The 111,293-nt window shown below is 72.8% G+C and carries 108 protein-coding genes and 3 riboswitches; of the genes, 41 read left to right on the top strand and 67 right to left on the bottom strand.

What is annotated here, in order from left to right; genetic code table 11:
* Positions 1-140: 140 nt before the first annotated feature.
* From ACIA8O_RS05695 to ACIA8O_RS05710, 4 genes are all read right to left on the bottom strand, one after another.
* Positions 141-599: a GNAT family N-acetyltransferase gene (locus tag ACIA8O_RS05695; RefSeq protein WP_396292274.1), complete on the bottom strand. Its 459-nt coding sequence runs from the start codon at positions 597-599 to the stop codon at positions 141-143.
* A complete protein-coding gene (locus ACIA8O_RS05700; protein ID WP_396292275.1) occupies positions 599-1,534 on the bottom strand; it encodes an RluA family pseudouridine synthase in 936 nt (311 codons plus the stop codon). Before ACIA8O_RS05700 ends, ACIA8O_RS05695 begins: the two co-directional genes overlap by 1 nt.
* A gap of 61 nt (positions 1,535-1,595) precedes the next feature.
* Positions 1,596-2,147, bottom strand: a complete 552-nt coding sequence (gene lspA, locus ACIA8O_RS05705; protein WP_396292276.1) for a signal peptidase II — start codon at positions 2,145-2,147, stop codon at positions 1,596-1,598.
* Positions 2,148-2,310: 163 nt separating this feature from the next.
* Positions 2,311-2,814 (bottom strand): TraR/DksA family transcriptional regulator, encoded by a 504-nt coding sequence (locus ACIA8O_RS05710; protein WP_396292277.1) that lies wholly within the window; start codon positions 2,812-2,814, stop codon positions 2,311-2,313.
* A 600-nt stretch (positions 2,815-3,414) separates the two neighbouring features.
* On the opposite strand from ACIA8O_RS05710, the gene ileS reads away from it, so the two are divergent.
* Positions 3,415-6,543, top strand: a complete 3,129-nt coding sequence (ileS, locus tag ACIA8O_RS05715; RefSeq protein WP_396292278.1) for an isoleucine--tRNA ligase — start codon at positions 3,415-3,417, stop codon at positions 6,541-6,543.
* A 264-nt stretch (positions 6,544-6,807) separates the two neighbouring features.
* On the opposite strand, the gene ACIA8O_RS05720 is transcribed toward ileS, so the two are convergent.
* From ACIA8O_RS05720 to rsmH, 15 genes are all read right to left on the bottom strand, one after another.
* Positions 6,808-8,091, bottom strand: coding sequence for a DivIVA domain-containing protein (locus tag ACIA8O_RS05720; RefSeq protein WP_396292279.1), 1,284 nt, complete (start codon positions 8,089-8,091; stop codon positions 6,808-6,810).
* A 50-nt stretch (positions 8,092-8,141) separates the two neighbouring features.
* Complete coding sequence (locus tag ACIA8O_RS05725) at positions 8,142-8,432, bottom strand: YggT family protein (protein ID WP_345279720.1); 291 nt, start codon at positions 8,430-8,432, stop codon at positions 8,142-8,144.
* A 99-nt stretch (positions 8,433-8,531) separates the two neighbouring features.
* Complete coding sequence (locus ACIA8O_RS05730; protein WP_396292280.1) at positions 8,532-9,140, bottom strand: cell division protein SepF; 609 nt, start codon at positions 9,138-9,140, stop codon at positions 8,532-8,534.
* A gap of 187 nt (positions 9,141-9,327) precedes the next feature.
* Positions 9,328-10,113, bottom strand: coding sequence for a YggS family pyridoxal phosphate-dependent enzyme (locus ACIA8O_RS05735; protein ID WP_396292281.1), 786 nt, complete (start codon positions 10,111-10,113; stop codon positions 9,328-9,330).
* 121 nt (positions 10,114-10,234) lie between these two features.
* Positions 10,235-11,434 (bottom strand): cell division protein FtsZ, encoded by a 1,200-nt coding sequence (ftsZ, locus tag ACIA8O_RS05740; protein WP_396292282.1) that lies wholly within the window; start codon positions 11,432-11,434, stop codon positions 10,235-10,237.
* Positions 11,435-11,821: 387 nt separating this feature from the next.
* Positions 11,822-12,601: a cell division protein FtsQ/DivIB gene (locus tag ACIA8O_RS05745; protein ID WP_396292283.1), complete on the bottom strand. Its 780-nt coding sequence runs from the start codon at positions 12,599-12,601 to the stop codon at positions 11,822-11,824.
* Positions 12,594-13,697, bottom strand: coding sequence for an undecaprenyldiphospho-muramoylpentapeptide beta-N-acetylglucosaminyltransferase (gene murG / locus ACIA8O_RS05750; RefSeq protein ID WP_396292284.1), 1,104 nt, complete (start codon positions 13,695-13,697; stop codon positions 12,594-12,596). The genes ACIA8O_RS05745 and murG overlap by 8 nt, the downstream gene beginning before the upstream one ends.
* A gap of 6 nt (positions 13,698-13,703) precedes the next feature.
* Positions 13,704-15,050 carry a putative lipid II flippase FtsW gene (gene ftsW, locus ACIA8O_RS05755; RefSeq protein ID WP_396292285.1) on the bottom strand — a complete coding sequence of 449 codons (1,347 nt, stop codon included), beginning with the start codon at positions 15,048-15,050 and terminating at the stop codon, positions 13,704-13,706.
* A gap of 32 nt (positions 15,051-15,082) precedes the next feature.
* On the bottom strand, positions 15,083-16,513 hold the full coding sequence (gene murD, locus ACIA8O_RS05760) for a UDP-N-acetylmuramoyl-L-alanine--D-glutamate ligase (protein WP_396292286.1): 1,431 nt from the start codon (positions 16,511-16,513) through the stop codon (positions 15,083-15,085).
* Positions 16,510-17,571 carry a phospho-N-acetylmuramoyl-pentapeptide-transferase gene (mraY, locus tag ACIA8O_RS05765; RefSeq protein WP_396292287.1) on the bottom strand — a complete coding sequence of 354 codons (1,062 nt, stop codon included), beginning with the start codon at positions 17,569-17,571 and terminating at the stop codon, positions 16,510-16,512. The genes murD and mraY overlap by 4 nt, the downstream gene beginning before the upstream one ends.
* Complete coding sequence (gene murF, locus ACIA8O_RS05770) at positions 17,568-18,968, bottom strand: UDP-N-acetylmuramoyl-tripeptide--D-alanyl-D-alanine ligase (protein ID WP_396292288.1); 1,401 nt, start codon at positions 18,966-18,968, stop codon at positions 17,568-17,570. The genes mraY and murF overlap by 4 nt, the downstream gene beginning before the upstream one ends.
* Entirely contained in the window at positions 18,965-20,518 is a 1,554-nt protein-coding gene (locus tag ACIA8O_RS05775) for a UDP-N-acetylmuramoyl-L-alanyl-D-glutamate--2,6-diaminopimelate ligase (protein WP_396292289.1), read from the bottom strand. Before ACIA8O_RS05775 ends, murF begins: the two co-directional genes overlap by 4 nt.
* A 62-nt stretch (positions 20,519-20,580) precedes the next feature.
* Complete coding sequence (locus ACIA8O_RS05780; RefSeq protein WP_396292290.1) at positions 20,581-22,719, bottom strand: peptidoglycan D,D-transpeptidase FtsI family protein; 2,139 nt, start codon at positions 22,717-22,719, stop codon at positions 20,581-20,583.
* A complete protein-coding gene (locus ACIA8O_RS05785) occupies positions 22,716-23,216 on the bottom strand; it encodes a septum formation initiator family protein (protein ID WP_396292291.1) in 501 nt (166 codons plus the stop codon). Before ACIA8O_RS05785 ends, ACIA8O_RS05780 begins: the two co-directional genes overlap by 4 nt.
* Positions 23,217-23,339: 123 nt before the next feature.
* The gene (gene rsmH / locus ACIA8O_RS05790; protein WP_396292292.1) at positions 23,340-24,308 is read right to left on the bottom strand and encodes a 16S rRNA (cytosine(1402)-N(4))-methyltransferase RsmH; all 969 of its coding nucleotides are present in this window, start codon (positions 24,306-24,308) and stop codon (positions 23,340-23,342) included.
* A 675-nt stretch (positions 24,309-24,983) separates the two neighbouring features.
* Between rsmH and ACIA8O_RS05795 the strand changes: the two genes are divergently transcribed.
* The 4 genes from ACIA8O_RS05795 to ACIA8O_RS05810 all read left to right on the top strand — a co-directional run bounded on the left by ACIA8O_RS05795 (position 24,984) and on the right by ACIA8O_RS05810 (position 30,559).
* Positions 24,984-25,523 carry a beta-class carbonic anhydrase gene (locus tag ACIA8O_RS05795; protein ID WP_396292293.1) on the top strand — a complete coding sequence of 180 codons (540 nt, stop codon included), beginning with the start codon at positions 24,984-24,986 and terminating at the stop codon, positions 25,521-25,523.
* Positions 25,524-25,745: 222 nt separating this feature from the next.
* Positions 25,746-26,738: an AAA family ATPase gene (locus ACIA8O_RS05800; RefSeq protein ID WP_396292294.1), complete on the top strand. Its 993-nt coding sequence runs from the start codon at positions 25,746-25,748 to the stop codon at positions 26,736-26,738.
* Position 26,739: 1 nt separating this feature from the next.
* The gene (locus ACIA8O_RS05805; protein ID WP_396292295.1) at positions 26,740-28,059 is read left to right on the top strand and encodes a DUF58 domain-containing protein; all 1,320 of its coding nucleotides are present in this window, start codon (positions 26,740-26,742) and stop codon (positions 28,057-28,059) included.
* An 88-nt stretch (positions 28,060-28,147) separates the two neighbouring features.
* The gene (locus ACIA8O_RS05810; RefSeq protein WP_396292296.1) at positions 28,148-30,559 is read left to right on the top strand and encodes a transglutaminaseTgpA domain-containing protein; all 2,412 of its coding nucleotides are present in this window, start codon (positions 28,148-28,150) and stop codon (positions 30,557-30,559) included.
* A 73-nt stretch (positions 30,560-30,632) separates the two neighbouring features.
* On the opposite strand, the gene ACIA8O_RS05815 is transcribed toward ACIA8O_RS05810, so the two are convergent.
* The 3 genes from ACIA8O_RS05815 to ACIA8O_RS05825 form a co-directional block, all read right to left on the bottom strand.
* Complete coding sequence (locus tag ACIA8O_RS05815) at positions 30,633-31,016, bottom strand: DUF3040 domain-containing protein (RefSeq protein WP_396292297.1); 384 nt, start codon at positions 31,014-31,016, stop codon at positions 30,633-30,635.
* Positions 31,017-31,313: 297 nt separating this feature from the next.
* Positions 31,314-32,066, bottom strand: a complete 753-nt coding sequence (locus ACIA8O_RS05820) for a methyltransferase domain-containing protein (RefSeq protein WP_396292298.1) — start codon at positions 32,064-32,066, stop codon at positions 31,314-31,316.
* A gap of 173 nt (positions 32,067-32,239) precedes the next feature.
* Entirely contained in the window at positions 32,240-32,779 is a 540-nt protein-coding gene (locus tag ACIA8O_RS05825; protein ID WP_396292299.1) for an SAV_6107 family HEPN domain-containing protein, read from the bottom strand.
* 503 nt (positions 32,780-33,282) lie between these two features.
* On the opposite strand from ACIA8O_RS05825, the gene ACIA8O_RS05830 reads away from it, so the two are divergent.
* Positions 33,283-33,918 carry a DUF4126 domain-containing protein gene (locus tag ACIA8O_RS05830; RefSeq protein WP_396292300.1) on the top strand — a complete coding sequence of 212 codons (636 nt, stop codon included), beginning with the start codon at positions 33,283-33,285 and terminating at the stop codon, positions 33,916-33,918.
* Between the two features lie 7 nt (positions 33,919-33,925).
* On the opposite strand, the gene ACIA8O_RS05835 is transcribed toward ACIA8O_RS05830, so the two are convergent.
* Positions 33,926-34,798 (bottom strand): sigma-70 family RNA polymerase sigma factor, encoded by an 873-nt coding sequence (locus ACIA8O_RS05835; RefSeq protein WP_396292301.1) that lies wholly within the window; start codon positions 34,796-34,798, stop codon positions 33,926-33,928.
* A gap of 87 nt (positions 34,799-34,885) precedes the next feature.
* On the opposite strand from ACIA8O_RS05835, the gene ACIA8O_RS05840 reads away from it, so the two are divergent.
* A complete protein-coding gene (locus tag ACIA8O_RS05840; RefSeq protein WP_396292302.1) occupies positions 34,886-36,268 on the top strand; it encodes a phytoene desaturase family protein in 1,383 nt (460 codons plus the stop codon).
* 60 nt (positions 36,269-36,328) lie between these two features.
* Here the strand turns inward: ACIA8O_RS05840 and ACIA8O_RS05845 are convergent, their stop codons facing one another.
* Complete coding sequence (locus tag ACIA8O_RS05845) at positions 36,329-36,685, bottom strand: tetratricopeptide repeat protein (RefSeq protein WP_396292303.1); 357 nt, start codon at positions 36,683-36,685, stop codon at positions 36,329-36,331.
* Between the two features lie 141 nt (positions 36,686-36,826).
* Between ACIA8O_RS05845 and ACIA8O_RS05850 the strand changes: the two genes are divergently transcribed.
* Entirely contained in the window at positions 36,827-37,081 is a 255-nt protein-coding gene (locus ACIA8O_RS05850; RefSeq protein WP_396292304.1) for a DUF2630 family protein, read from the top strand.
* Between the two features lie 15 nt (positions 37,082-37,096).
* Here ACIA8O_RS05850 and ACIA8O_RS05855 read toward each other — a convergent pair whose 3' ends face one another.
* Both ACIA8O_RS05855 and metF read right to left on the bottom strand, forming a co-directional pair.
* Positions 37,097-37,888 carry a hypothetical protein gene (locus ACIA8O_RS05855; RefSeq protein ID WP_396292305.1) on the bottom strand — a complete coding sequence of 264 codons (792 nt, stop codon included), beginning with the start codon at positions 37,886-37,888 and terminating at the stop codon, positions 37,097-37,099.
* A 340-nt stretch (positions 37,889-38,228) separates the two neighbouring features.
* Positions 38,229-39,143: a methylenetetrahydrofolate reductase [NAD(P)H] gene (gene metF, locus ACIA8O_RS05860; protein ID WP_396292306.1), complete on the bottom strand. Its 915-nt coding sequence runs from the start codon at positions 39,141-39,143 to the stop codon at positions 38,229-38,231.
* A 220-nt stretch (positions 39,144-39,363) separates the two neighbouring features.
* Here metF and ACIA8O_RS05865 point away from each other — a divergent pair, with 220 nt between their 5' ends.
* Positions 39,364-40,470 carry a polyprenyl synthetase family protein gene (locus ACIA8O_RS05865; protein ID WP_396292307.1) on the top strand — a complete coding sequence of 369 codons (1,107 nt, stop codon included), beginning with the start codon at positions 39,364-39,366 and terminating at the stop codon, positions 40,468-40,470.
* 40 nt (positions 40,471-40,510) lie between these two features.
* Here the strand turns inward: ACIA8O_RS05865 and ACIA8O_RS05870 are convergent, their stop codons facing one another.
* The 5 genes from ACIA8O_RS05870 to ACIA8O_RS05890 all read right to left on the bottom strand — a co-directional run bounded on the left by ACIA8O_RS05870 (position 40,511) and on the right by ACIA8O_RS05890 (position 44,888).
* A complete protein-coding gene (locus tag ACIA8O_RS05870; protein WP_396292308.1) occupies positions 40,511-41,278 on the bottom strand; it encodes a polysaccharide deacetylase family protein in 768 nt (255 codons plus the stop codon).
* A gap of 166 nt (positions 41,279-41,444) precedes the next feature.
* On the bottom strand, positions 41,445-42,083 hold the full coding sequence (gene thiE, locus ACIA8O_RS05875) for a thiamine phosphate synthase (protein WP_396292309.1): 639 nt from the start codon (positions 42,081-42,083) through the stop codon (positions 41,445-41,447).
* The gene (locus tag ACIA8O_RS05880; RefSeq protein ID WP_396292310.1) at positions 42,083-42,448 is read right to left on the bottom strand and encodes an Rv2175c family DNA-binding protein; all 366 of its coding nucleotides are present in this window, start codon (positions 42,446-42,448) and stop codon (positions 42,083-42,085) included. Before ACIA8O_RS05880 ends, thiE begins: the two co-directional genes overlap by 1 nt.
* 33 nt (positions 42,449-42,481) lie before the next feature.
* Positions 42,482-43,657 (bottom strand): NAD(P)/FAD-dependent oxidoreductase, encoded by a 1,176-nt coding sequence (locus tag ACIA8O_RS05885; RefSeq protein ID WP_396292311.1) that lies wholly within the window; start codon positions 43,655-43,657, stop codon positions 42,482-42,484.
* Positions 43,658-43,874: 217 nt separating this feature from the next.
* A complete protein-coding gene (locus ACIA8O_RS05890) occupies positions 43,875-44,888 on the bottom strand; it encodes a zinc-dependent alcohol dehydrogenase family protein (protein ID WP_396292312.1) in 1,014 nt (337 codons plus the stop codon).
* Between the two features lie 139 nt (positions 44,889-45,027).
* Here ACIA8O_RS05890 and ACIA8O_RS05895 point away from each other — a divergent pair, with 139 nt between their 5' ends.
* The 6 genes from ACIA8O_RS05895 (at position 45,028) to ACIA8O_RS05920 (ending at position 48,970) form a co-directional block, all read left to right on the top strand.
* Positions 45,028-45,336, top strand: coding sequence for an ArsR/SmtB family transcription factor (locus tag ACIA8O_RS05895; RefSeq protein WP_396292313.1), 309 nt, complete (start codon positions 45,028-45,030; stop codon positions 45,334-45,336).
* 66 nt (positions 45,337-45,402) lie between these two features.
* Positions 45,403-45,515: riboswitch (TPP riboswitch) on the top strand.
* Entirely contained in the window at positions 45,509-46,660 is a 1,152-nt protein-coding gene (gene thiO, locus ACIA8O_RS05900) for a glycine oxidase ThiO (RefSeq protein ID WP_396292314.1), read from the top strand. (Overlaps the previous riboswitch by 7 nt.)
* Positions 46,657-46,866 carry a sulfur carrier protein ThiS gene (gene thiS, locus ACIA8O_RS05905; protein WP_396292315.1) on the top strand — a complete coding sequence of 70 codons (210 nt, stop codon included), beginning with the start codon at positions 46,657-46,659 and terminating at the stop codon, positions 46,864-46,866. Before thiO ends, thiS begins: the two co-directional genes overlap by 4 nt.
* 2 nt (positions 46,867-46,868) lie before the next feature.
* Complete coding sequence (locus ACIA8O_RS05910; protein ID WP_396292316.1) at positions 46,869-47,666, top strand: thiazole synthase; 798 nt, start codon at positions 46,869-46,871, stop codon at positions 47,664-47,666.
* Positions 47,667-47,733: 67 nt separating this feature from the next.
* Positions 47,734-48,189, top strand: coding sequence for a hypothetical protein (locus tag ACIA8O_RS05915; protein WP_396292317.1), 456 nt, complete (start codon positions 47,734-47,736; stop codon positions 48,187-48,189).
* Between the two features lie 10 nt (positions 48,190-48,199).
* Positions 48,200-48,970 carry an endonuclease/exonuclease/phosphatase family protein gene (locus tag ACIA8O_RS05920; protein WP_396292318.1) on the top strand — a complete coding sequence of 257 codons (771 nt, stop codon included), beginning with the start codon at positions 48,200-48,202 and terminating at the stop codon, positions 48,968-48,970.
* Between the two features lie 2 nt (positions 48,971-48,972).
* On the opposite strand, the gene ACIA8O_RS05925 is transcribed toward ACIA8O_RS05920, so the two are convergent.
* Positions 48,973-49,200, bottom strand: a complete 228-nt coding sequence (locus tag ACIA8O_RS05925; RefSeq protein WP_396292319.1) for a hypothetical protein — start codon at positions 49,198-49,200, stop codon at positions 48,973-48,975.
* Between the two features lie 164 nt (positions 49,201-49,364).
* On the opposite strand from ACIA8O_RS05925, the gene ACIA8O_RS05930 reads away from it, so the two are divergent.
* Positions 49,365-49,568 (top strand): cold-shock protein, encoded by a 204-nt coding sequence (locus tag ACIA8O_RS05930; RefSeq protein WP_345697933.1) that lies wholly within the window; start codon positions 49,365-49,367, stop codon positions 49,566-49,568.
* 72 nt (positions 49,569-49,640) lie between these two features.
* Here ACIA8O_RS05930 and ACIA8O_RS05935 read toward each other — a convergent pair whose 3' ends face one another.
* Positions 49,641-50,237, bottom strand: a complete 597-nt coding sequence (locus ACIA8O_RS05935) for a hypothetical protein (RefSeq protein WP_396292320.1) — start codon at positions 50,235-50,237, stop codon at positions 49,641-49,643.
* Between the two features lie 16 nt (positions 50,238-50,253).
* Positions 50,254-51,054, bottom strand: a complete 801-nt coding sequence (locus ACIA8O_RS05940) for an alpha/beta hydrolase (protein ID WP_396292321.1) — start codon at positions 51,052-51,054, stop codon at positions 50,254-50,256.
* Positions 51,055-51,219: 165 nt separating this feature from the next.
* Between ACIA8O_RS05940 and ACIA8O_RS05945 the strand changes: the two genes are divergently transcribed.
* Both ACIA8O_RS05945 and macS read left to right on the top strand, forming a co-directional pair.
* A complete protein-coding gene (locus ACIA8O_RS05945) occupies positions 51,220-52,008 on the top strand; it encodes a lysophospholipid acyltransferase family protein (RefSeq protein ID WP_396292934.1) in 789 nt (262 codons plus the stop codon).
* A 22-nt stretch (positions 52,009-52,030) separates the two neighbouring features.
* Positions 52,031-53,179: a MacS family sensor histidine kinase gene (gene macS / locus ACIA8O_RS05950; RefSeq protein WP_396292322.1), complete on the top strand. Its 1,149-nt coding sequence runs from the start codon at positions 52,031-52,033 to the stop codon at positions 53,177-53,179.
* Positions 53,180-53,186: 7 nt separating this feature from the next.
* On the opposite strand, the gene ACIA8O_RS05955 is transcribed toward macS, so the two are convergent.
* Positions 53,187-53,570: a hypothetical protein gene (locus ACIA8O_RS05955; RefSeq protein ID WP_396292323.1), complete on the bottom strand. Its 384-nt coding sequence runs from the start codon at positions 53,568-53,570 to the stop codon at positions 53,187-53,189.
* An 80-nt stretch (positions 53,571-53,650) separates the two neighbouring features.
* Here ACIA8O_RS05955 and ACIA8O_RS05960 point away from each other — a divergent pair, with 80 nt between their 5' ends.
* From ACIA8O_RS05960 to ACIA8O_RS05975, 4 genes are all read left to right on the top strand, one after another.
* The gene (locus tag ACIA8O_RS05960) at positions 53,651-54,313 is read left to right on the top strand and encodes a response regulator (RefSeq protein ID WP_396292324.1); all 663 of its coding nucleotides are present in this window, start codon (positions 53,651-53,653) and stop codon (positions 54,311-54,313) included.
* A 118-nt stretch (positions 54,314-54,431) separates the two neighbouring features.
* Complete coding sequence (locus ACIA8O_RS05965; RefSeq protein ID WP_396292325.1) at positions 54,432-54,905, top strand: hypothetical protein; 474 nt, start codon at positions 54,432-54,434, stop codon at positions 54,903-54,905.
* On the top strand, positions 54,902-56,782 hold the full coding sequence (locus ACIA8O_RS05970; protein WP_396292326.1) for a GMC oxidoreductase: 1,881 nt from the start codon (positions 54,902-54,904) through the stop codon (positions 56,780-56,782). The genes ACIA8O_RS05965 and ACIA8O_RS05970 overlap by 4 nt, the downstream gene beginning before the upstream one ends.
* Before the next feature lie 10 nt (positions 56,783-56,792).
* A complete protein-coding gene (locus ACIA8O_RS05975; protein ID WP_396292327.1) occupies positions 56,793-57,965 on the top strand; it encodes a ferritin-like protein in 1,173 nt (390 codons plus the stop codon).
* A 77-nt stretch (positions 57,966-58,042) separates the two neighbouring features.
* Here the strand turns inward: ACIA8O_RS05975 and ACIA8O_RS05980 are convergent, their stop codons facing one another.
* Positions 58,043-59,980, bottom strand: a complete 1,938-nt coding sequence (locus tag ACIA8O_RS05980) for an anthranilate synthase family protein (protein ID WP_396292328.1) — start codon at positions 59,978-59,980, stop codon at positions 58,043-58,045.
* Between the two features lie 304 nt (positions 59,981-60,284).
* Between ACIA8O_RS05980 and ACIA8O_RS05985 the strand changes: the two genes are divergently transcribed.
* Together ACIA8O_RS05985 and ACIA8O_RS05990 are read left to right on the top strand one after the other, a co-directional pair.
* Entirely contained in the window at positions 60,285-61,619 is a 1,335-nt protein-coding gene (locus tag ACIA8O_RS05985) for a class II 3-deoxy-7-phosphoheptulonate synthase (protein ID WP_396292329.1), read from the top strand.
* A gap of 121 nt (positions 61,620-61,740) precedes the next feature.
* A complete protein-coding gene (locus ACIA8O_RS05990; RefSeq protein WP_396292330.1) occupies positions 61,741-61,971 on the top strand; it encodes a bacterioferritin-associated ferredoxin in 231 nt (76 codons plus the stop codon).
* Positions 61,972-61,981: 10 nt separating this feature from the next.
* Here ACIA8O_RS05990 and bfr read toward each other — a convergent pair whose 3' ends face one another.
* Positions 61,982-62,461: a bacterioferritin gene (gene bfr, locus ACIA8O_RS05995; RefSeq protein WP_396292936.1), complete on the bottom strand. Its 480-nt coding sequence runs from the start codon at positions 62,459-62,461 to the stop codon at positions 61,982-61,984.
* Positions 62,462-62,645: 184 nt separating this feature from the next.
* Here bfr and ACIA8O_RS06000 point away from each other — a divergent pair, with 184 nt between their 5' ends.
* A complete protein-coding gene (locus ACIA8O_RS06000; protein WP_396292331.1) occupies positions 62,646-63,275 on the top strand; it encodes a sulfite oxidase-like oxidoreductase in 630 nt (209 codons plus the stop codon).
* Positions 63,276-63,299: 24 nt separating this feature from the next.
* Here ACIA8O_RS06000 and pknB read toward each other — a convergent pair whose 3' ends face one another.
* The 6 genes from pknB to ACIA8O_RS06030 all read right to left on the bottom strand — a co-directional run bounded on the left by pknB (position 63,300) and on the right by ACIA8O_RS06030 (position 68,875).
* Entirely contained in the window at positions 63,300-65,021 is a 1,722-nt protein-coding gene (gene pknB / locus ACIA8O_RS06005) for a Stk1 family PASTA domain-containing Ser/Thr kinase (RefSeq protein WP_396292332.1), read from the bottom strand.
* A gap of 28 nt (positions 65,022-65,049) precedes the next feature.
* Positions 65,050-65,469, bottom strand: a complete 420-nt coding sequence (locus ACIA8O_RS06010) for a hypothetical protein (RefSeq protein WP_396292333.1) — start codon at positions 65,467-65,469, stop codon at positions 65,050-65,052.
* 89 nt (positions 65,470-65,558) lie between these two features.
* Complete coding sequence (locus ACIA8O_RS06015; protein ID WP_396292334.1) at positions 65,559-66,500, bottom strand: ROK family glucokinase; 942 nt, start codon at positions 66,498-66,500, stop codon at positions 65,559-65,561.
* Positions 66,501-66,695: 195 nt separating this feature from the next.
* Positions 66,696-66,962, bottom strand: a complete 267-nt coding sequence (locus ACIA8O_RS06020) for a DUF5304 family protein (protein WP_396292335.1) — start codon at positions 66,960-66,962, stop codon at positions 66,696-66,698.
* Positions 66,963-66,996: 34 nt separating this feature from the next.
* Entirely contained in the window at positions 66,997-68,154 is a 1,158-nt protein-coding gene (locus ACIA8O_RS06025) for an ArsA family ATPase (protein WP_396292336.1), read from the bottom strand.
* Between the two features lie 289 nt (positions 68,155-68,443).
* Positions 68,444-68,875 (bottom strand): SRPBCC family protein, encoded by a 432-nt coding sequence (locus ACIA8O_RS06030; protein WP_396292337.1) that lies wholly within the window; start codon positions 68,873-68,875, stop codon positions 68,444-68,446.
* A 270-nt stretch (positions 68,876-69,145) separates the two neighbouring features.
* Between ACIA8O_RS06030 and ACIA8O_RS06035 the strand changes: the two genes are divergently transcribed.
* The gene (locus ACIA8O_RS06035) at positions 69,146-70,939 is read left to right on the top strand and encodes an AMP-dependent synthetase/ligase (protein WP_396292338.1); all 1,794 of its coding nucleotides are present in this window, start codon (positions 69,146-69,148) and stop codon (positions 70,937-70,939) included.
* Positions 70,940-71,120: 181 nt separating this feature from the next.
* On the opposite strand, the gene ACIA8O_RS06040 is transcribed toward ACIA8O_RS06035, so the two are convergent.
* The gene (locus tag ACIA8O_RS06040; protein WP_396292339.1) at positions 71,121-72,260 is read right to left on the bottom strand and encodes a glycosyltransferase family 4 protein; all 1,140 of its coding nucleotides are present in this window, start codon (positions 72,258-72,260) and stop codon (positions 71,121-71,123) included.
* Positions 72,261-72,477: 217 nt separating this feature from the next.
* Between ACIA8O_RS06040 and ACIA8O_RS06045 the strand changes: the two genes are divergently transcribed.
* Positions 72,478-73,869: a glycosyltransferase 87 family protein gene (locus ACIA8O_RS06045; RefSeq protein ID WP_396292340.1), complete on the top strand. Its 1,392-nt coding sequence runs from the start codon at positions 72,478-72,480 to the stop codon at positions 73,867-73,869.
* Positions 73,870-73,918: 49 nt separating this feature from the next.
* Here the strand turns inward: ACIA8O_RS06045 and ACIA8O_RS06050 are convergent, their stop codons facing one another.
* From ACIA8O_RS06050 to ACIA8O_RS06075, 6 genes are all read right to left on the bottom strand, one after another.
* On the bottom strand, positions 73,919-75,175 hold the full coding sequence (locus ACIA8O_RS06050) for a hypothetical protein (RefSeq protein ID WP_396292341.1): 1,257 nt from the start codon (positions 75,173-75,175) through the stop codon (positions 73,919-73,921).
* Positions 75,172-76,227 carry an NlpC/P60 family protein gene (locus tag ACIA8O_RS06055; protein WP_396292342.1) on the bottom strand — a complete coding sequence of 352 codons (1,056 nt, stop codon included), beginning with the start codon at positions 76,225-76,227 and terminating at the stop codon, positions 75,172-75,174. The genes ACIA8O_RS06050 and ACIA8O_RS06055 overlap by 4 nt, the downstream gene beginning before the upstream one ends.
* A 222-nt stretch (positions 76,228-76,449) precedes the next feature.
* Positions 76,450-77,514, bottom strand: a complete 1,065-nt coding sequence (locus tag ACIA8O_RS06060) for an NlpC/P60 family protein (protein ID WP_396292343.1) — start codon at positions 77,512-77,514, stop codon at positions 76,450-76,452.
* 61 nt (positions 77,515-77,575) lie between these two features.
* Positions 77,576-77,737: riboswitch (cyclic di-AMP (ydaO/yuaA leader) on the bottom strand.
* Positions 77,738-78,108: 371 nt separating this feature from the next.
* Positions 78,109-79,140 carry an NlpC/P60 family protein gene (locus ACIA8O_RS06065; RefSeq protein WP_396292344.1) on the bottom strand — a complete coding sequence of 344 codons (1,032 nt, stop codon included), beginning with the start codon at positions 79,138-79,140 and terminating at the stop codon, positions 78,109-78,111.
* Between the two features lie 195 nt (positions 79,141-79,335).
* Complete coding sequence (locus tag ACIA8O_RS06070; protein ID WP_396292345.1) at positions 79,336-80,736, bottom strand: NYN domain-containing protein; 1,401 nt, start codon at positions 80,734-80,736, stop codon at positions 79,336-79,338.
* A gap of 233 nt (positions 80,737-80,969) precedes the next feature.
* Complete coding sequence (locus ACIA8O_RS06075; RefSeq protein WP_345279823.1) at positions 80,970-81,233, bottom strand: hypothetical protein; 264 nt, start codon at positions 81,231-81,233, stop codon at positions 80,970-80,972.
* A gap of 182 nt (positions 81,234-81,415) precedes the next feature.
* Here ACIA8O_RS06075 and ACIA8O_RS06080 point away from each other — a divergent pair, with 182 nt between their 5' ends.
* A complete protein-coding gene (locus ACIA8O_RS06080; protein ID WP_396292346.1) occupies positions 81,416-82,213 on the top strand; it encodes a rhomboid family intramembrane serine protease in 798 nt (265 codons plus the stop codon).
* On the top strand, positions 82,210-82,488 hold the full coding sequence (locus ACIA8O_RS06085; RefSeq protein WP_396292347.1) for an Lrp/AsnC family transcriptional regulator: 279 nt from the start codon (positions 82,210-82,212) through the stop codon (positions 82,486-82,488). The genes ACIA8O_RS06080 and ACIA8O_RS06085 overlap by 4 nt, the downstream gene beginning before the upstream one ends.
* Positions 82,489-82,650: 162 nt before the next feature.
* Here ACIA8O_RS06085 and ACIA8O_RS06090 read toward each other — a convergent pair whose 3' ends face one another.
* The 3 genes from ACIA8O_RS06090 to ACIA8O_RS06100 all read right to left on the bottom strand — a co-directional run bounded on the left by ACIA8O_RS06090 (position 82,651) and on the right by ACIA8O_RS06100 (position 85,934).
* Entirely contained in the window at positions 82,651-84,012 is a 1,362-nt protein-coding gene (locus ACIA8O_RS06090) for an aminotransferase class V-fold PLP-dependent enzyme (RefSeq protein ID WP_396292348.1), read from the bottom strand.
* Between the two features lie 53 nt (positions 84,013-84,065).
* Positions 84,066-84,183, bottom strand: a riboswitch (SAM riboswitch).
* Positions 84,184-84,295: 112 nt separating this feature from the next.
* Positions 84,296-85,327, bottom strand: a complete 1,032-nt coding sequence (trpD, locus tag ACIA8O_RS06095) for an anthranilate phosphoribosyltransferase (RefSeq protein WP_396292349.1) — start codon at positions 85,325-85,327, stop codon at positions 84,296-84,298.
* Between the two features lie 187 nt (positions 85,328-85,514).
* Positions 85,515-85,934 carry a hypothetical protein gene (locus ACIA8O_RS06100; protein WP_396292350.1) on the bottom strand — a complete coding sequence of 140 codons (420 nt, stop codon included), beginning with the start codon at positions 85,932-85,934 and terminating at the stop codon, positions 85,515-85,517.
* Between the two features lie 438 nt (positions 85,935-86,372).
* Between ACIA8O_RS06100 and ACIA8O_RS06105 the strand changes: the two genes are divergently transcribed.
* From ACIA8O_RS06105 to ACIA8O_RS06125, 5 genes are all read left to right on the top strand, one after another.
* On the top strand, positions 86,373-86,993 hold the full coding sequence (locus tag ACIA8O_RS06105) for a heme-copper oxidase subunit III (RefSeq protein ID WP_396292351.1): 621 nt from the start codon (positions 86,373-86,375) through the stop codon (positions 86,991-86,993).
* A 144-nt stretch (positions 86,994-87,137) separates the two neighbouring features.
* On the top strand, positions 87,138-87,947 hold the full coding sequence (locus ACIA8O_RS06110; protein WP_396292352.1) for a c-type cytochrome: 810 nt from the start codon (positions 87,138-87,140) through the stop codon (positions 87,945-87,947).
* Positions 87,944-89,011, top strand: a complete 1,068-nt coding sequence (locus tag ACIA8O_RS06115; protein WP_396292353.1) for a Rieske 2Fe-2S domain-containing protein — start codon at positions 87,944-87,946, stop codon at positions 89,009-89,011. The genes ACIA8O_RS06110 and ACIA8O_RS06115 overlap by 4 nt, the downstream gene beginning before the upstream one ends.
* Entirely contained in the window at positions 89,008-90,660 is a 1,653-nt protein-coding gene (locus ACIA8O_RS06120; protein ID WP_396292354.1) for a cytochrome bc complex cytochrome b subunit, read from the top strand. Before ACIA8O_RS06115 ends, ACIA8O_RS06120 begins: the two co-directional genes overlap by 4 nt.
* 103 nt (positions 90,661-90,763) lie before the next feature.
* Positions 90,764-91,126 carry a GntR family transcriptional regulator gene (locus ACIA8O_RS06125; RefSeq protein WP_396292355.1) on the top strand — a complete coding sequence of 121 codons (363 nt, stop codon included), beginning with the start codon at positions 90,764-90,766 and terminating at the stop codon, positions 91,124-91,126.
* Positions 91,127-91,270: 144 nt separating this feature from the next.
* Here ACIA8O_RS06125 and ACIA8O_RS06130 read toward each other — a convergent pair whose 3' ends face one another.
* The 5 genes from ACIA8O_RS06130 to ACIA8O_RS06150 form a co-directional block, all read right to left on the bottom strand.
* Positions 91,271-92,521 (bottom strand): Ig-like domain-containing protein, encoded by a 1,251-nt coding sequence (locus ACIA8O_RS06130; RefSeq protein WP_396292356.1) that lies wholly within the window; start codon positions 92,519-92,521, stop codon positions 91,271-91,273.
* A gap of 200 nt (positions 92,522-92,721) precedes the next feature.
* A complete protein-coding gene (locus tag ACIA8O_RS06135; protein ID WP_396292357.1) occupies positions 92,722-93,120 on the bottom strand; it encodes a cytochrome c oxidase subunit 4 in 399 nt (132 codons plus the stop codon).
* Complete coding sequence (ctaD, locus tag ACIA8O_RS06140) at positions 93,120-94,901, bottom strand: cytochrome c oxidase subunit I (protein WP_396292358.1); 1,782 nt, start codon at positions 94,899-94,901, stop codon at positions 93,120-93,122. The genes ACIA8O_RS06135 and ctaD overlap by 1 nt, the downstream gene beginning before the upstream one ends.
* On the bottom strand, positions 94,898-95,752 hold the full coding sequence (coxB, locus tag ACIA8O_RS06145) for a cytochrome c oxidase subunit II (RefSeq protein ID WP_396292359.1): 855 nt from the start codon (positions 95,750-95,752) through the stop codon (positions 94,898-94,900). Before coxB ends, ctaD begins: the two co-directional genes overlap by 4 nt.
* Before the next feature lie 445 nt (positions 95,753-96,197).
* Positions 96,198-96,740 (bottom strand): RICIN domain-containing protein, encoded by a 543-nt coding sequence (locus ACIA8O_RS06150; protein WP_396292360.1) that lies wholly within the window; start codon positions 96,738-96,740, stop codon positions 96,198-96,200.
* A gap of 152 nt (positions 96,741-96,892) precedes the next feature.
* On the opposite strand from ACIA8O_RS06150, the gene ACIA8O_RS06155 reads away from it, so the two are divergent.
* Entirely contained in the window at positions 96,893-98,281 is a 1,389-nt protein-coding gene (locus ACIA8O_RS06155) for a cysteine desulfurase/sulfurtransferase TusA family protein (protein ID WP_396292361.1), read from the top strand.
* Between the two features lie 49 nt (positions 98,282-98,330).
* On the opposite strand, the gene ACIA8O_RS06160 is transcribed toward ACIA8O_RS06155, so the two are convergent.
* Positions 98,331-99,308, bottom strand: a complete 978-nt coding sequence (locus ACIA8O_RS06160) for a carbohydrate kinase family protein (protein ID WP_396292362.1) — start codon at positions 99,306-99,308, stop codon at positions 98,331-98,333.
* Positions 99,309-99,560: 252 nt separating this feature from the next.
* On the opposite strand from ACIA8O_RS06160, the gene ACIA8O_RS06165 reads away from it, so the two are divergent.
* On the top strand, positions 99,561-99,782 hold the full coding sequence (locus ACIA8O_RS06165) for a hypothetical protein (protein WP_396292363.1): 222 nt from the start codon (positions 99,561-99,563) through the stop codon (positions 99,780-99,782).
* Positions 99,783-99,793: 11 nt separating this feature from the next.
* Here ACIA8O_RS06165 and ACIA8O_RS06170 read toward each other — a convergent pair whose 3' ends face one another.
* On the bottom strand, positions 99,794-100,507 hold the full coding sequence (locus ACIA8O_RS06170; RefSeq protein WP_396292364.1) for a hypothetical protein: 714 nt from the start codon (positions 100,505-100,507) through the stop codon (positions 99,794-99,796).
* 103 nt (positions 100,508-100,610) lie between these two features.
* Between ACIA8O_RS06170 and ACIA8O_RS06175 the strand changes: the two genes are divergently transcribed.
* Positions 100,611-101,192: a hypothetical protein gene (locus tag ACIA8O_RS06175; protein ID WP_396292365.1), complete on the top strand. Its 582-nt coding sequence runs from the start codon at positions 100,611-100,613 to the stop codon at positions 101,190-101,192.
* Positions 101,193-101,242: 50 nt separating this feature from the next.
* On the opposite strand, the gene erpA is transcribed toward ACIA8O_RS06175, so the two are convergent.
* On the bottom strand, positions 101,243-101,596 hold the full coding sequence (erpA, locus tag ACIA8O_RS06180) for an iron-sulfur cluster insertion protein ErpA (protein ID WP_345279850.1): 354 nt from the start codon (positions 101,594-101,596) through the stop codon (positions 101,243-101,245).
* A 209-nt stretch (positions 101,597-101,805) separates the two neighbouring features.
* Between erpA and ACIA8O_RS06185 the strand changes: the two genes are divergently transcribed.
* Together ACIA8O_RS06185 and ACIA8O_RS06190 are read left to right on the top strand one after the other, a co-directional pair.
* Positions 101,806-102,678 (top strand): GNAT family N-acetyltransferase, encoded by an 873-nt coding sequence (locus tag ACIA8O_RS06185; protein ID WP_396292366.1) that lies wholly within the window; start codon positions 101,806-101,808, stop codon positions 102,676-102,678.
* Between the two features lie 29 nt (positions 102,679-102,707).
* Positions 102,708-103,340 carry a (2Fe-2S)-binding protein gene (locus tag ACIA8O_RS06190; RefSeq protein ID WP_396292367.1) on the top strand — a complete coding sequence of 211 codons (633 nt, stop codon included), beginning with the start codon at positions 102,708-102,710 and terminating at the stop codon, positions 103,338-103,340.
* Positions 103,341-103,347: 7 nt separating this feature from the next.
* Here the strand turns inward: ACIA8O_RS06190 and ACIA8O_RS06195 are convergent, their stop codons facing one another.
* The 3 genes from ACIA8O_RS06195 to ACIA8O_RS06205 form a co-directional block, all read right to left on the bottom strand.
* Positions 103,348-104,709, bottom strand: a complete 1,362-nt coding sequence (locus ACIA8O_RS06195; protein WP_396292368.1) for a pyridoxal phosphate-dependent decarboxylase family protein — start codon at positions 104,707-104,709, stop codon at positions 103,348-103,350.
* Between the two features lie 174 nt (positions 104,710-104,883).
* Positions 104,884-105,348: an Lrp/AsnC family transcriptional regulator gene (locus ACIA8O_RS06200; protein WP_396292369.1), complete on the bottom strand. Its 465-nt coding sequence runs from the start codon at positions 105,346-105,348 to the stop codon at positions 104,884-104,886.
* Between the two features lie 88 nt (positions 105,349-105,436).
* Positions 105,437-106,783, bottom strand: a complete 1,347-nt coding sequence (locus tag ACIA8O_RS06205) for a hypothetical protein (RefSeq protein ID WP_396292370.1) — start codon at positions 106,781-106,783, stop codon at positions 105,437-105,439.
* A 143-nt stretch (positions 106,784-106,926) separates the two neighbouring features.
* On the opposite strand from ACIA8O_RS06205, the gene ACIA8O_RS06210 reads away from it, so the two are divergent.
* The gene (locus ACIA8O_RS06210) at positions 106,927-107,793 is read left to right on the top strand and encodes an aldo/keto reductase (protein WP_396292371.1); all 867 of its coding nucleotides are present in this window, start codon (positions 106,927-106,929) and stop codon (positions 107,791-107,793) included.
* Here the strand turns inward: ACIA8O_RS06210 and ACIA8O_RS06215 are convergent.
* Entirely contained in the window at positions 107,790-108,716 is a 927-nt protein-coding gene (locus ACIA8O_RS06215; RefSeq protein WP_396292372.1) for an NADP-dependent oxidoreductase, read from the bottom strand. The genes ACIA8O_RS06210 and ACIA8O_RS06215 overlap by 4 nt on opposite strands.
* Before the next feature lie 175 nt (positions 108,717-108,891).
* Here ACIA8O_RS06215 and nadA point away from each other — a divergent pair, with 175 nt between their 5' ends.
* On the top strand, positions 108,892-110,073 hold the full coding sequence (gene nadA / locus ACIA8O_RS06220) for a quinolinate synthase NadA (RefSeq protein WP_396292373.1): 1,182 nt from the start codon (positions 108,892-108,894) through the stop codon (positions 110,071-110,073).
* Between the two features lie 65 nt (positions 110,074-110,138).
* Here nadA and ACIA8O_RS06225 read toward each other — a convergent pair whose 3' ends face one another.
* Entirely contained in the window at positions 110,139-110,432 is a 294-nt protein-coding gene (locus ACIA8O_RS06225) for a hypothetical protein (RefSeq protein WP_396292374.1), read from the bottom strand.
* Between the two features lie 25 nt (positions 110,433-110,457).
* Positions 110,458-111,243: a PspA/IM30 family protein gene (locus ACIA8O_RS06230; RefSeq protein ID WP_380150201.1), complete on the bottom strand. Its 786-nt coding sequence runs from the start codon at positions 111,241-111,243 to the stop codon at positions 110,458-110,460.
* Between the last annotated feature and the right edge of the window lie 50 nt (positions 111,244-111,293).

The raw sequence follows: 111,293 nt of genomic DNA on the forward strand, positions 1-111,293 counted from the left end.
CGGCGGGGGTTTCCCCGGCGGGGGGGGGGGGGGGGGGGGGGGGGGGGGGGGGGGGGGGGCGCGCGCGCGCGGGGGGGGGGGGGGGGGGGGGGGGGGGGGGGGGGGCGCCCGCCCCCCCCCCCCCCCCCCACGACGACGGGTCAGAGCACCCGGGTCATCGTCCGGTGCGGGATGCCCGCGTCCTGGTAGACCGGGCCCTCGGCGACGTAGCCGAGCCGCTCGTAGAAGCCCAGCGCCTGCACCTGGGCGTGCAGCTCCAGCTCGGTGCCGCCGTTCTCGCGCCCGGCCGCCTCCAGCGCCCGGACCAGCTCGGCGCCCAGACCGGTGCCGCGCGCCTCCTTGCGCACCGCGAGCCGCCCGAGCAGCACCCGGCCCTGACGGCCCGTCATCCCGAGCGCCTCGGCGCCGTGGATCAGCCGCCCGGTGCCGAGCGCCGTGCCGTCCTCGCCGACCGCCAGCACGTGCACCGAGGTGGCGTCGTACTCGTCGTACTCCAGCTCCACCGGCACGCCCTGCTCGACCACGAAGACCTCGTGCCGGACCTCCCGGACCAGCGCCAGGTCGGCCTCGGTCACGGCGGTCCGCAGCCCGGCGCCCATCAGCTCTCCGAGGAGATGATGTCGAGCGCCTTCTGCAGGTCCTCCGGGTACGGGCTGGCGAACTGCACCCACTGGCCGTCCGAGGGGTGCTCGAAGCCCAGCTGCACCGCGTGCAGCCACTGCCGGGTCAGCTTGAGCCGCTTGGCCAGCGTCGGGTCCGCGCCGTAGGTGAGGTCGCCGACGCAGGGGTGGCGCAGCGCGGACATGTGCACCCGGATCTGGTGGGTGCGGCCGGTCTCCAGCTTGATGTCCAGCAGCGAGGCCGCCCGGTACGCCTCGATCAGGTCGTAGTGGGTGACGGAGTGCTTGCCGTCGCGGGTGACGGCCCACTTCCAGTCGGAGCTGGGGTGGCGGCCGATCGGCGCGTCCACGGTGCCGCTCATCGGGTCCGGGTGGCCCTGGACCAGGGTGTTGTACTTCTTCTCCACGACCCGGTCGTGGAACTGGCGCTTGAGGTCGGTGTACGCGCGCTCCGACTTGGCGACCACCATCAGGCCGGAGGTGCCGACGTCCAGGCGGTGCACGATGCCCTGGCGCTCGGCCGCGCCGGAGGTGGAGATCCGGTACCCGGCGGCGGCCAGGCCGCCGATCACGGTCGGGCCGGTCCAGCCCGGGCTCGGGTGCGCGGCCACGCCGACCGGCTTGTCGATCAGCACGATGTCGTCGTCGTCGTGGACGATCCGCATGCCCTCGACATGCTCGGCCACCACCTGGACGGCGGCGGCGGGGGCCGGGATCTCGACCTCCAGCCAGGCACCGGCGGACACCCGGTCCGACTTGCCGGCCTGGGAGCCGTCGATGGTGACCTTCCCGTCGGCGGCGAGCTCGGCCGCCTTGGTCCGGGAGAACCCGAACATCCGGGCCAGGGCGGCGTCGACGCGCTCGCCCTCCAGGCCGTCGGGAACGGGGAGGCTACGGGTCTGTGCGGTACTCACCCGTACGAGTATGCCGGACCGTCCCCCCGCCGGATCACAGCGGAGTCGCCCGACCCCTGCGTCACTCGCCCTTCGTCGACACCGGAGCCGTGGTCCCGTCCGGGTTGCTCCCCTTGAACGAGAGCAGCACCACCAGGATGCCGCCGCAGACGATCGCGCAGTCCGCCAGGTTGAAGACCGCGAAGTGCTGCACCGAGATGAAGTCCACCACGTGCCCGCGGAAGACCCCCGGCGAGCGGAACAGACGGTCCGTCAGGTTCCCCAGCGCCCCGCCGAGCAGCAGCCCGAGCGCGATCGCCCACGGCAGGCTGTAGAGCTTGCGGGCGATCCGCCAGATCACCACGATCACGGCGGCGGCGATCGCGGTGAAGACCACCGTCATCGCCTGGCCCATCCCGAACGCCGCCCCCGGATTGCGGATCACCTGGAAGGTGGCGAACTCCCCGATCACCTCGATGGCCTGGTGACCCTCCAGCCTGGCGACCACCAGCAGCTTGCTGCCGAGGTCGATCAGGTAGGCCAGCAGCGCCACCACGAGCAGCACGCTCACCCGGCGCCGGCGCACCGCCTCCGCGGCGGCCGCGGCGGCGGTGGCGTCGGGCTCAGTGGTCACCGCGTCCTCCGCGACGTCGGGGGCGGGCTGGACGGCGTCGTCCTGGGTCTGGGGGGAACCTGGAGTGCTGATGATCCGCTCCGCTGCCGGGATGGGGTGGACAGGTCGTCGGGGTCGAGCGTACGGCACCCGCCCGACCCCGTGGCCCGTCCGTTACCTGGTCCTACCTGCGCTCCTGCTTGGCCTTGCAGGTGACGCAGAGCGTCGCCCTCGGGAAGGCCTGGAGGCGGGCCTTGCCGACGGCCTGGCCGCAGGACTCGCAGACGCCGAACCCGACGCCCTCCAGCCGGGCCAGGGCGCGCTCGGTCTGGGCCAGGCTGTCCCGGGCGTTGTTGGCCAGGGCCAGCTCGCTCTCCCGGTTGATGTTCTTCGTCCCGGCGTCGACCTGGTCGTCGCCGGCCCCGTCGTTGGAGTCGCGCATCAGGCCGTTGAGGGCCTGCTCGGCGGCGGCGATCTCGGCCCGCAGGCGGGCCGCGTCCTCGTTGAGCTCCTGGTGCAGCTCCTGGACCTCGGCCGAGGTCCACGGGTCCTCGCCGGAGCGGACCGGGAGCTCCGCCGGGTCCACCGACTCCGCGCCCCGCGCCCCGCTGCCCGCCGGGGCGTGGGTGCGGCTGGTGGCGGCCACCCGTCCGGTGCTGGTGCTGGTCTTGCGCCGTGTAGTGGTCACGGTCCCCTCCCCTGAGTCGCCCGCCACGGCCTTGTGCGTCCGCTTGGTGGCGGTGGTGGCGGTAGCACCACTTGCCTTCTCAGCCATGGCTTCGACCTCATCTACGAACGAAACGAACCGCCGGTTCCCGGCGGTTTCCGTGCCGGAACGATAATCCCCATCGAATCCCCTCACAATGGGACATACCGATGCGGCCGCCGGTTCCCACCCGTTCCGACCCGGCCGGCCGTCCAGCCCGGATGCTGACCAGGTTGTGCCCAGATCGTCACCTGCTAACCACGCCCCTCGCGGCGCGCGACGCAAAGCGGTTGTGCGGGCCGATACACTGAGCGCTGCAAGGCGCTGATGGGACGAGTACCGACGTACGCAGCCAGGAGCGACCCGGGGACGGTGGGAGCCCGGGGGTGTGCGCGGCGGGAAGATCACCCCGGAGCCGCCGGAAGAGGGGCCTGACGGCCCGTTAGAACCGGCCGCAAGCCCAAACAAGTGGGCCGCACCCAGCAGTTCGCGGCCAAGGAGGGTGGTACCGCGGGGCGGCTGGTCCGTCTCGTCCCTCCGTCGGAAGCCAGTCCACGCATCCGCCGGAGGAAGACGCCCGCGATGAGCACCTACAACTCCGTCCCCGCGCAGGTCGACCTGCCCGCGCTGGAGCACCAGATCCTCTCCTTCTGGCAGGACCAGAAGGTCTTCCAGCGCACCCTGGAGCAGTCCGAGGGCCGCCCCGAGTGGGTCTTCTACGAGGGCCCGCCGACCGCCAACGGCATGCCCGGCGCCCACCACATCGAGGCCCGCGTCTTCAAGGACGTCTTCCCGCGCTTCAAGACCATGAAGGGCTACCACGTCGCCCGCAAGGCCGGCTGGGACTGCCACGGCCTCCCGGTCGAGCTGGCCGTGGAGAAGGAGCTGGGCTTCTCCGGCAAGCAGGACATCGAGCGCTACGGCATCGCCGAGTTCAACGAGAAGTGCCGCGAGTCGGTCACCCGGCACACCGACGCCTTCGCCGAGCTCACCACGCGCATGGGCTACTGGGTCGACCTCGACCAGGCCTACCGCACCATGGACCCGTCCTACATCGAGTCGGTCTGGTGGTCGCTCCAGCAGATCTTCGACAAGGGCCTGCTGGTCCAGGACCACCGCGTCGCCCCCTGGTGCCCGCGCTGCGGCACCGGCCTGTCCGACCACGAGCTGGCCCAGGGCTACGAGACCGTGGTCGACCCCTCGGTCTTCGTGAAGTTCCCGCTGACCTCCGGCCCGCTGGCCGGCGAGGCCGCGCTGCTGGTCTGGACGACCACCCCGTGGACCCTGGTCTCCAACACCGCCGCCGCCGTGCACCCGGACGTCACCTACGTGGTGGCCACCGACGGGAACGAGAGGCTGGTCGTCGCCGAGCCGCTGGTCGCCAAGGCGCTCGGCGAGGGCTGGGAGACCACCGGGCAGTCCTTCACCGGTGCCGAGATGGAGCGTTGGGCCTACCGGCGCCCGTTCGACCTGGTGGAGATCGAGGACGCCCACTACGTCCTGAACGCCGACTACGTCACCACCGAGGACGGCACCGGCATCGTCCACCAGGCCCCGGCCTTCGGCGCCGACGACCTCGCGACCTGCCGCAGGTACGGCCTGCCGGTGGTCAACCCGGTGCTGGCCGACGGCACCTTCGACCCCTCCGTGCCGCTGGTCGGCGGGCAGTTCTTCAAGAAGGCCGACGAGGCGCTGGTCGCCGACCTGAACGCCCGTGACCTGCTCTTCCGTCACGTGCCGTACGAGCACAGCTACCCGCACTGCTGGCGCTGCCACACCGCGCTGCTCTACTACGCGCAGCCCTCCTGGTACGTCCGGACCACCCAGGTCAAGGACGCCATGATCCGGGAGAACGAGGCCACCAACTGGCACCCTTCGAGCGTCAAGCACGGCCGCTTCGGCGACTGGCTGAACAACAACATCGACTGGGCGCTCAGCCGCAACCGCTACTGGGGCACCCCGCTGCCGATCTGGCGCTGCGAGGAGGACCACCTCACCTGCGTCGGCTCGCTGGCCCAGCTCTCCGAGCTCTCCGGCACCGACCAGTCCGAGCTGGACCCGCACCGCCCGTTCATCGACGCGGTCACCTTCGCCTGCCCGCAGTGCTCCGGCACGGCGACCCGGGTGCCCGAGGTGATCGACGCCTGGTACGACTCGGGCTCGATGCCGTTCGCCCAGTACGGCTACCCGTACCAGAACAAGGAGCTCTTCGAGAAGCGCTACCCGGCGCAGTTCATCTCCGAGGCGATCGACCAGACCCGCGGCTGGTTCTACACGCTGATGGCCGTCGGCACCCTGGTCTTCGACAAGTCCTCGTACGAGAACGTCGTGTGCCTGGGCCACATCCTGGCCGAGGACGGCCGGAAGATGTCCAAGCACCTGGGCAACATCCTCCAGCCCATCCCGCTGATGGACCAGCACGGCGCCGACGCCGTCCGCTGGTTCATGGCCGCGGGCGGCTCGCCCTGGTCCGCGCGCCGGGTCGGCCACGGCACCATCCAGGAGGTGGTCCGCAAGACCCTGCTGACCTACTGGAACACCGTCGCCTTCCAGGCCCTCTACGCCCGCACCGCCGACTGGGCCCCGTCCGCGGCCGACCCGGCCCCGGCCGACCGCCCGCAGCTGGACAAGTGGGTGCTCTCCGAGCTGAACACCCTGGTCCGCGAGGTGGACGCCGCGCTGGAGGCCTTCGACACCCAGCGGGCCGGCAAGCTGCTCTCCGGCTTCGTCGACGACCTCTCCAACTGGTACGTCCGTCGCGGCCGCCGCCGCTTCTGGCAGGGCGACGCCGCCGCGCTGGCCACCCTGCACGAGGCGCTGGAGACCGTCACCCGCCTGATGGCCCCGCTCACCCCCTTCATCACCGAGCGGGTCTGGCAGGACCTGGTCGTCCCGGTCGTCCCGGGCGCCCCCGGCTCCGTCCACCTGGCGAGCTGGCCCGAGGCCGACGAGACGCTGATCGACACCGAGCTCTCCCGGAACATGGCGCTGGTCCGCCGCCTGGTCGAGCTCGGCCGGGCCACCCGCGCGGAGTCCGGCGTGAAGACCCGTCAGCCGCTCTCCCGGGCGCTGATCGCGGCCCAGGGCTGGGACGATCTCCCGGGTGACCTGCGGGCGCAGATCGCCGAGGAGCTCAACGTCTCGGTGCTCGAGTCCCTCACGGAGGTCGGCGGCTCGCTGGTGGACACCACCGCGAAGGCCAACTTCCGCGCCCTCGGCAAGCGCTTCGGCAAGGGCGTCCAGGACGTGGCCAAGGTGGTCGCGGCCGCCGACGCCGCCGCGCTGGCCGCTTCGCTGCGGTCGTCCGGCACCGCCTCGGTGGAGCTCAACGGCGAGACCGTCGAGCTGACCCCGGACGAGGTCATCATCACCGAGACCCCGCGCGAGGGCTGGGCCGTCGCCAACGAGGCCGGCGCCACCGTCGCCCTCGACCTGGCCATCACCCCGGAGCTCAAGCGGCTCGGCATCGCCCGCGACGCCATCCGCCAGATCCAGGAGGCCCGGAAGAACTCCGGCCTGGACGTCGCCGACCGCATCGTCCTGCGCTGGCGCGCCACCGACGAGGCCACCGTCGAGGCCATCGCCGAGCACGGCCACCTGGTCGCCGAGGAGGTCCTCGCCACCGACTTCGCCGCCGGCTCCGCCGACTGGCAGTCCGAGACCTTCACCGACGAGGGCCTCGGCCTCCACTTCCAGCTCCGCAAGGCCTGAGCGGAGCTCCACCTGAGGTAAGTGGTCACACCAGGGGCGCGGGGAACTGCGCGCAGGGGAACGGCAGCACGTGCAACCGGCTGACAGTGGGTCAGTTGCACGTGAGTGGCCTTCCGTCTCGCGCAGTTCCCCGCGCCCCCGGCATTACCACGTACATTCCGTGCGCCCCGGCGTGGCCACGTACGCGCCGTCAGCCCAAACACACGAGGGCGCCCCCGTGGTGACGGATCGTCACTACGGGGGCGCCCTCGTGGGTGGTGCTGTTTAGTTGTCGCCGTCCTCGTCGATGAGGAAGCCGCGCATCGGGGCCGGAGCCTGCTGCATCGGCTGCGGCGGCTGCGGACGGACCGCGGCCATCGGCTGGGTCATCCCGGCGGGGGCCATCTGGGCGGCACCGGTGGGGGCACCGCTCGGCTGGCCGCCGAAGGAGGGCTGGCCGTTGCCGCCGCCGAAGGAGTTCTGACCGCCGAACGACGGCTGGGCGCCGCCGCCGAAGGAGTTCTGGCCGCCGAACGACGGCTGGCTGCTCATCGCGGAGGAACCGGCCGGCGGGAGCGAGGCGGTGGCCGGGATCCGCGGCGGGGCCAGCGAGTCGTCCGCCTGCGACTCCAGCTGGCGCAGCTGGGTCTCCAGGTAGGACTTCAGGCGGGTGCGGTACTCGCGCTCGAAGGCGCGCAGGTCCTCGACCTTGCGCTCCAGGGTGGCGCGGGCGGACTCCAGGGAGCCCATCGCGACCCGGTGCTTCTCCTGCGCGTCCCGCTCCAGGGCGTCGGCCTTGGCACGGGCGTCCCGCTCCAGGCCCTCGGCGCGGCTGCGGGCCTCGCCGACGATCTTGTTGGCCTCGGAGCGCGCCTCTGAGATCGCCTGGTCGGCGGTCTGCTGGGCGAGGGCGAGCACGCGGGCGGCGCTGTCGCCACCGGGGCCCTGCTGCTGCGGCTGGGGCTGCATCGGACCACCGAGCGGGCCGCCGAGCTGCTGCTGCATCGGACCGCCCATGGGCTGGAGCTGCTGCCCGCCCATGGTCTGGCCCATCTGCTGCTGGCCCATCGGCTGGAGCATCTGGCCGCCCATCGACTGGACCAGCTGCTGCTGGCCGCCCATGGTCTGGCCCATCTGCTGCGGCTGACCCATCTGCTGCATGGGCTGCATCTGCTGCGGCTGGGGCTGACCCATCGGGCCGCCCTGGCCGGCCGGCAGCTGCGGGGCGCCCGAGGGCAGGCCGAGCGGCTGGTGGCCCTGCTGCTGCGGGGGCTGCTGCATCTGCGGCTGGCCCGGCACCGGCGGGCCGGATATGGCGGCCGGGACGGGGGCGCCCTGCGGGCGGCCGTCCTGCGGCTGCTGCTCCTTGCGCATGTTCGCCTGGTTCTGCGCGGCGGCACGGGTCGCGGCGGCCAGCTTGGCGCGCAGGTCCTCGTTCTCGCGGAGCAGGCGGGTCAGTTCGGCTTCGACCTCGTCGAGGAAGGCATCGACCTCGTCCTCGTCATAGCCTTCACGCAGGCGGACGGTCGTGAACTGCTTGTTCCGAACGTCCTCGGGGGTCAACGGCATCTCTTCACCTCAACGTGATCGTCGGCATCAGCGGCATCCTGTGGCAGCGCTCAAGACGGCAGAGTCAGCACGAGCGATCTCAGGACAAACACAATGATCATCAGTACGAAGAAGGACAGGTCGAGCGCCACGCCCCCGAAACGCAACGGCGGGATGAAACGCCGAAGAAGCTTGAGCGGCGGATCGGTGACAGTGTACGTGGCCTCCAGGACGACGACCATGGTCTTCCCGGGACGCCACGAGCGGGCGAACTGGAAGACCCAGTCCATCACCAGACGGAAGAGGAGGACGAGCAGGAAGGCGCTCAGTGCGTAGTAGAGCACTGCCCGCACGATCCCCATCGAGTCTCCCTCTCCCTGGTCCTTCTGTCCCGCTCTTAACGGACGGTCCGTCAGCCGCGTTCCACTGCCATCAGATCCACACATGAAGTCGTGGCCGGGTCAGCTCTGGTTGAAGAACCCACCCTCGGCGATCCGAGCCTTGTCCTCCGCCGTTACGTCGACGTTAGCAGGAGACAGCAGGAACACCTTCTGTGTCACTCGCTCGATACTGCCGTGCAGACCGAAGACGAGTCCAGCGGCGAAGTCTACGAGCCGCTTGGCGTCCGTGTCGTCCATCTCGGTCAGATTCATGATCACGGGAGTGCCGCCGCGGAACTGTTCCCCGATGGTACGGGCCTCGTTGTAGGTCCTGGGGTGCAGCGTGGTGATGCGGTAGGGCTCTCGTTCGTTGACGACCTTGGGCATGATCACCGGGCTGCTCTTCTCCAGGTTGTGGCGGCGTTCGGGTGTGATGGACGACACTGGCGCCATCCGCGGCGGCTCCTGCCGGATCGGCACGGGGGCCGGGACGGGCTGGGGCGCGATGTGCGCGACCGGTGCCGGGGCGGGGGGCGCGGGGGCGGGCCGCTCCAGGCCCTCGGTCCGTCCGGTCCGGATCGGCTCGGGGTCCGCGTCGTAGTCGTCGTCGGGGTCGTACCCCTGGCCGTCGTACGTCTCGTCCTCCACGAGGCCGAGGTAGACCGCCATCTTGCGCATCGCGCCGGCCATGCTCCCGTCTCCTCCGCTCGGTGGTGGATCGCCCGGGCCTTCGCCCGCGGACCCGCGCACGCCCGACGCCCCGTCAGGGGGCTGGGGCGGGGGCGGACTTCCGTCGATCCACGGTTGCCAGCGCTGTAGGCAGCTGCTGGGTTCTGTCCTGTTTTGTCCTGCAGTCTGATCTACTTACCCGCTGACGTTACCGGAGCGTCGGGCGCACTCCGAGCACCGCCGTCCCGACACGCACGTGCGTCGCCCCGGCGGCCACCGCCTGCTCCAAGTCCCCGCTCATCCCTGCCGAGACCATCGTGGCAGCCGGGTGGCTCCCGCGTACGGCGGTTGCGATTTCCGCCAGCCGCTCGAAGGCCTTCGCCGGATCGCCGGCCAGCGGGCCGGCCAGCGGAGCGACGGTCATCACACCGTCCAGTCGCAGCCCGGGCGTGTCGGCGATGGCGTCGGCCAGCGCGAGCACCTCCCCGGGCGCCACTCCGGCGCGCCCCTCGCCCTCGCCGCTCTCCTTCTCCAGGGCGACCTGGACCAGGCAACCGAGCGGCGGGCGCTCGGCGTTGCGCACCGCGGCGGCCAGCGACTCGACCAGCCGGAGGCGGTCGACGGAGTGCACGTGGTTGGCGTAGCGGACCACCGAGCGCACCTTGTTGGTCTGCAGCTGGCCCACGAAGTGCCAGTCCAGCGGCAGTTCGCGGCAGGTCTCGGCCTTGGGGGCGGCGTCCTGGTCCCGGTTCTCCGCCACGTCGGTGACGCCCAGCGCGGCCAGCAGGGCGGAGTCCTCGGCGGGGTAGGTCTTGGTGACCACCACCAGCCGCACCTCCTCGCGGGCCCGCCCGGCGGCGGCGCAGGCGTCGGCGATCCGGCGCTCCACGACCTCCAGGTTGGTGCCGAGCTCCTCGTACCGGGCGCGCTGACGGTCGGTCAGCGCGGCCAGGAAGTCCGGGCCGCCCGGTTCGGGTCCGTACAGATCAGTCATGGTTGCCTCGGTGGGGGTGTTCTCCGGGAGGGGCGATCAGATGATCGCACTCCGGACCGCACGATGCCCACCGTGTTCCCGCCCTGGGACGGGGACGCGGTGGGCATCGGTGCGTGGTGGGTTACTTGAGGAAGTCCGGCACGTCGAGCTCCTCGGCGGGGCTCTCCACGAAGGGCTGGCGGGCCGGCTGGACCTGCGGCGGCACCGGCGGGGCGGTGGCGGTCGCGGTCTCGGCGGGCGCCGGGGCCTCCTTCGGACGGTCCGTCACCGAACCGAGGCCGCCGGCGTAGGCGGACGGCCGGGCGGCCGGGCGCTCCGGGGTGGCGGAGGCCGGGGTGGACTTCACCACCGGGTCGCGGACGATGGCCGGCGGCTGGCCGCCGTCGAAGCCGGCCGCGATCACGGTGACCCGGACCTCGTCGCCGAGGGCGTCGTCGATGACCGCACCGAAGATGATGTTGGCCTCGGGGTGGGCCGCCTCGCTGACCAGCTGGGCCGACTCGTTGATCTCGAAGAGGCCGAGGTCGGAGCCGCCGGAGATGGAGAGCAGCACGCCGCGGGCGCCGTCGATGGACGCCTCCAGCAGCGGGGAGGAGATCGCCATCACGGCCGCGGCCTTGGCGCGGTCCTCGCCGCGGGCCGAGCCGATGCCCATCAGGGCCGAACCGGCCTCCGACATGACCGACTTGACGTCGGCGAAGTCGAGGTTGATCAGGCCCGGGGTGGTGATCAGGTCGGTGATGCCCTGGACGCCCGAGAGCAGCACCTGGTCGGCCGAGCGGAACGCGTCCAGCACCGAGACCTGGCGGTCCGAGATGGAGAGCAGCCGGTCGTTGGGGATGACGATCAGGGTGTCGACCTCTTCGCGCAGCTGCGCGATGCCGTCCTCGGCCTGGTTGGCCCGGCGGCGGCCCTCGAAGGTGAACGGCCGGGTGACCACACCGATGGTGAGCGCACCGAGCGAGCGGGCGATGTTCGCCACCACGGGGGCGCCACCGGTACCGGTGCCGCCGCCCTCGCCGGCCGTCACGAAGACCATGTCGGCCCCCTTGAGGACCTCCTCGATCTCCTCGCGGTGGTCCTCGGCGGCCTTCCGGCCGACCTCGGGGTTGGCGCCGGCGCCGAGGCCCCGGGTGAGTTCACGGCCCACGTCGAGCTTGACGTCGGCGTCGCTCATCAGGAGGGCCTGCGCATCGGTGTTGATCGCGATGAACTCGACGCCCTTGAGACCGACCTCGATCATCCGGTTGATGGCGTTGACACCACCGCCGCCGATACCGACGACCTTGATGACTGCGAGGTAGTTCTGCGGTGCTGCCACGTCGAAGGCCTCTCGCCTCGAATTTCCGGGTCGTCCGCACCGGTTGGCACGGTCCGACGGATGTCGATGGGTGGGGAGCCCGAGTGATTCCTGACTGTATGTCCGAAATTCCGACCACCGACCCGAACCCTAAACTTGACCTTTAGGGTTGTGGCTGTGCCTGCGTCACATCACCGTGGGACACAGCCTGGTGACACAGGACACTATGGCGGTGAGCGGGCCGTGTTCAACGAACACGCCGAGCTTCCCGTTTTTCTTTTGAGCCTATGTGATCATCCATTACCGGGTGAAACCGGGGTGACCACCAAGGTTCGGGCCGGAGCTACTGCCCCGTCAACACCTCCCCCGGACAGAGAACTTACCGGATCTTCCGGGTCCGACGGGCCGTCAACCCCCGATGCCGGGCGCTTCCGGGGCACTCACGTCGTAGATCCGGGCCTTCCTGGCCAGCAGCGCGGTCAGCACCTGCGCCTTGCGCGCGGTCCGCTCCGCGCTCCCCCAGCGCACCACCGCCCCGTCGGCCAGCTGGAGTTGGATGTCGTCGTAGGACTGCACCCGGACGCTGCCGGCCTGCTTGCGGACCGCCTCCGGCAGGCCCGCCGCCACGGTGATCGCGGAGCGCAGCAGCTCCTCCCGGGGGAACACCGCCGAGGCCTCGTTCGCCTGCTGACTGAGTGCGAGCTCCACCACCGGCACCCCCTCGGGGGCGGCGTCCTCGGTGGCGAAGGTGAAACCGGCCGCGTCCACCTGGCCGTACTTGCCCTCCGGGGTCCGGACCGCGGCCACCGCCCGGCGCTCGGTGACCTTGATCCGCAGGGTGTGCGGCCAGCCGCGCCAGACCTCGGCCTTGGCCACCCGGGGCAGCGCCTCCACCCGGCGCTCGGCCTCCGCCAGGTCGACCCGGGCCAGCGGGCCGTGCTCGCCGTCGCCGAGCGTCTCGCGCACCTGGTGCGCCGTCAGCTTGTCGCCCACCAGGCCCTGGACGGCGACCACCCGCACGTCCAGCACCGAGGAGAAGAACACCAGCCAGCCGAGCGCGCCCAGGACCACGGCCCCGAACGCGCTCAGCACCACGATGCCCCGCCGGGAGAGCCGGAGCCGCGGCAGGTGCTCCCCCGCGTCCTCCTCGTCCTCGTCGACGGGGTCGAGGACCGGCGTCTCAGCCACGGCGGCCCCGCCGGGAGGCCTCGATCGCCTCGTAGACCATGCCGACCAGCAGGTCGTCGGCGTCCCGCCGGCCGAACTCGGCGGCCGCCCGGCTCATCTCCCAGAGCTTCTGCGGGGCGGTCAGCACCGGCAGCACGTTCTGCAGCACCCAGTCCGGGGTCAGTTCGGCGTCGTCCACCAGCAGGCCGCCGCCTGCCTTGACCATCGGCTGGGCGTTCAGCCGCTGCTCGCCGTTGCCGATCGGCAGCGGCACGAAGGCGGCGGGCAGGCCGACGGCGGCCAGCTCGGCCACGGTCATCGCACCGGCCCGGCAGAGCATCAGGTCGGCGGCGGCGTAGGCGAGGTCCATCCGGTCCACGTACGGGACGGCCCGGTACGGCGGCATGCCGGGGATGTCGTCGATCACCGGCAGCTCGTTCTTCGGGCCGACCGCGTGCAGCACCTGGACCCCGTACTGCTGGAGCCGCGGGGCGATGGTCTCGATGGTCTGGTTCAGCCGGCGGGCGCCCTGCGAGCCGCCGGAGACCAGCAGGGTGGGCAGCCGCTGGTCGAGGCCGAAGTACGCCCGGGCCTCCGGGCGGACGGCGTTGCGGTCCAGGGTGGCGATGGTGCGGCGCAGCGGGATGCCGATGTACCGGGAGTCGCGCAGCTTGGAGTCGGGGGTGGAGACGGCGACGAAGTCGGAGTACCGGGCGCCGATCTTGTTGGCCAGGCCGGGCCGGGCGTTGGCCTCGTGCACCACGATCGGCACCCCGGCGCGCTTGGCCGCGAGGTAGGCGGGCATCGCCACGTAGCCGCCGAAGCCGACCACCGCGTCGGCCTTCACCCGCTCGATGATCGCCTGGGCGGCCCGGACGGTGGAGCGCAGCCGGCCCGGGACGGTGATCAGCTCGGGGGTGGGCCTGCGGGGCAGCGGGACGGCCGGGATCAGCTCCAGCTGGTAGCCGCGCTCGGGCACCAGCCGGGTCTCCAGGCCGCGTTCGGTGCCCAGGGCGGTGATCCCGACGGACGGGTCGTGCCGGCGGAGGGCGTCCGCGAGGGCCATGGCCGGCTCGATGTGACCGGCGGTCCCGCCGCCTGCGAGTACGACATGCACCGAAATTCACCGCTCCCTGCGCTTCGGCCTGGCGGCCCCGCGCCCCGTGGTTCGTCCTGGCAGCACCCGGTTCAGGACCGACCTGAACCGGCTGTTCTTGCTCCGTGCGGCCAGCGCCGCCCTGGCCTCCGGCGAGCTGCGCGCGAAGCAGAGCAGCACGCCGACGGCGCACAGGGCCGACAGCATCGCGGACCCGCCGTAGGAGAACAGCGGGAGCGGGACGCCCGCGATGGGCAGCAGTCCCAGCGCCGACCCCAGGTTGACCATGGCCTGGGCCATGATCCAGGTGGTGACGGCTCCCGCGGCGTACCTGACGAAGGGGTCCTTCGTGCCGCTGGCCACTCGGATACCCGCGTAGCCTAGTGCCGCGAAGAGCCCGAGGACCGACAGCGTCCCCACCAATCCGAGCTCCTCGCCGGTCGCGGCGAAGATGAAGTCGGTGTGGGCCTCCGGGAGTTGGCCCCACTTCTCGACCCCGGCGCCGATGCCGGAGCCGAACGGGCCGCCGGCCGCGAAGGCGTAGAGGCCGTGCAGGGCCTGGAAGCAGTTGACGTTGGGGTCGGGCTTGGTGACGCCGATGCAGGCCAGCCGGTCCATCCGGTGCGGCACGGTGATGACCAGCGCGGTGCAGGCCACCACGGCGATGCCCAGCACGGCGGCGAACAGCCGCAGCGGGGCGCCGACCGTCCAGAGCAGGCCGAACAGCATGGCGATCAGGATCATCGTGGTGCCCATGTCGCCGCCGAGCATGATCAGCAGCATCAGCAGCAGGGTGCCCGGCACCAGCGGGACCAGCAGGTGCTTCCACTGGTCGAGCATGTGGGTCTTCTGCTTGCGGGCCAGCAGGTCGGCCGCCCAGAGGGCGAGGGCCAGCTTGGCGAACTCGGAGGGCTGGAGCTGGAGCAGGCCGAGGTCCAGCCAGTTCCGGTTGCCGCCGACCTCCTTGCCGATGCCGGGGATCGCGACCAGCACCAGGGCCGCGGTCACCCCGAGCACCACCGGGTAGACCAGCATCCGCAGCAGCTTGACCGGCATCAGCGCGAACAGCACCAGGCCGACCAGGCCCATCAGCACCGCGATGAACTGCTTGCCCACGAAGAAGGTGGCGGGCAGGCCCCAGCGGACGGCCAGGATCTGCGAGGAGGAGAAGACCATGCTCAGCCCGAGCACCAGCAGCAGCAGCGCCGAGCCGACGATCAGCAGGTACGGGGTGAGCGGACGGGAGAGCAGGTAGGCCACCCGGCCGCGGAACTGCCGCAGCCGGGTGACCGGGTCGGCCGCCTTGAAGGTGGCACTGCTGGCCGAGATGACCGGCGCCTGCCACGGGCCTCGCTCCGGGGCCTGACCCGCCATCACACCGCTCCCCCGTCTTGGTCTTTCCTGGTCTACAGCGCCCGGACCGCCTCGGCGAAGAGGTCGCCGCGCTCGCCGTAGTTGGTGAACATGTCCATCGAGGCACAGGCCGGGGCCAGCAGGACGGTGTCCCCCTCCCGGGCCAGTCCGGCGGCCGCGCGGACCACCTCGGTCATCGCCACCGCGCCAGTCTCACCCGCTGCCGCCTCGATCACCGGGACATCCGGGGCGTGTCGGGCCAGCGCCTCGGCGATCAGCGCCCGGTCCTCGCCCATCAGCACCACGGCCCGCAGCCGGCCCGCGGCACCCCGCACCAGCTCGTCGAAGGTGGCGCCCTTGGCCAGCCCGCCGGCGATCCAGACCACCGGCTCGTAGGCGGCCAGCGAGGCGGCCGCCGCATGGGTGTTGGTGGCCTTGGAGTCGTCCACGTAGGCGACCCCGCCGACCACCGCGACCTCGGCGATCCGGTGCGCGTCCGGGCGGAAGGCCCGCAGGCCGTCCCGGACGGCGGAGGTCTCCACCCCGTACGCCCGGGCCAGCGCCGCCGCCGCCAGGGCGTTGGTGACGTTGTGCGGGGCGGGCGGGTGGACGTCGGAGACGGCGCCGATCTCGGCCGCGTTCTTGTGCCGCTCGGGCACGAAGGCGCGGTCCACCAGCAGGCCGTCCACCACGCCGAAGTCCGACGGGCCGGGCGAGCCGAGGCCGAAGCCGACGGCCCGGCAGCCCTCCTCGACGTCGGCCTCCTCGACCAGCGCGCGGGTGGCGGGGTCGGCCAGGTTGTAGACGCAGGCCACCCGGTTGCCCTGGTAGATCCGGCCCTTGTCGGCCGCGTAGGCCTCCATCGAGCCGTGCCAGTCCAGGTGGTCGGGGGCCAGGTTGAGCACCACGGCCGAGTGCGGGCGCAGCGAGGGCGCCCAGTGCAGCTGGTAGCTGGAGAGCTCGACCGCGAGCACCTCGTACGGCTCCTCGGCCAGCACCGCGTCCAGCACCGAGACGCCGACGTTGCCGACCGCGGCGGTGCGCTTGCCGGCCGCCGTCAGGATCGAGGCGAGCATCTGCACCGTGGTGGTCTTGCCGTTGGTGCCGGTGACGGCCAGCCAGGGGGCCGGCTCGCCGGTCTCCGGCAGCGGCTTGCGCAGCCGCCAGGCCAGCTCGACGTCGCCCCAGACCTCCACCCCGGCCGCCTCGGCGGCCAGGAAGAGCGGGCTGTTCGGCGGCCAGCCGGGCGAGGTGACGACCAGTCGGGTCCCCTCGGGGAGGGTGGCGCCGTCGCCGAGCCGTACCGCGATGCCCTCGCCGAGCTGCCCGGCCCGCTCGCGCAGGCCCGCGCCGTCGCCGCCGTCCACCACGGTGACCTCGGCGCCGAGGTCACGGAGCACCCGGGCGGCGGAGATGCCGGAGATCCCGAGGCCCGCGACGACGACCGGCAGGCCCTTGAAGTCGGGGTTCCGAACGTCCGTCACCCGGTCACCCAGCCCGCGTAGAAGAGGCCGAGGCCGACCGCGACGCAGAGGCCCTGGATGATCCAGAAGCGGACCACGATCAGCACCTCGCTCCAGCCCTTGAGCTCGAAGTGGTGCTGGAGCGGGGCCATCTTGAAGACGCGCTTGCCGGTCATCCGGAAGGAGCCGACCTGGATGATCACCGACAGGGTGATGATCACGAACAGGCCGCCCAGCAGGGCCAGCAGCATCTCGGTGCGCGAGCAGATCGCCAGACCGGCCAGCGCGCCGCCCAGGGCCAGCGAGCCGGTGTCGCCCATGAAGATCTTGGCGGGCGAGGTGTTCCACCACAGGAAGCCGAAGCAGGAGCCCATCAGCGCGGAGGCGATGACGGCGAGGTCCAGCGGGTCGCGGACGTCGTAGCAGCTGCTGGTGGCGGTGGCCATCACGGCACAGGTCTGGCCGTACTGCCAGACGCCGATGAAGACGTAGGCGCCGAAGACCATCACCGAGGCACCGGTGGCCAGGCCGTCCAGACCGTCGGTGAGGTTCACGCCGTTCGACATCGCGGCGATCATGAAGTACGCCCAGATCACGAACAGCACCGGGCCGATCGACCAGCTGAAGTCCTGCACGAAGGACAGGCTGGTGGAGGCCGGGGTCAGCCCGCGGTCGTCCTTGAACTGCAGCGCCAGGATGGCGAAGGTCAGGCCGACGAACGACTGGCCGAGCAGCTTGGCCTTGGCCCGCAGGCCGAGGGAGCGCTGCTTCACGACCTTGATGTAGTCGTCCAGGAAGCCGACCAGGCCGAGCCCGGCGGTCAGGAAAAGCACCAACAGCCCGGAGGCGGTGGGCTTCTCACCCGTTATCACCTTGGTCGCGGCGTACGCGATCAGGGTGGCCAGGATGAACGCGATGCCGCCCATGGTGGGCGTGCCGCGCTTGCTCAGGTGGGCCTGCGGGCCGTCGTCCCGGATCATCTGGCCGTAGCCGTGCCGGGCCAGCAGCCGGATCAGGGCCGGCGTGCCCAGCAGCGAGAGGACGAGGCCGATCAGGCCGGAGAACAGGATCTGCTTCACTGCGCGGCTCCATCGGCCAACAGGGCCTCGGCGACCCGCTCCAGACCCACCGAACGGGAGGCCTTCACCAGGACCACGTCCCCGGGCCGCAGTTGACCCCGCAGCAGCTCAACCGCCGCGTCCGCGTCGGACACCAGCACCGACTCCTCACCCCACGAACCTTCGTTCCTCGCGCCCAGTTCCATACAGGCCGCGTCCCGTCCGCCGACCGCCACCAGCTTGGTGACGTCCAGTCGGACCGCGAGCCGCCCGATGGCGTCGTGCTCGTCGAGGCTGTCCTCGCCGAGCTCCCGCATCTCACCGAGCACCGCGAAGGTACGGCGGCGCTCCGGGCCGCGTCCAGCCATGTTCGCCAGCGCCCGCAGCGCGGCCCGCATGGACTCGGGGTTCGCGTTGTAGGCGTCGTTGACCACGGTGACACCGTCGGCCCGTTCGACGACCTCCATGCGCCAGCGGGACAGCGCTTCCGCCTCGCCGAGCGCGGCGGCGGTGTCGTCGACGGACATGCCGAGCGCCACCGCCACCGCGGCGGCGGCGAGGGCGTTCGAAACGTGGTGCTCACCGTACAGGCGCAGGCTCACGGGTGCGGAACCGGCCGGGGTGCTCAGCGTGAACCGTGGCCGTCCGGCGTCGTCCAGGTGAACCCCGGTGGCCCGGACGTCGGCGTTCGGGCTCTCCCCGAAGTACAGGACCTTCGCCTGCGTACGGGCCGCCATGGCCTTGACCAGCGGGTCGTCGGCGTTCAGCACCGCGGTGCCGTCGGCGGGCAGCGCCTCCACCAACTCGCCCTTGGCCTCGGCGATCCCGGCCTTGGAACCGAACTCGCCCAGGTGCGCGGTGCCGATGTTCAGCACCGCGCCGATCACGGGCGGGGTGATGCCGCACAGGTAGGCGATGTCGCCCTTGTGCCGGGCGCCCATCTCCGCCACCAGGTACTCGGTGGCCGGCTCCACCCGCAGCGCGGTCATCGGGTGGCCGATCTCGTTGTTGTTCGAGCCGGCCGGGAAGACGGTCTCGCCCCTGCGGGCCAGCACCTGGGCGATCAGGTCCTTGGTGGAGGTCTTGCCGGCCGAGCCGGTCAGCGCCACCACGGCGGCGGTGGAGCGGTCCACCACGGCCCGGGCCAGCTTGCCCAGCGCGATCTGGGTGTCCGCCACCAGCACGGTCGGGACGTCCAGCTGACGGGTCGCCAGCACCGCGACCGCGCCGGCCGCGACGGCCCGCCCGGCGAAGTCGTGGCCGTCCACCCGCTCGCCGACGATCGCGACGAAGAGGCTGCCCGGCGTGAGCTTGCGGGAGTCGTGCTCCACGGACGAGGAGACCACGGCCGCCGGGTCCGCGTTGTGCAGGGTGCCGCCGACGGCCTCGGCCACCTCGGCGAGGGTCAGTGCGATCACAGGTGCTCAACTCCCTTGGAACCACGGTGCTCGATCGCCGTGCGCAGGACCTCGCGGTCGTCGAACGGGCGGACCTCGCCCCGGACGTACTGGCCCAGCTCGTGGCCCTTGCCCGCGACCAGGACGGTGTCGCCCGCGTGGGCGTGGGCCACCGCGTCGGCGATGGCCTCGGCGCGGTCGGGGACCACCAGGACCTCGCCCCGCTCGGCCTCCGGCACCTCGGTGGCGCCGTTCAGCATGGTGGCGAGGATCGCCAGGGCGTCCTCGGAGCGCGGGTTGTCGCTGGTGAGCACCGCCGTGTCGGCGAGCCGGGCGGCGATCGCGCCCATCGGCCCGCGCTTGAACGGGTCGCGGTCGCCGCCGCAGCCGACCACCACGTGCAGGCGGCCCTTGGTGACCTCGCGCAGCGACTCCAGGACGGCCTGCAGGGCGTCCGGCTTGTGCGCGTAGTCCACCACCGCGACGAACGGCTGCCCGGCGTCCACCCGCTCCAGCCGCCCGGGCACGCCGGCCACGCCGGCCACGCCGGCCACCGCGTCGGCCAGCGGCACCCCGGCGGTCACCAGCGCGGTGATCGCGCCGAGCGCGTTGGAGACGTTGAACGGGCCCGGCAGCGGCACCGAGGCCTCGGCCGACGCACCGTCGGGACCGGCCACGGTGAAGGTGGAGCCGAGCGGGCCCAGCTGGACGTCCAGCGCGCGCCAGTCGGCCTCCGGGTCGCCCTTGGCGGAGAAGGTGGTGACCGGGATCGGCGCCTCGGCGGCGATCCGCCGGCCGTACGCGTCGTCGTGGTTGGCCACCCCGAGGCGGGCCTTGTCGGCCTGGAACAGCTTGGCCTTGGCCCGGTAGTAGTCCTCCATGTCCGGGTGGAAGTCCAGGTGTTCCGGCGTCAGGTTGTTGAACAGCGCGACGTCGTAGACCACGCCGTCCACCCGGCCGTAGCTGAGCGCGTGGCTGGAGACCTCCATCACCACGGCCTCGGCGCCCCGCTCGCCCATCACCGCGAGGATCGCGTGCAGGTCGGTGGACTCGGGGGTGGTGCGCTCGCTCTTGATCCGCTCGCTGCCGACCCGCATCTCGACCGTGCCGATCACGCCCGGGTTCAGGCCGGCCGCCTTGAGCCCGCCCTCCACCAGGTAGGCGGTGGTGGTCTTGCCGTTGGTACCGGTCAGGCCGATCATCCGCAGGCCCTCGCTGGGGCGGCCGTACACGGCGGCGGCCAGCTCGCCCATCCGGGCCCGCGGGCTCTCCACCACCAGCAGCGGCGCCCCGCAGCCGGCCGCCTGCTCGGCGCCCTCACGGTCCGTCAGCACCGCGACCGCGCCCTGGCCGACCGCCTGGGCGGCGAACCGGGCCCCGTGGTGGTTGGCGCCCGGGAAGGCCACGTAGACGTCCCCGGGCCGGACCGCCCGTGAGTCGTGGGTGACGCCGGTGACCGCCGCGCCCTCGACGGCCGGCACCCCCAGCAGTCGGGCCGCCTCGGCCAGCGGCAGGGCCGCCACGGAGGTGGGTCGGGGCGGGCTCGCGGAGATTTGATCGGGTTTCGGCACGGCCGGAAGGCTATCCGCCACAACCCCCGTAGAGCCAAACCGGGTCTCTGCGCTCTTGCTCATCAGGGCTTCCGCTCGACGGGGAGGTTCGGGGCCTGGCTGCCGCTGGGCGCGACGCGCAGGGTCTTCAGGGTGAACTCCATCACCTGCTTGAACACCGGCCCGCAGAGCTGGCCGCCGAAGTGGCCGTTCTTCGGGTCCTGGATCACGCAGGAGACGGTGACGCGCGGGGCGTCGGCCGGCGCGAAGCCGATGAAGGAGGCGGTGTAGCCGTTGTACTTGCCGGTCTTCGGGTCCACCCGGTTGGCCGTGCCGGTCTTCCCGGCCACCCGGTAGCCCTCGACGGCCGCCTTGGTGCCGGTGCCCTGCTCGTCCGAGACCACCGACTCCAGCATCTCGGTCAGGGTCTTCGCGGTCTCCGGCTTGACCACCCGGGTCTCCTTGCCGGGCGGTGCGGCCACGTACCGCCCGTCCGCCCCGGTGGTCCCGGCCAGCAGGTTCGGCGTCACCCGCACCCCGCCGTTGGCGATCGTGGAGAACACCGAGGTGGCCTGGAGCGCGTTCACCGACAGGCCCTGGCCGAACGGGATGGTGTACTGCTGCGAGCCGTTCCAGGCCTCCGGCTTGGCCAGGATGCCCTTGGTCTCGCCGGGGAAGCCCAGACCGGTGGACTGCCCGATCCCGAACCGGGTCAGGTAGTCGTGCAGCACCTTGTTGGAGCCCGCCTGGTCCGGGGCGAGCCGCTCGGCGGCCAGGATGGTGCCGATGTTGGAGGACTTGGCCAGCACGCCCGCCAGGGTCAGGTGCCAGGTCGGGTGGTCGATGTCGTCGTGGAAGATCCGGTCCGAGCGCTGCAGCGTGTTGGGCACCTCGACGTAGGTGTCCCAGGCCGCCGTACCGGTGTCCAGCACCGCCGCCATGGTCATCAGCTTGGCGGTGGAGCCCGGTTCGAAGGCGTCGCCGACCGCCGCGTTGCCCAGCTGGTCGGCCTTGGCCTTGGCCAGCTCGTTCGGGTTGAAGCCCGGCGAGGCGGCCATCGCCAGCACCTGACCGGTCTTCACGTCCTGGACGATGACGTAGCCCTTCTCCGCCCCGGCGTTGGCCACCTGGTCGGTGATGGCCCGCTGGGCCGCCCACTGGATGTCCCGGTCCAGCGTCAGCCGCAGGTCCGAACCCTCCACCGGGGACTGCTGGCTGCCGCCGGCCGTCGGCACCATCCGCCCGTTCACCTGGGCGTAGGTGCTGTGGCCGTCCTTGCCGGCCAGGTCGCCCTGGTACTGGAGCTCCAGGCCGCCGGTGCCGATGCCGTCCGCGTTCACGTAGCCGAGCAGGTTGGCGGCCAGGCCCCCGGCCGGGTAGACCCGGCGCTTGGAGTCCTGGAAGGTGATCCCGGCCAGCGGGTTGGCGCAGGCGGCGTCCACCGACGTCCGGCCGCCCTGCTCGGCGGGCTTGCCGACCAGCTTGCGCTGGGCCCGGCAGGCGACGGTGTCGGCCTGCTTGGCCAGGGTCGACTTGAGGTCGGTGATCTGCTTCTTGGTCTCCGGGCTCTGACGGGGCGCCAGCATCACCCACTGGGTCTTCGGGGTGCGCAGCAGGGCGGCCAGCTGCTCCTTGCTCCGGTTCAGGATCGGCGCCAGCAGCGCGGCGGCCTGCTCCGGGGCGTCCGGCACCAGCGACTTCTCGGCCGGGTAGAGCGAGGGGTCGCCGGTGACGTCGTACGCGTCCACCGTGGTGGCCAGCGCCACGCCGTCGGAGGACGTTATCGAGCCGCGGTCGGCCGAGAGCTTGGCCTGCACGTACTTGTTGGCCTGGGCCGCGGCGGCCAGCTCGTCCGAGTCCAGCAGCTGGAGCTGGACCAGCCGCCCGGCGAAGACCGAGAAGACCGCCACCATCGCCACCCCGACCAGCCGCAGCCGCTTCTTCGGGTCGCCCAGCTTGATCAGCCGCGGCTGCGGCGGGGCCGGGCGGCGCGGCGGCTGACGGCGCGGCGGCTCGCCACCGCGCGGGCGGGGGGTGCGGGGGCGCTCTCCACCCGCCGACCGGGCGGCTCCTGACGCACCGGCGGACCGCGACGCACCGGCGGCGGGGCGGCGGGCCGGCTGCGGGCGGGCCGCTCCGGCCGGGCGGGGCCGGGGCTTGCCGCCACCACTGCCGCTGCCGCTGCCGCCCGAGCCTCGGCCGGGCTGACGGGGGGTGCTCATCGCGCGGTACCTCCGGCGGACGGGGCGGCGGCCGGCGGGGTGCCGAGCGGCGGGGCCGGGTTGATCTGCACTCCGGTGTCGGCGGGCGGCGACGCGGCCGGGGACGGGGCGGCCGAGGCGCCGGTGCGGTTCCACAGCTCCTGGTCGGTGCGCTTCACCGGCGGGGCGTCCTCGGCCTTCTCCGGCTTGCCGTTGACCGAGCCGTCCTCCTTCAGGAACGCCAGGTCGCCGCCGGGCACCATGCCCAGCTCGCGGGCCCGGCGCTCCAGCGCGTCCGGCGCGGAGTGCTGGTCGATGTCCTGCTGGAGCGTCTGCTGGCGGTCCGTCAGCTCGGTGGTCTGCCGCTCCAGCCGGCTCTGCTCGAAGGAGCCCTCGTTGAGCGCGGTGTTCAGCATCAGCAGCCCGAGCAGACCGCCCGAGAGCAGCGCCACCACCAGCACCGCGAAGGGCGTGCGCCCCCGCACCTGCCGCCGGGCCGGGCGCACCGAGATCCGCACCCCGCCCCCCTGCCCGGGGACCGACCCGCGCTCCCGCCGCGTCCGACCACCCGTCAGGCCTCCACCGGCCACCGGCACCGCTCTTCTCCCTCGCCGCTCACGTCCCCCCGTCCGGCGTCCGTTCTAGCCGCGGGTCTCCCTGATCCTCTCCGCCACGCGCAGCCGCACGGGCGCGGCACGCCGGTTCTCCTCGATCTCCTCCTCCGTGGCCAGCTCGGCACCGCGGGTGAGCAGCTTCAGCCAGGGCTGGTGCTCCTCCGGGATGACCGGCAGCCCCGGCGGGGCGGTGTTGGTGGCCCCCTGGGCGAAGTACTGCTTCACCAGGCGGTCCTCCAGCGACTGGTAGGACATCACGGCGATCCGGCCGCCGAGCGCGAGCACGTCCAGCGCACCCGGGATGGCCCGGTCCAGCACCTCCAGCTCGCCGTTGACCTCGATCCGCAGCGCCTGGAAGGTCCGCTTGGCCGGGTTGCCGCCGGTGCGGCGGGTGGCGGCCGGGATGGCGTTGCGCACCAACTCGACCAGACGCGCCGAGTTGGTGAACGGTTCCTTCTCGCGCTCGCGCAGGATCACCGAGGCGATCTTCCCGGCGAACCGCTCCTCGCCGTAGACCTTCAGGATCCGGGCCAGCTGACCGTGGGTGTAGGTGTTCAGCACCTCGGCCGCGCTCAGGCCGCGGGTCTGGTCCATCCGCATGTCCAGCGGGGCGTCCTGGGCGTAGGCGAAACCACGGTCCGCCTCGTCCAGCTGCATCGAGGAGACGCCGAGGTCGAACAGGATGCCGTTCGCCTCCGGGATGCCCAGGCGGTCCAGCACCTCGGGGATCTCGTCGTACACCGCGTGCACCAGCGTCGCCCGCTCGCCGAACCGGGCCAGCCGCTCCCCCGACAGCTTCAGCGCCGCCGGATCGCGGTCCACCGCCACCAGCCGCACCTCGGGGAACTGCGTCAGCAGCGCCTCGCTGTGGCCGCCGAGGCCGAGCGTGGCGTCCACCACCACGGAACCGGGGGCGGAGATCGCCGGGGCCAGCGCGTCTACGCAGCGCTGCAGCATCACCGGGACGTGCTTGGGGGCCGGACTGTCGGTGCTCATGACGACCATTCTGGTCCATCCCGCCCCCACCGCCGCCCACCCGGGGTCCGGCGACACGGCAGGGCGGCCGGCGAAAGTGGTGATGCCGGGGGCGCGGGGAACTGCGCGCTTCGGGAGGCGGCTCACCGGCAACTGAACCGCCGTCAGCCAGTTGCAGGTGCTGCCGTACCCCCTCGCGCAGTTCCCCGCGCCCCCGGCATCACCACTTCCGACCCGTGGCGGGGCCCCGCCGGGAGGGCGGCTGCGGGACGCAGTCCGGGGTCCCCGCCCGCTCGTCCGGGGAAGGAGCGGCCGCCCGGCGCCGGGGAAGGTGCGCCAGGTGGACACGGAGCGGGTGGAGGCCTCGGACTGCGTACCGGCCCGCCCCCGGACGGCAGTTGACGTACCGTCAGGAGGGGGCTCCACTGGCCGGAACTCTACCGTCCCCACCTGCCGAGTCAATCGTCCCCGGCCGCGCGCCACCCGGGCGGCGGCATGGATTCCCGCAGGTCGGAGCAGGGGCGGCCGCCACCCTCCCCCACACGGCGGTACCGCGCGCGGCCCCCACCGCGCGCCGGACGGACCGGCACGAACCGGACACCCCGTACCGCTCAGCAGCTATGCCCTCCGTCACACCCCACCCGTTCACCTCCGGGGCCCCACCACGACGGCCGAAAGGCCACTACCGTCATCCGCATGACAGTGACCCCCGACCGGCCCGTGCCGACCGCCGCTGCCGACTCCACCCCGTCCATCACCGACCGGTTCGTCGCCGCGAACCGCGAGTACGCCAAGACCTTCCGGGACGGCGGGATGGACGCCCGCCCGGTGCAGAACGTCACCGTGGTCGCCTGCATGGACGCCCGCCTCGACCTGTTCGCCGCCCTCGGCCTCGAACTCGGCGACGCCCACCTGATCCGCAACGCCGGCGGCGTCGTCACCGACGACACCATCCGCTCCCTGACGATCAGCCAGCGCGCCCTGGGCACCCGCTCGATCGTCCTGATCCACCACACCGGCTGCGGCCTGCTCGGCCTCACCGAGGACTTCCGCCGCGACCTGGAGCTCGAGGTCGGCCAGCGCCCCACCTGGGCCGTCGAGTCCTTCGTCGACCTGGACGGCGACGTCCGCCAGTCCATGCAGCGGGTCCGCACCTCCCCCTTCATCCCCCACCGCGACGACGTCCGCGGCTTCGTCTTCGACGTCCACACCGGCCTCCTCCGCGAAATCCACTGACCTCGGGCGCCCCCGGGACGACGAAGTCGTCACCCCGGGGGCGCGAGGAACTGCGCGAATCGGAAGACTCCCTCCGGCCGGATCGCGCGGCGGCGGCCAGTTGCACGTGAGCGCGCAAAACGGACACTCCCCCACTCGGGTGACGTCCCGCCCCCTGACAGGGAAGAATGCGCCTTCAGGCCGACCGGCCAGCTTGCATTTTCGGGGCATGGGAGCAATCGAGTGACGACCTTCAACGGACAGACCGGCACGGGCGGTTCAGGACTGCACGAGCTCGGCGCAGTGGTCGAACGGGTCCGGGCCTCGGTGGAGAGCGTCATCGAGGGCAAGCCCGAGGCCGTCCGGATCGCCCTCACCGTGCTGCTGGCCGAGGGCCACCTGCTGCTGGAGGACGTGCCCGGCGTCGGCAAGACCATGCTGGCCAAGGCGCTGGCCCGCTCGGTGGACTGCACCGTCCGCCGCATCCAGTTCACCCCGGACCTGCTGCCCTCCGACGTGACCGGCACCAACGTCTTCGACCAGCAGCGGATGGACTTCGAGTTCCGCCCGGGCGCGATCTTCGCGCAGATCGTGGTCGGCGACGAGATCAACCGCGCCTCGCCGAAGACCCAGTCCGCGCTGCTGGAGTCGATGGAGGAGCGCCAGGTCACCATCGACGGCACCAGCTACGAGCTGCCCAGCCCGTTCATGGTGATCGCCACCCAGAACCCGGTGGAGATGGAGGGCACCTACCCCCTCCCCGAGGCGCAGCGCGACCGCTTCATGGCCCGCGTCTCGATCGGCTACCCCAGCGCCGAGGCCGAGTTCGCGATGCTGGACGTGCACGGCGGCGCCAGCCCGCTGGACCACCTGACCCCGGTCGCGCACGCGCACGACATCCTCAAGCTGATCGAGGTGGTCCGCTCGGTGCACGTCTCCGAGCCGGTCCGCCGCTACGCGGTCGAGCTGGTCGGCGCCACCCGCTACCACCAGGAGCTGCGCCTGGGCGCCTCGCCCCGTGCGACCCTGCACCTGATCCGGGCGGCCCGCGCCGCCGCCGCGCTGGACGGCCGCGACTACGTGCTGCCGGACGACGTCCAGGCGCTGGCCGTGCCGGTGCTGGCGCACCGTCTGCTGCCCACCGCGGAGACCCAGTTGAGCCGCCGCTCCACCGAGCAGATCGTCGCCGACCTGGTCGCGAGCCTGCCCATCCCGCGTCCGCAGGGCCGGGCCTGAGGTGGCCAAGGCGGACAGTCCGACCGGACTGCGCACCGGCCTGCGCGGCCTGACCACCCGGGGGCGGTCCTTCCTGGCCGCCGGGATCACCGCCGCGATCTGCGCCTACGTCTTCGGCCAGGACACCCTGCTCCAGGTCTCCGTCCTGCTGGCCGCCCTGCCGCTGGCCGCCGCCGTCCTGCTGCTGCGCACCCGCTACCGGGTGGCCGGCGGGCGGCGGCTCAGCCCGTACCGGGTGGCGGCCGGCCAGGAGGCCCGGGTGCACCTGCGGCTGGACAACGTCTCCCGGGTGCCCACCGGCCTGCTGCTGCTGGAGGACCAGGTCCCGTACGTGCTGGGGCCGCGGCCGCGCTTCGTGCTGGACCGGGTGGAGCCGCGCGGCTTCCGCGAGGTCTCCTACCGGGTCCGCTCCGACCTGCGCGGGCGCTACCCGCTGGGGCCGCTGCAGCTGCGGGTGGCCGACCCGTTCGGGATGTGCGAGCTGAACCGTTCGTTCGCCGCCTCGGACGTGCTGACCGTGGTGCCCCAGGTGGTGACCCTGCCGACGGTGAAGCTGCCCGGGGAGTCCACCGGCCACGGCGAGTCCAACACCCACACCCTGGCGCTGGCCGGGGACGACGACGTGATCCCGCGCGAGTACCGGCACGGCGACGACCTGCGCCGGGTGCACTGGAAGTCCACCGCCCGCTACGGCGAGCTGATGGTCCGCCGGGAGGAGCAGCCGCTGCGGGCCAAGGCCACCGTGCTGCTGGACACCCGGGAGGTGGCGCACCGGGGCTCCGGCCCGGCCTCCTCCTTCGAATGGGCCGTCAGCTGCGCCGCCTCGGTCGGCGTGCACCTGCTGGAGCGCGGCTACCAGACCCGGCTGCTGACCGACACCGGGCTGGCCGTGCCCGGCCCGGAGGCCGGGGCGATCGCCACCGTGGCGGAGGCGGCCGGCCTGCTGCTGGACTCCCTCGCCGTGGTCGAGCTCTCCGACGGCGGCACCCTGGCCCGGGCCGAGCAGGTGCTGCGCAACGGCGGCGACGGCGTGCTGGTCGCGGTGCTCGGCTCGCTGGACGAGGAGCAGGTGGCCCGGCTCGGGCGGCTGCGGCGGCGGGCGGCCGGAGCGGTCGCCTTCCTGCTGGACACCGGGACCTGGGCCGGCCTGCGCCACCTGGCGCCGGACACCCCCGACCAGGACGCCGCCGACCAGGTGACCCGCCTGCGCGAGGCGGGCTGGACGGTGCTCCCGGCCAAGGCCGGCGACTCGGCCGCCACCCTGTGGCGGCACGCCGAGCGCGCCACCGCCGTCCCCTACCGCAACGGGACGGGGTCATGACCGCCGCCGCGCGCGCCCCCCGTTCCCTCCCGGCCGCAGGCGCCCGGCGCCCGGCCGTCCGTACCGACCGAAGCGGGGAGGCCGCCGGATGACCACCCGGGCCAAGCTCACGCTCTACTCGGCGCTGGCCACCGTGCTGGTGACGCTCTGTCTGACCCCGCTGGTGGAGCCGGGCAACTGGGTCCTGCGGGCCGTGCTGGTGACCGCGGCGGCCGGCGGGGCCGGCGCCGGGCTGCGCCGGCTCGCGTTCTCCCGCGCGCTCCAGGTGCCGCTCCAACTGCTGGCCGTGCTCTACCTGTTGATGCTGCTGTTCGTGCAGCGTGCGATGGACTACGTGCTGCTGCCCGGCCCGCGCGCGCTGGACGCGGTCGGCAGCCTGCTGGCCGAGGGCCAGAAGACCGTCCAGGAGTACACCGCCCCGGCCCCGGCGACCGAGGGCGTGCAGCTGATCCTGGTCGGCGCGGTGGCGCTGATCGCGGTGCTGGTGGATGCCCTCGCGGTGACCTTCCGCCGGGCCGCGCTGGCCGGGCTCCCGCTGCTCGCGCTGTACTCCGTCGGCACCGGCCTGAACGGGGCCGACAACGCCTGGCTGTGGTTCCTGCTCTCGGCCTCCGGCTACCTGCTGCTGCTCTTCGCCGAGGGCCAGGACCGGCTCTCCCGCTGGGGCCGGGTCTTCCACGGCACCTCGCAGGACGGCAGCGGCACCATCTCGCACAGCGGCCACCGGGTCGGCCTGCTCGCGCTGGCCTGCGCGGTGGTGATCCCGCTGGTGGTCCCCCAGACCGGCCTCGGCCTCTTCGACGGCGGCAGCGGCAGCGGTGCCGGGCTCGGCAACGGCGCTGGCCGGCAGGTCACCTCGCTCAACCCGGTGGTGGCCCTGACGGCCAACCTGACCCGCCGGGACAACACCGAGCTGTTCACCTTCCGCACCGACACCAACGTCACCGACCTCTACATGCGGATCGGCGCGCTGGACAACTTCGACGGCGTCTCCTGGAAGTTCTCCGAGCAGCGCCTCCAGGCGATCGAGAACCCGCTGCCGGGACCGCTGGGCCTCGGCCCGGACGTCCAGGCCGAGCCCTTCCGCACCGAGGTCAAGATCTCCCGGAACCTCTCCACCGAGTGGCTGCCGATGCCCTACCCGGCCGACACCGTCACCGTACGGGGCGACTGGAAGTACGAGCCCAGCACCCGCTCGGTGGTCGGCGACGGCGGGCAGAAGACCGACGGCATCTCGTACTCCGTGGTCAGCAAGGACGTCCGCCCGACCCCGGAGCAGCTCCGCAAGGCCGGTCCCGTCCCGAACGACGTCGCCCGCCGCTTCACCACCCTGCCGGACTCCCTCCCGGCGGTGGTCGGCCAGACCGCCCGCAAGGTGGTGGCCGGCAAGAACAACCCCTACGACCAGGCGGTGGCACTGCAGGCCTGGTTCAACGGCCCCGAGTTCCGCTACAGCCTGGAGGTCGCCGCGGCCACCGGGAACGAGGCCATCGAGCGCTTCCTGCGCGAGAAGACCGGCTTCTGCGTGCACTACGCGGCCACCATGGCCGCGATGGCCCGCTCGCTGGGCATCCCGGCCCGGGTGGCGATCGGCTTCGCCCCCGGCACGGACCTGGGCAAGGGCAGCTTCCTGGTGCGCAGCCAGGACTACCACGCCTGGCCGGAGCTGTACTTCCCCGGCTCGGGCTGGCTGCGCTTCGAGCCGACCCCGAGCCGCGGCAGCGCCCCCGAGTACACCGCGGAGAAGGCCGCCCCGGTGCCCAGCGCCCAGCCGACCGAGGCGACCACCGCCCCGAGCACCGCGCCCTCGGCGGCGCCCAGCTCCAGCAGCAGCTGCACCGCGCAGCAGCAGCGCCAGGACGGCTGCGCCGACGAGCAGGCGGTCACCCCCGTCAGCGTCGAGGAGCGGCCCTGGTGGCTGGAGTGGCCGGTGCTGGTCGCGGCCCTGGTCACGCTGCTGGTGCTGGCCCTGCTGGCCACCCCGATGCTCTGGCGGATCCGCCAGCGGCGCCGACGGCTCGGCACCGGCCGGCGTGCCCCGGGTGGCGACGGCGGCGGCGAGTTGACGGACCAGCAGGTGCTGGCCGCCTGGGAGGAGCTGATCGACACCGCCTGGGACCTCGGCATCCCGCCGGACGACTCGCGCACCCCGCGCACCACCGTCCGCCGGATCGCCGAGGCCGGGCAGCTGGACGACACCGCCACGGCCGCCGCCGGCCGGGTGGCGCTGGCCACCGAGCGGGTGCTCTACGCCCGCGACGCCGGCGCCGGGCTGCCGCTCGGCCCGGACGTGCGGACCGCCGCCGAGGGCCTGCGGGCCTCGGCCGGCCGCCGCGGCCGGACCAGGGCCGTGCTGCTGCCGCCCTCCTCGGCGCGGCTGCGCCGGCGGATCGGCGACCGGGCGGCGGCGGTCGGCGAGGCCGTCCGCTCCCGCCGGGACCGGCTGACCGGGGCACTGCGCCGGCTGCCGGGCCTGCGCGGGCGGGGCGAGCAGGACTGACGGAGCGGACACGACGAGGGCGGGCAGTCGGATCGACTGCCCGCCCTCGCGCGAACCCAGGTCTCGGTGCCGGTCACATACCGTCGTGCTCGTCCCGACGGCGTTGCCAGCGCTGCTCCATCCGGTCCATCACACCGGCCTTCCGGCGGGGAGGCGTGGAAGCCTTGGCTCCCGCTCCCGGCCCGGCCGGACCACGCTTCCAGCCCTTCACGGCGAAGACCGCGCAGCCCAGCATCACCACGAAACCGACCACGCCCACCACGATCACGTTGGCGACGAGGCCCCCCATCAGGAGGGCGATGCCCACCACGAACCCTGCGGCGGCCAGGTAGACCCGCCGACGGGTGTAGGTGCGCAGCCCGGTTCCCTCAAGCGCTGACGCGAATTTGGGATCTTCGGCGTACAGCGCTCGCTCCATCTGCTCGAGCAGTCGCTGCTCGTGCTCCGAGAGCGGCACGGAGTCCTCCTACTCGTCGGTCGCGGGGCGACCGGTCCGCCACCCCTGGCTCGGGTCGTTGTGTGGACCATATGCCCCACGGGCCAGGCCGTCATGCTTTCCGGCTTTACCCAGATCATACGGTCCGGGCGGCCGGTTCGGGACGGTCAGGAGTACGTGGCTCGGGCCACGTCACGTTCCCCGTCCCCAGCCACCCAACGCGGTGGAACACCGACAAGTGCCCGAAGCGGCGGAATCGTCCCGACGACCTCGCGGCGAACCGGGTTTCGGGGCGGGAAACGACGGGCGAAGACCCGGTCAGGCGAGCGCGGCCAGCAGGTGGAGCTGGGTGGCCACGGCGTGGAACGCGGGCTGCTCGGCGGCGGCCTGCTCCAGCTTGAGCAGCGCCTCCACCGCACCCGGCTCGGTGTCCACCAGGACGCCCGGCACCAGGTCGGAGAAGACCCGGACGCCGTGCACCGAGGAGACCCGCAGCCCGGCCGCGGTGGCCAGCCCGTTCAGCTCCTCGCCGGTGAAGCGGCGGGGCATCGGGTCCTGGGCACCCCAGCGGCCGTCCGGGGCGTCGAGCACCGCGCGGGCGTCGTCGAAGTGGCCGGCCAGGGCACGGGCCAGCACGGCGCCGTTCCGGTTGGCGGCCAGCAGGCTGACCAGGCCGCCGTCGGCCAGGGTGGCGGTCAGGTTCTTCAGCGCCTCGGCCGGGTCGTCCACGACCTCCAGCACGCCGTGGCAGAGCACCGCGTCCACCGAACCGGGGGTGACCACCTCGGGCAGCGTCTGGGTGTCGCCCTGGACGGCCCGGACCAGCTCGGTCACGCCGGCCTCGGCGGCCCGCCGCTCCAGCGCGAACAGCGCGTCCGGGCTCGGGTCCACCACCGTCACCCGGTGGCCCAGCCTGGCCACGGGCACGGCGAAGTTGCCCGTGCCGCCGCCGGTGTCGAGCACCTCCAGCACGGGCTTGCCCAGCTCGGCCGCCCGGGTCTCCAGGGCGGCTCGTACCACCTCCCACACCACGGCGGTACGCAGGGCACTGCGGGGACGGGTCGGGTACAAGGCGGAGGCTCCTCGGCTAGGGCGAAGCGGGACGCTGGACGCCACCACCTTAGACGCCCCGGGAGCCACACCCGCCGCACCAGGCCTGACGACCCGTCACCCGGGCCCTGCGGCGCGCCCCGCACCGCCGGTGCCCCGTCTCCTCCCCGCCCTCGGCGGGAGCGAGCGGCCCCCTACTCCGTCTCCCCCGTCCTGTCCCCCAGCGGGAGCGGTTGGTCCGGGTGGAGGTCCAGCAGGCGCTGGACCAGGCGGAGGTAGAGGGCCGTGTTCCTGATCAGGTCGTCCGCGTCGCGGGCCGACGCCGCGTTCGGGATCCCCGCCTCGGCGGCCGCGCGGCGCCGCGCACCGGCGGCGAAGTACGCGGCCCACTCGGCCAGCTCGGGGGCCACCTCGGGCAGCACGTCCCAGGCGCTGCGGATCGCCTGGCGCCGCCTGCTCCGTTTCTCCGGGCGCCCCCGGACGGCGAGCACCGCGGCGGTGGTGCGCAGCGCGGCGAGGTGGGCGGTGGAGTAGCGCTGGAGCGGGTCCTCGTACTGACGGGCCTGGAGCAGAGTCAGCTCGGCGTGCCGGAGCAGGTCGAGCGCGGCCGGCGGGGCGGCCGCGCGGCGCGGCACCGGGTGGATGTCGGCACCCCTGAGGCGGCCGGCCGGAACGGGCGGCGGTCCTGAGGGCGCGGGCAGCAGTGGGGCGGTCTCGGGCTGACTGATGGTCATACTCTCCCCCGGTCCACGGCGGGTGTGCGGGCCGGTCGGCCCGTACTGTCTCCATGGTGGACGGCGGTACTGACAATCTGGTAGTGGGCGCTGACGCACGGACACCCCGCACCCGTCGGTGCGGGGTGTCCGGACGCGTCCCCCCGTGGTCCCCCGTAGGCCCCCGGTGGGTCCCCCCGGGCCCGGTGGAGGGGGTGTCCCCCCGTTCACCGCGTTCCGCCGCCCCGTGTCGGCGGTCCGCGGCCGCACCCGGCCCTGTCGCGGCCCGAGTGGTTGCCCATCGGTCCCCCACAGTCCGTGGACGTCGGGCCGCTGCCCGGAGGTGACCTGACGGTCCGTCGCTCCGGGATGCCCCCACTCTGCCGTTCCCGCAGGTGGGACGGGTATCCGTCGGTGTACTCAAGTGCGCGGCTGAGTATCCGTACTCAGGCTCGGCCCCGGGGGAACCGGCACCGGTACGGTGGCGTCCTGAGAGCGCCTGGAGTGATCACGAGGGGGAGCGGATGAGCGTCATCCCGTTGGTATTCACCAGCGGTTGGGCCAGCGGCATCAACGCCTACGCGGTGGTGTTGCTGCTCGGCCTGCTGGGCAGGTTCGGCGGGGCCGAGTCGGTGCCGCCCGCGCTGGAGCGCACGGACGTACTGGTCGCGGCCACCGTGCTGTTCCTCTGCGAGGCGGTGGCCGACAAGATCCCGTACGTGGACTCGGTCTGGGACGCGGTGCACACCGTGATCCGCCCGATCGCGGGCGCCACCATCGGCGCCCTGCTGGCCAGTCAGGACCCGGGCTCGCTGGGCGAGGTGGCGGCCGGGGCGGTGGGCGGCACCACGGCGCTGATCAGCCACGGCATCAAGGCCTCGCTGCGGATGGCGATCAACACCTCGCCGGAGCCCGCCAGCAACATCGTGGCCAGCATCCTGGAGGACCTCTCGGTGGCCGGCCTGGTCACCCTGGCGATCTTCCACCCGTGGCTGGCCGCCTCGGCCGCCGCCGTGCTGCTGCTGGTCGGCGCGCTGCTGGTCTGGTTCGCGGTCTCCCGGATCCGCCGCTTCCTGGCGCGCAGGCGGGAGAAGAAGGCCGGTCGCGGCGCCCCCGCCCCTGCGGGGCAGGGCGGCGGCGCGAGCCGGATGCCGTACTGACGGAGCCTCAGGCCGCGGGCGGCAGGTCCAGCCGGGCCAGCCGCTCGCGGTCGGCGAGGATGGCGATCTCGGTGATCCGGCCGTCCCGGACGGTGAAGGCCATCAGGGAGTAGGGGCGGCCGTCGGGCTCCACCAGGCTGCCGACGCTGCCGTTGACCAGCACCAGCCGCCCGAACGGGGCCAGCCCGGCGAACCGCGCCGCCTGCGCGGCCACCAGCCGGGCGCCCCGCAGCAGCTGGGAGACGCCGGGGCCGGAGTCCACCCGGAGCAGCACCTCGGGGTCGAGCACCTCCAGCAGCGCGTCGAAGTCCCCGTCCCGGGCGGCGTTGCGGAAGGCCTCCACCACCACCCGCTGCAGCCCCCGGTCCGGTTCCTGGGGCGGGGTCGCGCCCCGCACCCGGCGGCGCGCCCGGCTGGCCAGCTGACGGGCGGCGGCCGGCTCGCGGTCCACGATCAGCGCGACGGTGTCGAACGGCACCTGGAACATGTCGTGCAGCACGAAGGCCACCCGCTCGGCGGGCGGCAGGGTGTCCAGCACCACCAGCATGGCCAGGCCGACCGAGTCGGCGAGCAGCGCCTCCCCCTCCGGGTCGGCGTGGTCCAGGGCGGAGACCACCGGGTCCGGCAGCCGGAAGTCGGTGGCGTCCTCCGGCCGGGCCCGGCGGGAGCGCAGCTGGTCCAGGCAGACCCGGCCGACCACCGTGGTCAGCCAGGCCGCGAGGTTGCGCACCTCGCCCACCTCCGCGCGGCTCAGCCGGAGCCACGCCTCCTGCACCGCGTCCTCCGCCTCGGCCAGCGAGCCCAGCATCCGGTACGCCACCGCCCGGAGCGCGGGCCGCTCGGCCTCGAACCGCTCCGCCAGCACGATCTCCTCGTCCACCCGGCCCACCCTAGGCGGCGGCCTGACGGGACGTCAGGCCAGGGCGCCGCTGGGAGCGGGCCGACCGTCCTGTCTAGGATCGTCCGCATGGCACGGATCGTGATCGTCGGCGCGGGGATGAGCGGACTGGCCGCGGCGGCGCGGCTGGGCACGCTGGGGCATCGGGTGACGGTCTGCGAGGCCGGGCCGACGTACGGCGGGGAGCTCGGCCGGTACGAGCACGAGGGCTTCTCCTTCGACACCGGGCCGACCCTGCTCGCGCTGCCCGCCGTCTACCGCGACCTCGCGCTGAAGAGCGGCCGGGAGCCGCTGGAGCAGCTGGTCCGGCTGGCCCCGGTCGACCCGGAGAGCCGGCACCTGTTCCCCGACGGCACCGGGCTGGTGCTCTCGAACGCCTCCCGCGGCCGGGTCGCCGAGGCCCTCGACGCCGCCTTCGGCCCCGGCACCGGCGCCCGCTGGGGCGAGGTCATCAACCGCGCCCGCACCGTCTGGGAGGCCACCCGCCGCCCGCTGCTGGAGGAGCCGCTCCCCGCCGACCCCACTCCGCTGCACACCGACCCCTACCCCGCCCCGCCCCGCCGCGGCCTGGCCCGGCTGCGCCGCGAGCGCCCGCACACCCTGGCCGCCGTCGCCGCCGAGGAGCTCGGCGGCGGGGCCGGGCCGACGGCGCTGCTGTATGAGTACGCGCTCCGGTACGGCCTGGACCCGCGCACCGCCCCGGCGGGGGCCGCGGTGCTGGCGTACATGGAGCAGTCCTTCGGGGTCTGGTCGGTGGGCGGCGGGATGCGGGAGCTGGCCACCGCGGTGTACCGGCGGTGCGAGCAGCGCAAGGTGGAGTTCCAGTTCGGCACCGAGGTCACCGAGGTGCTGCACGAGGACGGCCGGGTGACCGGGGTGGCCACCGCCGGCGGCCGCCGCTTCGAGGCCGACGTGGTGCTCACCTCGGCCGACCGCACCGGCGCCCGGCTCGGGCGGGCCCGGCTGTCGGTGCTGCTGGCGCTGCGCGGCGAGCGCCCGTCGGACACCGTGGTCCGCACCGTGGTGCACGCCCGGGACACCGCCGCCGAGCTGACCTCGCTGTTCGACCGGGACGAGTACCCGCGCTTCCCCACCGTCCAGGTGCACCGCCCGGGCGACGGCGCCCCCGGGGGCCACGAGGCCGTCACCCTCACCGTCACGGTGCCGCCCGGCACGGCCGTCCCCGCGGACTACCCCGAGCACCTGCTGGAGCACCTCGCCGCAGCCGGCCTCGACCTCCGCGAACGGCTGCTGCACCTGCACGTCCCGGCGCCGTCCGCGGCGCAGCCACTGCCCTCGCTGGCCGGGACGGGCGGTGCCTTCCTCAGCCCGCCGAACGCCACCGGGTACCCCAACCTCCACCGGATCGGCTCCGCCTCCCACCCCGGCGGCGGGCTGGCCCGCACCGGGATGTCGGCCTCGATCGTGGCCGGGCTGGTCGGCCCGGCCTGACAGCCCTGGCCCGCCGCACCCCACGGAGTGCGACGGGCCACCTGACGGCGCACCGACCGGCTAGTCGGCCAGGTTCGCGGCCCGGACCTCGTACACGGCGCTCGCGTCCTGGTCCGTCCCCATCGCCTCGGCGAGGCGCCGGAACCCGGCCGCCTCCTCCGGACGGCCCTGCCGATGCAGGGTGCGGCCGAGCGCCTCGTAGGCCCAGCCGTTCGCCGGGTCCAGCTCGACCAGACGGCGGAACGCGCCCTCGGCGCGGCCCAGTTGGGCACTGTGGAAGTAGGCGCGGCCGAGCAGCTCGACGGCCGCGCGGTTGGCCGGGTCCGCCTCGACGATCGGGGCGAGGATGTCGGCCGCGCCGCTGTAGTCCTTCGAGTCGAAGAACAGGTTGGCGCGCTGGTACTCCTGGTAGCTCACTGCGGGGGCTCCTTCCTCGTTCAGGCCCTCGTTCTGCCCCCTCCAACCAGCGCCGCCGTCCGGGTGTTCCCGGCTTGTGGGCGCGGCCCGGTGGGGCAGGATGGAGCGGGTCCGGTACCCACTCGTTCACAGGAGAGACCCATGAGCGGCAAGGAGAACGCCGAGATCCTCGGTTCCATCGGCGCGATGGTGGAGGCCGAGAAGCGGCTCCGCGCGCGGATCGCGTCCGGCGCCGCGGACCAGGAGGAGGCCCGGGCCGAACTGGCCGCCCTGGAGGTCAAGCTGGACCAGTGTTGGGACCTGCTGCGGCAGCGCCGGGCCCGGGCGGAGTTCGGCGAGGACCCGGGCGGGGCCAAGCTGCGGCCGGCCGCCGAGGTCGAGGGCTACCAGTCCTGAGCCGCTGACGGCGCGTCAGGACTGCTGCTGGTAGTTCCAGTTCTGCTGCTGGTCCTGGCCGGCCGGGCCGGGCTGCTGCGGGATCACCGGCTGCTGCTGCCAGTCCTGCTGCTGCCAGCCCTGCTCGTAGTGGCCGGTCTGGGCGTACGGGTCCTGGTACTGCTGCTGGTACTGCTGCTCGTAGCCCTGCACCGGCTGCTGCTGGTAGCCGTACTGGTCGGTGGTGGCGTAGTACTGCGGCTCGGGCTGCGGCTGGTAGTACGCACCGGCGTAGACGCTGTCCTCGGTGAGCGGCTCCGGCTGGTAGACGACCGGCTCGTACGCGGTGGTGTCGAAGGCGGCGGGCTCGAAGGAGGCCGCCGCCGGCTCGAAGGCCACCTGCTCGAACTCGTACCCCGCGGCGGCGGGCTCCTGCACCGAGGGCGCCTCGACCGGGCCGACCTCACCGACCCGCGCCACGGCGGCGGCCTCGGCGGCCGGGTCCTCTCCGCCGGTGGCCGCACTCAGCAGCGGGACCTTGGCGAGGGCGCCGGGCAGTTCGCCGTCGGCCTTCCGCAGCGACCAGCCCGCGGTGTAGCCGCGCTTCACCGAGAGGGTGACCATCACCTGGCCCGCCGCGAAGCCGGCCGCACCGGCGCCGATCACCGGGACGGAGGAGAGGAACATCCCGACGGCGACCAGCAGGAAGCCGCCCAGGGCGAGGGCGCGCCAGTGCAACGGGGAACGGCTCTGCAGCAGCAGCTCGGCCACCAGCCAGAGCGCGACCACCGCGAGCGCGGCGTACAGCACGAGGTACCCGACGCCCATACCGCGTTCCTCCAAGTCACCGGCCCAGCCACCGCCCCCGCGTCCCGGCGACTGTACAGGCTCGCCCCGCCCCCGGACGACCCTGCGGACCGCCTACCGGCGCAACGGCACTCGACCGGGACCTGCGCCGTCCTCGGTGACCGGACCCGTGGCCTGCCGTCGTGCCCCGGGGTGACCACCACCCCGCACCCGACCCCCGAGGTACCGACAGACCTCCGTACCCGGCGATCGGATCGTTGCCTGCCGCTTCGCGCCCACGCGGCGGAGCCGCAGACCAGCAGAGTCCCGCGCCCCCGGTGTGACCGGTTCCGCCGGCCACCCCGCCGGGCAGGCGACCCTTTCAGCGCCGGTGCAGGCCGAGGTTCTGGTAGATCTCCAGCGTCGAGGTCGAGTGGTTCAGCGTGATGAAGTGCAGCCCCGGTGCCCCCTCCGCGAGGAGCCGCTCCGCCATCGAGGTGGCGTGCTCGATCCCCACCGCCCGCACCGCGTCCGGGTCGTCGGCGACGGCCAGGAAGCGGTCCTTGAGTGCGGGCGGGAAGTCCGACCCGGAGAGCTGGGGGAAGCGGGTGAGCTGGCGGATGTTGGTGACCGGCATGATCTCCGGGATGATCGGCGTCGAGCAGCCCGCCGCCTCGACCCGGTCGCGCAGCCGCAGGTAGTCCTCGACCTCGAAGAACATCTGGGTGATCGCGTAGTCGGCCCCCGCGCGGCACTTGGCCACGAAGTGCCGGATGTCCTCGTCCCAGTTCTCGGAGCGCGGGTGCATGTTGGGGAAGGCGGCCACGCCGACGCAGAAGTCCCCGATGCCCTTGATCAGCTCGACCAGCTGGTAGGCGTACTCGACCCCCTGCGGGTGGCGGACCCACTCGCCTTCGGGGTCGCCGGGCGGGTCGCCGCGGACCGCGAGGACGTTGCGCACGCCCTGGTCGGCGTACTGGCCGATGATGTTGCGCAGCTCGGCGATCGAGTGGTCCACCGCGGTGAGGTGGGCGACGGGCGTCAGGGTGGTCTCGGTGGCGATCCGGCCGACCAGGTTGACGGTCCGTCCGCGGGAGGAGCCTCCGGCGCCGTACGTCATGCAGACGAAGTTGGGGTCGAGGGCCTCGACCCGGCGGATCGCGTCCCACAACTTGGACTCGCCGACCTCGGTGCGGGGCGGCATGAACTCGAAGGAGAAGGACCGGTCACCGGCCGCCAGGAGGTCGCGGACGGTCTCTGCCCGGTCGGTGCGGGTGGACGGGATGCCGAGAGCCATGCTGGCAGAGTAGCCGTGGGTGCGAACGGCCCCGCAAACGTCGTCCACCAGCTGAGACGCGTTCGATCCGCCCGCTGGACGGGCCGATCGGCCGTTCGACGGACCCGTGTCCGGGCCTCCGGTGGACGCCCCGTCCGGCCGTCCGGCGGACGGGTCCGGCACGGCGGTCGACGGCCGCCCGGTTAGGCTGATCGTCAACCGAGTGATCCGGAGTCCCATCGTGCCCACGCCCACCGCCCGGCCGGTCAGCCCCCTGGAGACCGAGTCCGTCCGCGAGCGAGTCAACGCGGCGCTCGCGGTCTTCATGACCGAGCAGGCCGAGCTGCTCGGCACCGTCTCGGCCCAGCTCGGGCCGGTCGCCGACGCACTGCGGGAGTTCCTGCTCGACGGCGGCAAGCGGCTGCGCCCGGCGTTCTGCTACTGGGGCTGGCGCGGGGCCGGCGGCGGCGCCGAGGGCGAGGGGATCGCCCGGGCGGCGGCGGCGCTGGAGCTGCTCCAGGCCAGTGCCCTGGTGCACGACGACCTGATGGACCGCAGCGACACCCGGCGCGGCCTGCCGTCGATCCACCGGCGCTTCGAGGCGCTGCACCGGGCCAGCGGCTGGCGCGGCGACCGGGAGCAGTACGGGGCCTCGGCGGCGGTGCTGCTCGGCGACCTGCTGCTGATCTGGTGCGACGAGCTGTTCCTGCGCTCCGGTCTGCCGGCCGAGCGGGTGCTGGCGGCCAAGCCCGCCTTCGACCTGATGCGCACCGAGGTGATGGTCGGTCAGTACCTGGACGTGCTGGAGCCGGTCGCCGGGGACTCCGCGGACGGGCAGGCGCTGGAGCGGGCGCAGACCGTACTGCACTACAAGTCGGCGAAGTACACCATCGAGCGCCCGCTCCAGGTCGGTGCGCTGCTGGCCGGGGCCGGGCCCGAACTGGTCTCCGCCTACTCGGAGTTCGGGCTGCCGCTGGGCGAGGCCTTCCAGCTCCGGGACGATCTGCTCGGGGTCTTCGGCGACCCGGCGGTCACCGGCAAGCCGGCCGGGGACGACCTGCGCGAGGGCAAGCGGACCCTGCTGGTCGCGCACGCGATGCGCGGCCTCTCCCCCGCCGACGCCCGGCACCTGGACGAGCGGCTCGGCGCCCCGGACCTGACGGCCGAGGAGGTGCCGGTGCTGCGCCGCCTGGTGGAGCGCAGCGGCGCGGCCGAGCTGGTGGAGCACCGGATCGACGAGCTGATGGCCCAGTCGCTGGCCGCCCTGGACGCGGCCCCGCTGGCGGCCGGCCCGGCCCGTTCGGTGCTGCTCGCGCTGGCCGAGGCGGCCACCGTCCGCAAGTACTGACGGCCGCAGGTACTGGCGGCCGGCCCGGCGGGGGGCCGCCTCAGCGCTGCGGGTAGCTGTACGCGTAGCCCTGCTGCTCGAACCAGGGCAGCAGGCGCTCCAACGCCTGGTAGGTCTGCGAGCGGTCGCCGCCGCCGTCGTGGAAGAGCACGGTCGGGCCGGTGCCCTTGGCCAGGCCGTTCTGGACGGCGGAGACGATGGCGTCCACTCCGGGGCGCTTCCAGTCGTCGGGGTCGACGTTCCAGCCGAGCGGCCGCATGCCGTGCTCGGCGGCGGTCTTCCGGCTCTCGGGGGTGAAGGCCCCGCCGGGGGCGCGGTAGTACTCCACCTTCGCGCCGTCGCCGGCGGCCTGCTCGATCATCCGCTGGGCGTCCAGGATCTCGCTCTCCTGGTAGGCGGCCGGCTTCTTGTCCATGGTGGTGTCGTGGTGCACCGAGTGGTCGCAGAGCCGGTACCCGGCCGCCACCACCTGCTTGACCAGGTCCGGGTGGGCCTTGGCGTTGGGGCCGACCATGCAGAAGACGGCCTTGGCGTGGTGCTGCTGGAGCAGGCCGAGGATCTTCGGCGTCCAGACCGGGTCCGGCCCGTCGTCGATGGTGAGGTTGACGGTCCTCCCCGGGTCCTCGGAGGCGTGCACGATCGACGGGTCCACCACGGCCACCGGGCTCGGGGCCTGGCTCGGCGCGGCCGCCGGCCCTCCCTTGCTGCCCAGTGCCTGGTCGGCGACCACCCCGGTGACCACCACCAGGGCGGCGGCGACCGCCGTCGCCGCCGCGATCCGTATGCCACGCCCGCGAGCACCCGTCATCGTCACGCTCCCCTTGCCACCGACTCGTTCGTCCACGGTGACAAATACGCCCAAAGAGTGCCAACGGTTCCGACGTTCCCGAACTGCCGCGTGCGTCACACCCCTTCACGCGAACGACCGGCCGCCCGCAGCGGGCTGCGGGCGGCCGGTCGGGGTGTCGCGGGTACTACTGCCGTACGCGGCGGGCCAGTTCGGCCGCGGCGGCGCCCGGGTCCTCGGCCGCGGTGATGGCGCGCACCACCACGATCCGGGTGGCGCCGGCCTCCAGCACCTGGTCCAGGTTGGACAGGTCGATGCCGCCGATGGCGAACCACGGACGGTCCGTCACCGCCTTGGCGGCGTACGAGACCAGGCCGAGGCCGGGGGCGTACCGGCCGGGCTTGGTCGGCGTCGGCCAGACCGGGCCGGTGCAGAAGTAGTCCACGCCGGGCTCGGCGACGGCCGCGTCCACCTCGGACTCGGCGTGGCAGGAGCGGCCGAACAGCACGTCCTCGCCGAGGATCGCCCGGGCGGCCGGGACGGGCAGGTCGTCCTGCCCGAGGTGCAGCACGTCCGGGCGGGCCGCGTGCGCGACGTCGGCCCGGTCGTTCACCGCGAACAGCTTGCCGTGCCGGCGGGCCGCGTCGGCGAAGACCTCCAGGTACTCCAGCTCCTGCTTCGCCTCCAGCCCCTTGTCCCGCAGCTGCACGATGTCCACGCCGTTGGCCAGCACCGCGTCGAGGAACTCCGGGAGGTCGCCCTGCTCGCGGCGGGCGTCCGTGCAGAGGTAGAGCCGCGCGTCGGCCAGCTGCTGACGGCGGTCCATCAGATCAGCTCCGCCTGGGCACGGCGCTTGACCTCGGTGCCGCGGTTCTCCACCAGGGCCTCGATCGGGCTGCCGGGCAGCGAGGGCTGCTCGGTGAACAGCCACTCGATGATCTCCTCGTCGGTGAACTTGGCGTCCCGCAGCAGCGTCAGGGTGCCGGACAGGTGCTTCACCAGGCCGTCGTCCGCGATGAACGCGGCGGGCACCTGGAGCGACTTGTTCGGGCCGCGGCGCACCGCGATCAGCTTGCCGGACCGCACCATGTCGCGGACCTCGGTGACCTGCACGCCCCAGCGCTCGCAGATGTCGGGCAGGTAGGTCCACTCGCGGACCAGGGATTCGATCTTGGACTCGTTCTCACTCACGGCACCAAGACTGCCACCTCGGGCCCGCGCGCCCTAACCCAGCGCGGCCTTCAGCTGCACGGCCGGGTCGGCGGCCAGCGCCGGGTCCAGCACCGCGCCGCGCTCGATCAGCTTCTTCGCCTGCCCGGTGTCGCGCGGCCGGTCCACCGCCAGCAGCCCGGTCAGTCGCCCCTCGCGCAGCCAGAGCACCGTCCAGCCGGCCTCGTCCGGCGAGCCGCGCCACACCGGCTCGTCCCCCTCCGCGTGCCGCCCGGCGAACTGCACCATCCGGCCGAACTGCTCCGACCAGAAGTACGGCACCGGGTCGTACGGGGCGTCCGCCCCCAGCAGCGCGGCGGCCACCGCCCGGCCCGACTGCAGGGCGTGGTCCCAGTGCTGGGTGTTCAGCCGGACACCCAGCCGGGCCGAGGGGTAGGAGACGCAGTCCCCCGCCGCCCAGACCCCGGGCAGCGAGGTGCGCAGCCGGTCGTCCGTCAGCACGGCCCCGGCGTGGTCGAGTTCGACCCCCGTCCCGGCCAGCCAGCCGGTGGCCGGGCGGGCGCCGATGCCCACCACCACCTCGTCGGCGGCCAGTTCGGTGCCGTCCGCGAGCAGCACCGCGCCCGGCTCCACCGCGGCGACGCCCACCCCGCAGCGCAGCTCGACGCCGGCCTCGGCGTACCAACGGGCCATCAGGGCACCGATCTCCGCGGGCAGCGCCCCGGCCACCGGGGTGGCGGCGGCCTCCACCACCGTCACCTCGCAGCCGAGCCGCCGGGCCACCGTCGCCGTCTCGGCACCGATCCAGCCGGCCCCGACCAGCACCAGGCGGCGGCCCGGCCGGAGCCGCTCGCGCAGCGCGTGGGCGTCCTCGACGGTACGGAGGGTGCGGGCCCCCGGGAGGGTCACCGGCTTGGCGCCGGTGGCCAACACCAGGGCGTCGTAGCCGAGTTCGCCCCGGTCGGTGCGGAGCGCACCCGGGACGAGGCCGGTGGCCCGGTGGCCCGGGAGCAGCTCCACACCGGACCAGTCGACGTCCAGGGTGGTGGACTCGGTACGGCCGAGCAGCACGTCCTTGGAGAGCGGCGGGCGGTCGTACGGCGCGTGCTCCTCCGCCCCGAGCAGCGTCACCGGCCCGTCCCAGCCACCGGCCCGCAGCGCGAGCGCGCACTGCGCCCCCGCCATGCCGCTCCCGACCACGACCGCCCGCCCACTACCCGTCAGCTCCACCCGCCCACCCTACCGACGGAGCGCAAGTGGTCACCCCGGAACGCAAGTGGTCACACCGGGGGCGCGGGGCTCTGCCGATCTGCGGCTCCGCCGCGGGGCGCGCGGGGGTACGGCAGCACGTGCAACCGGCTGACGTGCCCCGATCTCACGCCGATCCGCCTTCCGTACTCGCGCAGTTCCCCGCGCCCCTGGGTCACTGCCCTGCCGAACGCCGCCGTCACCGATCCCCCGGCACCACCTGGTGCGGCACCGTGACGACGATCTTGCCGACGTGGGAGTTGGCCTCCATGTAGCGGTGGGCCTCGGCGATGTCCGCCAGGTCGAAGGTGCGGTCCACCACCGGGGCGAGCGAGCCGCTGCGCAGGCCGGCCGTGACGAAGGCGACGCCGCGCCGCAGCCGCTCCGGGTCGGAGGTGACCTCGAAGAGGGTGTAGGTGCGGGTGCTCAGGGCGGGGTACTCGTCGGCGTTGGGCAGCGGGGTGGGGCGCGGGTCGAGCCGTCCGTAGACCACCAGTTGCCCGCCGGGGGCGACGGCCCGGGCGAGGGTGTTGACCCCGGGCCCGGCGACGGGGTCGAAGGCGAGCCGGACGCCTCGGCCGCCGGTGATCGCGGCCACCCGGGCCGGGAGGTCCTCCCGGTCGGTGACGATCACGTGTTCGGCGCCGGCCGCCAGCAGGGCCTTGCGCTTGGCCTCGCCGCGGGTGGTGGCGATGGGCACCGCCCCGAGGTGACGGACCGTCTGGATCGCGGCCAGGCCGACGCTGCTGGAGGCGGCGGTGATCAGGACGTGGTCGCCGGGCAGGACCGGGGAGTTCTCGGCGAGGGCACCGTACGCCGTGAGGTAGGCCATCCAGACCGCCGCGCCGGCCACCGGGTCGAGGCCGGCGGGGGCGGGCACCAGGGCGTGCGCCGGGACGATCACGTGGTCGCCGTAGGTGCCGTAGAGGTTCTGCGGGAAGGCCGGGACGACGCCGACCCGGTCCCCCGGGGCGAAGCCGGTGACGTCCGGGCCGAGCTCCTCGACCACGCCGGCGGCCTCGGCCCCGAGGCCGGAGGGGAAGGTCGGCCGGAGGAAGTACCCGCCCGAACGGAACATCACCTCGGCCCGGTTGAGGCCGATCGCGTCCACCCGGATCCTCGCCTCGCCGGGGCCGGGGGCCCGGAGCTCCACCTCGCGCACCGTCAGGACCTCGGGGCCGCCGATCTCGTCGAACTGGACGTGCCGTGCCATGGGTTGGCCTCTCCTTCTGCCGGATCTGCTCGGTGACGACCCCACCATGAATTTCGATGGCCGTCAAACTTTGATGGGCATCGAACTCACGGGGCGGCGGCCGTACGATGGGGCCTACCCACCCACCCGAGGAGTCACCGTGGTCCGCACCCTGGAGCACCCCGATCCGGCCGACCTGACGCTGCAACAGGTCCTGGAGGCCCTGGTCGACCCGGTCAGACGGCGGATCGTCACACAGCTGTCCGAGGCGGCGGACGGGATGAGCTGCGGCACCTTCGACGCCGCCGTCTCCCGCTCGACCCTCACCCACCACTTCAACGTCCTGCGCGAGGCCGGTCTGATCCGCCAGACCTACGCGGGCACCACCAAGCTCAACGTCCTGCGCACCGAGGACCTGGAGTCCCGCTTCCCCGGCCTCCTCCCGGCCCTGCTCGCCGCCGGGGCGTAGTGCCCGCGGGCGCTCTCACTCCGTGAACTCGCTCTTCGGTCGGCGACCCGGGCGGGGATATGGTGGGTCGGTATCCACGGGAGCCCGGTGCACCGGGCTGAGAGGCGGGCTGAGACGGCCTGCGACCGTCCGAACCTGATCCGGGTCATTCCGGCGAAGGGAGTGCAGGGCTTTGACACGCACCGAGACCGACGTCCTGGTGATCGGCGGCGGCATCATCGGCCTCGCGGTCGCCTGGCGGACCGCCCAGCGCGGCCTGGCCGTCACCGTGGTGGACCCCGAGCCCGGCCGCGGCGCGGCGCAGGTCGCGGCGGGCATGCTGGCCCCCGTCACCGAGCTGCAGTACGGCGAGGAGCCGCTGCTACGCCTCGGGATGGCGTCCAACGACCGCTACGCGGACTTCGTCGCCGAGCTCACCGACCTCACCGACCTGGAGACCGGCTACCGCCGGACCGGCACCCTCGCGGTGGCGCTCGACTCCGACGACCGGGAGGAGCTGCGCGAGCTGCACGCGTTCCAGCAGCGCCTCGGCCTGGAGTCGCACTGGCTGACCGGCCGGGAGGCCCGCAAGCTCGAACCGATGCTGGCCCCCGGCGTGCGCGGCGGCCTGCACGTGACCGGCGACCACCAGGTGGACGGCCGCCGGCTGGCCGCCGCGCTGGTGCTGGCCTGCGAGCGCTCCAACGTGCAGCTGGTCCGCTCCGCCGCCGTCGAGCTGCTGGTCCGGGGCGGCCGGGCCGCCGGCGCCCGGCTCAGCTCCGGCGAGGAGGTGGCGGCGGCCCAACTGGTGCTGGCCGCCGGGCCGCAGAGCCACCGCCTGCCCGGCCTGCCGGAGGGCCTGCTGCCGCCGGTGCGGCCGGTGAAGGGGCAGGTACTGCGGCTGCGGGTGCCCTCGGCGTACGCGCCGTTCCTCTCCCGCAACGTCCGGGCCGTGGTGCGCGGGCAGCACATCTACCTGGTGCCGCGCGCGGACGGCGAGCTGGTGATCGGGGCGACCAGCGAGGAGCAGGGCTACGACACCACCGTCACCGCCGGCGGGGTCTACGAACTGCTGCGCGACGCCCACGAGTTGGTGCCCGGCCTGACCGAACTCCCGCTGGTGGAGACCGGTGCGGGCCTGCGCCCCGGCTCGCCGGACAACGCCCCGCTGCTCGGCCCGACCGCCCTGCCCGGCCTGGTCGCCGCCACCGGCCACTACCGCAACGGGGTGCTGCTCACCCCGGTCACCGCCGACCTGACCGCCGACTACCTGTCCACCGGCGCGGTGCCCGCGCTGGCCGCTCCCTTCTCCCCCAGCCGCTTCGCCCCGAAGGCCGCCGCATGAACCAGATCCCCCTGACCGTCAACGGCGAGGCCCGCGAGGTGCCCGCCGCCACCACCCTGGACACCGTGGTCAGCCAGCTCAGCGCCTCGTCCGGCGGGGTCGCCGCCGCCGTCAACGAGGCCGTGGTGCCGCGCAGTTCGTGGAACGCGACCGTGCTCAGCCCGGGCGACCGGGTGGAGATCCTCACCGCCGTGCAGGGAGGCTGACCGTGGCAGACGACCGACTCGTCATCGCCGGGACGGCCTTCGACTCCCGCCTCATCATGGGCACCGGTGGCGCCCCCAGCCTGGAGGTGCTGGAGCAGGCACTGCTCGCCTCCGGCACCCAGCTGACCACCGTGGCGATGCGCCGGGTCGACCCGGGCACCCAGGGCTCCGTGCTGGACGTGCTGACCCGCAACGGCATCCAGGTGCTGCCGAACACGGCTGGCTGCTACACCGCCGGGGAGGCCGTGCTCACCGCCCGCCTGGCCCGCGAGGCGCTCGGCACCGACTGGGTGAAGCTGGAGGTGATCGCCGACGAGCGCACCCTGCTGCCCGACCCGGTCGAACTCCTGGACGCCGCCGAGACCTTGGTGGACGACGGCTTCACCGTGCTGCCGTACACCAACGACGACCCGGTGCTGGCCCGCAAGCTGGAGGACGTCGGCTGCGCGGCCGTGATGCCGCTCGGCTCCCCGATCGGCTCCGGCCTGGGCATCCGCAACCCGCACAACTTCCAGCTGATCGTGGAGAGCGCCAACGTCCCGGTGATCCTGGACGCGGGCGCCGGCACCGCCTCCGACGTGGCGCTGGCGATGGAACTCGGCTGCGCCGCCGTCATGCTGGCCTCCGCCGTCACCCGGGCCCAGCAGCCGGTGCTGATGGCCGAGGCGATGCGGCACGCCGCCGAGGCCGGCCGCCTGGCGTACCGGGCCGGCCGCATCCCGCGCCGCTTCCACGCCGAGGCCTCCTCCGCGATGGCCGGCCGGGCCGACCTGGACACCCGGGAGCGCCCCGCCTTCTGACCGGAGCCGGCCGCAGCCGGCGGCTCCTATCCTGGCGGGGTCACTCGACGCCGGGACGGGAGAGCCGATGCACCGAACAGTGACGGTCGCCGCCGCGCTGGCGCTCGCCCTGGCGGGCGCCGTCGCGGTGCCGCTGCCCGGCGGCGGCTGCACCGGCGTCTGCTCGGAGAGCGTCAACGACAGCGACCGCCCGTTCACCGCCGGGCGCAACTACTGCGTGGGCGGCCAGTCCACCGGCGGCCTGACGGCCCGTCGGCCCGCCTGCGCCTCCGCCGAGTCCGAGCAGCGCTGGACGACCGTCCCGCCGGGCCGGCAGACCCCGCCGGGCCAGGACTGGGACACCCTCCGGGTGGACCCGGGCTGGTGCTACCGGGTCGCCTTCGACGGCTTCTTCCCGTGGACCGGCGACTTCGCGCGCGACTACGCGGCCGGCCCGGCCGCCCTCTACGTCAAGGTGGGCAACGACTACACGGCGCGCGTCGAGAGTCAGGAGTACGGCCCCTGCGGCGAGCCGCGTCGGTAGCATCGGCCGGGTGAGCCGACCGAACCTGCTTCCTCCGTTGCCGGAGTCCGGGACCGGGCCCGACGGGTCCCGTACGGTCCGGGTGCTGAGCTACAACGTGCGCTCGCTGCGGGACGACCGGGACGCCCTGGTACGGGTGGTCCGGGCCTGCGCGGCGGACGTGGTCTGCGTCCAGGAGTCGCCGCGGTACTGGCGCCCCGAGGGGCAGGCGGCCCGGCTGGCCGCCCGCAGCGGGCTGGTGGTCCTCTCCGGCGGCGGCCGGGCCGCCGCCGGGCCGCTGCTGCTCGGACGGCTCTCGGTGGACGTGCTGGAGGTCCGCGACCGGCTGCTGCCGAAGACCCGGGGCCTGCACGCGCGCGGCTTCGCCACCGCCCGGGTGCGGATCGGCGGCTCCGCCCCGTTCACCGTGACCAGCTGCCACCTGAGCCTCGACCCGGACGAGCGGCTGCGCCAGTTCGCGCTGCTGCCCGGGCAGTTCGGGCCCGGCGAGGAGGGCTTCGTGGCCGGGGACTTCAACGAGCACCCGGACGGGCCGGGCTGGCGCCGGATGGCCGAGCGCTACCAGGACGGCCACGCCACCGCCCCCTGGGGCGGCACCAACACCTCCGTCCCCTCCGACCCGCACCAGCGGATCGACGCGCTCTTCGCCACCCCGGGCGTGGAGGTGCTGGCCTGCGGCGTCCCCCACGGCCTCCCGGGCGTCTCCCAGGCCGACCTGGTGGCCGCCACCGACCACCTGCCGCTGCTGGCGGCCGTCCGGGTGCCCGCCGTCGGAGCTTGACGTCAGAGCTTGAACAGCCGGGTGTACGGGGCGCAGACCCGTACCTTGCGGTCACCGCAGTCGACCAGGGCGGCCCGCTCCGGGCCGGTCTCGACGGCGATCACCCGGCCGAGGCCGTACTGGTCGTGGGAGACCCGGTCGCCCACGGCGAACTCCTTGGGCACGGGCTCGGGTTGGGACTTGAAGGGACTGGTGGGCAGTGCGCGGCGTCCTGCTCCTGAATTGGTCATCCCCGCCAGTATGCGCCGTCGCGCGCCGTCCTGACCCCCACCGGCGTCTCTGCTATGGTCGAGGTACTTGCAATTCTTGGTTCCCATGAACGTGGTGTGCGCCTACCGGTTGTGACCGGAGGCGCATTTTCTGTTTCTGGCGGGCCTCCTCGAACGGAGATTCCATGGCTAACGGCACCGTCAAGTGGTTCAACTCGGAGAAGGGCTTCGGCTTCATCGAGCAGGAGGGTGGCGGCCCGGACGTCTTCGCCCACTACTCGAACATCCAGGCCAACGGCTTCCGTGAGCTGCTCGAGGGCCAGAAGGTCGAGTTCGACGTCACGCAGGGCCAGAAGGGCCCGCAGGCCGAGAACATCCGCCCGCTGTAACACCCACGGAGGGCCCGTCCCGGGAGAACATCCCGGGGCGGGCCCTCCGGCACGTCCGGACCCGGCGCCCGGTCAGACCACGGCCCCGCCGTGCGGGTCCTCCGGCTCGTCCTCGTCCCGGTCCTTCATCCGGATCACCAGGGTGGCGAAGCCGCCCAGGAAGGCGCTGACGCCCACCCAGGCCGGCCAGCCGGAGACCTCGCGCCAGACCAGCACGTCGAAGAGCAGCAGGGCCGGCCCGCCGAGCACCGCGAGCCAGGCGAACCGGGCGGTGGTGTCCAGGGAGGGCAGCGGCGGCGGCTCCGGCGGCACGAAGTGGCCCTCGTCCGGGTCCTCGGCGGCCACGTAGTCGCGGGGGCCGGGCGCCTCCGGGCGGCGGCGCGGCTGCGGGGCGAACTCCTCCAGGCCGTCGGCGCCGCCGGGCAGGTCCTGCCGGACCTCGCGGGCCTTGGTCTCCTTGGCCCGGACGTTCTCGATCTCGGGCCAGTCCGGGTTGGTCAGGTCGACCGGATCGTCGAACTGGGCCACCAGCGCCGCGAAGATCGCGTCCTGCTCGGCCTGGCTGCCTCCGACCGGACGGCGCGCGGGCGCGTCGGACCCGCCCGACGGCTCGGGCTTCGCCTTGCCGTCCAGGGGCAGTTCCTCGTCGTCGCCCGCGGTGTTGTTCATCTGCACTGCCGGCCCTTCAGCCCAGGTGGTCCTCGGCACTCACGTCCACGCCGCGCGCCTCCACGACGGCGGCCGGGGTCAGCCGCCGGACGAAGTCGAGGCTCGACTCGACGATCAGTCCGGCGTCGTGGTCCAGCGTGGCCACGTGGTAGCTGCGCTCGCAGAGCAGCTCGGTCACATCGGTCGAGGATATCCGGGCCAGCACCAGCTCGGAGTTGGCCGGAGAGACCACGTGGTCCTGCGGACTGTGCAGCAGCAGCACCGGCTGGCGGACGTCCGGCAGCTCCGCCTGCACCGTCCTCCAGAGCCGGGCCAGTGACCAGGCAGCATGCAACGGCGTCCGGTCGTAACCGAGTTCGTGCGCACCCGGCTTGGCGATGTCGTTCGCCACCCCCGGCAGGCTGGGCACCAGGTGACGGATCACCGGCAACAACACACTTGCGGGGTTGTCGGAGCGCACGGACGGGTTGACGAGCACCAGACCGGCCAGCGCCGAGCCGTGCCGGGCGGCCAGCCGCAGGGCCAGCGCGCCGCCCATCGAGAGCGCGCAGACGAAGACCCGCTCGCAGGTGGCCGCCAGCTCCCGGAAGGCCCGGTCCACCTCGGCGTACCAGTCCTCCCACCGCGTCACCTGCATGTCCTGCCAGCGGGTGCCGTGGCCGGGGAGCAGCGGGAGCGAGACGGTGTACCCGGCGGCGGCGAACTCCTCGGCCCAGGGTCGCATCGACTGCGGCGAGCCCGTGAAGCCGTGGACGAACAGCACACCGACCGGCCCGCCCTCCCGGTGGAACGGTTCGGCACCGGGCATCGGCGGCATCGTGGGCTCCTCGGCGACTCGGACGCGAACGTTCGGGAACGGGCGCTCGAATCGTCCCACGGCGGAACACGGCTCGTACAGCCCCGCCGGTGCGTACCGGACCGGCCGGAAGCATTAGGATCGTGCGGTCCGCACTCCAGGAGGCCCCGGTTGTTCTACCGACTGATGAAGATGATCGTCGCACCGCTGCTGCGGATCTTCTTCCGGCCCTGGATCGAGGGTGCCGAGAACATCCCCGAGGACGGGCCGGCGATCATCGCCAGCAACCACCTCTCCTTCTCGGACTCGTTCTTCCTGCCCGCCCTGATGAAGCGTCGGGTGACCTTCATCGCCAAGGCGGAGTACTTCAACACCCCCGGCCTCAAGGGCAAGCTCACCGCCGCCTTCTTCAAGGGCGTCGGCCAGCTCCCGGTGGACCGCTCGGGCGTGCGCGGCGCCGGTGAGGCCGCGATCCGCAGCGCCATCGCGGTGATCGAGAGCGGCGAGCTGTTCGGGGTCTACCCCGAGGGCACCCGCTCCCCCGACGGCAAGCTCTACCGCGGCAAGGTCGGCGGCCTGGCCCGCGTCGCGCTGGCCACCGGTGCCCCGGTGATCCCGGTCGCGATGATCGACACCGAGAAGGTGCAGCCGCCCGGCCAGGTGGTCCCCAACTTCGGCATCCGCCCCGGCATCCGGATCGGCCGCCCGCTCGACTTCTCCCGCTACCACGGCATGGAGAACGACCGCTTCATCCTCCGCTCCGTCACCGACGAGGTGATGTACGAGATCATGCGGCTCTCCGGCCAGGAGTACGTGGACATCTACGCGACCGCCGCCAAGCGGCAGATCGCCGAGGACAAGAAGCGCGCCGACTCCGAGCGCAAGGCCGAGCAGAAGGCCGTGAAGGCTCAGCAGGAGGCGGAGAAGAAGGCCGCCGCCGAGCTCGCGGCGGAGAAGGACGAGAAGCCCGAGTAGTCCTCGTGGCCGAGAGGGTCTGATGGAAGCTCAGCGACCGGGCTGGGGCGGCCCCCTGGGGGCCGGCGGGATGTCGGTGGAGATGCCGCTCTGGCGGGCCATCTCCACCTTCCGGGTGCTCGCCCTGGCCTACGCGGTGCTCCGCTTCTTCGGCTCCTACCTGGACTTCCTGCACCCCGTCTCCGGCTGGATCTACCTCGGCGCGCTCACCCTCTGGACGCTCGCCTCCACCCGGGCCTTCGCCGGGCCGCAGCGCTGCACCTGGTACGTGCTCGCCACCGACCTGGCCTTCACCGTCACCGGCATCGTGATGAGCGGGATCGTCGACAGCCCCGAGCGGATCACCGCCGGGGCGCCCACCCTGCCCACCATCTGGGCGGCCGGCACCGTGCTCGGCTTCGCCGGCAAGGGCGGCTGGCGCTGGGCCGCCTTCGCGGGGGCCGTCATAGGCCTGGCCAACATCGCCGGACACGGCGGCGTCACCCCCGACAACCTGCACAACATCGTGCTGCTGATGGTGGCCGGCTGCGCCATCGGCTACGTCATCGAGATCGCCCGGGCCGGCGAGAGCGCCCTCACCCGGGCGCTCCAGGTCGAGGCCGCCACCCGGGAGCGGGAACGGCTCTCCCGGGACATCCACGACGGGGTGCTCCAGGTGCTGGCGCTGGTGCAGCGGCGGGAGGGCGACCTCGGTGAGCTCGGCCGGCTGGCGGGCGAACAGGAGCGCGCCCTGCGCGCCCTGATGACGGGCACCCAGCCCACCGCCCCTTCCGCGGACGAGGACCTCAGCACCCTGCTGGCCCGCTACGCCGACGACCGCGTCACCGTCTCCGCCCCCGCCACCCCCGTCCTGCTCCCGGCCCACGCGGCCGCCGAGCTCACCGCCGCGGTCGGTGCCGCCGTCGACAACGTCCGCCGCCACGCCGGCCCCGCCGCCCACGCCTGGATCCTGGTCGAGGACGAGCCGGACGCCGTCACCGTCTCCATCCGCGACGACGGCCCCGGCTACGCCCCGCACCGCCTCACCGAGGCCGAGGCGGCCGGCCGCCTCGGCGTCTCCCAGTCGATCCGCGGCCGCCTGGACGACCTCGGCGGCACCGCCGACCTCTACTCCGCGCCGGGCGAGGGCGTCGAGGTCGAGCTCCGCGTCCCCCGCCAGCCGCGCGGCTGACCCGGCGTCACGGCACGTTCCCGTAGCAGTCGTCGAGCGGCAGCGGGCCGGCCGCCTGCAGGGCCGTGAACAGCAGGGCCGTCAGCAGGGCCAGTACCGCCAGGCTCCCCCACGGCATCCGCTCGCTCCGCGCGGCCGACAGCGCCAGCCCGCCCGCCAGGGCGAGCCAGAGCACGCCGGAGATCACCAGCCACGGGCCCACCACGTCGCCGAAGCAGGTGAAGCGGATCGCCAGCACGCCGAGCAGCAGGGCCGCCACCGCCGCCAGCGGCACCATCACCACCAGCCAGGCGCAGCCGCCGGCCCGGCCCCACCGGCCGTCCCGGCCCGCGTCCCGGCCCCATCCGGCCTCTCCGCCGCCGTCCCGCGCGTCCGTTCCGAGATCACTCACGTCCGGGGGACGCCGGTCCGGGGCCCGGCGGTTGCTACCCTCCCCGGAAGCGTACGAGCACTACCCCGAGGAGCCCGCTGATGGACGCTCAGGTCCGCGTCATGGTCGTGGACGACCACCCGATGTGGCGGGAGGCGGTGTCGCGGGACCTGGCGGAGGCCGGTTTCGAGGTGGTGGCGACGGCCGGGGACGGCGAGGAGGCGGTGCGGCGGGCGCGGGCCGGCCGGCCGCAGGTGGTGGTGCTGGACCTCAACCTGCCGACCCTGCCCGGGGTGGCGGTCTGCCGCCAGGTCGTCACCCACGACCCGACCGTCCGGGTCCTGGTGCTCTCCGCCAGCGGCGAGCACGCGGACGTGCTGGAGGCGGTGAAGTCGGGTGCCACCGGGTACCTCGTCAAGTCCGCGCACCGCGACGAGCTGATCGACGCCGTCCGCCGCACCGCCCAGGGCGACCCGGTCTTCACCCCGGGCCTGGCCGGCCTGGTCCTCGGCGAGTTCCGCCGCCTCGCCACCGAACCGGCCGCGCCCGCCTCCCCCGCCGTGCCGCAGCTGACCGCCCGGGAGACCGAGGTGCTGCGCCTGGTGGCCAAGGGCCTGTCGTACCGTCAGATCGCCGACCGCCTGGTGCTCTCCCACCGCACCGTGCAGAACCACGTCCAGAACACCCTCGGCAAGCTCCAGCTCCACAACCGCGTGGAGCTGGTCCGCTACGCCATCGAGCAGGGCCTGGACGACGTCCTCTGACGGCCGCTCGTACGACTATCCCGGCAAGCGGGTGAACCGGCCGAAACGCCCCTTCTGATCACTCGTCACTCCCTGCTAGACATTCGAGTCGTACACGAATGGAGCGCACGGGAGAACCATGACCACCTACCCGCAGGCGACGCTCGACGGTTTCGTCGAAGTCTCCGTCCTGCTCACCGGCTTCGACGCCTTCGACCTGTACGGCACCGGCATGGCCGGGCTCTACCTGGAGACCGCGCAGGCCCAGCTCGGCCGGGCCGCCTACCTGGAGTTCGTCCACGCCCTCGACCTGGCCGGCGGGCGGCCCGAGCTGCTCACCGACGAGGTCCACCAGGACGTCGCCCGGGCCGTCACCCACCTCTGGTACCTCGGGGTCTGGCCGCAGCTCTCGGCCCCGGTGCACCGACGGCTCGGCCGCGAGATCGCCAACTCCGCCTTCACCGCCGCCCCCGAGGCGTACGTCGAGGGTCTGGTCTGGCGCGCCTTCCACGGCCACCCGGCCGGGGCCAAACCACCCGGCTTCGGCACCTGGGCCGCGCCGCCGCCGAACGCCCCGCGGATCGAGGACGTCCCCACCGGAGGTGGCGGGTGAGCCCGGCACACGACCTGGACGGCCACAAGTACGACGTGATCGTGGTCGGCGGCGGCCTGACCGGCTCCCACGTGGCCAAGCAACTCGGCGACCAGGGCTGGCGGGTGCTGGTCCTGGAGGCCGGCACCGGCACCCTGGACACCTGGCCCGGGCACCTGGACGCGATGGACCACTACTACTCCGCGCTCGCCAAGGTGCCCAACTCCCCGTACCGGCCCAACGCGGCGGCCCCGTCCCACGACGTGCTGGACACCGCGCCCAACCCGCCCGGAGGCGGCTACCGCTCCACCGGTCACCTGGTGCAGAAGGGCCCGCTCCCGTACGGCACCGACTACCTGCGGGCCAACGGCGGCACCGCGATGCACTGGCTCGGCCTCACCCCCCGGATGCTGCCGGGCGACTTCAGGACCCGCGGGGACTACGGGTACGGCCTGGACTGGCCGATCGGCTACGACGACATCGAGCCCTACTACCGGGCCGCCGAACGGGAGATCGGCGTCGCGGGGAACGCGGAGGAGCAGGCCGCCGAGCTCGGCCACCGGTTCCCCGAGGGCTATGTCTTCCCGATGCACGAGATCCCGGGCAGCTACCTCGACCGGGTGCTCGGCAGGAAGCTGGACCACCAGGTGGTCGACACCGACCACGCCCACGGCGTCGCGCTCAAGGTGGTCAACACCCCGCACGGGCGCAACTCCACCCCGAACCCCGCCTACGACGAGGGCCTCGGCCACCGCCCGGCCGGGGCCGCCGGGCTGCCCAACTACGGCGAGCGCTGCGTCGGCAACGCCTCCTGCACCCCGATCTGCCCCGTCCAGGCGAAGTACAACCCGCTGAAGACCCAGGCCCGTTGGAGCCCCAAGGTCACCCTGCGGACCAAGGCGGTGGTCAGCCGGGTGCTGGCCGGTGAGAACGGCCGGGTGTTCGGCGTCGAGTACCAGGAGTACGGCGACCCGGCCGCCCCGGTGGCCGTCACCCGGACCGCCGAGGCGCACGTCGTGGTGGTGGCCGCGCACGCGATCGAGAGCGCCCGGCTGCTGCTCGCCTCCGAGCTGGCCAACGGCAGCGGCCTGCTCGGCAAGCACCTGATGGACCATCCGGTGCTGCTCACCTGGGGCCTGATGCCGCAGCAGGTCGGCCCGTTCCGGGGCCCCGGCTCCACCTCGGCGCTGGAGCAGTTCCGGTACGGCGAGAGCCGGAGGAAGCACGCCCCGTTCCGCGCCGTGATCGCCAACTGGGGCTGGATCTGGGGCGAGGGCTCGCCCGGCAGCGACGTCGCCCAGGCGCTCGGCATCCCGCCGCTCACCTCCCAGCCCCGTACCGAGGCGGTCTACGGGGAGGCGCTGCGCGAGCGGCTGCACGACCGGATCGGCCGTCAGTTCGCCTTCCAGTTCGAGCTGGAGCAGGAGGCCCGGCCCACCAACACGGTCACCCTGGACCGCCGCTACCGGGACCGCCTCGGCAACCTCCGCCCGGTGGTCACCTACGACCTCTCGGACCACGTCAAGGAGGGCATGCGGATCGCCACCCAGGTCTCCGGGAGGCTCTTCGGCCTGCTCGGCGCCGAGCCGCACACCCACTACTCCGCACTGGCCCCGGCCTACTTCGAGTACCGGGACCAGCCGTACGACTTCCACGGCGCCGGGCACGGCGCGGGCACCCACGTCATGGGCGGCACCGCGAAGAACTCCGTGGTCGACCACTGGCAGCGCAGCTGGGACCACCCCAACCTCTACCTGGTCGGCTGCGGCTCGATGCCCTCGGTCGGCACCTCCAACCCCTCGCTCACCGCGACCGCGCTGGCCATCCGCAGCTGCGAGCAGATCCACCGGGACCTGATGGAGCTGCACCGCCCGCTCACCGTCCACGCCCACCCGTAGGGAGAGCCGAGTGACCGCCACCGACTGGCAGCGCCCCTTCACCGACCTGAGCGGCCCGATCGCGCGTTTCCCGCACCCGCCGTTCGAGATCCCCGCCACCCCGGAGGACCTGCGGTTCTTCCTCCAGGCCGCGCTGGCGCTGGAGCACCTGACCATCCCGCCCTACCTGACCGCGCTCTACAGCCTCAGGCCCGGCACCAACCGGGAGGCCTTCTTCGCCATCCGCGCGGTGGTGCTGGAGGAGATGCTGCACATGACACTGGTCGCCAACCTGCTCAACGCGGTCGGCGGCGAACCCGTGGTCGCCGACCCGGTGTTCGTCACCGACTACCCCGTCTACCTGCCGTTCGCCCGGGACGAGGTGCCGATCGCGCTGCGGCACTTCGGCCCCGAGGCGCTGCGCACCTTCCTCTTCATCGAGCGGCCCGAAGCGGTGGCGGAGGTCCCGCCGCCGCACGACAACCCGGACGGCTGGTCCTCGATCGGGCAGTTCTACGCGGCGATCCGGCAGTGCCTGCTCACCCTCTGCCCCACCGAGGAGAAGGAGCGCGCCCTCTTCTCCGGCCCGCGCGAGCGGCAGGTCGGCCCCGGGGACTTCTACAACTCCGGCGGCGAGGTCTTCGAGATCACCGACCTGAGGAGCGCCCTGAAGGCGGTCCGGGTCATCTCCGAGCAGGGCGAGGGCGTCTCCGACACCGTCTACAACTCGGACGACCAGCTCTTCGGCGAGGCCCGCGAGCCCGCCCACTTCTTCCGCTTCAACGAGATCTACCAGGGCCGCCGCTACGGTCCCCACGACACCCCGTCAGCCGGCCCGACCGGCCCCGTCCTCGCCGTCGACTGGGACGCCGCCTACCCCATCGACCCCGAGGCCGGCTCCGCCGACTACCCGCCGGGCAGTCAGGTCCGGGGGGCCTCCGACGAGTTCAACCGGACCTACGGCCGCCTGCTCCACCTGCTCCAGGCCGCCTACACCGGGCAGCCCCAACAGCTCCGGGCCGCCGTCCCCGCCATGCTCGCCCTGCGCGACCAGGCCGAGCGCCTGTACCGCAACCCCCACCCCGGCAGGCCCGGCCTGCACGCCTCCCCCACCTACGAGATCGACCCCGGACTCCTCACCCTCTCCGGGGCCCAACTCGCCGACGGCGTCGGCCACGCCGGACTGCTGGCCGGCCTCGCCTGACCGAGGGGGCGAGGGGCGCGGAGACGTGACCCCGCACCCCTCGCCCCGCGCCCTCTCGCCCTCTCGCCCTCTCGCCCTCAGACGGTGACGGCGCTGCGCAGCAGCTCCGCGACCAGCGAGACGCCGTCCCGGGTGAGCACCGACTCCGGGTGGAACTGGAGCGTGGCGAAGCCGGGCCCGCGCAGCGCGGTCACGTCCTCGGAGCCGTCCGCCCGGGCCACCTCGACGCCCTCGGCGGCCAGCCGGGCCGCGTCGGCGTCGGTGCAGCGGGCGGTGAAGGTGTTGTAGAAGCCGACGGTGTGCCGGGTGCCGAACAGGTCCACGCTCTCCTGGGCGCCCTGGTACGGGACGTCCTTGCGGGCCAGCGGCAGCCCGAGCTCGGCGCTGACCAGCTGGTGGCTGAGGCAGACCGCGAGCAGCGGCGCGGTCCGGGCGCCGCCGCGGGCGGCGGCCAGCGCGTCCGCGACGATCGGCCGCAGCACCGCCATCTTGGGGTCCGCCGGGTCGGCCGGGTCGCCCGGGCCGGGGCCGAGCACCAGCGGGCCCTGATGGGCCGTCAGCAGCTCGCGCAGGCCGGGGGTGTCGTAGCGCAGCACCCGCACCCGGTGGCCGAGCGAGCGCAGCAGGTGGGCCAGCATCGAGGTGAAGGTGTCCTCGCCGTCCACCACCAGGGTCTCGTGCTCGGCGGTGACGACGGCCGGCTGCTGCATCCGCAGCCAGAACGGCGCCAGCCGGGACCGCCGCTCGTCCAACGCACTCTGCACCCGGTGGTCGTCGGCCAGCACCGGCCCGCCGCCCCGGGCCACCCGCCCGGTCGGGGCCGGCCGGGCGCCGATCGCGGTGAGCACCCCGGCGGCCTTGGCGTGCGTCTCGGCCACCTCGGAGTGCGGGTCGGAGTGCCGCACCAGGGTGGCCCCGGCCCGCACCACCAGGGCGCCGTCGGGGGCGATGTCGACGGTGCGGATGCAGATCGGCGAGTCCAGCTGCTGGCCGCCGCCCGCGGAGCGGCCGATCAGGGCCAGCGCGCCGGAGTAGTAGCCGCGCCCGGTGCGCTCGTAGCGCTTGATCACCCGGGTGGCGTTCTGCACCGGACTGCCCGTCACGGTGGCGGCGAACATGGTCTCCTTCAGCACCTCCCGGACGTCCAGCGAGGTGCGGCCGCGCAGCTCGTACTCGGTGTGCGCGAGGTGGGCCATCTCCTTGAGCCGGGGGCCGAGCACCTGGCCGCCGAGGTCGCCGACGGTGCACATCATCTTGAGCTCCTCGTCGACCACCATGGTGAGCTCCTCCAGCTCCTTGGGGTCGTGCAGGAAGTCCAGCAGCGAGTCGATGCCCGGGCCCCCGGCCGGATAGCGGTAGGTGCCCGAGATCGGGTTCATCACCACCGTGCCGCCGCTCTGCCGGACGTGGACCTCGGGCGAGGCGCCGACCAGGTAGCGCTCCCCGGTGTACACCAGGAAGGTCCAGTACGCCCCGCGCTCCTGCTCCAGCAGCCGGCCGAACAGGCCGAGCGGCGTCGCGGGCCCGAACTCGCCGAAGCGGGCGGTGAAGTCACGCCGGATCACGAAGTTGGCGCCCTCGCCGCGCCCGATCTCGTCGGCGATCACCCGCCGGACGATCTCCGCGTACTCCTCGTCCGGGATGTCGAACTCCCCGCCCTCCAGCGCGATCACCGGATCGGGCAGCGCGGCCAGCACCTCGGCCAGCGGGAAGGCGTACTGCTCCTCGACCCGCAGCGCCTGCAGCGGGGTGCCGTCGTCGTGCGCGTCGAAGCCGCGCTCGCGGATCTGCCGGTACGGCACCAGGGCGAGCAGGTCGTGCCGGGCCCCGCCCTCGGGGGCGCCCTCGACGACGGGCAGCCCGGCCAGCGTGTCGTACGTCCCGACGGTGCCGACCAGGACCTCGACGGTGTCCACGGCGTGCCGGGGCGTGCGGCGGTGCAGCAGGGCGTGGGCCGGGGCGCCGGGCGCGGCGAGGCGGGCGAGCAGGGCGGGCAGCGAGGTGAGGCTGGTCACGGTGGGTCGGTCCTTCCGGAGCGTTCGCGGGTCTGGGTTTTCCGCTTCCGGGAGGCCGTCCTGCTCTCCTGATACGCCGACGGCCGCCCCGTGGGGCGGCCGTCGTGTGCGTCTAGGAACGCGCGATCCGTGGGCCACCCATGGGGTTGGCCCACCACCAGGAGAAGGTGTGCGGCGCGTTCACGTGACAGAGCCTAGCGGGCCGGTCCGACGGAGTGAAGCCGGTCACCCGTTTGTCCGCGCGGTGTCTCACCCATCGGGCGGTGGTCACGATTCGGACGTCACACCCCGTAGCCTTGACCTCGTGACCGTGACGAATCATCACTCCTGGCAGTCCCTGCCCGCGGCGCAGCAGCCTGAATGGCCGGACCAAGAGGCTCTGCGCAAGGTGCTTGCGGACCTCGCGTCCTATCCGCCCCTCGTCTTCGCCGGCGAGTGCGACCAGCTGCGTTCCCGGCTCGCTGCCGTCGCACGTGGTGAGGCGTTCCTGCTCCAGGGCGGCGACTGCGCCGAGGCCTTCGACGGCGTCTCGGCGGACCACATCCGCAACAAGCTCAAGACCCTGCTCCAGATGGCCGCCGTGCTCACGTACGCGGCCTCGGTGCCGGTCGTGAAGGTGGGCCGGATCGCCGGCCAGTACTCCAAGCCGCGCTCCAAGTCGACCGAGACCCGGGACGGTGTGACCCTCCCGGTCTACCGCGGCGACTCGGTGAACGGCTTCGAGTTCACCCCGGAGTCCCGGATCCCGGACCCGGAGCGGCTCAAGCGGATGTACAACGCCTCCGCGGCGACGCTGAACCTGGTCCGCGCCTTCACCACCGGTGGTTACGCCGACCTGCGCCAGGTGCACGCCTGGAACCAGGACTTCGTGCGCAACTCCCCGGCCGGCCAGCGGTACGAGCAGCTGGCCCGCGAGATCGACAACGCGCTGGCCTTCATGAACGCCTGCGGGGTGGCCCCCGAGGAGTTCAAGACGGTCGAGTTCTACTCCTCGCACGAGGCGCTGATCCTCGACTACGAGACGGCCATGACCCGGACCGACTCGCGCACCGGCGACCTGTACGACGTCTCGGGCCACATGGTCTGGATCGGCGAGCGCACGCGTCAGCTGGACCACGCGCACATCGAGTTCGCCTCCAAGGTCCGCAACCCGATCGGCGTGAAGCTCGGCCCGACCACCACGGTCGACGAGGCGCTCACCCTGATCGAGCGGCTCGACCCGGAGCGCGAGCCCGGCCGCCTGACCTTCATCACCCGGATGGGCGCGGGCAAGGTCCGCGAGCACCTGCCCACCCTGGTCGAGAAGGTCACCGCCTCCGGCGCCCAGCCGGTGTGGATCTGCGACCCGATGCACGGCAACACCTTCGAGGCCTCCAGCGGCCACAAGACCCGCCGCTTCGACGACGTGCTCGACGAGGTCAAGGGCTTCTTCGAGGTGCACCGTGCCCTGGGCACCCACCCGGGCGGCATCCACGTCGAGCTCACCGGTGACGACGTCACCGAGTGCGTCGGCGGTGGCGACGAGGTGCTGGTCGACGACCTGCACCAGCGCTACGAGACGGCCTGCGACCCGCGCCTGAACCGCAGCCAGTCGCTCGACCTGGCCTTCCTGGTCGCGGAGATGTACCGCGGCCACTGAGCGCCGCTGATCGCAGTGTGAGAAAGGCCCCTCCACCGGAACGGTGGAGGGGCCTTTCTGTTGCTCCCGGGTACAGGTAAGGTAAGGCTCAGTAAAGTGCACGGAACCAGGAGCGGCCGCTATGTACGTCTGCATGTGCCACGCGGTCACCGAGGAGCAGGTGAAGCGGGAGATCGACGGCGGCGCCGTCACCCCGCGCCAGATAGCCCAGGGCTGCAAGGCCGGCACCGACTGCGGGTCCTGCGTGCGACGGATACAGGCGCTGCTCGGGGAGCACGGCGCCCGCCCTTGCCCCACCGCCCGGCTCGCCGCGAAGCTCGGTCTCGCCGAGCCCGAGGAGCGGGCGGCCTGACCGGCGGGTCTCAGGACTCCGGCTGCTCGATCAGCTGAGCCAGGTAGAGCGGCTCACCGAGCTTCTCCAGGAGCTCCAGCTGGGTGTCCAGGTAGTCGATGTGGTGCTCCTCGTCCTCGAGGATGGCCTCGAAGATGTTGGCCGAGGTCACGTCGTTCTTCGCCCGCATGACCACGATGCCGCGCTTGAGGCGGTCGATCGCCTCCACCTCGATCTGGCGGTCGGCCTCGAACATCTCCTTGACGGTCTGGCCGATCCGGACGTGGAAGAGCCGCTGGTAGTTGGGCAGCCCGTCCAGGAAGAGGATCCGGTCGGTCAGGGTCTCGGCGTGCTTCATCTCGTCGAAGGACTCGTGCCGGGTGTACTTGGCGAGCTTGGTCCAGCCGTTGTTCTCCTGCATCTTCGCGTGCAGGAAGTACTGGTTGATCGCGGTCAGCTCGGCGGTGAGCTGCTCGTTGAGGAACTCGATGACCTCGGCGTCGCCCTTCATGGCGGTGCCCTCCTGTGCTCTGTTCAGCTGTACGGCTGACCGCATCGTGACACCCTTTTGCCGTGCATTTCCAGTAAGTTCACGCTTAGTGGCAGATGTGTCGAACTATCCGATTTGATGGTTTTCGAGGGCCGTCCGGAGGGGTGGGCGCGGCGGCCCGTCGGCGGTCTGTCACCATGGAGCCATGGGTCAGTCAGAACGCGAAGCAGATCCGCCGGCTGACCCGAGACTCCCCCCGGGCCAACGGCTCCAGCGCGGCTGGCCCGTCCTGCACTACGGCCCCGTCCCCCGGTTCAAGCCGCTGACCTGGGACTTCCAGGTGTTCGGGGCCACCGCCTCGGCGGAGAAGCACAGTTGGGGCTTCGAGGAGTTCCAGTCCCTCCCCCGGGTGACGGTGCACGGCGACTTCCACTGCGTCACCCGCTTCTCGATGCTCGGCAACGAGTGGTGCGGCGTCTCCGCGTCCACCGTGCTCGACCTGGTGCCCCCGGCCGACCACGTCACCCACGTGATGGTCTGGGCCGAGTACGGCTACAGCGCCAACCTCAGCCTGGCCGACTTCGCCGACCCCTCCACCGTCTTCGCCACCCACCACGACGGCGAGCCGCTCACCGTGGAGCACGGCTTCCCGGTCCGGCTGGTGGTGCCGAAGCTGTACGCCTGGAAGGGCCCCAAGTGGGTCCGCGCGGTCGAGTACATGCGGGCCGACCGGCGCGGCTTCTGGGAGGAGCGCGGGTACCACAACCTGGCCGACCCGTGGGCGGAGAAGCGTTACTCCTACCAGGAGGAGCCCGGCGACGGGCCGCTGCGCTGACGCCGCGTCACGACCGGGACCGCGTCACAGCAGGGCGAAGTCGACCTGCACCTCGGAGCCCTGCCGGGCCGGCTGGCCCGCCGCCGGGCTCTGCCGCCCGGCCTTGCCGAACCCGAAGCCGCCCCGCATCGTGAAGCCGGCCTCCTTGAGCGCGCGCTCCGCGTCGGCCCGGCTCATCCCGGACACGTCCGGCACCGGCCGCATGCCCTTGCTGACCGTCAGGGCGACCGGCGCGCCGACCGCCAGCTGGGTGCCGGGGGCCGGGTCGGCCGAGATCACCGCGCCCTGGGCCACCGTGTCGCTGTACTGCTCGGTGACGGTGCCCCGGGTCAGCCGGGCACCGTCGAGCTGACGGTCCGCCTGCTCCAGCGGCTGGCCGGTGAGCGGCGGCACCGCCACCCGCTCCGGCCCCCGGGAGACGGTCACCCGCACCGGATCGCTCTTGCGCGCCCGGGCGCCCACCGCGGGATCGGTGGCCATCACCTTCCCGGCCGGGACGCTCTCGCTGTACTGCTGGACGTAGCTGCCCTGCAGCCCGGCCGACTCCAGCGCCTGGTCGGCCTGCTGCTGACTCTGCGTCAGGATGCCCGGCACCGTGCCGTACAGCGCCTCGGAGAGCGCGTACGTGGTGCCGCCGACCAGCAGCAGCACGGCCGCCAGCACCGAACCCCAGACCAGCGGCTTGCGCGGCAGGCGACGGCGGCGGGCCGGCCGGGCGGGGGCGGGCTCGTCGTACGGGCGGATCCGGCCGAGCGTCATGGTCGGCGGGTCCAGCTCCAGCACGCTGGTCCGCTCCACCTGCTGGATGACGGAGGTCGCCTCCGTGGTGGGGTGCAGCGGGCTCGGGCGGGCCGAGGCCGGGGGTTCGGCGTCCAGCTGGGCGGGCGTCAGGGCGCGGCGGGCGCGCTGCAGGGTGGCCAGCAGCTCGACCGCGTCCCAGGGACGGCCCTGCGGGTCGCGGGCGGTGGCGGCGGCCACTATCGCGTCCAGGCCGGGGCCGGCGGCGGGGGCGGTGAGCGAGGGCGGCGGGACGTCCTCGTGCAGGTGACGGTAGATCACCTGCATCGGGTTCTCGCCGGTGTGCGGCTTGCTGCCGGTGAGCATCTCGTAGAGCAGGATGCCGGCCGCGTAGACGTCCACCCGCTGGTCGGTCGGCAGCCCGGGCCGCACCTGCTCGGGCGCCAGGTAGGAGACGGTGCCCAGCACGGTGCTCGCGCTGGTGGTCTCGGTGACCCCGTCGGAGCCGGTGAGCAGCCGGACCAGGCCGAAGTCGGCGACCTTGACCAGGCCGCCGTCGGTGATCAGCACGTTCTCCGGCTTGACGTCCCGGTGCACCAGCCCGGCCCGGTGGGCGGCGCCCAGCGCGGCCAGCACCGGCTCCAGCACGTCCAGGGTGGCCCGAACGCTCAGCGCGCCGCGGTCACGGAGCAGGTCGCGCAGGGTGCGGCCGGGGACGTACTCCATGGCCAGGAAGACCGCGGAGCCGTCGGCGCCCTGGTCGAAGACGTTCACCACGTTGGGGTGGGCGAGGCGGGCGACGGCCTTGGCCTCCCGGATGAACCGGCCGGTGAACTCGGTGTCCCGGGCCAGCGAGGGGTGCATCACCTTGACCGCCACCGTCCGGTCCAGCCGGGTGTCGGTGGCCCGGTAGACGGTGGCCATCCCGCCGACCGCGATCCGCTGCTCGATCCGGTACCGGCCGTCGAGCAGGGTGCCGGTCAGCTGGTCGGGCGGGGTGGTGTCCATCCGAGGAGTCTATGGCGTGCCCGAAGGCTCACCGGCCTTGCCAGGACGGCAGGTCGGCGGCGGCCATCACGGCGCCGTCCTTGCGGTAGACCACCAGCATCGCCCCGCGCTCGCTCTCCCCGGCCCAGTCCAGGTAGGCGCGGATGATCAGCTCGTTGCGCTCGGCGTCGGTGCCCTCGTGGTCGGTGGCCAGGTAGCTGTTGGTGTGGCCGCCCTGCGGCACGCCCCGGGTGGCCCGGGTGATGTGGCCGACCACCTCGCGGCGCTGCGCGGGCGTACCGCTGCGCGCCACGTGCGCGGTGAACTCGGCCGCCACGTCCTGCCCTTCGGCGGGCATCCGGACCGGCGCCGAGGCCCGGCCGGGGTCGCCCTCCGGCGGGTCGGCGGTGCAGGCGGTGAGCAGCAGCGCGGCCGCGGCGGCCGTGAGGGCTGCGACGGTACGGGTCATGACGGTCCCTCCCCCGTGGACGACGGACCTCAGTCTAGGGGGATGCCGAAGGCCGGGATCCCCTACGGGATCCCGGCCTTGACGACGGGTCAGATCCGGGCCAGGTCGGCCGCGCCGACGATGCCGGCGGCGGAGCCCATGGAGGCGAGCACCACCTCGGCGCGGGGGCGGTGGACGCCACCGGTCAGGTACTGCTGGAAGGCCTTGGCCACCGGGTCGAGCAGCAGGTCGCCGGAGTCGGAGACGCCGCCGCCGAGCACGAAGACGGCCGGGTCGAAGAGGGCGGCCAGGTCGGCCATGCCGCGGCCCAGCCAGTCGGCCAGCTCGGCGTAGCACTCCAGGGCCAGCGGGTCGCCCTCGGCCGCGGCCTCGGTGATGTGGATGCCGCGGATGGTCTCGGCGACGCCGTCGTTGAGCTCCAGCATCCGGCGGCCGGCCACCGGGTCGGCGGCGGCCTTCTCCCGGCCGTAGCGGCGCAGGGCCCGGCCGGAGCCGTACTGCTCCCAGCAGCCGTGGCCGCCGCAGCCGCAGAGCACGCCGTCCGGGACCATGTTGAGGTGGCCGATCTCGCCGGCCACGCCGAAGCGGCCGCGGTGCAGGCGGCCGTCGAGGACGATGCCGCCGCCGATGCCGGTGCCGACGGTGATCAGCACCATGTCGGAGTGCTCGGCCGCGGCGCCGAACCGGAACTCGGCCCAGGCCGCGCAGTTGGCGTCGTTCTCCACCACGGTGCTGAGGCCGGTGAGCTCCTCGACCCGGGTCTTGAGCGGCTCGTTCTCCCAGTCGATGTTGGGCGCGAAGATCACCGTGGCGCGCTCGCGGTCCACGAAGCCGGGGGCGCCGACGCCCACGCCGGCCACGCCGGGGTACTGCTCCTTGAGCTCGCGCACCGCCTGGGCGATGGCGTCCACCGCCCACTGGGGGTCGGCCGGGGTGGGGACCCTGGTCCGGGCGAGGATCTCGCCGTTCTCGTCGACCACGCCGGCCGCGATCTTCGTGCCGCCGACATCGACGCCGATGGTCAGAGCCATGTCTCCCTCAGCTATTCACTCGTTCCCGCTGAGCGGAACGGTACCCGGAGAAGGGGGCTCCCGTACACAGCGATTCATACATTATTCGAAGACAATTCCCACTCGCGTGGCCATGAGCATTCAGGAGTCGTACGTTTTGCCCCATCCGGTGACGTTACGGAGCCGCGGCCTCACCGGCCCGGATTGGTTGGTTCACTACTTGTCCGACGGTCCGTCAAGGTCGATGTGCTCGGCCTCGGCGCGTCCGGGTGCCGACCAGCGGCGCTCGTGGCCGCTCACCGCGGCCCGGTAGGCGGCCAGCAGCTCGCCCCCGGCGGCGGCCAGGTGGCCGTAGACCTCGGGGTTCTGCTCGCGCCAGCGGCCCACCGCCTCCTGGGCCTTCTCCCCCACCGCGGCGGCGATCTTCCGGACCTCCTCCACCAGGTCGGCGCCGGCCTCGCGGTCTGACTGCTCCTCGGCCATCGGGCCCTCCCTCACTGGTGGTTGGCGGCCGACACTACCCGCGCGGCCAGAGATCGTGGTCCGGGGCGAAGCGGACGGAGAGCACCCCGTCGGTGAGCGCCGCCCCGCTGACGGTGCACCGGCGCAGCGCCGAGGGCAGCGTCAGGATCCGGCGGTGGTCGCCGAGGCCCAGCACCAGCTCGTCGCCCCGGCGGACCAGGTCGAGCTCCGTGCGGTCGGCGCCGGGAAGCGTCAGGTGCCAGACCAACAGGCCGTCCTCGGCCAGCCGGTCCTCCACCCACCAGGGGTGCTCGGCCACCGCGGGCGCGGCGCCCTCGTCGTACAGCTGGGCGGCCACCGCCTCCAGGGCAGGCTCGGGCTGACGGCTGATCAGCAGGGGGACGTCCAACTCCTCCGCCAGGGCGGCCAGTTCGTCCCGCTCGCGGGCGGCACGGTTGGCCAGCCAGGGGTCGGCGGAGTCCACCGCGGCGGCGGGCAGCGCGCGGTGGGCGACCACCGCGTCCAGCCGCAGCCGGTGCAGGGCGAGGCCGGCCCGGGCCCGGCGCAGCTCCTGCGGGCGGGGCGCGGCGGCGTCGACCACCAGGCGGACGGTGGTGGTCGGGGCCTCGATCACCGCCCGGGCACCCGCCAGTGCGGCGGCGGCCCGGGTGCGGGCCTCGAACAGCCAGTCCGCAGGCATCGGCACCCCGGCGACGGCGGCCAGCAGCGGGCGCAGCGCGCGGGCGGCCTGGCGCTGCTCCGGCAGCAGCCGGGCCAGGTGGCGGTCCAGCTGCTCGGGGAGCGCGAGGGCGGCGATCAGTTCGGCGGGGCGGGGCGCGGCCACCACCAGGACGGCGGCCTCGGCCCGGCGCAGCGCCCCGAGCAGGGCGAGCTGGGCGGTGCCGGGGAGCGCGGTGAGCTCCTCGCGCTCCAGCGGGGTGGCGCCGAGCAGGTCCAGCGCGGGGCCGAGGGCGTCCTGGATCCCGTGCACCGCGCCCTGGAAGGCGGCCTGCGGATCGGTCCGGGAGACCGTCAGGGCGTCGGCGTACCGGGCGGGTTCGGCGGTGAGGCGCACCCCGAGCAGGGCGTCCACCGCCCGGTGCGGGTCGTCCGCGGCCAGCAGGTGGGTGCGCCGCCCCCGCCCGGCGTGGTGCAGCGCGGTCGCGGCGGCCACCAGCTCGGCGCCGTCACCACTGACCAGGATCGTCCGCATCGGGGTCCTCTCTTGCACCGGGGTCGGGCGAAGGTGGCTGCACCAGGGGCGCGAGGCTCTGCTGATCTGCGGCTCCGCCGCGGGGCGCGCAGGGGAACGGCAGCACGTGCAACTGGCTCACATGCCCCGATCTCACACTGGGCCGCCTTCCGCTTCGCGCAGTTCCTCGCGCCCCCGGGGTGACCACTTCCGCCAAGTGCTGGGCCGTCTTCCGGACTCGCGCCCGCGCGGCGGAGCCGCAGATCAGCAGAGCCTCGCGCCCCTGGGGTCGCTGCCCTGCCGGGCGGCGTCAGCCTTCGACGCGCTTCTTCAGGCCGGCCAGGGCCCGGTCGATGATGACCTTCTCGGCCTTGCGCTTGATCATGCCGAGCATCGGGATCTTGACGTCCACCGCGAGCTGGTAGGTGACGGCGGTGCCCTTGTCGGCCGGGGCCAGGGTGTAGGAGCCGTCCAGGGAGCGGAGCATCTGGCTCTTGACCAGCGTCCAGCTGACCTCGCGGTCGCCGTCCCAGGTGTAGGCGAGCACGTGCTCGTCGCGGATCGCGCCGGCGTCCAGCACCAGGCGGACCTCGGCGGCGCGGCCGCCCTCGACGGTGGAGAGGACCTCCACCTCCTTCACCTCGCCGGTCCAGGCGGGGTACGCGGCGAAGTCCGCGATCACGGCCATGACCTCGGCCGGGCTCGCGTCGATGGTGATGCTCGACCTGGTGTGTTCCGCCATGACACGGCCTCCGCTGTCCTCATTCAGGTGTGCGCCCAGGGAAGGCTATCGCGCCGCCGGGGGCCCACCGGCAGCCGGGGCGTCGCCGCAGGTCAAGCGAGTAGGGGCTACCAGTCGGTATTCCTACGCTGTCGTAAGGTACGAGTCGGGCGGAACCGGAAGCACCCGGACGATGTGACGCTTCGAACACCTCACCGGGCAGGTCTGGCCATTCGTCCTACCGGGCAGTAACGTCCTGCCGTCCCGCAGCGTCGCAGACGAGGAGCAGTCTTGCTCGAGTTCAGCAATCCGGCCCGCTACCAGGTACCCAGCGGGGGCAACCTCTCCGACCTGGTCCACCAGAACGCGGAGCGGCACCCGGGCGTCGCGGTCGTCAGCCGCAAGCTGGACGGGCAGTGGACCGATCTGACCGCCACTCAGTTCCTGGCCGAGGTGCACTCCGCCGCCAAGGGCCTGATCGCCGCCGGCGTCGTGCCGGGCGACCGGGTCGGCGTGATGTCGCGCACCCGCTACGAGTGGACCGTGCTGGACTTCGCGATCTGGTGCGCGGGCGCCATCACCGTGCCGGTGTACGAGACCTCCTCCGAGGAGCAGGTGGCCTGGATCCTCGGCGACTCCGGCGCCGTCGCCGTGGTGACCGAGAACGCCGGGCACGCCGCGCTGGTGGAGGGGCTGCGCGAGCGGCTGCCGGAGCTGAAGCACACCTGGCAGATCGAGGACGGCGCGCTGGCCGCGCTGGCCGAGGCCGGCCAGGGCGTCGCCGACACCACGGTGACCGAGCGCCGCTCCACCGCCACCGCCGACTCGATCGCCACCATCGTCTACACCTCGGGCACCACCGGCCGCCCGAAGGGCTGTCAGCTCACCCACGGCAACTTCCTGGCCGAGCTGGGGAACGTGACGGCCCGGATGGAGCCGCTGTTCCGCACCGGCGAGGCCTCGGTGCTGCTCTTCCTGCCGCTGGCCCACGTGCTCGGCCGGATCGCCGAGATCGCCGCCGCGATCGCCCCGATCAAGCTCGGCCACGTCTCCGACATCAAGGACGTCACCGCCGAACTGGCCTCCTTCCGGCCGACGTTGATCCTGGGCGTGCCCCGGGTCTTCGAGAAGGTCTACAACACCGCCCGGGCCAAGGCGCAGGCCGACGGCAAGGGCAAGATCTTCGACAAGGCCGCCGACACCGCCATCGCCTACAGCCGCGCGCTGGACCACGGCGGCGCCTCCCTGGGCCTGCGGCTCAAGCACGCGGTCTTCGACCGCCTCGTCTACCGCAAGCTGCGCGCCGCGCTCGGCGGCCGGGCCACCCACGCCATCTCCGGCGGTGCCCCGCTGGGCGAGCGCCTGGGCCACTTCTACCGGGGCGTCGGCTTCACCGTCCTGGAGGGCTACGGCCTCACCGAGACCTGCGCCGCCACCTCCTTCAACCCGCACGACAAGCCGAAGATCGGCACCGTCGGCCAGCCGCTGCCCGGCTCCTCGGCCCGGATCGCCGAGGACGGCGAGGTGCTGCTGAAGGGCCCTCAGGTCTTCACCGGCTACTGGAACAACCCCGAGGCCACCGCCGAGGCGCTGCGCGACGGCTGGTTCGCCACCGGCGACCTGGGCACCCTGGACGCCGACGGCTACCTGACCATCACCGGCCGGAAGAAGGAGATCCTGGTCACCGCGGGCGGCAAGAACGTCGCCCCGGCCGTGATCGAGGACCGGATCCGGGCGCACGCGCTGGTCGGCGAGGTCATGGTGGTCGGCGACCGCAAGCCGTTCATCGCCTGCCTGGTCACCATCGACGAGGACTTCTTCCCGCGCTGGAAGGAGGCCAACGGCAAGCCCGCCGGCGCCACCGTGGCCGAACTGCGGGAGGACGCCGACCTGCTGGCCACCATCCAGTCCGCCGTGGACGACGGCAACCAGGCCGTCTCCCAGGCCGAGGCGGTCAAGAAGTTCCGCATCCTCGCCACCGTCTTCTCCGAGGAGAGCGGCCACCTGACGCCCTCGCTCAAGCTGAAGCGCAACGTGGTGATGAAGGACTTCGCCGACGAGGTCGAGGGCCTCTACCGGCGCTGACACCCCGTCACGAGCGACGCCCCGTCAGGGGCGCGAGGCTCTGCTGATTTGCGGCTCCGCCGCGTGGGCGCGAATCGGAAGGCGGCCCGGTGTGAGATCGGGGCACGTCAGCCAGTTGCACGTACTGCCGTTCCCCAGCGCGCAGTTCCTCGCGCCCCTGCGGGGCGCAGCCGTGTTCCGTCTACTGCTGCGCGAGCAGCGAGGTGAGCCTCCCGGCCAGCAGGTCCCAGCGCCAGGAGCGCTCCACCCAGCGGCGCCCGGCCTCGCCCATGGTGGCGCGCAGCTGAGGGTCCCTCAGCAGCCTGACGATCCGTTCGGCGGCGGCCGACGGGGAGCCGCCGGGCACCACGTAGCCGGTCTCGCCTTCCAGCACCGCGTCCGGGGCCCCGCCGGAGTCGCCCGCGACCACCGGCAGGCCGGTGGCGCTGGCCTCCAGGTAGACGATGCCCAGGCCCTCCACGTCCAGCCCGCCGCGCCGGGTGCGGCAGGGCATGGCGAAGACGTCCCCGGCCCCGTAGTGCGCGGGCAGCTCGGACCACGGCACCGCGCCGGTGAAGCGGACCGACTCCGCGACCCCGGTGCGCTCGGCGAGCTTCTCCAGCTCGCCCCGGTACGGGCCGTCGCCGACGATCAGCAGCACCGCGTCCGGCACGTCGCGCAGGATCTGCGGCAGTGCGGCGATCAGCGTGTCCTGGCCCTTGCGCGGCACCAGCCGGGAGACGCAGACCACCACCGGACGGTCCGTCAGGCCGAGCGCGGCCCGGACGGCGTCGCCGCCGGAGTCCGGCCGGAAGGTCCGCTCGTCCACGCCGGGCGGCAGCTGCACCATCCGGGCGGCGGCGGCCGGGCCGACCGCCGAGGCGATCCGGGAGCGGGTGTACTCGCCGAGGTAGGTGAGCACGTCGGTGCCCTCGCCGATCCGGCGCAGCAGCTGCCGGGAGGCCGGCAGCTGGGCCCAGGCGGCCTCGTGACCGTGCGTCATGCCGAGCAGTCGTCCGGCCCCGGCCCGGCGCAGCCGCGGGGCCATCAGGCCGAGCGGGGCGGCCGCGCCGAACCAGACCGAGTCGCAGCCCTCGGCGCGCAGGATCTCGGCGGCCCGCCGGGTGACCCGGGGCGTCGGCACCATCATCTTGGTGCGGTCCCGGACCACCGGGAACGGCTGCTCGGCGTCGAACCGGGCCACCTCGGTGCCGTCCCGCCAGGTCGACGCGTAGACCACCACGCTGCCCGGGGGCTGCCGGACGGCCATGTTGTGCACGAACGCCTGGATCCCGCCCGGGCGGGGCGGGAAGTCGTTGGTGACGATCAGGGTCTTCTGCATGTCACGGCTCGCTCGGTCGGGGGGTGCTCGGTGTACCGGTCGGTGGTCCGTACGATAGGTCAACACCCCGGCGTGCCGGGAACGCGACCGGCCGCACAACCGTTGGCCGGTCGGACCTGACGGAGTGCGTGCCCGGCGGAGAGCCGCAGGCCAGGAGGGCGGACGGGGGCCCGGGGTGGATCGGCGCGGTACGCGCACGGGTGGACGAGGGAGTGCGGTGGAGTTGGTCCCGGCCGGGAACACCGGTCTGAGCGCGGTCGAGCGCGCCCCCGTACCCGGAAGCCCCCCGAGCCCGGCCGGAGGCGCGCTGTGGGCGCTGGCCGGCGGCTGGCTGGCCACCCGGACGCTGCTCGTCCTGATCGTCACCGGGGTGCTCCGGATCGCCGCCACCGACGTCACCGCCGACGTCTCGGTGATCTACCACGGCTGGTACCAGGTCCTGCAGACCGGCACCTTCCCGCTGGACGACGTGACCTGGCAGTACCCGCCCGGCGCCGCCCTGGTGATCCTGCTGCCGGGGCTGCTGCCCTGGTCCTACCTGGTCTCCTTCTGGGTGCTCTGCGGGATCTTCGACGCCGTCACCATGGTGCTGCTGATGCGGGCCGGCACCCGGCGGGGCCGGAGCTTCTCCGGCGCCTGGGTCTGGGTGGCCGGGGTGCCGCTGCTGGGGCCGACGGTCTACTGCCGCTACGACATCCTGGTGACCGCGCTGGCGGTGGCCGGGCTGCTGGTGCTGCTGCGCCGCCCGGGCCTGGGCGGGGTGCTGCTCGGCCTCGGCGGGCTGGTGAAGGTCTGGCCGGTGCTGGCCCTGCTCGGCACCCCGAAGGGCCGCCGCACCCGGCGCTCCTGGACGGCGGCGATCGCCTCGTTCAGCGCGCTCGGCTTCCTGCTCACGGCCGGGATGAACGGCGCCTTCGAGTTCCTCAAGTTCCAGCGCGACCGGGGCATCGAGGTGGAGTCGCTCGGTGCGCTGCCGGTGCACTTCGCCCGGATGTTCGGCGGCTGGCAGGGCGAGGTGAAGATGAACTACGGCTCGGTGGAGATGCTGGGGCCGTGGGTCACCGTGATCACCAAGCTGGCGCTGGCCGCCTCGGTGGGCGGCTTCGGCTGGCTGCTGTTCTGGCGGCTGCGGGCCCGCCGCTGGACCTCGGCCACCACCTACGACGCGGCGCTCGCGGCGCTGCTGGTCTTCACCGTCACCAGCCGGGTGATCAGCCCGCAGTACCTGGTCTGGATCGTCGGCGTCGCGGCCGTCTGCCTGACGGTGCGCGGCACCAGCCAGCGGCCGGTGGCGGTGCTGGTCCTGGTGGCCACGCTGCTCACCATGCTGGAGTTCCCGATCCTGTTCGGCCAGATCGTCAACAGCGAGCCCTGGGGCGTGGCCGTCCTGACGGCGCGCAACCTGACGCTGCTGGCCGCCACCCTGCTCTCCTGCCGCCGCCTCTGGCTCTCCACCCGAACCCCGGGGCAGACCAGGACCCTGGTGCTACCGCCCCGCGCCCTGGAGCCGGCCGCCCCCGCCACCCCGGTCGGCTATCCGGTGCGGCCGGGCATCGCCTACGAGCAGGACCTGCTGGACGGCTTCAACAACCCGGTCGTCCCGCGCTGAGCGTTACTCGCCCGGGTGAACGCCCGGGGCGGGCCGCCGGGGCGGCCGGTCAGTGCGCGAAGCGCTGGTGCAGGTCGTCGGCCCACAGGCGGGTGAACTCGTCCAGGCCGAGGCCGTAGGTGCTCCGCAGCAGGCCGTCCAGCCACTCCTCGCGGGTGGTGACCGGGCCGGCCGCCGCGGTGGCGCGGTAGAAGGCGACCAGGCGGCGCTCGCCGAAGCGGCGGGCCATCAGGTCGCAGGCGGACCAGGCGAGTTCGTAGGCCAGCGCGATCCCGGCCGCGCCGGCCGTGAAGTCGGTGTCGGCGGGCAGCCTCGGGGAGAAGCCCGGGGCCGCGGCCGCCCTGGCCAGTTCGGGGGCGATCTGCTGCGGGGTGCGGTTGGTGCCCCGGTAGCCGGTGTGGTCGGCCACGCCCTCGGAGAGCCAGAGCGGGGTCCACGGCTTGGTGTCGGCCCGGGTCGCCACGTGGGTGGCCTCGTGCACGGTGACCACCCGGCGGCCGAGGTCGCTCAGCCCGGCGTAGGCCTGGGGGTTGATCAGGATCCGGTCGGCCGGGGTCCGCACCGGGGCCCCGGCGGCCGCGGTGGTGACGGCGGCTATCCCGGCGTACTGGCCGGCGGGCGTGCCGAGCAGCCGGTCGAACTGCTCGGCGGTGGCCGGGTGTCCGATCAGCAGCTTCCCCGGCCAGCCCGCGCCCCAGACCTCCCCGACCAGCGGCACCGCCTGGTCGGCGGCGGCCGCCGTCCGGGCCAGCTCGGCGGGGGCGGCCTGGCCGAGGACCAGGCAGTGCTTCCCGCGCACCACGGAGACCGGGCCGAGGTCCCAGGGCGCGACGGGGCCCTCGGGCTGCTCCTGCGTCAGGTGCCAGCCCTCGGCGGCCCGTTCGAAGGAGAGCCGGCGCCGCAGCACCGCCGGGTACTCGTCGTACTCGGCGACCCGCCAGCCGAGCTCGGCCGCGAGCGTCACGCTGGTGCCCGCGGGCTCGGTGAACTCGGTGACGCGGTAGGAGAGTTCGGCCAGCGGCAGGTCGGCGAGCCGGCGCAGCGGGGCCTGCCCGGCCTCCCCCGCGGGCAGCGCGGCGGCGTCCCGGCGCAGCAGTGCCCGGGCACGGCCGGCCAGCAGCTCCTCCAGCTCCGGCCGGACGGCGGGCACGGTGGCGGCGGCCGTCGGCCCGGTGAGCACCGGGACGCCCGTCCGGCCCCGGGGCGGGGAGAGCTGCACCAGACCGGCGGCGGCCAGCAGCAGCGCGGCACGGCGGGAGAGCGGCGGGGCGGAGCCGGACGCGCTCCGGCCACCGGTCGGTCTCATACCCGGACGACTCCGGTGACGGGCATCGCGTTGACGCTCTCGTAGCGCACCCGGGCGCCGGGGTAGGGCGCGTGCACCACGACACCGCCGCCGGCGTACATGCCGACGTGGTGCATGTCCCTGTAGAAGATCACCAGGTCTCCCGGGCGGGCGTCGGCCAGGCTGATCCGCCGGCCCGCGTTGGCTTGCTGCTGCGAGGTCCGCGGCAGGGTCACTCCGGCCTGCCGCCAGCTCCAGTACATCAGACCCGAGCAGTCGAAGGTGCGGGGGCCGGTCGATCCGTAGACGTAGGGCGAGCCGATCTTGCTCGCGGCGGCGGCCAGCGCGGCGGCGGCCCGGTCGGAGGCGGCCGGGAGGTTGCCGAGGTCGACCCGCTCGCCGCCGCGGGCGGCGCGGCGCTCGGCGTCCCGGGCGTCGTCGGCCTGGAGCCGGGCCCGTTCGGCCGTGCCCAGGCTGTTGAGCAGCCGCTGGGCCTTGGCCAGGCGCTGGCGGATCTCCTGCTTGCTCTCCGCCAGGGTGCGCCGCACCGACTCCAGCTCGGCCAGCTTGGCGGAGGTCTCGGCGCGGCGCTGGTCCAGGCGGCGCTGACGGTCGATCACCTGGCGCAGGGTGTCGTTCTGCCGTTCGCTCACCTGGTCCAGGGTGCGGGCCCGGTAGAGGTAGCCGGCCGGGTCGGAGTCCAGCATCAGCTGGACCGCCGGGTCGATGCCCCCGGCCCGGTACTGGGCGGCGGCCACCGAACCGAGGTCGGAGCGCAGCCGGTTGAGCTCCTCCTGGGCGGCGGCCACCTGGTCCTGGAGGGCGCCGGTCTCGGCCTGGAGGACGCGCTGCTGCTCCTGGGCGGCGTTGGCGCGCTCGGAGGCCTGCTCGGTCTCCTGGTAGATCTGGTCGACCTGGGCCTTGACGTCCTTGCGGGAGGTCGGCTCGGCCGGGGCACCGGGGGCGGCGGCCGCGCCCCCGGCCGCCGCGACGCCGAGCACCGTGGTGGCGGCGGCGGTCAGCACCAGCGCCCGGGTCAGCCGGCGGGCGGCCGGCAGGGGGGAACGAGACACGGCGGCGGCTCCTAAGGGCTGCGGCCGGGCCACCGCCGCCGCCCGGACGGGCGGGCGTCCTGACGGAGGTCCGGGGGCAGACGTTAGCGAGTCGCGGCGATCTAGTCCAAACCCCTACAGGGACGAATATTTGACCACTAATCGGACAGCTGATCCACCGTCGGGAAACGCCGCAGGCCCGGCACGGGGCCGGGCCTGCGGCGTGTAGGACGTTCGGGTGGGTCAGACCCGGACGATCGCGTTGATCGGCATCACCGTGGCGGACTCGTGCCGGACCAGGGTGCCGGTGCGCGGGGCGTGCACGATCTGGCCGCCGCCGACGTAGAGACCGACGTGGTGGCGGTCGCCGTAGTAGATGATCAGGTCGCCGGGCTTGGCGTCGGCGATGTTGGTGCCGATGTTGGTGCCGGCGCCGGCCTGCGACTGCGAGGTGCGCGGCAGCGAGATGCCGGCCTTGTTGAACGCCCAGACCATCAGGCCGGAGCAGTCGAAGGCGCTCGGGCCGGTGGCGCCCCAGCCGTAGGGCTTGCCGATCTGCGCCTCGGCGGCGGCGATCACGGTCGCGGCGTAGGAGCCGGCCGGGACGCTGCTGAGGTCGGTGCGGCTCTCCGAGCGGGAGGCCCGCGCGTCGCCGCCACCGGCGGGGGCGGAGGACTGCGGCTTGGAGGCCTTCGCGGCGGCGGCCTTGGCGGTCGCCTCGGCGGCGGCCTTCTCCTCGGCCTCGCGGATCTTCTGCTTCTCGGCCGCGTCCAGCGAGTCGAAGAGGGCCTGGGCCTTCGCCAGCTTGCCTTGGACGTCTTCCTTCTGGGCCTTCAGCTGCTGGCTGGTCTTCTCCAGATCGGCCAGCTTGCCCTCGGTCTCGGCCTTCTGACGGTCGAGCTTGTCCTGCTCGGTCTTCAGCTGCTTCAGCGCGTCGGCCTGCGAGACGCCGACCTGGTTGATGGCGCCGGCCTGGCCGAGGAAGGCGTCCGGGCTGCTGGAGAGCATCAGCTGCACGGTCGGCGATATCCCACCGCTGCGGTACTGCTCGGCGGCGATCTCACCGAGGCTCGCCTGGAGCGCGTTCACCTGCTCCTGGCCGCGCGCCACCTCGTCCTGGAGGTGGCCGACCTGGGTCTGCAGGGCCTGCTGCTTCTCGGTGTTCGCGTTGTACTGCTCGGTCGTGACCTCGGCCTGCTCGTTGAGCTGGTCGATCTGGCTCTTGACCTCGTCCTTGGAGGGCTGCGGGTCGGCGTGCGCTCCGGTCTGGCTGGAGAGGACCACGGCGGCGGCCGCGGCGGCCGTCATGATCGAGACGCGGGTACGACTGGCAGGCTTGGGACGACGATGGGACGCCACGAAGGCGGACTCCTTCTTCCTACGTCCGCCTACCGGGTGAGCTGACGGGTTCGGGCTGGAAGGTAGCCCTACGACGTCTCACCCCCGCACCGTCTCGCGACGGCCCGGCCGGCCTGACGCCGATTCACCCCGAGGAACGTGGTTCCCCGGCTCCGATCGGCAGCCACCCCTCGGGGTTCCCCTGTCGGGCAGTCAACTGTCCCTGCCCCGCTGCGTCTCGAACTCGGCGGTAACCACCGCCGCCGTCCAGGCTGGACGATCGACAGTGCGGTGGTTCGACAAGGACCCTAGTAACCCAACCGTGATCGGTTCAAATCCTTGTAAGAAAAAAGGCGGAAGAAAGTCCAAGTGCATTTGTGATTGCGACCGAGCGTGATCACGAATGCACGGTGCGCCGACATTTGGCCGCCCCGGGACGACGGAGGGCCCGCCGGAGGTGTCCCACATCACAGCGGGATTCCGGCGGGCCCGGGCGTGTCACGCGGCGTCAGTTGCCCCGTGGCGCACCAGATGTCCGTTATGCCGTGCTCGGCTGAGCGAGCGTCAGACGCGGCGGATGGTCTTGATCGGCATCACGTCGGCGCGGGCCACCTTGACCACGTCACCGGTGCGCGGCGCGTGCACCATCATGCCGTTGCCGATGTACATGCCGACGTGGTGGGCGTCGCTGTGATAGATGATCAGGTCGCCCGGCTGCGCGTTGGCGACGTCCTTGCCGACGTTGGTGCCGACGGTGGCCTGCGACTGCGAGGTGCGCGGCAGCGAGACGCCGGCCTGCGCGTAGGCCCAGACCATCAGGCCGGAGCAGTCGAAGTTGTTCGGGCCGGTGGCGCCCCAGACGTACGCGCGGCCCTGCTTGCTGAGCGCGGCGTTCATCGCCACGCCCGCGTAGCCGGCGGCCTGCGGCAGGGTGCTCGGGTCCACCCGGGTGGCGCCGCGGGAGGAGCGGTCGCCGGTGGTGATGGCGGCGCGGTCGGCGGCGCTCAGCTGGTTGAGGAGGTCCTTGGCCTCCTGCAGCTTGCGCTGGACCTCGACCTTGGAGTCGTTCAGCGCCTTGGTGTTGCGGTCCAGCTCGGCCAGCACCGAGGCGGCCTCGGCCTTCTGCTGGTCCAGCCGACGCTGCTGCTCCTGGAGCGAGCGCAGGGTCTGCGCCTGGGTCTGGTTGACCTGGTCGGCGCTGGACGCCTTGCTCAGGTAGCCGTCCGGGTCGGAGGCGAGCATCAGCGCCACCGACGGGTCGACGCCGCCGTTGCGGTACTCCTCCGCCGCCACGGCGGCCAGGCCGGTCTGCAGCTGGGTCATCTGCTCCTGGCCGCGGGCCACCTGGTCCTGCAGCTGGTCGGCCTGCTTGTGCAGCTGGTCGGCCCGCTCCTTGGCGCCGTTGTAGCGCTCGGCGGCCTGCTCGCCCTCTTCGTAGAGCTTGTCGACCTGCGCCTTGACCTCGTCCTTGGTCGGCTTCGCGGGGGCCGCGTAGGCACCGGCCTGCGCGGAGAGCGCGACCGCGGTCGCAGCGGCGGCGGTGAGCACGGAGACCCGTGCGCGGCTCGGCTGCTTGGGACGGCGGTGGGAAGCCAAGGTGACGAACTCCTTCAGCACTCCTGGACGCTCACCCGTTCGGGCGGTAGTCCAGAAAATAGGTTTGACGCCTGACCCTAGTGAGTCAGGGCTCGTCGCGCCACTCCCCTACCGGGACGAACTTCCCTACGCACGGCGGCTTTCACGGTACGGACACAAACGCGCCACTCTCCCCTGACCTGGGGTCAGAAGAGTTCACGGCCTGGACAGCCGCCGGAGCAGCAGCATCGAGGAGACCGGGCGCGCCCCCGCCTTCTTCACGCCGTCCGCCACTTCCTTGTCGGTGGAGACCACCACCACCGCACGCCCCTGCGGCTCCGCCCGCACCAGACGGCGGATCAGCTCGTCCGCCGTCTCGCCGGTCCGGCTGAACCGCACCCGCACCCCGCGCGGCGGGGCCATGATGACCGGTGCGTCCAAGTCCTGGCCGTCGAAGACGCAGGTCACCTCGGCCTGGCTGCGCTGGGCCAGCATCGCCAGCCCGCCCAGCAGCCGCATCCGCTGCTGCTCCAGCGGCAGCGTCGGGTACCCGGTCTTCGTCACGTTGTAGCCGTCCACCACCAGGTGGACCTGAGGGATCGCCAGCAGCTGGTCCAGCAGCGCCGGATCGTCCTCGGCCAGCGCCCGCCGGGCCACGTCGTGCGGCGAGGCCGAGCCCGGCACCACCGCGTCCACCAGGTCGGCCGGGTGCAGGCCGGTCACCGGCAGCGCCAGTTCGCGCTGGAGCCCCTGCGCCGACTGCAGCACCGTGTCCAGCAGCAGCCGCAGCCGCATGTCCTCCACGCTGCGGCCCTCCCGGGCCGACCGGCGGCCGGTCTCCAGCGCGCCCTCCAGCTCGGTGATCCGGTGGCGCAGCCGCCGGGCCTCCGCCTCGGCCGTACTCAGCTCGGTGGCCGCGGCGGCCTTCGCCTCGGCCAGCTCCGCCTGGGCCTTGCGCACCTCGGCCTGGGCCCGCCGGGTGTCGCTCTCCAGGCTCCGCACCTTCTTGCGCAGCGACTCCGCCTCGCGCCGGACGCCCTCGCCCTCGGCCCGCTGCCGGTCCAGCTCGGCCCGGCCCTGCGCGCGCGCCTCGGCCAACTCCTCCTGGAGCTTCTCCACCAGCCGCCCGGCCTCCGCGGCCGCGCCCTCGGCACCGGCCCGCTCGGCCTGCTCCCCGGCCTCCGCCACCAACGCGGCCCAGCCGGCCGGGCGGACCAGGTAGGCGGCGGCCGCCACGTCCATCGGATCGGCCGCGCCCGGCACGCTGCCGGACTCCAGGGCCTTCACCAGATCCGGCTGCCCCAGCCGCAGACGATCGGCTATCCGCTGCCGGAAGGCGGGCTCCGCCTCCAGCGCGGCGGCCAGCGCGGTGCCCGCGTACTTGGCCCGGCGGGCGGGGGTGAACTTGGCGTACTGCCGCAGCGAGGACGGGAGTTCACCGGCCGGGAGACCGCCGAGGGCGTCGGCGGCGATGCCCACCACGCGGTGGCGGACGCCCTCCGGGAGCGGGCGGCCGAGCTGCTCGGCCGGCTGCTCGTCGGCGGACTCCTCGGCGGCGGGCTGCTCGTGGGCAGGTGCTTCGGCGGCGGGGTCCTCGGTGCTGGGGTGCCCGCTCACGGTGTTCCGGGGCGCGGCGGCCGCAGGGGCCGGCTCCGCCGGGGGTCGCTGCCCCTGCGGTTCGGCTGTCCCCCTGGCTGCGTCCACCACGTCCTCGGCTCCGATCCTGCTGCGCGGGGTCCGCACGGCCGGTTGCCGCTGCCCTCAAACACACCGCTCTCTGCAATTGTCGCGGGTACCGTGCCCCGGCCCGAACCGCGCCACACTCCGGGCCGGCCGGGGCACCCCGCGACTCAGGAGTCCTGCTGCTCCGCGGCGGCGTCCTCCGCACCCGGACGGGCCACCAGTTCGACCTGGTCGACCGCGTTGCACCAGCGGCAGCGGACCGACTCCACGGTCTCGGCGAGCACCTCGGTCTCCTCCACCTTGGACTCGCCGGCCAGGTCGAAGTGGAGGAACTCCACCGTGCGGGCGGAGCGGGTCACGTCGAAGCGGGTCAGGTTGCCGCAGAGCGTGCAGCGCCAGCGGGTCTCGGCGGTGGGGAGCGCGATGGTCATGTGCCAAGTCCTCTCGTTGGTGCCGCACGATCGGCGGTCACCCAGGGTCCGGGGGGCCAAGCCTATTGCCTGGCAGGGTGCCGGCGGACCGCCCGTCCGCGATCCGGTCGGACGGCTTCCGGGTCCCCCACATGCAGCAGGCCCGGGTGTGCCCGGCGGGGTACGGAGGAATGCCTGCACCCATGGCCACCCCCGTCCTGGACCCGCCCGGCACCCGCGACCTCCGGCCGCCGGAACGGCCCCCCGTGGTCACCTGGACGCTGATCGGGCTCAGCCTGCTGGTCCTGCTGGTCTCCCCCAGCTCCGGCCTCAACCCCCGCTACGGCAGCGGCCCGGCCCGGGTCTGCGCCGAACAGCGCTACGAGCAGCGCTGGGGTGCCGTCCCCGCCGAGCTGCTGGCGAACCGTCCGCTGACGCAGGACCAGCTCCGGCGGCTGCCACCCGCCCTGGCGGACTGTCCGCCGCTGGTGCCGACGCCGCACAAGCTGCCGCTGCTCTCGGCCCTGACCGCGCTCTTCGTGCACGCCGGGTGGGCGCACCTGCTGGGCAACCTGCTCTTCCTCTTCGTCTTCGGTCCGGGGGTGGAGCAGCGGTTCGGGCGGGTCCGCTTCCTGCTGGGGTACCTGACGGTCGGTCACCTCGCCACCTACGGCTGGGCACTCGCCCAGGCCGGCGGCCCCGAGTCGGTGCGGGCCCTGGTCGGGGCCTCGGGGGCGATCGCCGGGGTGCTCGGCGCCTACCTGCGGCTGTACCCGAGGGCCCGGGTCACCACGCTGGTGCCGGCGCTGCTCTTCCTGCCGCTGCGGTTCCCGGCCTGGCTGGTGCTCGGGCTCTGGTTCCTGCTCCAGTGGCTCTCGGTCCGCCAGGAGGGGACGGGGGTCGCCTACGCGGTCCACGTCATCGGTTTCGCCGCCGGGTACCTGGGCACCTGGGCGGCCGTTACGCTGGCCCGGAACCAACGGACAGGAGCTTCAGAGTGATCACCGCGATCGTGCTCATCAGGACCAGCGTCGACCGGATCCCCGAGATCGCCGAGGAGATCGCGGCCATCGAGGGCGTCAGCGAGGTCTACTCCGTGACCGGCGGCTACGACCTCGTCGCCATGGTCCGGGTCCGCCACCACGACGACCTCGCCGCCGTCATCCCGGCCCGCGTCAACAAGATCCCCGGCGTCGAGCACACCGAGACCCAGATCGCCTTCCGCACCTACTCCAAGCACGACCTCGAAGCCGCCTTCGCCCTCGGCCTCGACTAGGGCGCGCCCTCGGGGCCGTAGGCCCCAGGGGCGCGAGGAACTGCGCGAATCGGAAGGCGGCCCACCTGCAACTGAGGGCACGTCAGCCGGTTGCACGTGCTGCCGTTCCCCCGCGCGCAGTTCCCCGCGCCCCTGGGGTGCTGCCCTGCCGGGCGTCCTGCCTCAGCCGCGACGGGAGTCGGCGACGCAGCGGCCGCCCTCGTTGCGGTAGGTCCAGGCCGCCCCGTCGGAGACGAGCTCCCGGACGGCCGCCAGGAAGCGGTCCAGGTGCTCGTCCGGGGTGCCGGCGCCGAAGGAGACGCGGATGGCGTTGAGGCTGCGCTCGCCCGGCAGCGACGGCTCGGGGGCGCCGCACTCGGAGGGCGCGGCCTCCTCGCCGCCGAGCAGGGTCCGCACCAGCGGGTGCGCGCAGAACAGGCCGTCGCGGACGCCGATGCCGTACTCCGCGGACAGCGCGGCGGAGAAGTGCGAGCTGTTCCAGCCCTGCACCACGAAGGAGAGCACGCCCACCCGCGCGGCGTCCTCGCCGAACAGGCTGAGCACCCGGACCTCGGGGATCCCGGCCAGACCGGCCTTCAGACGGGCGATCAGCTCCTGCTCGCGGGCCTCCAGCGCGTCGAAGCCGGCCTCGGTCAGGGCCCGGCAGGCGGAGGCGATGGCGTAGGCGCCGATCACGTTCGGGGAGCCGGCCTCGTGGCGGGCCGGGCCGGTCTGCCACTCGACGGCGACGGAGCCGTCCGCCTCGCGGGCGACGGTGCGGCTGGCGCCGCCGCCGGCCAGGTACGGCTCGGCCGCGTCCAGCCAGTCGGCGCGCCCGGCCAGGACGCCGGCGCCGAAGGGGGCGTAGAGCTTGTGGCCGGAGAAGGCGATCCAGTCGACGTCCAGCTCGCGGACCGAGACCCGGTGGTGCGGGGCCAGCTGGGCGGCGTCCAGGACTACCCGGGCGCCGTGGCGGTGGGCGACCTCGGTGAGTTCGGCGATCGGCCAGAGCTCGCCGGTGACGTTGGAGGCGCCGGTGACGCAGAGCAGGCGGTGCTCGGCGGGCTGCCGGCGGAGGGCCAGTTCGAAGGCCTCGACCGCCTCGGCGTGCGAGCCGGGGGCGCGCAGGTAGGTGACCTTCAGGCCGTTGTGCGCCCAGGGCAGCAGCGAGGCGTGGTGCTCGGTCTCGAAGGCGAAGACCTCGGTGCCGGCCGGGACGGCGGAGGCCAGCAGGTTGAGCGAGTCGGTGGTGGCGCGGGTGAAGACCACCTGGTCGCCCTCGCGCAGGTCGAGGAACTCCTCGACGGTGCGGCGGCTCTGCTCGAACAGGTCGGTGGAGAGCTGGGAGAGGTAGCCGGCGCCGCGGTGCACCGAGCCGTAGTACGGGGCGTAGGCGGCGACGTCGTCCCAGACCCGCTGGAGGGCCGGGGAGCTGGCCGCGTAGTCGAGGGCGGCGTAGGTGACCTTCTCGCCGGAGGCCAGCGGGACCTGGACGTCGTGGCCGAGGACGGGGAGCGGGGCGCAGGTGAAGGTGGCGACGGACATGGGGGTGCACTCCTCTGAAGGTCCGGGACCTCGGGGTGCAGCTGTGCCGCCGACGTCCGCGCTTGCGCTGCGGACGGATCGCCGCAGTGCCCGGTCCTCACCCAGGGCACCCCGCCACGGACGGAGGGTTGCCGGACAGCAAGCTGGGGCTTGTCGCTGTCACTCATGACCTGTCGTGAACTCTAGAGCGGCTTCCGAGGAGTGGTCAAACAGGCTTCCACTATCTGGACGCACCCGGACGTGCGGAAGGCCCGGGCCGTGGCCCGGGCCTCCAACTCACCCGTCAGGAACGGACGGTGGCGTCCGCCCAGTTCTTCAGCAGGGTCTCCGCGGCACCCGAGTCGATGGCCTCGGCGGCCCGGGCCATCCCGGCCTTCAGCTGCTCCGCGAGCGGGGCGTCGGTGAGGTCCAGGGCGGTCAGGGCGGCGGCGGAGTTGAGCAGCACCGCGTCCCGGACCGGGCCGTGCTCGCCCGCCAGCAGGCGGCGGACCACCGCCGCATTGAAGGCCGGGTCGCCACCGCGCAGCGCCTCGATGCCGACCAGCTCGATGCCGACCTCGCGCGGGTCGAAGGTGGTCTCGGTGACCTGACCGTCCTTCACCGTCCAGACGTGCGAGGTGGTGGAGATGGTCAGCTCGTCCAGGCCGTCGTCACCCCGGAAGACCAGCGCGCTGGCGCCGCGGCGGGCCAGCACGCCGGCGATCAGCCCGGCGAGGCGGGTGTCGAAGCAGCCGATCGCGTGAGCGGTCACCCGGGCCGGGTTGGTCAGCGGGCCGAGGATGTTGAAGGCGGTCGGCACCCCGAGGTCACGGCGGGCCGGGGCCGCGTGCCGCATCGCGGGGTGGAAGACCGGGGCCGGGCAGAAGGTCAGGCCGACCTCCTCGGCGATCTCGGCCACCCGGTACGGCGGGACCTCCGGGCTGACGCCGAGCTGCTCCAGCACGTCGGTGGCGCCGCTCGCGGAGGAGGCGGCGCGGTTGCCGTGCTTCACCACCTTGGCGCCGGCGGCCGCGGCCACGATGGCCGACATGGTGGAGATGTTCACCGTCTTGGCGCGGTCGCCGCCGGTGCCGACGATGTCCACCGCCGGTCCGGGGATCGTGAGTTGGACGGCGTGGGCGTACATCGAGTCGACCAGGCCGGCGATCTCGTCGACGGTCTCGCCCTTGGCGCGGAGCGCCACCACGAAGCCGGCCACCTGGACCGGGGTGGCCTCGCCGCTCATGATCCGGTCCATGGCCCAGGCGGCGTCGGCCTGGGTGAGGTTCTCACCGGCGAGCAGTGCGCTCAACAGGTCGGGCCAGGTGCGGGCCATGGCTTGCTCCAGTTCTTCGTACGTGACGTGGACTGGAGCCAGCCTAGCGAGGTGCCGACCGCTGATGCGGTGTTGTTCTTCCCTGTGAGACGGCCGCCGTGGGGTTGACGGGACGTCAGTGCCGGAGCGGGCGTCGCGAGTGGTTGGTCGCGCAGTTCCCCGCGCCCCTGCTAGCCCGCTGCGCGGGCTACGCGGGGGTGCGCCGGGCGACCCGGGCCCGCAGCAGGGTGGCGGCGGACTCGGCGAAGGGGACCGGGTCGACGGGGTGGGCGATGGCGGCGTCGGCGCGGGACCAGGCGGCGAGCCAGGAGTCCTGGGGGCGGCCGATGAGGACGAGGACCGGCGGGCAGCCGTAGATCTCGTCCTTGATCTGGCGGGCCACGCCGAGGCCGCCGGCCGGGACGGCCTCGCCGTCGAGGACGCAGAGGTCGATGCCGCCCTTCTCCAGGGCGCGCAGGACGGCCGGCACCGTCGCGCACTCGTGGACCTCGACCTCGGGGAGGTCGGCGGCGGGGCGGCGGCCGAGGGCAAGGGTGACCTGCTCGCGGGTGTTGCGATCGTCGCTGTAGACGAGCACGGTGAGCGTCTCGTCCGTCGTGTGCGCCATGGGCCCTGCTCCCGGTGCTCGTCCTCTTATATGGGTGGTACGCGCGCGTCGGCTCGACCGGGCCCGGATGTGATCCGGACCACGTTCACTTCCGGATGCTACTCCGGCGCACCGTCCGTGGTGAGCCCCTCGCACGATCTCGCCGGGACGAGCCTCCCGACGGCTCACCCGCTCGGGCGACGGAACGTCACCCGGTGGGCCGAGTCCACCCGGACGGCGGAGGGAGCGGGCGCCCCTAGCCGACGGACCGTCAGGAGGCCGGGAGCGACACGCGGGGCGAACGGGTGTCGGCGCCTTCCGATGAACCATCAGAAAACGGACACCGGGCCGGTGGAGGGGCTCTCCGACGCCCCGTCGGCTGCCATCGGGGCATACCGCACGCACCGGACACTCCGAGGTGGACCCCCCGGCGTGAAGACGGAATAAGGGACCGACATAATGTCCGTCGTGGCGACAGCAACAGCAACAGAAACCGGACACGCGCACGGAGCGGTCAACAGGCCGAACCTCGTCAGCGTCGGAACCATCGTCTGGCTGAGCTCGGAGCTGATGTTCTTCGCGGCCCTGTTCGCGATGTACTTCACCCTCCGCTCGGTCAAGGGCGCAGAGTTCTGGAGCGAGAAGGCTCACGCACTGAACGTGCCCTTCTCCTCGGTGAACACCACGATCCTGGTGCTCTCCTCCCTCACCTGCCAGCTCGGCGTCTTCGCCGCCGAGCGCGGTGACGTGAAGAAGCTCCGCTCGTGGTTCGTCATCACCTTCGTGATGGGCGCGATCTTCATCGGCGGTCAGATCTTCGAGTACACCGAGCTGGTCAAGAAGGACGGCCTCTCGCTGTCCTCGGACCCGTACGGCACGGTGTTCTACCTGACCACCGGCTTCCACGGCCTTCACGTGACGGGTGGTCTGATCGCGTTCCTGCTGGTCCTGGCACGGACGTACGCAGCCAAGCGGTTCACGCACGAGCAGGCCACCGCCGCGATCGTGGTGTCGTACTACTGGCACTTCGTCGACGTCGTGTGGATCGGCCTGTTCGCGACCATCTACCTGATCAAGTAACCAGCTAGATCAGGTCGCTGGCCGCCGGCCGGAGCCGACTGACCGCACCGACCGACCGCGCGCGGCCCCGCAGCACCCGAGCAGAACGGGCCGCGCGGGGCACGCCCATCCAGCCGACCAGATCCTGACCCCGGGGTTAAATCCGTGAAAAAGCTCTCAGCACGACGGCGCCACCCACTGGCGGCGCTGCTCGTCCTAATCTTCGCCCTGGCGGCAACCGGGGGACTGTACGCCGCGTTCGCGCCCGCCGAGAAGGCGCAGGCCGACACCTCGGCGCAGTCGCTCGCGATCGATGAGGGCAAGAAGCTCTTCGCCGTCGGCTGCTCCTCCTGCCACGGCCTCAACGGCGAGGGCACCTCGGACGGTCCGAGCCTGGTCGGCGTCGGCGCCGCCGCGGTCGACTTCCAGGTGGGCACCGGCCGCATGCCGGCCCAGCAGCCCGGTGCGCAGGTGCCGAAGAAGAAGGTCATCTACACCCAGCCCGAGATCGACCGGATGGCCGCCTTCGTGGCCTCGCTCGGCCCCGGCCCGGTCACCCCGGTCGAGGAGCAGTACACCTCCACCAACCCGGACGACGTCGCCAAGGGCGGCGAGCTGTTCCGGACCAACTGCGCCCAGTGCCACAACTTCGCCGGCCAGGGTGGTGCCCTGACGCGGGGTAAGTACGCCCCGTCGCTCGAAGGCGTGGAGGCCAAGCACATCTACGAGGCCATGCAGACCGGCCCGCAGAACATGCCCTCCTTCCCGGACAGCACCATGCCCGAGGAGCAGAAGAAGCAGATCGTGGCCTTCGTCCGCCACACCACCAACGACGAGCCCAACCCCGGCGGCCTGACCCTGGGCAGCCTCGGTCCGGTGACCGAGGGCCTGTTCGGCTGGATCTTCGGCCTCGGCACGCTCATCGCGGTCGCGATCTGGGTCGCCGCCCACACCACCAAGGCCAAGAAGTCATGAGCCACGACATGTCCAAGGACAACCTGCCGGAGTCGCACGACTCCCACGGCACCGCGGTCGCCACGCACGGCGACCCGTTCGCCGACCCGGGCCTGCCGGCCCACGAGCCGCGTCGCACCGACATCGACGAGCGGGCCGCCAAGCGGGCCGAGCGCCAGGTCGCGATGCTGTTCATCCTGTCGATGCTGTCGACCATCGGGTTCATCGCGTCCTTCGTGATCTTCCCGATCGACAAGATCGTCTACATCTTCCCGATCGGTCACGTCAGCGCGCTGAACTTCGCGCTCGGCCTGACCCTCGGCGTCGCGCTGTTCTGCATCGGTGCGGGTGCGGTCCACTGGGCCCGCACCCTGATGTCGGACCACGAGATCCCGGCCGAGCGCCACCCGATCGAGGCCTCCGACGAGGTCCGCGCCGACGTCATCGAGCAGTTCAAGACGGGTGCCGCCGAGTCCGGCTTCGGCCGTCGCAAGCTGCTCCGCAACACCCTGATCGGTTCGATGGCCCTGGTGCCGCTCTCCGGCGTGGTGCTGCTGCGCGACCTCGGGCCGCTGCCCGAGGACAAGCTGGAGCACACCGGCTGGCGCGAGGCCACCAAGGCCAAGCCGCTCCAGCTGATCAACATGAACACCAACGAGCCGATGAAGCCCGAGGACGTCATCGTCGGCTCGCTCACCTTCGCGAAGCCGGAAGGCCTCGAGGAGGACGACCACGACTTCCAGGTCCAGATCGCCAAGGACGCGCTGATGCTCGTCCGGATCGCCCCCGGCGACCTCAAGGACGAGAAGTCGAAGGAGAAGGGCTTCGAGGGCATCCTCGCCTACTCGAAGATCTGCACCCACGTCGGCTGCCCGATCAGCCTGTACGAGCAGCAGACCCACCACGCGCTCTGCCCCTGCCACCAGTCGACCTTCGACCTGGCGGACGGCGCGCGCGTCATCTTCGGCCCGGCCGGCCACCCCCTGCCGCAGCTGAAGATCACCGTTGACGAAGCGGGCTACCTGGTCGCCACCGGCGACTTCGACGAGCCCGTCGGCCCGAGCTACTGGGAGCGCAGCCGATGAGCACGAGCAGCACCTCGGGTGCCGCCAAGCCGGCCAGCACCCGTGCCAAGCCCGCCAACAAGTACGAGGCGGCGGCGGACTGGGCCGACGGCCGGCTGGGCATCTACAGCCTGGCCAAGGCCAACCTGCGGAAGATCTTCCCGGACCACTGGTCCTTCATGCTGGGCGAGATCTGCCTCTACACCTTCATCATCATCATCCTGACGGGTGTCTACCTCACCCTGTTCTTCACCCCGAGCATGGGCGAGACCGTGTACCACGGCTCCTACGCCCCGCTGCAGGGGATCAGGATGTCCGAGGCCTACGCCTCGACCCTGGACATCTCCTTCGAGGTCCGCGGTGGTCTGCTGATCCGTCAGATCCACCACTGGGCCGCGCTGGTGTTCGTCGCCGCGATGCTCGTGCACATGATGCGCGTCTTCTTCACCGGCGCGTTCCGCAAGCCGCGCGAGGTCAACTGGGTCTTCGGCTTCCTCCTCCTGTTCCTGGGCATGTTCGACGGGTTCATGGGCTACTCGCTCCCCGACGACCTGCTCTCGGGCACCGGTATCCGGTTCATGGAGGGCGCCGTCCTGGCGGTGCCGCTGGTCGGCACCTACATCCAGATGTTCCTGTTCGGCGGCGAGTTCCCCGGCACCGACATCGTGCCGCGGTTCTTCACCATCCACGTCCTGCTGCTGCCGGGCATCATGCTCGGCCTGCTGGTCGCGCACCTGATCCTGGTCTTCTACCACAAGCACACCCAGTGGGCGGGCCCGGGCAAGACCGAGCAGAACGTCGTCGGCATGCCGCTGATGCCGGTCTACATGGCCAAGGCCGGTGGTTTCTTCTTCCTGGTCTTCGGCATCATCTCCGCCATCTCGGCGATCGCCACGATCAACCCGATCTGGGCGTACGGCCCGTACCGTCCGGACCAGGTGTCGACCGACGCCCAGCCCGACTGGTACATGGGCTTCTCCGAGGGCCTGATCCGCGTCATGCCGGGCTGGGAGATCGGCCTGTGGGGCCACACGCTGAACCTCGGCGTGTTCATCCCGCTGATGATCTTCCCGCTGGTCCTGGTCGCCATCGCCGTCTACCCGTTCATCGAGAGCTGGGTCACCGGTGACAAGCGCGAGCACCACATCCTGGACCGCCCGCGCAACGCTCCCGTCCGCACCGCCTTCGGCGCGGCCTGGATCAGCCTCTACCTGGTGCTGCTGATCGGTGGTGGCAACGACCTGTTCGCCACGCACTTCCACCTCTCGATCAACGACATCACGTACTTCGTCCGGGTGGGCTTCTTCGTCGTCCCGGTGATCACGTTCATCGTCACCAAGCGCTGGTGCCTCGGCCTCCAGCGCCGCGACAAGGAGAAGGTGCTGCACGGTCGCGAGACCGGCATCATCAAGCGCCTGCCGCACGGTGAGTTCGTCGAGGTCCACGCGCAGCTCCCGCAGGGCGAGCTGCACAAGATCACCGCGCACGAGCAGCCGCAGCCGATCGAGCTGCCGGCCGAGGTGGACGAAAACGGCGTCAAGCGCAAGGTCGGCGTCCTCGCCAAGACCCGCTCGAAGCTCTCCAAGGGCTTCTACGGCGAGGGCAGCCAGATCCCCAAGCCCACCGCCGAGGAGCACCACGAGATCACCAGCGGCCACGGCCACCACTGATCTCACCCGTAGCAACGCCACAGCCGATGGCCCCCACCGCTTCCGCGGTGGGGGCCATCGGCCTTTCCGGCAGAATGGGGCCAACGAACCGTCAGGAGACCACGTGCAGCTGTCCGTCGACCACCAGTCGGCCACTCCCCCCTACGAGCAGGTACGCCTCCAGATCGCCGAACAGGCCCGCAGCGGGGCCCTGGCGGCCGGCCTGAAGCTCCCCACCGTCCGGGCCCTGGCCGAGGAGCTCGGCCTCGCCGCCAACACGGTGGCCCGGGCCTACCGCGAACTGGAGGCGGACGGGGTGGTCGAGACCCACGGACGACGCGGCACCCTCATCGCCGCCACCGGCGACACCGCCCACAAACTCGCCGCGGCGGCCGCCGCGGACTACGCCCAGCGGGTCTCCCGGCTGGGGCTCACCCAGGCAGAGGCCCTCGCCGCGGTCACCAACGCACTCGACGTGGCCTACTGACGGAAGTGGTCACACCTTTGGGGGCGCGGGGAACTGCGCGAACCGGAAGGCGGCCCACCGGCAACTGAAGCACCGTCAGCCAGTTGCACGTGCTGCCGTTCCCCAGCGCGCAGTTCCCCGCGCCCCTGCGGGGCGCTACCCGGGTCAGCCGATCTGCGGCGCTGCGCCGGCGACCTGCGTCGTCGGGGCCGCCGTGGAGACGGGCTTGCCGAGGGCGGAGTGCTGGACGTACTGGTCCCAGTGGACGTTCCAGTCGCCGAAGCCGTTGCCGAAGGGCTCCATGTCGTCGCCTCGGCTGTTGACGACCTGGACGACGTCGCCGATCCGGGTCTGCTCGTAGAACCACTTGGCGTTCTCGGTGCTCATGCCGGTGCAGCCGTGGCTGACGTTCTCGCGGCCCTGGGAGCCGACCGACCACGGGGCGGCGTGCACGTACTCGCCGCTCCAGGTGACCCGGGTGGCCCACTTCACCTGGAGGTCGTAGGCCTCGCTGCTGCCCTCGCGGATGCCGATCGACTCGCCGTTCATCCGCACCAGTGACTCCTGGCCGAGCACCACCTTGACGCCGTTGCGGGTGGAGAAGCCGGGCTTGCCGGTGGTGATCGGGATGGACCGCTCCTCGACGCCGTTGCGCCGGTACGTCAGATAGTGCGTGCCCGCGTCCACGGTGACCTCCACCCGGTCCCCCGTCCGCAGCGTCCTGGTGACCGTCTCGCCGCCGTACAGGTCGCCGGCGACGTGTCGGCCCTGGTTGTCGTAGGTGAGGCGGACGGTGGCGTTGGCGGGCCAGTACTCCTTGGGGCGGAAGTGCAGGGTCCTGGAGTCGACCCAGTACCAGGCGCCGGTGGTGGCGGGCTCGGAGACCACCCGGAGGCCGCGCTCGACCTCCTGACGGGCCGCCGGGTCCTCGACCTTCTCGGAGAGCTTCACGGTGAGCGGCTGGCCGACGCCGTAGATCCCGCTGCCGGAGGAGTCGGGGCCGAGCTCGGCGGTGAGCAGGTGGGTGGCGGGGGCGGTGGTGAACTGCCGGGTGGTGCCGCCGCGGCCGCCCTTGCCGTCGTCGGCGAGGACCAGGACGCGGTACGTGCTGCCGGCCCGCAGCGGGCCGGTCGAGCGCCAGCTGCGCTGGTCGGCCGTCAGTTCGCCGGGGAGCAGCCGTCCGTCGGCGCCGATCACCGTCACGTCGGTGAGCAGGCCGCCCTGTTCGGCGGAGACGGTGACGGGCTGGCCGGGGTCGGTCTCGCCGGTGGCGGAGAGGCGCACCAGGGAGGTGATGTCCACCGGCTCGGCGGGCCCCACGGCGGTCTCGGCCGGGCCTCCGCCCCCTCCCCCTCCGGAGCATCCGGCCAGGAGGGCCAGCGCCGCTGCCGCCGCGAGTCCGTGCTTGGTCTTCACGGCTGCCTCCTGGTGGGTGATCCGACGACGTATCAGATCGTAGGAACAGCCGACCGGAGCGGGCACCTCCAACACCACCGGCGTGCGCCCGGGCGGGTGAACGCACCACCCGGTGAGCCGCAGCGGGGTGCGGGAACGCCGGACGGCCGGACACCCCGTCAGGGATGTCCGGCCGTCCGGTCGGTGCGGGTGCCGGAACCTTACTGGTTCTGGTTCTCGCCCCGGTAGAACTCGAAGACCCAGCCGTAGAGGCCGATCAGGACGATCGGGATCGACCAGTACAGCAGCCACCAGCCGAAGACGACGCCCAGGAAGGAGAGCGCGCCACCGATGGCCAGCGAGAGCGGCTGCCAGCTGTGCGGGGCGAAGAAGCCCAGCTCGCCGGAGTCGTCCGCGACCTCGGCCTCGGGGTTGTCGCCCGCGCCGGTGTCCACGCGCTTCGCGGTGAACGCCAGGTAGTAGCCGACCATGGCGCACAGACCGAAGGAGAGGAACAGCGCGGTGGTGCCGGCCGGCTCCTTCGACCAGAGGCCGTAGACCACGGCCATGATCAGGATGAACGCGGCGAAGCCGAAGAAGATCTTGCCCTGTTCCTTCATCAGGCGTCCCCGTCCTTCTTCAGGCCCTTGCCCAGCTGCGGAGCGTCGTACTTCGCGGGGGTGACGCCCTCGAAGTGCTTGGCCGGCTCACCGTGGTACTCGAGGTAGTCGAGCGCGGCGATGTCCGGGTGGTGCAGGTCGAACGCCGGGGATTCCGAGCGGATGCGCGGCAGCGTCAGGAAGTTGTGACGCGGCGGCGGGCAGGCGGTCGCCCACTCGAGCGAGCGGCCGTAGCCCCACGGGTCGTCGACCTCGATCTTCTCGCCGTACTTCGCGGTCTTCCAGACGTTGTAGAGGAACGGCAGGATCGACAGACCGAGCAGGAACGACGCGATGGTCGAGATGGTGTTCAGCGTGGTGAAGCCGTCCGCGGCCAGGTAGTCGGCGTAGCGGCGGGGCATGCCCTCCGCGCCGAGCCAGTGCTGGACCAGGAAGGTGCCGTGGAAGCCGATGAACAGCGTCCAGAAGGTGATCTTGCCCAGACGCTCGTCGAGCATCTTGCCGGTCATCTTCGGCCACCAGAAGTGGAAGCCGGCGAACATCGCGAACACCACGGTGCCGAACACCACGTAGTGGAAGTGCGCCACCACGAAGTAGGAGTCCGAGACGTGGAAGTCGATCGGCGGGGAGGCGAGCAGAACACCCGTCAGACCACCGAAGAGGAAGGTGACCAGGAAGCCGACCGTCCAGAGCATCGGGGTCTCGAAGCTCAGCGAGCCCTTCCACATGGTGCCGACCCAGTTGAAGAACTTCACACCGGTCGGGACCGCGATCAGGAAGGTCATGAACGAGAAGAACGGCAGGAGTACCTGTCCGGTCACGTACATGTGGTGCGCCCACACGGTGACCGAGAGGCCGGCGATCGCGATGGTGGCCGCGATCAGGCCCTGGTAACCGAACATCGGCTTGCGGCTGAAGACCGGGATGATCTCCGAGACGATGCCGAAGAACGGCAGCGCGATGATGTACACCTCGGGGTGGCCGAAGAACCAGAACAGGTGCTGCCACAGGATGGCGCCACCGTTGGCCGGGTCGAAGACGTGGGCCCCGAACTTCCGGTCCGCCTCCAGGGCGAACAGCGCGGCCGCGAGGACCGGGAAGGCCAGCAGCACCAGCACGGCGGTCAGCAGGACGTTCCAGACGAAGATCGACATCCGGAACATCGTCATGCCGGGCGCGCGCATGCAGATGATGGTGGTGATGAAGTTGACCGAGCCGAGGATGGTGCCGAAGCCGGAGAAGGCCAGACCCATGATCCACATGTCGGCGCCGATGCCGGGCGAACGCACGGCGTCGGAGAGCGGCGAGTAGGCGAACCAGCCGAAGTCGGCGGCACCCTGCGGGGTGAGGAAGCCCGCCACCGCGATGATCGAGCCGAACAGGTAGAGCCAGTAGGCGAACATGTTCAGCCGCGGGAAGGCGACGTCGGGGGCGCCGATCTGGAGCGGCATGATCCAGTTCGCGAAGCCCGCGAAGAGCGGGGTGGCGAACATCAGCAGCATGATCGTGCCGTGCATGGTGAACGCCTGGTTGAACTGCTCGTTGGAGAGGATCTGGGTCCCCGGACGAGCGAGCTCGGCGCGCATGACGAGCGCCAGCACACCACCGATCAGGAAGAACGCGAACGACGTCGCCAGGTACAGCGTGCCGATCGTCTTGTGGTCGGTGGTGGTCATCCACTTGATGATGGTGGACCCGGGCTTGCGGGTCCGCTGGGCGCCGGCCGTGACCGAAGCCCCGGCGGCCCCGCCCGCGGCTGCGGGCTCGTTGAGGATAGTCACTTCTCACTTCCCTGGCTGCTGAAGATGCCGGAGGGCACCGCGCCCTTCTGGCCCTTAGCGCGCAGCTCGGCCAGGTGCTTGTCGTACTCCGCCCGGTCGACGACCTTGACGTTGAACAGCATCCGGGAGTGGTCGTTGCCACAGAGCTCGGCGCACTTGCCGCGGAAGGTGCCGTACGAGGTCGGCGTGACCTCGAACTTGTTCACCACGCCCGGGACCACGTCCTGCTTCATCAGGAAGTTGACGGGCCAGAAGTCGTGGATGACGTCCCGCGAGGTGAGGCGGAACTGCACCGTCTCGTTGATCGGCAGGTAGAGCGTCGGAGGCTCGCCCGTGGTGCCGACCTCGTACGCGGCCTGGGTGTTGGCCGGGTCCGGGTTCTCGGTGTTCTCGTAGTTGAACGCCCAGCTCCACTGGAAGCCGACCACGTTGATCATGTGGTCCGGCTTGGCGGAGGTCTGGGTCAGCCGAGCCTCGTCGCGGGCGACGAAGTAGAACAGGACCGAGACGATGACGAGGGGGACCGCGGTGTACAACGCCTCGATGGGCAGGTTGTACCGGGTCTGCGGGGGGACCTCCACCTTGGTGCGGCTGCGGCGGTGGAAGATCACGCTCCAGATGATCAGACCCCACATCAGTGCGCCGACCACCAGAGCCGCGATCCAGGAGCCCTGCCACATGCGGAGGACCAGCGGGCCCTCTGCGGTGACGGGGGTCGGAAGGCCAAGCCTGGGGAGGTCGTTGGCCGAGCAGCCGGTGGCGGTCGCGATGACGAGGCCCAGTGCCAGCGCCTGAGGCAGCTTCCGCCGCATCGTGCGCCGCGGCGAGCGGTCGGAGCCGTTGGGACTCACGTAGCGCCTTCCCGAAGTCTCGCCCGGGATCGCGTCGCCCCCGGGAGTCGCTGTGCGCCTCCCCGGCGACCCGGCCACGGGCACGGTTTGAATGCTTATGCGGGCCAAACGCTACTCCATCCTTATGCGGCACTCACGAGCAGCCCCCGCTAACGCGCCGTCCGGCTACCCGATCAGCCCTCAAAAGAGTGGAGCAGCAGGTCAGAGCGGCCGATCAAGGCTCTCACGCCCGCGCCCCGACGCCTCGGCGCCACGCTCCGACGGACCGGGCAAACCGTCAGGAACCAGGCCTGAGGGGCCAACTGGATGATCCCGCTCCGCACGTACGTCTGACACTCGGTCAACTGTCCGCCCACCGTACGGGTGAGCCGGACCGGCCGTCCGGAGGTGCCCCGGACACGCCGACGGGGCCGCCGGCTGACCGACGGCCCCGCTCATCGGGACATCAGAACCAGAGCTGGTTGGCCTGGTCGGTCCCGCAGGGCCACTGGTTGACGGCGGCGCCCCACTGGGTGCTCCAACCGCCGACCTCCAGGCACTGGCCGCTGTGCTTGTTCACGATGTAGCTGTAGTTCGGGTCGCTGCCCCAGACCTTCTTCCACAGCTGGTTGTCCTGGACGTAGCGGCCGGCCTCGTCCCTGCCGCAGTCCCACTGGTTGACGGCGGCGCCCCACTGGGTGCTCCAACCGCCGACCTCGAGGCACTTGCCGCTGTGCTTGTTGATGAGCGGAGCCCAGCCCCAGCCCCAGTTGCCGTTGCTCAGCCACTGCTGGTTGGCCTGGCCACCCGCGCCGCAGGGCCACTGGTCCGCCTTGGCGCCGTTCGCCGTGTTCCAGCCGCCGATCTCCAGGCAGAAGCCGGTGTTCTTGCTGGTGATCGTGTCGGTCGGCTGCGCCGAGGCCGGCACCGACATGGTGACGACGAGGCCCACCGAGGCCGAGACGAGGGCGGCGGTGCGGCCGAGACGCACGACGGTCTTCTTCTCCACGAGAAATCCATTTCTCCGAGCGGACGAAAATCGCAGGGGAGATGGACGCGCGCACGACTTCCCCCGCAGCCATGGCGGCGATCATGCTCCCACACGTGATCGTTTCGCCGCCAACTCGTTTGACCGCGACCCGAATCGGGTTAGATGGCGCCATGTACTTCGACGTGGCGTCCACCGCTCCGCTGCACCCCGTCGCCCGCCAGGCGCTGACCGCCGCGCTGGACGAGGGGTGGGCCGACCCGGCCCGGCTGTACCGCTCCGGGCGGCAGGCCCGGATGCTGCTGGACGCCGCCCGGGAGACGGTGGCCGAGGTGCTGGGGTGCCGGGCCGACGAGGTCTCCTTCACCGCCAGCGGCACCCAGGCCGTCCAGCTCGGCGTGCTGGGCGCCCTGACCGGCCGTCGGCGGACGGGCCGTCACCTGCTGCACTCCGCGGTCGAGCACTCCAGCGTGCTGCACTCGGCCGAACGCTTCGAGGCCGAGGGCGGCGAGGTCACCACCGCCCCGGTGGACCGCCTCGGCCGGGTCTCCCCCGAGGCCTTCGCCGCGCTGGCCCGCCCGGACACCGCGCTCGCCGTGCTGCAGTCCGCCAACCACGAGACCGGCACCGTCCAGCCGGTCGAGGAGACGGCCGCCCTGCTCGGCGAGGTCCCGCTGCTGGTGGACGCCGCCCAGTCGGCCGGGCGGGTGGCGCTGCCCGGCGGCTGGTCCCTGCTGGCCGCCAGCGCCCACAAGTGGGGCGGCCCCGCCGGGGTCGGCGTGCTCGCGGTCCGCAAGGGCGTCCGCTACGTCTCCCCGCTGCCCGCCGACGAGCGCGAGCGCGGCCGGGTGCCCGGCTACGTCAACGTCCCGGCGATCGTCGCGGCCGCCGCCTCGCTGCGCGCCGTCCGGGCGGAGGCCGAGGCCGAGAACGTCCGGCTGCACGCCCTGGTCGAACGGATCCGCCGTCAGGTCCCGCGCCTGGTCCCCGAGGTGGAGGTGGTCGGCGACCCGGTGCACCGGCTGCCCCACATCGTCACCTTCTCCTGCCTCTACGTGGACGGCGAGGTGCTGCTGTCCGAGCTGGACCGGGCCGGCTTCGCGGTCTCCTCCGGCTCCTCCTGCACCTCCTCCACCCTGACCCCCAGCCACGTGCTGGCCGCCATGGGCGTGCTGACGGAGGGCAACGTCCGGGTCTCGCTCCCGTACGGCACCCCCGAGGACGCCGTCGGCCGCTTCCTGGAGCTGCTGCCCGGCCTGGTCGCCGGGGTCCGCGCCCCGCTCGGCCTCGATCTCCCGGCCCCGGCCGCGGCGGACGGCTCCGCCGAGCTGGTCCTGGACATGCTGGGCAAGCGCTGCCCGCTGCCGGTCATCGAGCTGGCCAAGCGGATCGGCGAGGTGCCGGTCGGCGGCAGCGTGGTGGTGCTGGCCGACGACGAGGCGGCCCGCCTGGACGTGCCGGCCTGGTGCGAGATGCGCGGCCAGGCCTACCGCGGCACCGCCCCCGCCGAGCACTACGGGGTGGAGCGGGGCACCGCCTACCTGGTGGAGCGGACGGCGTGACGGTAGGGGCCCCGGTCTCCCGGAGCCCCTTCCAGCGGGTGACGGTGCGTCAGCGCGCGAGCTTCGCGCGCACCTCGGCCGCGGCCTCGTCGCCGTAGGCGGCGGCGAAGCGGTCCAGGAAGGCGCCGTGCTTGAGCTCGTACTCCTGGGTGCCGACGGTCTCGATCACCAGCGTGGCCAGCATGCAGCCGAGCTGGGCCGAGCGCTCCAGGCCGAGGTCCCAGGAGAGACCGGCCAGGAAGCCGGCCCGGAAGCCGTCGCCCACGCCGGTCGGGTCGACCTTGCGCTCCTCGACCGGGCAGCCCACCGTGACGTCCGGCTCGCCGGCCCGCTGGATGCGCACGCCCTTGGAGCCCAGGGTGGTGATCCGGGTGCCGACCCGGCGCAGGATCTCCTCCGCGTCCCAGCCGGTCTTGGTCTCGATCAGCGCGGCCTCGTACTCGTTGGTGAACAGGTACGTGGCGCCGTCGACGATGGTCCGGATGTCGTCGCCGTCCAGCCGGGCCAGCTGCTGCGAGGGGTCGGCCGCGAAGGCGTAGCCGCGGGTGCGGCACTCCTGGCTGTGGCGGACCATCGCGGCCGGGTCGTCGGCCCCGATCAGCACCAGGTCCAGGCCGCCGACCCGGTCGGCGATCGGCTTGAGCTCGATGTTGCGGGCCTCGGCCATCGCGCCGGTGTAGAAGGACGCGATCTGGTTGTGGTCCTGGTCGGTGGTGCACATGAAGCGCGCGGTGTGCCGGGTCTCGGAGATGTGCACCGAGTCGGTGTCCACGTTGTTGCGCTGCAGCCAGCTGCGGTACTCCTCGAAGTCCGCGCCGGCCGCACCGACCAGCACCGGGCGCAGGCCCAGCACGCCCATGCCGAAGGCGATGTTCGGCGCGACCCCGCCCCGGCGGATGTCCAGGGTGTCCACCAGGAACGAGAGCGACACCGTGTGCAGCTGCTCGGCGACCAGCTGGTCGGCGAAGCGGCCGGGGAAGGTGGTCAGGTGGTCGGTGGCGATCGAGCCGGCGACGGCGATGCGCACGGTGGACTCCTCAGGTGGCCGGGGACGGCCGGGTCAAGCGATGGAATTGACCCCCACACGTTACCGGCCCGCCGCCCGGGCGCCCACCACGCCTCCAGCGCCGCTCGATCGCGACACCCACGGGTACTACCGCGCGGTAAGCCTGGCCCGGCCCGGCCCACCGATCTAGGGTCGGATCTGCCGGGGCCCGACCGCCCGGCCCCTCCAGGCCCGCGACCCACCCTCGCGGCCCGCCGATCGGAGCCCCTACCGATGATGCCGAACCGGCCGACCACCCTGCGCGTGCCCGCCGCCCTCCGGGGTGACGCGGACCTCGACACCCTCGACGCCCTGGTCAGCTCCTCCCGCCGGATGGGCCTGTTCTGGCCCACCACCGCCCTCCAGCCCGAGCCCGCCCGCCCCGCTGCCGGCGCCCTCTCGGTGCCGCCGGGCACCCGCCGGCTGGTGGCCGGCATGTCCGAGTACGGGAGCTGACGGACCGTCGGTCAGACCGGGTCCTGGACCCAGCGGTACCAGGGCCCGGACAGGTGCGTGTAGGTCCCGTAGTCCTCGGGCAGGCGCCCGTCCGGGAAGTAGCCGTACCCCGCGGGCCCCGAGACGCCGCCGGTGCCGTCCACGATCAACAGCACCCCCGTGCCCGTGCGCACCGCGTCGCCGATCCGGTACGTCCCGACCCACCCGGGCCCGGTGGAGTCCGAGCGGGCGAAGTCGGTCAGCGCGGCCCGCCCGAGCCCGAACCGGGCCCGCTCCGGCAGGTCCAGCCGGACCATCCCGACGGCCGCCACCAGCAGCAGCGGGGGCACCGCCCAGCGCCAGTTCCCGGCCGGGGCGGCGGTCTCCGTCCCCGGTATCACCTGCCACACCGCCCGGCCCAGCACCAGCAGGCCGCCCGTCGAACCCGCCGCCAGCAGCAGCGGCCCGTCCGGAGCGGGCCCGCTGTACGCCAGCGCGCCGACCGCGGCCAGCAGCGCCGTGCAGAGCAGTGCGGAGTTCCCCGGCCGCCGCAGCCGGCTCCGCCTCGGCCCCAGGGCGCTGCTCAGCACGACCACGACGGCGGGCACCAGCAGGAGGACCAGCGCGAGTGTCCCGAGCAGGGCGACGGCGAGGATCCAGGACGATCCGGCGGTGGCGACGGCGAGGGCCGCCGCCGCGGCGATCAACAGGGGTGCCCGGTAGCCGGAACGGATGAGTGTGTTCACCGCAGTGATCTACCACCCGTGCGGGGCACGGGGGAACCGGATTCCGCCGGGTCACGTCAAAGCCGCACAGCACGACGCTGCACCCTCGGGAGGAAGACGCACCATGGACCAGAAGACCCGGCTCCGCCGGACCGTCGCCGTCGCCGGCCTGCTGCTCGCGCTGGGCACCGCGACGGCCTGCGGCTCGGCCACCACCTCCGGTTCGACCTCGCCCGGCGACGTCCCGGCGGGCACCCCGTCGGCCGCTGCCTCCGCCTCGGCCTCCGCGAACCCGTCCAACCCCGAGCCCCGGCCGTCCACTCCCCCGCCGGTGAAGCCCTCCCCCACCCCCACGCCCACCACGACCACCCCCGGCATCGCGGTGGGCGAGCCCGACCCGAGCGGCAAGGCTCCCGGGGTCTCGTACCGGGTGGACGGGCTCCGGCTGACCGTCACCTTCTACGGCGGGGTCTGTGAGAAGTACGGGCTGAAGCTGGACGAGTCCAAGCCCGGCACCGTGCAGGCGAAGGTCGTGGTCCGGGAGCCGCAGCCGGCCGGGCAGGCCTGCGCGGCGATCGCCAAGCTGCAGGAGGTCTCGGCCGACCTCAAGGCACAGCTGGAGGGCCGGACGGTCTTCGACCAGAACACCGGTCAGGAGCTGCCGCGCAACCAGGGCCCGGACCAGGTCGGCGGCCCGCAGCACTGAGGGACGACGAAGGCCCCCACCCGGAGCGGGTGGGGGCCTTCGCGGTACGACTAGCTGAACGAGTCGCCGCAGGCGCAGGAGCCGGTGGCGTTCGGGTTGTCGATCGTGAAGCCCTGCTTCTCGATGGTGTCGACGAAGTCGACGGTGGCGCCGCCGAGGTACGGGGCGCTCATGCGGTCGGTGACGACCTTGACGCCGTTGAAGTCCTTCACGACGTCGCCGTCGAGCGAGCGCTCGTCGAAGAAGAGCTGGTAGCGCAGGCCGGAGCAGCCGCCGGGCTGCACGGCGACACGGAGCGCCAGGTCGTCGCGGCCCTCCTGGTCCAGCAGACCCTTGACCTTCTCCGCGGCGGAATCGGTGAGGAGCAGACCACTCTCGACGGTGGTCTCGTCCTGGACGCTCATCTGGTTACTCCCGGTATGTGACGACGAACTGCCGCCAGTGCCAACCAGCGGCCTCCCGGATTCATTTCCCCGGGCGGTGGTTCTCGAGTGGTGGAGGTGGTGCGTGTCCACCCTCCACGCCCCCATGCTCGCACACCGCCGGGGCCTGGTCACCGGCCGATCCTGACAAAGCCCCCGCCCGGGTCACGCCGTCACGGCAGGATGAACGGGTGATCATTCGTCAGCTCCAGGACACCTCCGCCGACGCGGCGGCCGTCGAGGCGGTGGGCCGGGCCGCCTTCCGCGATCCGGCCGGGCCCGCGGACGGCCCGCCGCCGGACCCGGACCAGGTCACCCGCGAGCTCGCCAGGACGGTGCACGCGATCCGGCACGACCAGCCCGGCTGCTGGGTCGCCGAGGACGGCGGGGAGCCCCTCGGGGTGGCGCTCTCGCTGCGCCGGGAGGGCCTCTGGCTGCTCTCCCTGTTCGCGGTGGTCCCGAAGGCCCAGGGGCAGGGGCTCGGCCGGCTGCTGCTGGAGCAGGCGGGCACGTACGGACGGGGCTGCCTGCGCGGGATGCTCTACGCCTCGGCCTCCCCGGCCGCCGCCCGGCGCTACCGGCGGGCCGGGTTCACCCTGCACCCGGCGATGCGGCTGACCGGCACGGTGGACCGGACGGGCCTGCTCGACCCGGGCGACATCCCGGTGCACCCGGGCAACCGCACCCACCTGCACCTGCTGGACTCGGTGGACCGCCGGGCCCGCGGCTCGGCGCACGGGGTGGACCACGCGTTCATGCTGGCGCACTACGACGAGCTGCTGATCGCCGACACCCTGGCCGGGAGCGGCTACTGCTACCGCAACGGCGGGGCGGTGAAGCTGCTGGCCGCCACCTCCAAGCGGATCGCCACCCGGCTGCTGCGCGAGGCGCTGGCCCGCACCCCGGACGGGGCGGAGGTGGTGGTCGAGGGGCTGACGGCGGAGCAGGAGTGGGCGGTGGACGTCGGTCTGGAGCTCGGCCTCTCGCTCTCCACCGAGGGGTACCTGGCGGTGCGGGGGATGCGACCGCCGGCCACGTACGTGCCGAACCCGGCGTTCCTGTGAGCGGGGGCGGCCTGACGGACGGTCAGGACGTGCTGCGGAAGGTGGCGGGCATCGGCGGGTTCTTCGCCGTCACGCCGGGGCCGCGGCCGCCGGAGGGGTTCCGGCCGGTGGCCGACCTGCGCTCGGCGGCGTTCCTGCGGGAGCGGATCGCCGACGTGGCACGGCGGATGGGGACGGCGGAACTCCGGGTGGCCGCCTCGGCGGCGCAGCTGGGCGCGGCGGCCCGGTTCTGGTCGGTGGCGCTGGGCACGGCGGCCGTCGGCGGGGTGGTACCGGACCTGGCGGGCGCGTCCTGGCGGCTGGTGCCCGGCGGGATGCTGGAGCTCTGGGTGCCCGGGGTCCGGGAGCCCGGCCCGGCCGGCCTCGCGGCGGAGCTGTACCTGGAGGTGGTGGAGGGTCAGCTGCGCCCGTTCGGTGAGGCGGTGCGCCGGGTCACCCCGGTGGCCGAGGGGCTGCTCTGGGGGAACGCGGCCTCGGCGCTGGCCGGGGCGGTGAAGGTGCTGGGCGCGGGCCGGGAGCTGGCGGCCGAACTGCTGACCGTCGGCCCGCTGCGCGGTGCGCTGCGGGCCGACGGCCGGCGGACGAGCTGCTGCCTGTACTACCGGGCGCCGGGGGCGGGCCTGTGCGGGGACTGCGTCTTCGACAGGCCGCCCGGGCGCTGACGGTGGATCAGGCCATGGTGGCGAGGATCTCCTCGACCATCTCCATGGTGGTGCCCGGGTGCAGGAAGGCGAACCGGGCGACGGTCTCGCCGTCCCAGCCGGTCGGGGTGACGAAGCCGATCTGGTCGGCCAGCAGCTGCTGGGACCAGCGGTAGTAGTCCTCGTGGGTCCAGCCGGTGCGGCGGAAGCAGACCGAGGAGAGCTGGGGGTCCATCAGGAGCTCCAGGTGCTCGGTGCGCTCGATCAGGGCGGCGGTCTCCCGGGCCAGGGTGAGGCCGGCCTCGATCGCGTCGGTGTAGGCCTGGGTGCCGTGCACCGCCAGCGAGAACCAGAGCGGCAGGCCGCGGGCCCGGCGGGTCAGGTGGTAGGCGTAGTCGGTGGGGTTCCACTCGTCGCCCTCGGTGTGCAGCACGTCCAGGTAGGAGGCGTCCTGGGTGTGCACGGCGCGGGCCAGCTGCGGGTTGCGGTAGATCAGCGCGGCGCAGTCGAACGGGGCGAACAGCCACTTGTGCGGGTCCACCACGAAGGAGTCCGCGTGCTCGATGCCGTTGTAGCGCTCCCGGACGGAGGGGGCGAACAGGCCGGCGCCGCCGTATGCGCCGTCCACGTGGAACCACATGCCGCGCTCGCGGGTGACCTCGGACAGGCCCTGGAGGTCGTCGACGATGCCCTCGTTGGTGGTGCCGGCGGTGCCGACCACGGCGATGACCGTCTCGGGGTTCGGGTCGGCGGCCAGCGCGGCGCGCAGGGCCTCGCCGGTGAAGCGGCGGTCGACGGTCGGGACCTTGAAGGCCTCGACGCCGATGATGTTGAAGGTGTTCTTCACCGAGGAGTGCACCTGGTCGGCGACGGCCACCCGCAGCTTGACGCCCTCGCCGAGGCGGCGGCGGGCGGTGTCGCGGGCGACCACCAGGGCGGACAGGTTGCCGGCCGAGCCGCCGGAGACGAAGGTGCCGCCGGCCGTCTCGGGCAGCCCGGCCCGGTCCGCTATCAGGCGCAGCACCTGGTTCTCGGCGGCGATGGCGCCGGCCGCCTCCAGCCAGGAGATGCCCTGGAGCGAGGCGCAGGAGACCACCATGTCGAAGAGCAGCGCGGCCTTGGTGGGGGCGCACGGGATGAAGGAGAGGTAGCGCGGGCTGTCGGCGGAGATCACGGCCCGGGAGAGCTCGTGGTCGTAGAGCTTCAGCACGTCGGCCGGGTTGTTGCCGCTCGGGTTGAGCAGGCCGGCCAGCTGGGCCTTGAGGTGCTCGCCGTCGCCGGGGTGGTCGAGCGGCACCGGGTCGTACTGCAGCCGCTCGCGCATGTAGTCGAACACCAGGTCCACCAGCTCGTTGTCGGGCCGGTGCATGCGGTCGGGGGCTGCGGACATGGTGGTGCCTCTCGCTGCGGTGAGGGTGGGAGGACCGGGGCGGAGGGGGCGCGCCGGACATGATCAGCGTAGGCAGCGGTGTGCGCCCGGCGCGCGTCGGAACGCGGCGGTCCGGGCCGGAATCGGGCGTGTTCGAGGGGGTCCGCGCAGGATTCCTGCGTCGCCGGGCCCGGGTCAGCCGATCAGCCGGGAGAGCACCACCGAGCTGCGGCTGCGCTGGACGCCGGGCTCCTTGCGGATGCGTTCGATCACGGCCTCCAGGTGGCGGGTGTCCGAGGCCCGCAGGTGGACCAGGGCGTCCGGGTCGCCGGTGACCGTCCAGGCGGCGACCACCTCGGGGAACTGGCGGAGGCTGGCCAGGATCTCCTCGGGGGCGGTCCGCTCGCGGCAGTAGACCTCGACGAAGGCCTCGGTCTGCCAGCCCAGCACGTCCGGGTCGACCACCACGGTGAAGCCGCGGACCACGCCGCGGGCCCGGAGCCGGTCGATCCGGCGGCGGACGGCGGTGGCGGAGAGGTTGGCCAGCAGGCCGATCTCGGCGTAGGAGGCGCGGCCGTCCCGGCTCAGGTGGGTGAGCAGCAGCCGGTCGGTCTCGTCCAGGGAGGCCCCGCCGGGATCTGACGGTCTGTTGGTGCTCATCGGTACGGGGCTCCTGGGAAGAAACGAAACGCCGAACCATTCTGCACCGAGGGACGCACCCGGTGCCGGGCGCGTCCCCCGTGGCGGATTACTGGCCCTTGGCGTCGGCCAGTCGGGTGGAGCCGGTCAGGCAGTCGCGGAACTCGTACCAGGGCGAGTTCCCGGTCCAGCGCAGGAAGCCGCCGGTGGTGCCGGTGCCGGCGGTCGCGTCGATGAAGCGGCAGCCGTCGTAGAGCAGCTTGCCCGCGGTGGTGGCGCTGGTGGTGGTGACCTGGTGCGAGCCCATCAGGGCGCAGTCCTGGTAGCGGATCATCGGGGCCCGGTTGGGGCTGACCGCGTCGAAGCGGTAGACGTGCGGCTGGGCGGTGGTGGCCCAGGACTGGAAGGAGAGGGCGGTGTCGTCGCAGGACACGAAGGTGATGGTGCCCTTGTACCAGGCCGAGTCGATGACCTTGTGCTTGGCGCTGCGGACCTCGAACCGGATGCCCTGGGCGTAGAGCCGGTTGACCGAGTCGGCCCGGCCGGTGGTGCCGCCCAGCTTGAAGAAGGTCCCGTTGGCCGCCGGGTCGGTGAGGATGTACGAGCCGCCGGTGAAGTTCATCGAGCCGCCGCGCTCGTTGCGCACGAAGACCCCGGACCTGAACTCGACCTTGCAGTCCCGGAACCACATGTTGAGGAACTGGTCCTGCTGGGTGGCGGCCGGGGTCGCGCCCATCACCAGGAAGGCGTCGGCGTAGCTGCCGGCCACCTGGCAGTGGTCCCAGCCCATCTCGCTGTTCAGGTCGGACTGCGGGCTGGTGGTGTCCCCGGCCACCCGGTCCGGGGCGCCGTCCAGGACGATGCCCGCCTTCCAGTCGCCGCGCCACTCGACGTCGGTGTACCAGGTGTCCTGCACGCCGCCCGCGTCCGAGGAGTAGGCGTAGTTGAAGGTGGCGGTGGCGTCCTTGCTCTCGAAGGTCAGGCCGCTGATCCGGATGTTCTTGTAGCGGTCCCGGTTGGTCCAGAAGGTGGTGTCCCGGGCGGTCGGCGCGTAGGTGATCCGGCTCAGCCGCTTGCCGTGGCCGACGATCGCGATGCCGTCCACGATGCCGCCGTTGCCCGGGCCGGCGATGCCGGGCAGGAGCGCGTCGGGCTGGGTGATCAGGTAGTTGCCCGGCGGGATCAGCAGCACCTTCTTGGGGATGGCGCCGGAGACCGGGTCGGGCTGGAACGACGCCAGCAGCTCGGTGGCCGCGTCCTTGAAGGCCTGGTCGCTGGGCGTCTGCCCGGTCGGGTCGGCGTTCTTGGCCAGCACGTCGACCACGTACGTGCCGGCCGCCGCCTCCGCCGCCTCCGCCGTCCCGGCGCCGAGCGCCAGCGCCCCGGCGGCGCCCACTCCGGTCAGGCCGGCCAGCAGTGAGCGGCGGCCGAGCGTCCCTCGTTCGTTCGCGGACATGCGTACTCCCCCCGTGAGGTCCAGTGGATCTTCCTCGATCCGACCAAGATCCTCATTGATGACGGGGATTATCACAAGGGAGATGTGACGGGGGGTCAGAAATCCTTCGACACGGGCGCGCTCCCCGTGCTGCCCTGGTGCGCATGACTCCTCTCGGCGGCACCCATCTGATCGGCGGCGAACTACCGGTGGCCCGGCTCGGGCTCGGCACCATGCGGCTGCCCGGCCCCGGCGTCTGGGGGCCGCCGACCGACCGGGCCGAGGCGGTGCGGCTGCTGCGCCGCGCGGTGGAGCTGGGGGTGGACCTGGTCGACACCGCCGACTCGTACGGGCCGCACGTCAGCGAGGAGCTGATCGCCGAGGCGCTGCACCCCTACCCCGCGGGCCTGGTGATCTCCACCAAGGGCGGGCTGACCCGGCAGGGGCCGGACGCCTGGGCGGCGGTGGGGCGGCCCGAGTACCTGCGGCAGTGCGTGGAGCTCAGCCTGCGGCGGCTCCGGCTGGAGCGGATCGACCTCTACCACCTGCACCGGATCGACCCGGCAGTGCCGCTGGAGGACCAGCTCGGGGTGCTGGCCGAGCTGCGGGCGGAGGGCAAGATCGGGCACATCGGCCTCTCCGAGGTGGAGGTCGAGGAGATCGAGCGGGCCCGGGCGGTGGTGCCGGTCGCCACCGTGCAGAACGTCTTCAACCTCACCCGGCAGCGCCTGCGGGCCACCCTGGACCACTGCACCCGGGAGGGCATCGGCTTCGTCCCCTTCTTCCCCCTCGGCCGCGGCGGCCTGGCCCGCCCGGACGGCCCCACCCCGGGCCTCGCCGCCCTCGCCGCCGCCCACGACGCCACTCCGGCCCAACTCGCCCTCGCCTGGCTGCTCCACCTCTCCCCCACCACCCTCCCGATCCCGGGCACCTCCCGGACGGCCCACCTGGAACAGAACCTGGCGGCCGCCCGGATCACCCTGACCGAGAGCGAGGTGGCGGACCTCTCCGCCCGCTGGACGGACGCCTAGTCCACCAGGAGGACGATCTTGCCGCGGGTGCGGCCCTCCGCGTTGAGGGCCTGGGCGCTGGCGGCCTGGGCGAGCGGGAAGGTGGAGGCGATCGGGACGCGGAGCTTCCCCTCGTCGGCGAGGCGGGCCAGGTCGGCGAGGCCGTCGGCGTCGGGGCGGACCCAGACGTAGTGGCCGCCGAGGGCCTTGACCCCGTAGTCGGTGACGGAGGCGATCCGGGAGCCGTCCGGCACCAGCGTGGCCGAGACCTCCACCGCGTCGCCGCCGATCAGGTCGACCGCCACGTCCACCCCGTCGGGGGCGAGCCCGCGGACCCGGTCGGCCAGCCCCGCCCCGTACGTGACGGGCTCCGCCCCGAGGGAGCGGAGGAACTCGTGGTTGCGCTCGCTCGCGGTGCCGATCACCCGCAGGCCGAGCGCCCTGGCGATCTGCACCACGAAGACCCCGACTCCCCCGGCGGCCGCGTGCACCAGCACGGTCTGCCCCGCCGTCACCCTGAGCGCCCGGACCAGGCACTGATGGGCCGTCAGCCCGGCCAGCGGCAGCCCGCCCGCCTCGGCCCAGCTCAGCGAGGCCGGCTTGCGGGCCAGCGTCCGCACGGGGGCGGAGACCAGCTCGGCGTAGGTGCCGTGCTGGACGGCGTCCTTGCGGACGTAGCCGTAGACCTCGTCGCCGGGGGCGAACTCGGTGACCCCGCCGCCGACCGCCTGGACCACCCCGGCCGCGTCCCAGCCCATGACCAGCGGGAAGTGCGCGTCGGTGCTGCCGTCCAGGTACCCTTCCCGGATCTTCCAGTCCACCGGGTTGACCCCGGCGGCCTTCACCCGGACCAGCACCGAGTCGGGGCCGACCTTGGGGTCGGGGAGCTCGGTGTACTCGACCACGTCGGGGCCGCCGTAACGCCTGATCGCGATTGCCTTCATGCCTGCCAAGCCAACCGGACGCGGCGGTGAACGCGACGCAACGGCACGCGGTTCTCGTCACATCGACACTTCGGCCATCGTCAGAGTGACGCTAACGGGTTATCATAGATAGCGTCAGATAGACGATAACGGCCAAGGCATCACAGAGTTCCGCCGCACAGGAGGGCACCCGCCCGTGACCACCACCACCGAGACCTACGGCGTCGACCCCACTCCGACGCCGCTCGCACTGCTGCTGCTCGGCCGCGAGGCCGACCCGAACAGCGAGCGCGGCGTCGAGTGCCCCGGCGACCTCCCGCCCGCCTCCGACCCGGACCTGGTGGCCCGGGCCCGCGCCGCCAAGGCCGCACTGGGCGACCGGGTGTTCATCCTCGGCCACCACTACCAGCGCGACGAGGTCATCGAGTTCGCCGACGTCACCGGCGACTCCTTCAAGCTCGCCCGGGACGCCGCCAACAAGCCGGAGGCGGAGTACATCGTCTTCTGCGGCGTGCACTTCATGGCCGAGTCGGCCGACATCCTCACCAGCAGCGCCCAGCAGGTGATCCTCCCCGACCTGGCGGCCGGCTGCTCGATGGCCGACATGGCCACCGCCGAGCAGGTCGCCGAGTGCTGGGACGTGCTCACCGAGGCGGGCATCGCCGACGTGACCGTACCGGTCTCGTACATGAACTCCTCCGCCGACATCAAGGCCTTCACCGGCAAGCACGGCGGCACCATCTGCACCTCCTCCAACGCCGAGCGCGCCCTGACCTGGGCGTACGAGCAGGGCGAGAAGGTGCTCTTCCTGCCGGACCAGCACCTGGGCCGCAACACCGCCGTCCGCGACCTGGGCTTCTCGCTGGACGACTGCGTGCTCTACAACCCGCACAAGCCGAACGGCGGCCTGACCGTCGAGCAGCTGCGGAACGCCAAGATGATCCTCTGGCGCGGCCACTGCTCAGTGCACGGCCGGTTCTCGCTGGACTCGGTCAACGACGTGCGCGAGCGCATCCCGGGCGTCACCGTCCTGGTCCACCCCGAGTGCAAGCACGAGGTGGTCGCGGCCGCCGACATGGTGGGCTCGACCGAGTACATCATCAAGGCGCTGGACGCGGCCGAGCCCGGCTCCAAGTGGGCCATCGGCACCGAGCTCAACCTGGTCCGCCGCCTGGCCAAGGCGCACCCGGACAAGGAGATCGTCTTCCTCGACCGGGCGGTCTGCTTCTGCTCCACCATGAACCGGATCGACCTGCCGCACCTGGTCTGGGCACTGGAGTCGCTGGTCGACGGCCGGGTGCCGAACGTGATCACGGTGGACCCGGAGACCGAGAAGTACGCCAAGGCCGCACTGGACCGGATGCTGGCCCTGCCGTAACGATTCGCCGCGGGACACACGAAGGGCGGGCCCCCGAGGGGGCCCGCCCTTTCACGTGCCGGGTACTACTCCGGGATGCCGGGGATCAGGCCGTCGCCCTCGGCGCGGAGCAGCTCGCGCACCTCGTCCAGGGAGGCCTCCGGGTCCGGCAGGATCAGGTCCGAGGGCTCCAGCGAGTCGTCCGGCAGCGGCGTGCCGTACTCCTTCACCGCGTCCAGCAGACTGCCGAGCGCGGCCCGGAAGTGCTGCTCGTCCCCCGATTCGAGCGCGACGAGGAGCTCCTCGTCGAGCTCGTTCAGCCGGTTCAGGTGCCCTTCGGCGACCTGGAACTGGCCCTCGCCCATGACCCGCATGATCATGCCGGTGTTCTCCCTGCGTAGGAGGCTACTTGTTGTAGTTGATCGTGGGAGGGGTGTCCTGCTTGCCCTGCTCGATGGCCTGCGGGGCGCCGCCCGGGGTGCCGCCGGTCAGCTCGGCCTTCATCCGGGCCAGCTCCAGCTCGACGTCGCTGCCGCCGGCCACCCGCTCCAGCTCGGCCTCGATGTCGTCCTTGCGGCCCAGCCCGCTGGCGTCGTCGAGCGCGCCGGAGGCCAGCAGCTCGTCGATCGCGCCGGCCCGGGCCTGCATCTGCGCGGTCTTGTCCTCGGCCCGCTGGATGGCCAGGCCGACGTCGCCCATCTCCTCCGAGATCCCCGAGAAGGACTCGGCGATCCGGGTCTGCGCCTGGGCGGCGGTGTAGGTGGCCTTGATGGTCTCCTTCTTGGTGCGGAAGGCGTCCACCTTGGCCTGCAGGCGCTGGGAGGCGAGCGTGAGCTTCTCCTCCTCGGCCTGGAGGGCCTGGTACTGCGTCTCCAGGTCGGTGATCTGGGACTGCAGGTTGGCCTTGCGGGTCAGCGCCTCGCGGGCCAGGTCCTCGCGGCCGAGCGAGAGCGCCTTGCGGCCCTGGTCCTCGTACTTGGCCGACTGCTGCTGCAGCTGGGTCAGCTGGAGCTCCAGGCGCTTGCGGGAGGTGGCCACGTCGGCGACGCCCCTGCGCACCTTCTGCAGCAGTTCCAGCTGCTTCTGGTAGGAGTAGTCGAGCGTCTCTCGCGGGTCCTCCGCACGGTCCAGGGCCTTGTTCGCCTTGGAGCGGAAGATCAGCCCCATACGCTTCATGATTCCGTCGCTCATGGGCCTCGGGTGCCCCCTTCTCGGGCCTGCGGTTCCGTCTCGGCTGACAG

The organism is Kitasatospora sp. NPDC051853 (assembly GCF_044452665.1).
Lineage (GTDB): Bacteria > Actinomycetota > Actinomycetes > Streptomycetales > Streptomycetaceae > Kitasatospora.

Excerpts from the sequence above, each read along its gene's own strand:
- ACIA8O_RS06195 (WP_396292368.1), bottom strand. The coding sequence starts at position 104,709 with ATGTCCGCAGCCCCCGACCGCATGCACCGGCCCGACAACGAGCTGGTG.
- ACIA8O_RS06025 (WP_396292336.1), bottom strand. The coding sequence starts at position 68,154 with ATGCGGACGATCCTGGTCAGTGGTGACGGCGCCGAGCTGGTGGCCGCC.
- ACIA8O_RS06100 (WP_396292350.1), bottom strand. The coding sequence starts at position 85,934 with ATGGCGCACACGACGGACGAGACGCTCACCGTGCTCGTCTACAGCGAC.
- ACIA8O_RS06030 (WP_396292337.1), bottom strand. The coding sequence starts at position 68,875 with ATGGCGGAACACACCAGGTCGAGCATCACCATCGACGCGAGCCCGGCC.
- ACIA8O_RS06175 (WP_396292365.1), top strand. The coding sequence starts at position 100,611 with ATGGACCAGAAGACCCGGCTCCGCCGGACCGTCGCCGTCGCCGGCCTG.
- ACIA8O_RS06105 (WP_396292351.1), top strand. The coding sequence starts at position 86,373 with ATGTCCGTCGTGGCGACAGCAACAGCAACAGAAACCGGACACGCGCAC.
- ACIA8O_RS06200 (WP_396292369.1), bottom strand. The coding sequence starts at position 105,348 with ATGAGCACCAACAGACCGTCAGATCCCGGCGGGGCCTCCCTGGACGAG.
- ACIA8O_RS06165 (WP_396292363.1), top strand. The coding sequence starts at position 99,561 with ATGATGCCGAACCGGCCGACCACCCTGCGCGTGCCCGCCGCCCTCCGG.
- ACIA8O_RS05925 (WP_396292319.1), bottom strand. The coding sequence starts at position 49,200 with ATGACCAATTCAGGAGCAGGACGCCGCGCACTGCCCACCAGTCCCTTC.
- ACIA8O_RS05695 (WP_396292274.1), bottom strand. The coding sequence starts at position 599 with ATGGGCGCCGGGCTGCGGACCGCCGTGACCGAGGCCGACCTGGCGCTG.
- ACIA8O_RS05855 (WP_396292305.1), bottom strand. The coding sequence starts at position 37,888 with ATGGGCGTCGGGTACCTCGTGCTGTACGCCGCGCTCGCGGTGGTCGCG.
- ACIA8O_RS06040 (WP_396292339.1), bottom strand. The coding sequence starts at position 72,260 with ATGCAGAAGACCCTGATCGTCACCAACGACTTCCCGCCCCGCCCGGGC.
- ACIA8O_RS05890 (WP_396292312.1), bottom strand. The coding sequence starts at position 44,888 with ATGGCACGGCACGTCCAGTTCGACGAGATCGGCGGCCCCGAGGTCCTG.
- ACIA8O_RS05960 (WP_396292324.1), top strand. The coding sequence starts at position 53,651 with ATGGACGCTCAGGTCCGCGTCATGGTCGTGGACGACCACCCGATGTGG.
- ACIA8O_RS06020 (WP_396292335.1), bottom strand. The coding sequence starts at position 66,962 with ATGGCCGAGGAGCAGTCAGACCGCGAGGCCGGCGCCGACCTGGTGGAG.
- ACIA8O_RS05825 (WP_396292299.1), bottom strand. The coding sequence starts at position 32,779 with ATGACCATCAGTCAGCCCGAGACCGCCCCACTGCTGCCCGCGCCCTCA.
- ACIA8O_RS05940 (WP_396292321.1), bottom strand. The coding sequence starts at position 51,054 with ATGCCGCCGATGCCCGGTGCCGAACCGTTCCACCGGGAGGGCGGGCCG.
- thiE (WP_396292309.1), bottom strand. The coding sequence starts at position 42,083 with ATGGACCGCCGTCAGCAGCTGGCCGACGCGCGGCTCTACCTCTGCACG.
- ACIA8O_RS05780 (WP_396292290.1), bottom strand. The coding sequence starts at position 22,719 with ATGAGCACCCCCCGTCAGCCCGGCCGAGGCTCGGGCGGCAGCGGCAGC.
- ACIA8O_RS05730 (WP_396292280.1), bottom strand. The coding sequence starts at position 9,140 with ATGGCCGGCGCGATGCGCAAGATGGCGGTCTACCTCGGCCTCGTGGAG.
- trpD (WP_396292349.1), bottom strand. The coding sequence starts at position 85,327 with ATGGCCCGCACCTGGCCCGACCTGTTGAGCGCACTGCTCGCCGGTGAG.
- ACIA8O_RS06120 (WP_396292354.1), top strand. The coding sequence starts at position 89,008 with ATGAGCACGAGCAGCACCTCGGGTGCCGCCAAGCCGGCCAGCACCCGT.
- ACIA8O_RS06000 (WP_396292331.1), top strand. The coding sequence starts at position 62,646 with ATGGGTCAGTCAGAACGCGAAGCAGATCCGCCGGCTGACCCGAGACTC.
- ACIA8O_RS06205 (WP_396292370.1), bottom strand. The coding sequence starts at position 106,783 with ATGTCCGCGAACGAACGAGGGACGCTCGGCCGCCGCTCACTGCTGGCC.
- ACIA8O_RS06075 (WP_345279823.1), bottom strand. The coding sequence starts at position 81,233 with ATGACCATCGCGCTCCCCACCGCCGAGACCCGCTGGCGCTGCACGCTC.
- macS (WP_396292322.1), top strand. The coding sequence starts at position 52,031 with ATGGAAGCTCAGCGACCGGGCTGGGGCGGCCCCCTGGGGGCCGGCGGG.
- ACIA8O_RS06050 (WP_396292341.1), bottom strand. The coding sequence starts at position 75,175 with ATGAGACCGACCGGTGGCCGGAGCGCGTCCGGCTCCGCCCCGCCGCTC.
- ileS (WP_396292278.1), top strand. The coding sequence starts at position 3,415 with ATGAGCACCTACAACTCCGTCCCCGCGCAGGTCGACCTGCCCGCGCTG.
- ACIA8O_RS05830 (WP_396292300.1), top strand. The coding sequence starts at position 33,283 with ATGAGCGTCATCCCGTTGGTATTCACCAGCGGTTGGGCCAGCGGCATC.
- rsmH (WP_396292292.1), bottom strand. The coding sequence starts at position 24,308 with ATGAGCACCGACAGTCCGGCCCCCAAGCACGTCCCGGTGATGCTGCAG.
- thiS (WP_396292315.1), top strand. The coding sequence starts at position 46,657 with ATGAACCAGATCCCCCTGACCGTCAACGGCGAGGCCCGCGAGGTGCCC.
- ACIA8O_RS06135 (WP_396292357.1), bottom strand. The coding sequence starts at position 93,120 with ATGAAGGAACAGGGCAAGATCTTCTTCGGCTTCGCCGCGTTCATCCTG.
- ACIA8O_RS05870 (WP_396292308.1), bottom strand. The coding sequence starts at position 41,278 with ATGACGGGTGCTCGCGGGCGTGGCATACGGATCGCGGCGGCGACGGCG.
- erpA (WP_345279850.1), bottom strand. The coding sequence starts at position 101,596 with ATGAGCGTCCAGGACGAGACCACCGTCGAGAGTGGTCTGCTCCTCACC.
- ACIA8O_RS06010 (WP_396292333.1), bottom strand. The coding sequence starts at position 65,469 with ATGACCCGTACCGTCGCAGCCCTCACGGCCGCCGCGGCCGCGCTGCTG.
- metF (WP_396292306.1), bottom strand. The coding sequence starts at position 39,143 with ATGGCTCTCGGCATCCCGTCCACCCGCACCGACCGGGCAGAGACCGTC.
- ACIA8O_RS06080 (WP_396292346.1), top strand. The coding sequence starts at position 81,416 with ATGGCCACCCCCGTCCTGGACCCGCCCGGCACCCGCGACCTCCGGCCG.
- ftsW (WP_396292285.1), bottom strand. The coding sequence starts at position 15,050 with ATGGCGGGTCAGGCCCCGGAGCGAGGCCCGTGGCAGGCGCCGGTCATC.
- ACIA8O_RS05850 (WP_396292304.1), top strand. The coding sequence starts at position 36,827 with ATGAGCGGCAAGGAGAACGCCGAGATCCTCGGTTCCATCGGCGCGATG.
- ACIA8O_RS06210 (WP_396292371.1), top strand. The coding sequence starts at position 106,927 with ATGACTCCTCTCGGCGGCACCCATCTGATCGGCGGCGAACTACCGGTG.
- ACIA8O_RS05735 (WP_396292281.1), bottom strand. The coding sequence starts at position 10,113 with ATGACTGATCTGTACGGACCCGAACCGGGCGGCCCGGACTTCCTGGCC.
- ACIA8O_RS05930 (WP_345697933.1), top strand. The coding sequence starts at position 49,365 with ATGGCTAACGGCACCGTCAAGTGGTTCAACTCGGAGAAGGGCTTCGGC.
- ACIA8O_RS05945 (WP_396292934.1), top strand. The coding sequence starts at position 51,220 with ATGAAGATGATCGTCGCACCGCTGCTGCGGATCTTCTTCCGGCCCTGG.
- ACIA8O_RS05935 (WP_396292320.1), bottom strand. The coding sequence starts at position 50,237 with ATGAACAACACCGCGGGCGACGACGAGGAACTGCCCCTGGACGGCAAG.
- ACIA8O_RS05795 (WP_396292293.1), top strand. The coding sequence starts at position 24,984 with ATGACAGTGACCCCCGACCGGCCCGTGCCGACCGCCGCTGCCGACTCC.
- ACIA8O_RS06115 (WP_396292353.1), top strand. The coding sequence starts at position 87,944 with ATGAGCCACGACATGTCCAAGGACAACCTGCCGGAGTCGCACGACTCC.
- ACIA8O_RS06215 (WP_396292372.1), bottom strand. The coding sequence starts at position 108,716 with ATGAAGGCAATCGCGATCAGGCGTTACGGCGGCCCCGACGTGGTCGAG.
- ACIA8O_RS06090 (WP_396292348.1), bottom strand. The coding sequence starts at position 84,012 with ATGTCCGTCGCCACCTTCACCTGCGCCCCGCTCCCCGTCCTCGGCCAC.
- ACIA8O_RS06015 (WP_396292334.1), bottom strand. The coding sequence starts at position 66,500 with ATGGCTCTGACCATCGGCGTCGATGTCGGCGGCACGAAGATCGCGGCC.
- bfr (WP_396292936.1), bottom strand. The coding sequence starts at position 62,461 with ATGAAGGGCGACGCCGAGGTCATCGAGTTCCTCAACGAGCAGCTCACC.
- ACIA8O_RS05720 (WP_396292279.1), bottom strand. The coding sequence starts at position 8,091 with ATGCCGTTGACCCCCGAGGACGTTCGGAACAAGCAGTTCACGACCGTC.
- ACIA8O_RS06230 (WP_380150201.1), bottom strand. The coding sequence starts at position 111,243 with ATGAGCGACGGAATCATGAAGCGTATGGGGCTGATCTTCCGCTCCAAG.
- ACIA8O_RS06155 (WP_396292361.1), top strand. The coding sequence starts at position 96,893 with ATGTACTTCGACGTGGCGTCCACCGCTCCGCTGCACCCCGTCGCCCGC.
- ACIA8O_RS06060 (WP_396292343.1), bottom strand. The coding sequence starts at position 77,514 with ATGACGGCCGCCGCGGCCGCCGCCGTGGTCCTCTCCAGCCAGACCGGA.
- ACIA8O_RS05965 (WP_396292325.1), top strand. The coding sequence starts at position 54,432 with ATGACCACCTACCCGCAGGCGACGCTCGACGGTTTCGTCGAAGTCTCC.
- ACIA8O_RS05990 (WP_396292330.1), top strand. The coding sequence starts at position 61,741 with ATGTACGTCTGCATGTGCCACGCGGTCACCGAGGAGCAGGTGAAGCGG.
- ACIA8O_RS05725 (WP_345279720.1), bottom strand. The coding sequence starts at position 8,432 with ATGGGGATCGTGCGGGCAGTGCTCTACTACGCACTGAGCGCCTTCCTG.
- ACIA8O_RS05915 (WP_396292317.1), top strand. The coding sequence starts at position 47,734 with ATGCACCGAACAGTGACGGTCGCCGCCGCGCTGGCGCTCGCCCTGGCG.
- ACIA8O_RS05810 (WP_396292296.1), top strand. The coding sequence starts at position 28,148 with ATGACCACCCGGGCCAAGCTCACGCTCTACTCGGCGCTGGCCACCGTG.
- ACIA8O_RS06225 (WP_396292374.1), bottom strand. The coding sequence starts at position 110,432 with ATGATCATGCGGGTCATGGGCGAGGGCCAGTTCCAGGTCGCCGAAGGG.
- ACIA8O_RS05840 (WP_396292302.1), top strand. The coding sequence starts at position 34,886 with ATGGCACGGATCGTGATCGTCGGCGCGGGGATGAGCGGACTGGCCGCG.
- pknB (WP_396292332.1), bottom strand. The coding sequence starts at position 65,021 with ATGGACACCACCCCGCCCGACCAGCTGACCGGCACCCTGCTCGACGGC.